Here is a 111,659-nt window from a genome sequence, read left to right on the forward strand (position 1 = left end):
GCAGGATGAGTGAAGGAATCAACAGTGAAACCTTCCCAGAAGAGGGAAGAAAGATTAGCATTCATGGCAGACGGCGGTTGAGTGGCTGGTTAGTGTTTTGGCGAATACAAAACTAACCACTTTTACCGCCGTTTTCTATTGATTCACGCTTAACCGCGATGAACCAAAAAAAAGCGCCACGAGGGCGCTTTTGTGAAAATTAAGTCAAAAGAAAATAATTACAGGACGTGAACGGACGCCGTGTTGGTGGTTCCGCTTGGGACCAGAGCACCAGAAACCATCACGACAACGTCGCCTTTCTGAGCCAGACCACTCTGCAGAGCCACTTCTTTACCCAGACGGTAGAAATCATCAGTAGAAGAGATTTCTTTAACCAGCTGAGCGTTAACGCCTTTAGACAGCACCAGCTGACGCGCGGTCAGTTCGTTGGTGGTCAGCGCCAGGATGGTGGCATCCGGGAAGTATTTACGGATAGCGCGAGCAGATTTACCGCCCTGGGTCGCAACAACGATCAGTGGCGCTTCCAGTTTCTCAGCCGTTTCTACCGCACCGCGACATACCGCTTCAGTGATACGCAGCTTACGGCTGTCGTTGTTGAAGTCCAGGCGGCTGGTCATCACACGGTCAGTACGTTCGCAAATGGTGGCCATGATGGTCACGGCTTCCAGCGGGTATTTACCTTTCGCGGATTCACCAGACAGCATGACTGCATCGGTACCATCGAGGATGGCGTTCGCAACGTCACCAGCTTCAGCGCGGGTTGGACGTGGGTTCTTGATCATAGAATCCAGCATCTGGGTCGCGGTGATAACCACTTTACGTGCGCGTACGCATTTTTCGATGATCATCTTCTGCGCGAAGATAACTTCTTCAACCGGGATTTCAACACCCATATCGCCACGTGCAACCATGATGCCGTCAGACGCTTCGAGGATTTCGTCGAAGTTGTTCAGGCCTTCCTGGTTTTCGATTTTGGAGATGATCTGGATGTTTTCGCCGCCGTGGGCTTTCAGGTGTTCACGGATTTCGAGCACATCTGAACGCTTACGGATGAAGGAAGCGGCAACGAAGTCAACGCCCTGTTCGCAACCGAAGATCAGGTCCTGTTTGTCTTTCTCTGCCAGCGCTGGCAGGGCGATGGACACGCCCGGCAGGTTAACGCCTTTGTTTTCGCCAAGGTCGCCGTTGTTCAGCACTTTACAGATAACCTTGTTGCCTTCGATGGCAGTGACTTCCATGCCGATCAGACCATCGTCAACCAGAATAGTGTTGCCGACGCTCAGGTCAGTGGTGAAGCCTTCGTAGGTGACAGCAACGATTTCGCTGTTACCCACGACGGTTTTGTCAGTGGTGAAAGTGAAGGTCTGGCCTGCTTTCAGGGAGACGTCATTACCGCCTTCCAGTTTGATGGTACGGATTTCCGGACCTTTGGTATCCAGCAGGATAGCGGCTTTCTTACCGGTTTTGCTGACTACGTTGCGCAGGTTCTGAATGCGCTGGCCGTGTTCAGCATAGTCACCGTGAGAGAAGTTAAGACGCATGACGTTCATGCCGGCGTCCAGCATTTTGGTCAGCATCTCTTCGGATTCGGTTTTTGGACCGATGGTGCAAACAATTTTGGTCTTTTTCATGACAGTCTTAGTCTTCAAGTTGAGAGAGAAGGAAATGGGAATCTGGATCCTGGGCGCACGGCCCCGAAATCAAACCTGTATTACGAAAGTTGCGATGCCACGAGATAAGGATAGGTGACATCAAATAAGCGTGCAGAGGAAAGTGAGCCTGGTTGCCAGCTACAGAGGAAGGATGAAGTTTTAAGCTATTTTTTGTGCAGTCCAATGCGCTGAAACCATTCAAGAAAGAATAGATGCGTATTATACGAGGTTACGGGTAAAAAGGAAAATGAAAACGCTGTTTCAGAACAAGACGATAGCGGTTAACAAAATCCCTACTTCTTGATCTTTACGTTGTAACAGAATCAAAAGGCGAAAGTTTCCCTGAAAAACGCTATTATCAGTAATGAATTTAAAATTAATGACTTAGAGGGAAGTGGCATGGGTAGTCAGACCAAAGATGACGCGCTGTATCAGGAGATGTGTCGCGTCGTGGGCAAAGTGGTGCTGGAGATGCGGGACCTCGGTCAGGAGCCGAAACACATTGTGATTGCGGGCGTGGTACGCACCTCGCTGGCGAATCAGAAAATCAAACGCACCGAGCTGACTCGCGAAGCGATGGAGCGGGTCATCACTGCCCTGGCAGGGCAGTAAAGTTGTTGTCAGGCAATGACAAAGCGTAACACGGCTTTCACAGCGATATCGCTGTGATGCGCCACCAGCTGGGGATCGTCGATTTCCGGCAACGGACCTTCCAGGTACAGGCTGTTAAAGGTGTAAAAATTCGACACCTGATAGAAGCTGAAGCTGCTGATCAACCGGTGTACGTCGCGGGCTTCCATGCCTTGCTGGAAAATCCCCTGGTGCTGGCCGCGCTGAAGGATGTTTTCCAGAATCGACAGCGCGCTTTTGTTCAGCGGCTTGAGTAAGCCGGAAGCATTCAGCCACTTTCCGCGCTGCATATTTTCCATGCAGATAACCCGCATATAGTCTGCATGGCTGGCGTGATAGGCCACGCTCCATTTCACCAACTGCACCAGGGCTTCCACCGGCGGCAAATTTTCCAGTCCCAGCTGTTGTTCGTTCTCACGAATACGGGCGTAAACGTGCTCCAGCACCGCCTGATAAAGCTGCTCTTTAGTTTTGAAGTAGTAAACCACCATGCGTTTGGTGGTTTGCGCCTCTCCCGCTATCTGTTCCATTCTCGCCCCAGCCAGTCCATGCTCGGCAAACACCGCGATGGCGGCGGCAAAAATTTTCTCTTTCAGGCTCTGGGCTTCATCGTGAGCAACATCGCTAGCAACAACGGACATGGCAACTCCAGCTTCTTATAAAGAACAAAAAATACACACAATGATCACAAATTAGCAACGAACAATGGCGCGAATGAACCAAATGATTCATATTCAATTTCCCCGTGGATCATGACAGGTGAAACTATGCTGCGCTCCATTGCAACCGTCTCAATATCAGGCACCTTGCCGGAAAAACTCAGCGCTATTGCCGATGCAGGCTATCAGGGCGTTGAAATTTTTGAAAATGATCTGCTCTATTATACCGGTTCGCCGGCGGATATCCGACAGATGGCCGCCGATCTCGGTTTGCAGATCACGCTTTTTCAGCCGTTTCGTGATTTTGAAGGGGCGAATCGTAGCCAGTTTGCCGCCAACCTCGAACGCGCCCGGCGTAAATTTGAGCTGATGCATCAGCTTGGCTGCGACACATTGTTGTTGTGCAGCAGCGTTGCTCCCGATACCAGTCCCGACATCGACCTGCAAATCAGCGACCTGCGTGCGCTTGCCGAACTCGCCGAGCGTGAAAAAATTAAGGTCGGTTACGAAGCGTTGGCTTGGGGCACCCATGTCAACCATTGGCATCAGGCGTGGCAGCGGGTGAAAGCGGTCGATAGCCCGGCGATGGGGATCGTACTCGACAGTTTTCACGTGCTGGCGCTGGGCGACACGCTCGCCCGCCTGGATGAGGTGCCGGTCGAGAAAATCACTTTCCTGCAACTGGCCGATGCGCCGGTAATGAAAATGGACGTGCTGGAGTGGAGCCGTCATTTCCGCTGCTTCCCCGGCCAGGGTGAACTGCCGGTGGTGGAATTTGCCAGGGCATTAACCCAGCGCGGCTATCGCGGACCCTGGTCGCTGGAGGTATTCAACGACGGTTTTCGCGCCTCACCCAATGGAGCCACCGCCAAAGACGGCTACCGTTCACTGCTGTGGCTGGAAGAACAAACCCGTCAGCAGCTGCCGCACACTGACGCCGACTTGGTCTCACTGCCTGAGCTACCGCAGTTTCACGGCCCTGAGTTTATTGAATTTGCCACCAGCCCCGCAGAGGCTAAAAAGCTGGGCGCAAGCCTGAGTCAGATGGGCTTTCAACAACAGGGTACTCACCGCAGTAAGAAAGTGAGCCTGTGGCAAAACGGCGGGGCGCGGGTGGTGGTCAACCATCAACCGCACTCCTGGGCAGACCATTTTTGGCAACGCCACGGCGTTTCCCTGTGTGCCATCGCGCTGCGGGTGAGCGACAGCGCGGCCATCATCGCCAGGGCCAAAGCGTATGGTTATGCCACCTGGCAAGGAGACGTCGGGCCGAATGAAAGTACGATCCCTGCGGTCTGTGCCCCCGACGGTAGCCTGATTTACCTGGTCGAAGAGGGCGACGATATCTATGCCCGTGATTTTGAATTACTGCCAACCGATTCCGCGAATAACCTGCTCGGCATCGATCACCTGGCGCTGGGCATGGAGGCCGACAGTCGCGATAACTGGGTGATGTTCTTCCGCACCGTGTTTGGTTTCACCCTCGAACACGAGCAAACGATGCCGGATCCATACGGGCTGGTGCGCAGCCTGGCGGTACACAGCCCGCAGGGGGAGATCCGTCTGGCGCTGAATATATCCCAAAGCCGTGCCACACAAATAGCCCGCTCGGTAGCCTGTTATCAGGGCGCTGGGCTGCAACATGCGGCATTCGCCTGCGCGGACTTACCCGCCACACTCGATGCGTTACCCTCGGGCAGCGCCTTGGCATTGCCGATCCCGGCTAACTATTATGATGATTTGCGCGCGCGATTTGGCGACAGCGAGCAGGCTGAAACCTTACAACGTCAGCAGATCCTGTATGACCGCGACGGCAGCGGTGGCGAATTTTTACATGTTTATACCCGCCCGTTTAGCGCCGGACGTTTTTTCTTTGAGTTAACCGAACGACGAAACGGCTACGCGCAGTATGGCGCGGTCAATGCGGCCGTGCGTCTGTCGGCGATGCAGTACAGTGAGTAAACCAGACTGAACCAGAAGGTTCAGCTGGCGGAGTGAAAATAACAACATTCATCTGCACCCTACAACGACAGGAAACACTATGAGCACATACAGCCATGACCACGTAGTGGCCGCGGAAGCGGTGACTGCTGTACGCCGTACCCGGCGTCGAATCGGTATTCTGGCCCTGCTGGCAGTGGGCACCATGATCAACTATCTCGACCGTACGGTGCTCGGTATCGCCGCGCCGGAACTGACGCAGGAACTCGGCATCAATGCGGCGATTATGGGGCTCGTTTTTTCCGCCTTCGCCTGGACTTACGCCCTGGCACAAATTCCCGGCGGTCTGTTCCTTGATCGCTTTGGCAATAAAATCACCTATTTTCTTTCGTTGACCCTGTGGTCGCTATTCACCCTGTTTCACGGCATGGCGGTGGGCATTAAATCGTTACTGCTGTGCCGTTTCGGGCTCGGCATCAGCGAAGCGCCGTGTTTCCCCGTCAACAGCCGGGTGGTTAGCGCCTGGTTCCCGCAGCAGGAAAGGGCCAAAGCCACAGCGGTGTACACCGTCGGAGAATATCTTGGGCTGGCCTGCTTCTCGCCGCTGCTGTTCTGGATAATGGGCAGCTTCGGCTGGCGCGCGCTGTTTATCAGCGTCGGCGCGGTCGGCATTTTATTTGCCATCGCCTGGTGGCGGCTGTATCGCGAGCCGCATGAAGACAGCCGCCTGAGCCAGCAGGAGCATGACTACATCGCGGCAGGTGGCGGGATCCACACCGCCACCGCGCAGAAAACCCAGTTCAGCTGGCCGCTGATACGTCAACTGCTCAGCAAACGTCAGATTGTTGGGGCCAGTATTGGCCAGTTTGCGGGCAATACGGTACTGGTATTTTTCCTGACCTGGTTCCCGACCTGGCTTGCGACCGAACGCCACATGCCGTGGTTGAAAGTCGGCTTCTTCGCCATTCTGCCGTTCCTCGCCGCAGCCGGTGGGGTGATGTTTGGCGGCTGGGTGTCGGACAAACTGCTGAAAGCCACCGGTTCGGCTAACCTTGGGCGCAAGCTGCCGATCATCGTCGGCCTGCTGATGGCGAGCTGTATCATCGGTGCGAATTGGCTACACAGCGACACCGCGGTGATTCTGGTGATGTCGTTTGCCTTCTTCGGTCAGGGCATGGTCGGCCTCGGCTGGACGCTGATTTCCGACATGGCCCCACGCGGACTGGGGGGTCTCACCGCCGGGCTATTTAACTTCTGCGCCAATCTGGCGGGGATCCTCACGCCGCTGGTGATTGGCTTCATCGTCGCCGCCTTCGGCAATTTCTTCTACGCCCTGATTTACATCGGCGGTGCCGCGCTGCTCGGCGTCGTGGCGTACGTCTTCATTCTTGGCGATGTAAAACGCATCGAACTCACGGAACCGCAGGATTAAGGAGCAGTTGATGACCATTTCCGGAAACACACGCCTGATAGCGCATCTCGGCTGGCCGACAGAAAACTTTAAGGCACCGATGATTTACAACCCGTGGCTGGCGGCTCAAAACGTCGATGTCAAAGTGGTGCCGATGGGCGTGCGACCGGAGGCGTTTGCCGCCTTCGTGCCGACGCTGTTTACCTTGACTAATCTGGTCGGCGCGCTGGTGACCATGCCACATAAAGTGGTCACCGCCGGGCTGGTGCAGCAGCTTACCCCGACGGCGGCGATCGCTGGAGCCTGTAACGCCATTCGGCGCGAAGAGGATGGGTCGCTGACCGGAGACATGTTTGATGGCGACGGCTTTGTGCAGGGCATCCTGCGCAAAGGATTCATGCCGGATAATGCCCGAGCGCTGGTGGTCGGCTGTGGGGGCGTCGGCTCCGCGATTGCGGCCTCGCTGGCGGCGGCCGGCGTGCCAGCCCTGACGCTGTTTGATACCCAAGAGAGTAGCGCCCAGGCGTTGGCGATGCGGTTGTTACGCCACTATCCGACGCTGGACGTTACGCTGATGAAAAAAGACCCGCAGGGGCACTCGCTGGTGGTCAATGCCACTCCTTTAGGCATGTCGCCGGGCGATCCGCTCCCGCTGAATACCAATCGACTGCTGCCGGGCACCTTTGTCGGGGAAGTGGTTATGAGCCAGACGTGGACACCGTTTTTGCAGGCGGCGATGGAACGAGACTGCCAGGTCCAGCGCGGGACTGACATGCTGTTTGAAATGATCCCCGCCTATCTGCGCTTCTTTGATCTGCCGGTTGCCACGCCGGAACAGCTGCGCCAGCACGCTGAAATCAAGGAATAGGCTGAATGGATATAGCTCAGCGTTATAACGCATTTCATCTGTTGCATATGCCCGATAACTTATGTATTTTTATGCACATTAAATGCATAAAAAGGTGGTTGTATGATTAGCAAATGGATTAAAGCCTGTTGCCTGACGGCGGCTCTGGCAGCAAGCGCACAGGCAGCAGCAGAAACCTACGTCGTCGGCGCCGGTGGCACCTATCGCCCGTTCGAATTTGAAAACAATCAGAAGCAGTTAGAAGGCTTCGATATTGACGTCATCAAGGCTATCGCTAAAGCCGAAAACTTCGACATCAAGCTGGTCAATACCCCGTGGGAAGGCATTTTTGCGACCCTCAATTCTGGCGACCGTGACATCATCATTTCCGGGATAACCATCACCGACAAGCGTAAGCAGATGGTCGATTTCTCAGCGCCATACTTCCCGGCCGAACAGTCGATTGTGGTGCCTAAAGATTCAAAAGTCAGTTCGCTGGCGGCGCTGAAAACCGAGAAGGTTGGGGTGGTGAACTCCAGCACCGGCGATATCGTGGTATCGGACGTGCTGGGCAAAAACAGCACCGCCATTAAGCGCTTCGACAACACGCCGCTGATGTTGCAGGAGCTGTTTGAAGACGGCGTCAGCGCGGCGGTTGGCGACGTGGGTGTGGTCAAGTACTACATCAAACAACATCCGGAAAAGCAGTTCAAACTGGTGCCAGACGCCAAATTTGAACGCCAGTATTTCGGCATCGCCGTAGCCAAAGGCAACAGCGAACTGCTCGGCAAAATTAACGCTGGCCTGAAGAAAATCGTTGCTGACGGTACCTACGCCAAAATTTACCAGACCTGGTTCGACGCAGACGTGCCGACACTGCCTGCGCAGTAATCGTTTTTCGCTTTCACGGCGGTCGCCATTAATGATGTCGATCGCCGTCTTTTTTCAGGGATAAGTTATGACGGGATTCCGTTGGGAAATTATCGAGGAATACGGTCCGCTGTTTATCGACGGCGCGATAATGACCCTCAAATGCACCATTATCTGCGTGATCCTCGGCACCCTTTGGGGCCTGACGCTGGGCCTCGGACGGATGGCGAAGGCCGAACACGGGCCGTGGAAATATATTTTGCGTTATCTGGTGCAATTTCCGGTGCGTTTTTATGTCAGCGCGTTTCGCGGCACGCCGTTGTTTGTGCAAATCATGGTGGTGCACTTTGCGCTGGTGCCGTTGTTCATTAACCCGCGTGATGGACTGCTGGTTACCGGTGGGATAATGAGCAGCGATCTCGCTCGCGAACTGCGTTCCAACTACGGCGCGTTTTTATCCTGCATCGTGGCAATCACGCTCAATGCGGGTGCCTACGTTTCGGAAATTTTCCGCGCAGGTATTCAGTCTATCGATAAAGGACAAATGGAAGCCGCCAGGGCGCTTGGGATGCCGTGGTGGAAGACCATGCGCAAGGTTATCCTGCCACAGGCGTTTCGCCGCATTCTGCCGCCGCTGGGCAATAACGCGATTGCGATTGTCAAAGACTCCTCGCTGGCCTCGGCGATTGGTCTGGCCGATCTGGCCTATGCCGCGCGAACGGTTTCTGGTGCATATGCGACCTACTGGGAACCGTATCTGACCATTTCTGTGGTGTATTGGGTGATTACGTTCGTGCTGGCTCAGCTGGTTAACCGTCTGGAAAAGAGGTTTGGCAAAAGTGATTCACATTAAAAATCTGCATAAACACTTTGGCGACAGCCACGTTCTGCGCGGGATCGACTGCGATATCCAGCCCCAGGAAGTGGTCTGCGTGATAGGGCCGTCGGGCTCGGGGAAAAGCACCTTCCTGCGCTGCATGAACGCGCTGGAGTCGGTCAGCGAAGGCGAAGTGCTGGTCAACGGTTTCCCGGTGCACGACCAGAAGACCGATCTCAATAAGATGCGTGAGAGCGTGGGCATGGTGTTCCAGCGCTTCAATCTGTTCCCGCATATGACGGTGCTCGAGAATCTGCTGATGGCTCCGATGGCGTTGCGGGGGATGTCCCGCGCGCAGGCCACGGTGTTTGCCGAAGGGCTGCTGGCTAAAGTCGGGCTGAGTGATAAGCGCGATGCCTGGCCATCGAGCCTGTCTGGCGGCCAGCAGCAGCGTGTGGCCATTGCCCGGGCGCTGGCGATGCAGCCGTCCATTATGTTGTTCGATGAACCGACTTCAGCGCTGGACCCCGAGCTGGTGGGCGATGTGCTGGAAGTGATGAAGAATTTGGCCAGTGAAGGGATGACGATGGTTATTGTCACCCACGAAATGGGTTTTGCCCGTGAAGTGGCTGACCGGGTGATTTTTATCGATCAGGGTATTATTCAGGAGCAGGGGACGCCGGAACAAATTTTCAGTGCGCCGCAGAACCCGCGTACCGCATCGTTTCTCAGTAAGGTGTTGTAATTAATCGTTGCCAGCGATGCCATCTGACTTGTCGGGACGGCGTCGCTGGATTACGGTTAAGGTCTGTGACATCAGACTGACAGACGACAATGGCCTATTTTTCTCGCTTACTGGCAGACGTTCCCGGCGTTCGCCACGCCTTCCTCGATGTGCATGAATCTACCGCGTTCGACAAATCCCAAATCGTCGATATCAAGCAGGTTCACGGCACGGACATCCTTAACTTCACCAAGACGCCCACTGAGAGACCGCATGTTGACGGGGTGTTTACCGCGATGACGGCACAGCAGATTGGCGTACTCACTGCCGATTGCTTACCGCTGTTGATGGCGTCCCGCGACGGGCAGTTTATTGCCAGCGTACATGCCGGATGGCGCGGGACGGCGCAGGGTATTGTGCAGACAAGTGTGAAACAGTTTGCGGCGGCGGGCGTCAGCGCAGACGACATTATTGTCGCGGTCGGGCCACATATTCGCCCCTGCTGTTATGAGGTGTCTGGCGGCTTTTATCAGGCGTTGCTGGCAACGCCTGCCGCGGAACGCGTGCGGCAGCATCAATCGCGCTTATTCTCCGACACGCCGCACGGGCAAAACGCACACAGCGCGCAGGCCCGGGAGGAGAACAGCCTGTGGTTTGATTTACCGGCATTTTGTCAGTTGGAATTACGGGAGGCAGGCATAAAAGCTGACAATATCGACTGGCTGGAAACCTGCACCTATTGCACGCCGGAGGCGTTAGGTTCTTATCGTCGACGGACGCATGTGCCAGCCACCAAAACACAACAAGTGTCGTGGATAGTGCGGGCGAGGTAATTTAATCATTAACTGTGACAAAGCATCGGGCAGCAGTTTTCTGATCCACTATTGGACACTCTTTCACATTCTCATCATCCGATGATTCGATTATTCTGGCACCGGTAATCAATTTCTTAGTGTGATGTTGTAATCAAGGATGAATAACTGTGCCAGCGCTCTTTCTCTACGAACCCCGAATGTTGTTGCGAACGGTTGTCACACATTTAGTGACAGAGGAAAACGCTACCCTGCAGACGTTTCAATCGTTACCCCATTTAGCTGAATATGTTCGCAGCAGTACCGCCGATAATAAAATCCTGCTCGTTGGTATTGGCGGGGCAGGTGACAGGTTCAGCGACCTGTTACGCTTCATTCGTGAAGTTAAAGCCATGAAAGTTAAAACCCTCGTTTGGATCCCAGCGCAATATCCGTGGGTGCGTAAATTATTAAACACGCTTTACGTCGGAAAGATTATCGATGAGACCTGTCTGGCAATGGCGTTACGGCCTGCGGTGCAGGAACTGCTCGCTGCCAGGGCTGCGTTGAACCGACAACATGCCACGGTGCTGCACCCTAGACGCATTACGCTCACCGAGCTGGATATTTTACTGCAATTTGCTTCAGGATTGTCCTCTCGGGAAATGGCGGAGACGCGTCAATGCAGTTACAAAACCATTTTCTCGTGGAAGCATAATATCTGCGAAGCATTAAATATAAATACGCATGCACAATGGCTTGAAATGCTGACTGAAATAGTCCAGGTAACGTCAATGTATCATCCAGGGAAAAGTTATGGCCCGTTATAATATATGCTCTCTTTCTCGCCCGACAATTTGGCTTGATGCCATTAATCATGGATTCGAACAACTGGCACGAATGAATCCAGGTTGGACATGGTCAATGGAGACGGGCATGGTGGAAAGTGAGCCGGCACCTCATCTCTATATTCTGGATTTAACTGCACAACAATCGGTGTATCTTGAATCTTTTCCGGTTTCGGGGCCGCGAATGCTTATCCTGGTGCATGCGTCGCAGCGTCGGATAATCAAGCAGGTGTATGAACAAACCCGCTGTTCTATTCTGTGCGTCGATGAGCACGTTTTTCATTTCCGCGATATTATCGAGTCGAGTATGCGCCATAAACGATTCCTCAGCCCGTTCATTCGTGAAGTCACAACTGAGGTTGCACCCTCAGAAGAGATAATCCTATTGACCGAGGCGGAAAGTAAGGTGCTGGGCTTCATTCGTGAAGGAAAGAGTGGGGTAGAGATTTCGCAAGCCTTGTTCCGTAGCCAGAAAACGGTCAGCAGTCATAAGCGTAACATTATGCGCAAGTTTGGCGTCCGGGATGATCTGGGGCTGAAGAGAAAGCTGCTCGCAATGTCTGAGAGTGAATAGGGTTAAACGTCCGCTAACAGGCAAGATACGATGGGAAAGGGCAAAACGAAGGAAAAACATGAATGGTGCGTCCGAGTGGACTCGAACCACCGACCCCCACCATGTCAAGGTGGTGCTCTAACCAACTGAGCTACGGACGCACAAAAGGATGGTGCGTTTAATTGGACTCGAACCAACGACCCCCACCATGTCAAGGTGGTGCTCTAACCAACTGAGCTATAAACGCATTGGTGCGTCCGAGTGGACTCGAACCACCGACCCCCACCATGTCAAGGTGGTGCTCTAACCAACTGAGCTACGGACGCACAACGGGGACGAATATTAGCGGCAGGGAGGGGAAGTGGCAAGAGGCAATTGCCACTTTTCTTTCTGATTTCACGCGATTGCGGAAACACTGCACAAACTGATGATAAAGCAGCCGCCGTGAAGCGGCTGTTTGCGGATTAACGTGCCGCGCGAGCGAGAATAATGGCTGACGGCTGACGTTGCAGGAAACGCATCCGCAGCATCATCAGGATCGCGGCGGAGGTCAGACCGATGATAAAGCCCATCCAGAACCCCGCAGGGCCCATCCGCGGCACCACGATGTCGGTTAACGCCAGAATATAACCGCTCGGCAGGCCGAGCACCCAATAGGCGGTGAAGGTGATAAAGAAGATGGAGCGGGTATCTTTATAACCGCGCAGCACCCCGCTGCCGATAACCTGAATCGAGTCGGAGATTTGGTACACCGCCGCCAGCAGCATCAGCTGCGAGGCTAAGGTCACCACTTCAGGATTGTCGTTATACAGCAGGGCGATATGTTCGCGCAGGGTGACGGTGAAAATCGCGGTCATGACCGCCATGCAAACGCCAACCCCCAGCCCGGTACGCGCGGCAGTCTGCGCATCCAGCGTCGAGCCTTGTCCCAGACGGAAGCCGACACGGATAGTCACCGCCGCCGCCAGCGACATCGGCAGCACGAACATCAGTGAACTGAAGTTGAGGGCAATCTGGTGCCCGGCCACGTCAATAATCCCAAGTGGCGAAACCAGCAGCGCCACTACCGCGAACAGCGTGACTTCGAAAAACAGCGCCAGAGCAATTGGCAGACCGAGCTGCACCAGACGTTTCATAATCGCGTAGTCGGGTTTGCCGAAGCCTTCATGGGTGCGAATATCCCGCATCGAACGGGCGCGTTTCACCCAGGAAATCATCGCGAAGAACATCACCCAGTACACCGAGGCCGTTGCCACGCCGCAGCCGACGCCGCCCAGTTCTGGCATCCCAAAATGACCGTAGATGAAGATGTAGTTCACCGGGATATTCACCAGCAGACCAATAAAGCCCATCACCATGCCCGGCTTGGTTTTGGCCAGCCCTTCGCACTGATTACGGCATACCTGGAAGAACAAATAGCCCGGCACGCCCCAGAGCAGCGCGCGCAAATAGCCGACGGCTTTATCCGCCAGTTCAGGATCGATATTATGCATTGCGCGAATGATATAACCGGCATTCCACAGGACAACCATCACCAGCACTGAAACAAATCCGGCCAGCCAGAACCCCTGGCGAACCTGGTGCCCGATACGATCGCGGCGACCTGAACCGTTCAGTTGGGCAATCACCGGCGTCAGGGCCAACAGCAGGCCGTGACCAAATAAAATGGCCGGGAGCCAGATAGAGGTGCCGATGGCAACGGCGGCCATATCGGTGGCGCTGTACCCCCCCGCCATGACCGTATCGACAAAGCCCATTGCGGTCTGCGCCACCTGCGCAATGATGACCGGGATGGCCAGCGCGAGAAGCTGGCGCGCTTCAATAACGTACTTTTGCACGGGTGAATACCTTTTATTGATTGTTATTGTTGAAGAGACTAACAAAGCCGCCAACACGGGCAGCAAGAAGAAAGAGCAGAGGAATTTTCGAATATATTGTAGCGAGTAATGGGTATTAAGCCAGTCAAAAAATGGCAGGGAGCACTACCTGACTGGCAAGGTACAATCGCAACTGTTATTGTTCGGGATATAAAAGACGGTGATGATTTAGAGACAGGAGTTAATGGCATGTTTACTGGAATCGTTCAGGGCACGGCAAAAATTGTGTCCATCGACGAAAAACCGAACTTTCGCACCCATGTGGTTGAAATGCCGGAGCATATGCTCGACGGAATTGAAACCGGGGCGTCCATTGCGCATAACGGGTGCTGTTTGACGGTGACCGAAATTAACGGCAGTCACATCAGTTTTGATCTGATGAAAGAGACGCTGCGCATTACCAACCTGGGCGAGTTAAAAGAAGGTGATGTGGTGAACGTTGAACGCGCGGCGCGATTTAACGATGAGATTGGCGGCCATTTGATGTCCGGCCATATTATGACCACTGCCGACGTTGCGAAAATCCTGACCTCTGAAAATAACCGTCAGATATGGTTTAAGGTTCAGGATCCGACCCTCATGAAATACATCCTGTACAAAGGGTTTATTGGTATTGATGGCATTAGCCTGACGGTAGGGGAAGTCACACCGACCCGTTTCTGCGTGCATCTGATCCCGGAAACATTGCAGCGCACCACGCTTGGCAAGAAGAAGTTAGGCGAGAAGGTGAATATCGAGATTGATCCGCAAACCCAGGCGGTGGTCGATACGGTTGAGCGCGTACTGGCCGCGAAAGAATCGGCGATAAAGCGTCTTAGCGCGGAAGAATAAAAAGAACCCCGGCTTGCCGGGGTTTGTTTTTTTAGCGTGCGACGCGTAAACCGCCCTCGGCACCGCGCGTGAAAACCACCTGCCAAAGCTGAATATCACGGGCGCGAAATGCCCCTGCGCAGGCGTTCAGATAATACGAGAACATCCTTTTGAAACGCTCTGAATAATTGTCAGCAATTTCCGGCCAGCTATTTATAAAACGAGAATGCCAGGCCATCAGCGTGGTGTCGTAATCGGCGCCGAAGTTATGCCAGTCTTCCATCACAAAGTGCGGCTCGCTGGCGATAGCAATCTGGCGAACCGAGGGCAGGCAGCCGTTCGGAAAGATATATTTATTGATCCACGGATCGACATTATTATCCGTTTTTTTCGACCCAATGGTGTGCAGCAGGAACAGGCCGTCTGGTTTCAGATTACGGTCTACCACATTAAAATAGGTGGCGTAATTTTTTGGCCCGACATGTTCAAACATGCCGACAGATACGATGCGGTCGAACTGGTCCTGCAAATCTCGATAGTCCTGCAACAGGATTTGCACGTCCAGCCCTTCACAACGCGCCTGGGCCATTTTTTGCTGTTCGGCAGAAATGGTCACCCCGACCACGCTGACGCCGTAGTTTTTCGCCATGTAATACGCCAGCCCGCCCCAGCCGCAGCCGATATCCAGTACCCGCATTCCAGGCTGCAATTGAAGTTTCTGGCAGATGAGATCCAGCTTGGCCTCTTGCGCCTGTTCGAGGGTTTGCGCCTCTTTCCAGTACGCGCAGGAATATTGCATGAACGGATCAAGCATCCGACTGAACAAATCATTGCCCAAATCATAATGCTCTTTGCCGACTATCCAGGCACGTTTTTTACTTTGTAAATTGAGTAGGCGGGCGCCTGCGACACGTAGCGTATCTTTGAGGTGGCGGGGGAGTTGGCTTTCAAGTCCGGCACGAAGAACGTGCTGAAAAAACAGATCCAGACGTTCGCATTCCCACCAGCCGTCCATATAACTCTCGCCTAATCCCAGTGACCCTTCCTGTAGCACGCGCTTAAAGAAGAGAGGGTTGTTAACCCGGATGTCTGAGGGGGCGGAACCATTAATTCTGATACCGGCCCGACTCAACATTTCGTTGACGATTCGATACCAGTCATCATTGGGCACGCTTACTTCTTCTATACACGATGAACTCATAGCTTCTCCATCACGCGGCTTGTGATCAGAACCTTAAAACAGCGTAGACGCTTTTTTGGTTATGTGAGAACTCTCACGGACGTTGCCGTGAGTCTGCTATCCGACGTAGAACAGAGGAAGGGAGATATCCCTTGCCGAAAGGCCATCCGTGGGGAAACGGGGGAGATCCGTTCCCCCGTTAATTGTTCATATTTATCGTAATTATGTAATGCAGAATCAGTATAGGCCGCAAAAATGAGTGATTCAATAAAAAATTCTTAGCAAACTAATGACTGAGTTGTTACATAGTTGCTACCGACACTATGCGTGTGATTCGCGCGCTGCGCCTTCATTTTCATCACGCTGCGCAACATACTGCATCCGATATCCCCAACCCGCCAGGAGCACGGTGAACAGCATCACGCTGGTGGTGGTCAGCAGCGGGGTGGCAATCAACGTGGAGACTACCAGGCTTGCAAGGAAGCACAGGCCGAGCTGTAAGGTGTTTTGCAGGGCTGCCGCACGTCCGGTCGCCTGTGGGAACGGACGTAACGCCTGAGCCACTACGATAGGGTAAATCGCGCCGTTGGCCATTGCCATCAGGCAGAACGGGATCAGCAGGGCGGTCAGGGAGCTGCCTGCGGTCAGGCCTACCGCAAAGGTCCCCGCCACGCTCACCGCGAAGGCCAGTAACAGCCACGGCAACATCTGCTGGCCGTTCCATTTCTGCAATGCGGCCCGACAGCCGTAACCCCCCACCAGGAAGGCGATGGTTTGTGGCACGTAGCTCAGACCAATCACCGTTGGGCCATAACCCATAGCGTTAAGAATGAACGGTGAACCGGTCAGCCAGGCGAAGAAGCTGGCGGAGCAGGCGGCATAGATAAGCACATTGCCACGATAATCGCGAGAGCGAAGCAGGGTCATAAAGGTCAGGGCTTTCTCGGTTTTATGCGGCACGTTCTGCGTTGGCTTTTTCAGACGCAGGGCCGGGATCATCAGTACCAGGGTAATGGCAAACAGAGTGGCGAAAATCATCTGCCATTCGAAGTGGTGCAGGATCCAACTCCCGAGCAGCGGAGCCAACGCCGGGGAAAGCCCTACCAGCGGCATCACCGTCGCGAAAATGCGGTTAGTGCGCTCCGCCGGATAGTAATCGGTCACCATCGCCTGCCAGGTGACGGCAGCGGCACACACGCCGAAGGCCTGAATAAAGCGCAGCACCAGCAGCGTGGTGGCGTCCCTTACCCACAGCATGCCGATACAGCCGATGGCAAAAATGGCCAGCCCGGTCAGCAGAATGGGTTTCCGACCATATCGGTCGGACAACGGTCCCCACAGCAGCTGGGCAAACGCGAATCCGGCCAGGAACAGGCTCAGGCTGGCGCTAACGGCTGCCGCCGGTGTCTGTAAGTCATTCTGAATTACCGCAAAAGCGGGCAAATACATATCGGTCGCCAGAAAACCGAGCACGCTCAGGCCCGCTAGCCAGCATAAAAATCCTTTACCAGGAAGCTTGTTCATTTTATTTCTCGTCGCAGGTGTACATGGCAGCAGAGTGTAGGGAGTGCAACTTCGCTTGTGAAACGCTAATATTTGGCTGATGGAATCAAATTTTTTGTAGGCAGCCTATGTGGTCAGAATATTCGCTTGAAGTCGTGGACGCCGTGGCGCGTAACGGCAGCTTCACCTCCGCCGCGCAGGAGTTGCACCGTGTGCCTTCTGCGGTCAGTTATACCGTCCGTCAGCTGGAGGAGTGGCTGGCGGTTCCACTGTTTGAACGACGGCATCGCGACGTCGAATTAACGCCCGCGGGGGCGTGGTTTTTGAAGGAGGGGCGATCTGTTATCAAAAAAATGCAGATCACCCGCCAGCAGTGCCAGCAAATTGCCAACGGCTGGCGCGGCAGTCTGGCGATTGCCGTGGATAACATTGTTCGACCGGAGCGCACCCGGCAATTGATTGTCGATTTTTATCGCCACTTTCAGGACGTCGAACTGTGCGTGTTCCAGGAAGTGTTCAACGGCGTGTGGGATGCGTTATCCGACGGGCGTGTCGAACTGGCGATTGGTGCCACACAGGCGATCCCGGTCGGGGGACGTTACGCGTTTCGCGATATGGGAATGCTGAGCTGGAACTGTGTGGTCTCCAGCCGACATCCGCTGGCGCAAATGCGCGGTCCGCTGAGTGATGACGTGTTGCGCACCTGGCCATCATTGGTGCGCGAAGACACCTCACGCTCATTGCCCAAACGCATCACCTGGCTGCTGGATAACCAGAAACGGATTGTCGTGCCGGACTGGGAGTCGTCCGCGACCTGTTTATCTGCCGGTTTATGCGCCGGAATGGTGCCTACGCACTTTGCCCGACCGTACATCGATAGCGGTGAGTGGGTGGCGCTGGAACTGGAAAATCCGTTCCCGGATGCGGCGTGTTGCCTGACCTGGCAACAAAATGATATGTCACCAGCGTTAAGCTGGCTGCTGGACTATCTGGGGGACAGCGAAACGCTGAATAAAGAGTGGTTGCAGGAGCCGGAATAACCGGCCCCTGAGAGGTGATTAGCGGCGATAGTCGCGGAACGGACCGTCGGCCACCGAGCGGCGTTCGATCAGACGCGGATGCACCTCAATCGACTGCGACTCTTCACGTTTGTTGACGATCCTGTCGAGCAGCATGTCGAAAGCGGCTTCGCCCAGCGAATCTTTTGGCTGGTGAATGGTGGTTAACGCTGGGGTAAAGAACCGGGCGTTGCGCACATTGTCGTAACCGATAACGGAGATATCTTGCGGCACGCGTAAACCCATCTCGTCAGCGGCACACAAGGCACCCATCGCCATGATGTCGCCGCCGCAGAAGACGGCGGTAGGGCGCGGCTGTTGCGCAAGGATCTGCTGCATTGCGCGATAACCAGATTCCGGCTCGAAGTCGCCCTGCACGATCCAGTTTTCAGGCACGTTAATCTGCGCTTCTTCCATCGCTTTCATAAAGCCCGCCAGACGACCCGCCCCGGTGTTGCGCTCCATTGGGCCAGGGATCGCCCCAATTTCTCGGTGACCGCGTTCGACCAGATAACGTCCGGCCAGATAGCCGCCCTGGAAAGCGTTATCAATCACGGAGTCGGTAAAATCGGCTTTTGATTCTCCCCAGTCCATTACCACCATCGGAATGTGGCGATACTCTTCCAGCATGTCGAGTACCGACTGCGGGTACTCAGAACACATCACCAGCAGACCATCGACGCGTTTTTGCGCCATCATCGACAGATACGCCTGCTGCTTTTCGAGGTTATTCCAGGCGTTACCCAGAATCAGGGTATAGCCTTTTTCGAAGCAGCTTTTCTCAACGGCTTCAATGATCTCGGCAAAATAAGCGGCTTCGCTGCTGGTCGCCAGCAGGCCAATAGTCTTGGTGTGATTGACCTTCAGGCTGCGCGCCACGGCGCTTGGCGAGTAGTGCAGCTCTTTGATGGCTGCCCATACCGCGTTGCGGGTTTCTTCCGCTACGAAGCGAGTCTTGTTAATTACATGTGATACAGTTGTAGTGGAAACGTTTGCGCGTTTCGCTACATCTTTAATTGTTGCCATTCGTTCTCACTCCAGACCCTTTCCTTACGCCTGATTATCGACACGAAAACGTTTGCCTTTACACACCCTGGATACAATTCATTTGAATTGCGGTACGCCGGGAAACGACACAGAACGACGGGAGGGGGTCAATGGCTGCTACGCTTTTAAATTAGCGTGGAATTTTGTCTGATTCTTACGGAAAGGGAAAGAGAAAAATCGTTATGCGCCGAAAACCTGCGAGATTTTTGCGTATGATTGTGCAAAAATGAGCAGGCTCACTTTTGTTGTGGGGATTAAAAGGAGAAAAATTGATGAGTACCGACCTGAAGCTCTCTTTAATGACGACCGTAATTGCTCTGGCCGTGATCGTGGCCGCCGGGCTGACCGCCGTACTGCACTGATTTACCCGGAGGGAGAGACCTCTTCCTCCTTCACATATCCCTTCTGATTGTTATCAAATTCGCAAAAAACTTTTGCCATTTTGTTTACTTCTGTTTTTTTGTGATTGATGTCATGCTTTTGACTTCTGTTTTTGCACCATCTCCCTTCCTGGAGGATGGCTGACCGGAGTCGTTACATGAAAATCAATTTTCCCCTGCTGGCCTTAGCGATAGGGGCGTTTGCCATAGGCACCACGGAGTTTTCGCCGATGGGCCTGCTGCCGGTGATTGCCAAAGGCGTCGATGTCTCTATTCCCGTGGCGGGAATGCTGATCAGTGCTTATGCCATTGGTGTGATGGTCGGTGCACCGCTGATGACGCTGCTGCTCTCCCATCGCGCACGGCGTAATGCGCTTATTTTCCTGATGGCGATTTTCACTCTCGGTAATGTGCTCTCGGCTATCGCGCCGGATTACACCACGCTGCTGCTGTCGCGCATTATTACCAGCCTGAACCACGGGGCATTCTTTGGACTTGGCTCGGTAGTGGCCGCCAGCGTTGTGCCGAAACACAAACAGGCTAGCGCGGTGGCAACCATGTTTATGGGGTTGACTGTCGCCAACATCGGCGGGGTTCCGGCGGCAACCTGGCTCGGGGAAACCATCGGCTGGCGGATGTCGTTCCTGGCAACGGCTGGTCTGGGCCTGGTGGCGATGCTCAGTCTGTGGTTCTCACTGCCAAAAGGTAGCAGCGGTGAACGCCCGAATGTGAAACAGGAACTGTCGGTGCTGATGCGTCCACAGGTGCTGACGGCCCTGTTGACCACCGTGCTCGGCGCAGGCGCGATGTTCACCCTGTACACCTACATTTCGCCAGTGCTGCATACCCTGACGTCGGCATCTCCGCTGTTTATTACCGCGATGCTGGTATTGATTGGGGTTGGTTTCTCGCTGGGTAACTATCTGGGCGGCAAGTTTGCCGACCGTTCGGTGACCGGCACGCTGAAAGGCTTCTTGTTGCTGCTGATTGTTATCATGGTGTCGATTCCATGGCTGGCGCAGAGCGAAATTGGCGCGGCCGTGAGCATGGTTGTCTGGGGTGCCGCGACCTTCGCGGTGGTGCCTCCGTTGCAAATGCGCGTTATGCGCGTGGCCCATGAAGCGCCTGGCCTGTCGTCATCGGTGAATATCGGGGCGTTCAATCTGGGGAATGCGCTGGGCGCGGCCGCGGGCGGGGCGGTAATTTCCGGCGGTCTCGGCTACAGCTTTGTGCCGGTGATGGGCGCGATTATTGCCGGTATCGCCCTGTTGGTGGTGCTGTTTAGTGGGCGTCGTCAACCGGAAGAAGCGTTTTCAAGCCATTAAGAATATGCCCGGCGGGAGAGGTCTACCCGCCGGGCCAGAAATTATGCGGCCAGATTCTTAGCAACAAATTCCCAGTTTACCAGCGCCCAGAAATGCTCAAGGTAGTTCGGGCGGGCGTTACGGTAGTCGATGTAATACGCATGTTCCCAGACGTCTACGGTCAGCAACGGTTTAGCATCCGTGGTCAGCGGGGTACCCGCGTTAGACGTGGACACGATAGCCAGTTTGCCGTCCGCTTTCTTCACCAGCCATGTCCAGCCAGCGCCGAAGTTTTTAACCGCTGCATCGGTGAACTGCGCTTTGAATTCGGCAAAGCTACCAAAACTTGCGTTAATGGCGGCCGCGACCTCGCCGGTGGGTTCGCCACCGGCGTTAGGTGCCAGGCAGTGCCAGTAGAAGGTGTGGTTCCATACCTGTGCGGCGTTGTTGAACACGCCTGCTTCGGAAGTGCGCACGATCTCTTCTAAGGTTTTGCCTTCAAAAGCGGTGCCTTTGATCAGGTTGTTGAGGTTAGTGACATAGGTCTGGTGATGCTTGCCGTAATGGTATTCCAGTGTTTCAGCGGAAATGTGTGGCGCCAGGGCGTCTTTTGCATACGGTAATGCAGGTAATTCGAATGACATTGCTTATTCTCCCTATTGTTATTAATACCCAATAGCCATGTATTGAGTAGGGATAGGGTAGCAAATTAAAAGATGTGGCTAAAGAGGAACTTACCCCGTCGCTTTCACGACAGGGTAGGGGTTAGCGAATCGTTTTCGGCGTCATCACGCGCCGCGCGCCGACATAATGGTTTGCCCAGTAATCTTCGCTCAGAGAGGTAATCTGGATATCGCGACCGGATCGTGGTGACTGGATGAATTTTCCATTCCCCACATACACCCCAACATGATCGGCAGTGCCGCGGCCACGGGTGCGGAAGAATACCAAATCGCCACTTTGCAGCTCGCCACGGTCAACGGAACGGGCATCGCGCAGATGGTACATTTCATTCGCGGTGCGTGGAATACGGAATTTCACGAGATCTTTATAGGCGTAATAAACCAGACCGCTGCAGTCGAAACCGGTACGTGGCGACGATCCCCCCCACCGATACGGTTTGCCAATCTGGCCCATCAATTTATTCATTGCCGTTTTTTGCGCTTTCTGCACACGGGCTTTGTGCGCATCCGCAATGGTCAGCGGCTTCACTTCTTCATTAACGCATTTCTTTTTATGGCCTTTACGCACAGTGCATTTCTGCACCATTTTTGCCGAGGCGGTTTTTAATGCGGGGCTACGGGTTTTTCGAGAAGAGGCGGTTTTGCTGACGGCGGAAGGGGTTTTATTTTTGGCGGCCGTTTTCTGCTTAACGGTGCTGGTTTTCTTTTTCGCGGTGGTTTTGCTTTTGCTGCTGGTGGTTTTCTTTTTGCGGTCTGATTTAGTCTGGTGCGATTTCTGAGAAGCAGAAGGCCGCGCCTGTTCAGACGCATGAGACAAAGGGGTCATCGACAGCGATGTAAACAGTAAAGCGCAGAGCGTGATCGAGAATTTATTTATTCGCGCCACTGAGCATTCCTCTGTTAGGCAGGCAAACACTCATGCCTGGGTATGATTGACAAAACGAATCGATTCTAATGCATAAAAACACTAATTGTTAATATACTTTTTGTATCTGATGCGCTGTTTCGTTAGCGACTGCAAAAAAATGCGTCAACGTTGGCATAAGGTGCTCGGAAAATGCTCAAGCTACGGGCGGCGCGGCCGATAAAGGCATATTTTTAAGGCAACTTCACAACGCCAGAGGTAAAATGCATTTGCGTGAACAAAATGTTATTTTCTGACAGCAGTCGTTGGCGTTACACTGATTGACTACAGTCATAAAAAGAAGTTTAAGGAAGCAAGACATGAGCACCACTCTTGAGAAAATCCAAAGCCAAATCGCTGAAAACCCAATCCTTCTGTATATGAAAGGTTCCCCGAAGCTGCCAAGCTGTGGTTTTTCCGCTCAGGCGGTTCAGGCGCTGTCTGCCTGTGGCGAGCGCTTTGCCTACGTCGATATCCTGCAGAACCCGGACATCCGTGCCGAGCTGCCGAAATACGCTAACTGGCCAACCTTCCCGCAGCTGTGGGTGGATGGCGAACTGGTTGGCGGCTGTGACATTCTGATTGAGATGTACCAGCGCGGTGAACTGCAGACGCTTATCAAAGAGACGGCGGCTAAGCATAAAGACGACGAGCAGCCTGCTGAGTAAGTCTTTGTCTGGCAATAAAAAAGCGACCAATGGTCGCTTTTTTTTATTCTGCGTTTTCTGGCATCGGCAACGGCCAGCCGCCGAGGCGCTTCCAGCGGTTGACGATTTCGCAGAACAGCTGCGCGGTTTGTTCGGTGTCATACAGGGCAGAGTGCGCGAGGTTACCATCGAATTCCATCCCCGCCGCGAGGCAGGCTTTCGACAGCACGGTTTGGCCTAATGCCAGGCCGCTTAATGCTGCAGTATCGAAGGTGACGAACGGATGGAATGGGTTGCGCTTCAGCCCGGCCCGCTCGGCAGCGGCCATCATAAAGCTGTGATCGAACGTAGCGTTGTGCGCCACCATGATCGCACGGTTACACTCCTGATCCTTCATCCCTTTGCGTACTTCTTTAAAAATGGCATGCAGGGCGTCGTACTCGCTGACGGCACCACGTTCAGGATCGTTGGGGTCGATCCCGTTAAACGCCAGCGCTTCAGGGACCAGATTTGCCCCTTCAAACGGTTCAACGTGAAAATGCAGTGTGCTGTCCGGCATCAGCCAGCCGTCTTCGTCCATCTTCAACGTCACGGCGGCCACTTCAAGCAGCGCATCCGTTTTGGCGTTAAAGCCTGCGGTTTCTACATCAATGACTACAGGATAAAAACCACGGAAGCGGTCGCACAGTGCATTACGTTGAGCGTTGTCGGACATCAGGATCTCTTAGGCTTACAAAAAGTAGCGCGCATTATGGCAAATTTTGCCAGCGGTTGCAGCAGAGGCGGGAGTAAAAAAAGGGTGCCTTAGCACCCATGAACCTTAATGACCCAGACCTTTACCAGCGTCTTTAGCTTCAATCAGTTCGATTTTGTAGCCGTCAGGATCTTCTACGAAGGCGATGACGGTGCTGCCGCCTTTTACCGGACCCGCTTCGCGGGTGACGTTGCCGCCGTTGTTGCGGATGCGCTCGCAGGCTTCTGCTGCATCATCAACGCTCAGTGCAATATGACCATAGGCGGTACCCAGCTCATAGCTGTCGACGCCCCAGTTATAGGTCAGTTCGATAACCGCTTCTTCGCTCTCCGGGCCGTAACCGACGAAAGCCAGAGAGTATTTGTATTCCGGGTTTTCGCTGGTGCGCAGCAGCGACATGCCCAGCACCTTGGTGTAGAAATCAATAGAGCGTTGCAGGTCGCCAACGCGCAGCATGGTGTGAAGTAGGCGCATTCTCTTTCCCTTAAGGTCTTGTTCGTAAAACAGGAATATCAGTATAGCGGCGGATACCCGCCGCTATCAATCAATCAGGGGATTAGAGCGTCGGGTAATCGGTATAGCCTTCCGCGCCACCGCCGTAGAAGCTTTCCGGACGTTGCGGGTTGAGTTCCGCTTTACGCTCCAGACGTGCAACCAGGTCCGGGTTAGCGATGTAGGCACGACCAAACGCCACCGCGTCAATCAGGCCTTTGGCAATCAGGTCTTCCGCTTTTTCAGGGGTGTAGGCACCGGCCCCGATAATCGGGCCGTGGAAGCGTTCACGTACTTTACGACGGAATTCTTCGGTATACGGCTGACCGCCTGCCCAGTCTGGCTCGGACATGTGCAGGTAAGCAATGCCACGTTTGCCCAGTTCTTCAATCAGATACAGCGCATCGGCTTCTTCGTTCGGGCCGTTGTCAGTGTTCTGGAAGGAACCAATTGGCGACACGCGGATACCAATGCGATCGGCACTCCACTCTTTGCTGACGGCATCAACCACTTCCAGTACCAGACGGGCGCGATTTTCGATACTGCCGCCGTACTGGTCGGTACGCTGGTTAGCGGAAGGCGACAGGAACTGGTGCAACAGGTAGCCGTGCGCAGAGTGCAGTTCGACAAGGTCGAAGCCTGCTTCGCGTGCATTAGCGACAGCCTGACGGAAGTCATCCACGATGCCTGGGATCTCACTTAGCTCCAGCGCGCGCGGGACAGAGGTATCTTCACGGGTCGCGTTTCCATTGGCATCACGCAGGGAGGTACGGGTGCCAGCGCTCAGCGCTGAAGGGGCAACCGGTGCCTGGCCGCCAGGCTGGAGGCTGTTGTGCGAAATACGCCCGGTGTGCCACAGCTGAACTGCCATAAGGCCGTTTTCAGCGTGAACGCCAGCGGTGATTTTTTTCCATGCCGCGATTTGTTCCGGGCTGTGCAGGCCGGGTGCGCCAGCGTAGCCTTTCGCCTGGGCAGAAATCTGCGTAGCTTCGGAGATAATCAGACCGGAGCTGGCGCGCTGGCGATAGTATTCACCCATCAGCGGGGTAGGGATGTCACCCGGCTCAATGCTGCGCAGGCGTGTCAGCGGGGCCATCAGTACGCGATTAGGCAGAGTAACGGCGCCGACCTTCAGCGGGGTGAACAGTTTCTGTTGTGACATAAGAACTCCTGAGTAGACCGGTCGTCTAGTGATTCGTGAAATAAAAACGCCTGATTATACGGCAGGCGCGGCAATCATAGTCTTCGCATGTTCGAGCGCGCTTTCCAGCGGCGTCGCACTGCGTGAAATCTTGGCCTGAAGATTCGCCCCCAGCCACAGAGAGTACAGCACCTCGGCTTGGGTATGGGCATCACCATAGAAGGTGAGGCTCTTCTCTTTGCGGCCTTCTTCAAGCGCGTGGCTCAGCAGGATAATAATCTGGCTGGCCCCTTTGTTCATTTCGGTGCGCATCACTTCCGAGAGGTCACACACCTCGGCGGAGAGTTTCACCGTCAGACAACCGCTGATAATGCCCTGTTGGCAAAACTGGGTCAGGGTATGCTGATAGTAAGCCAGCAGGCGGTCACGGTAGTTGCCTTCACCGTGGGCAAAATGCTCAGCCAGACGGCAGTGGTAATCGGCGTAGTGACGCTCAAGCAACGCCACACCAAATGCTTCTTTAGAGCGGAAATAGTGATAAAACGAGCCTTTCGGCACTTCCGCCGTTTTCAGCAGTTCGCTCAATCCCATTCCGGTAAAGCCGCGATGCATACATAACCGTTCGCCGGTGGCGAGGATATGTTCGCGAGTATCATGTTCGGTGTGTTTGTTCATGGGGCTTAATGTAGTAGACCGATTGGTCTAATGCAAGCGAAAAGTGTTTGGCAGTTGCAGGATGAGCGATATCAGGCTTCAATGAGAGTAAGCGAATGACAGGGGGCGGTGTGGCAGAACAACTGGAGTTTTTCCCGGTACAAAGCCCGTGCCGGGGTATTTGTCAGTCTGATGAACGCGGCTATTGTCGGGGCTGTATGCGTAGCCGTGACGAGCGTTTCAACTGGCAACATTTCAACGATGCCCAAAAGCAAGAGGTGCTGCGCCTCTGCCGCCAACGTCTGCTGCGCAAAATCCGCGCAAACAAAACCCTTTCTCCTGAAGAACCTGATCAGCCTTCACTGTTTTGACCCTAAATGTGCGTATACTCGATGAAATTTTTCTGTTGAGGAAGCTTGTATGGTTCAGCGTATTACTCTCGCGCCTAATGGCCCGGAATTCTCCCGCTTTGTGATGGGCTACTGGCGTCTGATGGACTGGAACATGTCCCCGCAGCAGTTGGTTAGCTTTATTGAACAACATCTTGATCTCGGGGTGACGACGGTCGATCACGCCGATATTTATGGCGGCTACCTGTGCGAAGCGGCCTTCGGCGAAGCCATGAAGCTGGCCCCGCACCTGCGTTCACGTATGGAAGTGGTCAGCAAATGCGGGATAGCGACCACCGCGCGGGCGGAAAACGCCATTGGGCATTACATCACCGACAAAGACCATATCGTGCGCAGCGCCGAGCAGTCGTTGACCAATCTGGCCATTGACCAACTGGACCTGCTGCTGATCCACCGCCCGGATCCACTGATGGATGCCGACGAGGTGGCGGAAGCCTTTACCGCGCTGCACCAGAGCGGCAAAGTGCGTCATTTCGGCGTCTCCAACTTCACGCCAGCCCAGTTCTCCCTCCTGCAATCACGGCTGCCGTTTACCCTGGCGACCAACCAGGTTGAACTCTCTCCGGTGCATCAGCCGCTGCTGCTTGACGGCACGCTCGACCAGCTACAACAGCTACGCGTGCGCCCAATGGCGTGGTCTTGTCTGGGCGGTGGGAGCCTGTTCAACGATGAGAAATATCAGCCTCTGCGTGATGAGCTAACGACAGTCGCGACCGAACTCAACGCCGAAAGCATTGAACAGGTGGTTTACGCCTGGGTGATGCGCCTGCCTTCCCAGCCGCTGCCGATCATCGGTTCCGGTAAGATTGAACGCGTACGTTCGGCGATCGCCGCTGAAAACCTTGAAATGACCCGTCAGCAGTGGTTCCGCATTCGCAAGGCCGCACTCGGTTACGACGTGCCGTAATTCTGCTTTGCGCTAACGTTCCGACCAAAAAAGTGTTCCTGGTTTAGACTTATCAGGAACCTTTATTTTGGAGGTACTATGAAGCGCATCACTCTTACCTTACTGACTCTGGCCATTTCAACCGGCGCCTATGCCGCCAGTACCGAAGTGGAGATGAATCTCGTCACCCCGCAAACCGTCGGACAGTCGATCGGCGAAGTGAAAATCACCGAAACTGAGAAAGGCCTCGAATTTACCCCCGATCTCAAAGCCTTACCGCCCGGTGAGCATGGCTTTCATGTTCATGCCAACGGCAGCTGCCAGCCCGCTCTGAAAGAGGGCAAAGCCAGCGCCGCCGAATCAGCAGGTGGTCATCTCGATCCCGATCATTCAGGCAAGCATGAAGGGCCAAACGGCATGGGGCACCTCGGCGATTTGCCGGTGCTGGTGGTGAACAATGACGGAAAAGCCACGCAGCCCGTGCTGGCTCCGCGGCTGAAAAAACTGGATGAGGTGAAAGGCAAAGCCCTGATGGTCCACGTCGGCGGGGATAATATGGCCGATCAGCCAAAACCACTTGGCGGTGGCGGGGCGCGTTTTGCCTGCGGGGTAATTAAGTAGCCCGTTCCTCGATTGTACCCGCAACCGGCGCTTGTTCTAGCTGCAACAGTGAACAGTACAAACGCCAGATAATCGCCGCCAGTTCTCTGGCGGCAGGCTGATGATGGTGGCCCAACGCTTCATAAATTCTTTTTAATTCGCTTAATGCCGAGGCCAGCGGACGCTGCTGGACGCCACGCTCGCTCATCACATCGCGCAGCAGGCTAATACACAGGTCGCGCACTCGCTCCAGCGGGTCAGAACGGGTTTCCCAGTCTCGCAATTGCCAGACCACATGGCTACAGTTGAGTAATACCACCCCCCAGCGCAGAAGCCACCGGCGGGAGAGCGCATCCTGGCTGTTACTCAGCTGGCTGATGTAATGATAAACCAACGATTCAAACTCATGTTCGCTCTGCTGCGGACGACGGCTGAGCTGATCGACAAAGTGACGCCGTAACGAGCGAATATGGCGGCGACTTTTACGTGCATCCGAGCCCGGTTTGAGCACCGCGAAGGCTAGCCAAGCCAACCCCACGCCGATAATTTTGGCCAGGTTATCGTTAAGGAAACCGGCAAAATCATACACCGGCGGGTTAGTCACCGAAATGAACGATCCCATAAACACCACCAGTTGTCCCCACAGCCCGGCGTACTTCGGCATTTGCAGTTTGAACAGCTGCATAGTGACCAGCAGGGGGAACAGAAACAGCAGGAATTGCCAGAGGTCACTGATTTGCACCATCAGGCCAAACTTGACCACGAAGCTGAATAGCGACAGCAGCAGCAGGGTGCGCAGCAGCAAGGTCAGGGAATTGAACGGTGAGGGCGAGATAGAAAAGAGCACGCAGCAAATGGCCGCCAGGGTCAGTGCCGCAGGGCCGGACGTCCACTGGGTATTAATGGTCCAGGCACCAACCATAATCAGGGCGAAGAAGGTGCGCAGCCCATTCCATAACGCCTCGGCATGGTCAGTCCGGCGAGTCAGTGCGGGTGCAGCGGGCACATCAAACTCGGTGATCGCCGAAGCATTTTCCAGCCGTTTCAGCCAGCGGCTGGAGGTCAGATACAGGCGGCAGAAATAACGCAGGCGCTGCCAGAATGCCTGATGCCGGTAATCCATTGGGTCGCGCGGGGCCAGCGGGGCGATTATCCGGGCCACGCTATAGGCGTTTGCGCCAGGCTTCGCCAGCTCGGCGAGTAATTTTTCCAGTACCTCGCGGGTATTGGTGGGGTGTTCTGGCCAGTTAATCAGCATCCGGCGCAGGCTGGAAATCACGCTGGTCATGCGCAACTGCTGGTGCAGCAAATAGTTGAGCAGACTGTTCTGGCGGCGAAAGCGGTAATGGCTCCAGAATGCCTGAATGCGCAGCAGGTTCATGGTCAGGATCTGGCCAATAACGCTCTCATGCGCGGTACGAATCGCATCGGTGGTTTCCGGTTGCCACAGCAGGCTGGCATGTTCCAAAATACGGGCATGCATGTTCTTTAGCGCGGTCAACAGCGTGGTGCCATCAGAGGTGCTCGGCATGATCATCATCATCAGCGCCCCACACACGATACCGAGAATCACTTCACATACGCGAGCCTGGGCGATATCCCACAGATGTGTGGCATCCACCAGATTGACCATCGGGAAGGCAATAATCGCACAGGTATAGCCTGCAAGCTGGAACGCATAGGCGACGTTGTTCAGATACATCGCGCAGACCCAGGTGCATAAGGCAATCCAGGCCGACAGCCCGAACAGAAACAGCCACGGGTCGGTCATGGTGTGCCCGGCAATTAAAATCGCCGCGCAGGCCCCCAACAGACTCCCGGCAATACGCCCCAGGCTTTTACTGATAACCCCGCCAACGGTCGGAAAGCTGACGACTGCCGCAGAGGTCATGGCCCAGTAAGGCTGATCCAGATTGATGTAATAGGCAAAGCTCAGGGCCAGACACATGGCGATGCCATTACGTAAGGCATACCGCCATTGCGGGCGCGTGGCTTTCACCCACGGCAGCGACCGCCAGGTTAGCGCCTGTAAATTCATTACTGGCCGCCGATCGAGACGGTGCAGGTGGTCCCCGCAACCAGAATGATATCTTCTGGCAGCTTATCGAATTCGATGCGAACCGGCACGCGCTGAGCCAGTCGCACCCAAGGAATGGTCGGTTTGACGTCAGCGATCAGGCTGCCTTCCGGGCCGACGCTCTGGTCTGAGATGGCGCGTCCAATGCTGGCGACGTGACCCTGTAACGTTTGTCCGTTACTGTAGAGCACCACGCTGGCCGCGCCGCCAGGACGGATATGACGCAGTTTGGTTTCTTCAAAATAGCCGACGACATAAAACGAATGGCTATCGACCAGCGCAAATACCGGGTGGCCGACGGCGGCGTAATCGCCGGTGCGGGTCGACAGGTTAGTGACCCAGCCATCAACTGGCGCTTTGACGTCGGTTTGCGCCAGCTGCCAGTTGGCGTGTTCCAGAGCCGCGTTAGCCGCATCGGCACTGGCTTTGGCGGCGGCGACGCTGGCTTTCGCGGCTTCGGCGTTAGCGGTCGCCGTTTTCAGGGCGTTATTGACGGTGTCGAGATCTTCGGCAGAAATAAAGTTTTTCGGTAAATTACGGCGACGGTCGGCTTCACGACGGGCCTTGTCCATATCTGACTGGGCTTTATTCCAATCAGATTTCGCTTTCGCCATATCTGACAACGCTTTGGCATGCTGGGCTTGGGCGGTCATCACCGCAATGCGAAATGGCGTGGCATCGAGACGGAACAGTACATCCCCGGCTTTTACCTGCTGGTTATCCCTGACGTTGAGTTCGATGATGCTCCCGGAAACCTGCGGGGTGATGCTGACTTGTTCGGCGCGAATTTTGCCGTCACGCGTCCACGGAGACTGCATGTAGTAATTCCAGACCAGCCAGACGGCAACCAGCGCCAGGGCCGCGACCAGCAGCGTGGAGAAATATTTCAGTTTTTTCATTGAGTGAGTTACCACGCCACAATCAGAACCAGCGCCAGGCAGACCGCCAGCGCGAACAGGGAAAGATCCATTAAGAGAGGGTGCCAGACGTCACCTGCGTACATCCAGTCGCGCAGCTGGCGATGGGCGAGCAGCCAGATAAGAAAGCCCAGAATCACCGCTTTGAACAGTGGGGGAAAATAGATTGAGGCCCCAACAATCAAATCCTGCAGGGGAAGTCCCGGAGTATTAAGCGTCAGCTTCACGAGCAAAAATCCTTTGCAAATCCAATAGTGCGGCAGAGGGCTGCGATGCGCCAGTATAGTCATTAGTGTAAATCATCCCGTCCGTTAGCGGGGATGAGGCAATACATTTGTTTTGGGCATTTAAATGCTGCACACTATTCTAAAATCAGTATAATAACTTAGCAAGCTAATTATAAGGAGATGAAATTGGAATCGCCACTGGGTTCTGATCTGGCACGGCTGGTGCGCATTTGGCGTGCTCTGATTGACCATCGCCTGAAACCTCTGGAATTAACGCAGACTCACTGGGTTACGCTGCATAACATACATCAGCTACCCCCGGAACAGTCGCAAATTCAACTGGCTAAAGCGATTGGTATCGAGCAGCCTTCACTGGTTCGTACCCTGGATCAGCTGGAAGAGAAGGGCCTGATTTCGCGTCAGACCTGTGCTAATGACCGTCGTGCTAAACGTATTAAACTGACTGAGAAAGCCGAGCCACTGATCGAAGATATGGAAACAGTGATTCGTAAAACGCGGGGGGAAATTCTCGCGGGCATCTCGCCTGAGGAACTGGATTTGCTGCTGGGGCTTATTTGTAAGCTGGAGCAGAACATCAACGAACTGCAGGCCAAAGACTAGCGCTCAGACCTGAATAACAAAAAAGGCCCTGAATCAGGGCCTTTTTTTATGGGTGCCCTACGCCGGATAATTAGCGAGGGGAAACGGTCACCTGGCTGCCATTGCTGGCCATCACGACACGTTGCCCGGCAGAGAACTGGGTTGCACCCTGTTTCTGCACCACCATGATGGTATTACCATCGTCTTTACGGATTTCCAGCTCTACGCCCTGGGTTTTGTTAATTGCACCCTGAACGCCCTGGCCCGCTACACCACCTGCGACAGCGCCCGCGGCGGTTGCCAATGAACGACCGGTTCCGCCGCCCACGGTATTCCCGAGGAAGCCACCCAGTACCGCACCACCGATTGCGCCGATGACGTTAGAGTCATCACCGCCCTGAATCTGTACCGGACGAGTATGGACAATCGTCCCGTAGGTCACATTCTGAACCTGTTTGGCTTCGGATGCGGAATAAACGTCTCCGGAAAGGCCGCTGCTGCTGACACAACCGGCAAGCGTGAACCCAATCATTGAAACGGCCAATACACGTAACATCATTTATGAATCTCCTGTTCACAAGTAACGCTCTTGAGAGCATCCGTCACCGCAATTATATGGCATTTATGTACTACAGGTCATATGTTCTGCGAGGATCTACACAAAATTGTAGTCTCTTTGTGCTCAACCTTGTGTAAACAGCCGTTGCGTTAAAGGCTTGCAACCGGGACCGGACACCTATTCAGACCGCGAATTCTTAAATTTCGTCAGCGGATCATGGCATTAAGAACGACTTTATGATTCAGTGTGGCTCTCAGTCACGAACTCAGGAAGGCGTATGAAATCGGGTCGCTATATTGGTGTGATGTCGGGCACCAGCCTTGACGGTGTAGATGTGGTTCTTGCCGCGATGGACGATAACATGGTGGCGCAGCAGGCCAGCCTCTCATACCCCATTCCGATTGTGCTCAAGGAAGCCATCCTCGCTATTTGCCAGGGACAACAGCTGACCCTGTCGCAGTACGGACAGCTCGACACGCGCCTCGGACATTTGTTCGCTGACGCCGTCCAGGCGCTGATGGCGCAGGAAAAGCTGTCGGCCAGCGATATCGTGGCCATTGGCTGTCATGGGCAAACGGTATGGCACGAGCCGGACGGCGATGCCCCGCATACGCTGCAAATCGGTGACAACAATATTATTGCTGCTCGCACTGGCGTCACGGTGGTCGGTGACTTCCGCCGCCGTGATATCGCCCTGGGCGGGCAGGGTGCGCCCCTGGTTCCGGCATTCCATCACGCCCTGCTGGCTGTGCCGCACGAGCGTCGCATTGTGCTCAATATCGGCGGGATCGCCAATCTGTCAATGCTGAGTCCTGGGCTGCCGGTCAAAGGTCATGATACCGGGCCGGGTAACATGTTGATGGACGCGTGGATTTGGCGTCAGTGCGGAAAACCGTATGACAAAGATGCCGAATGGGCGAACACGGGAAAAATCAGTCTGCCGTTGTTACAGGAAATGCTCAGCGACCCGTGGTTTGCATTACCTGCCCCGAAAAGCACCGGGCGCGAATATTTCAACTATGGCTGGCTCGAGCGTCAGTTAGCCAAACACCCGGGGGTGGCGGCGAAAGATGTGATGACCACCCTGACTGAACTGACCGCTGTGACTATCAGCGAGCAGGTGTTGCTGAGCGGTGGCTGTGAACGTCTGCTGGTGTGCGGCGGAGGCAGTCGTAATCCGTTGCTGATGGCGCGTCTGGCCGCGTTGCTGCCGGGTACTGAGGTCTCGACCACCGACGAAGCGGGGGTCAGCGGCGACGATATGGAAGGCCTGGCCTTCGCATGGCTTGCCTGGCGTACGCTGGCCGGGCTGCCGGGTAATTTACCGTCTGTCACCGGGGCTAGCACGCCAACGGTGCTGGGGGCCATTTTCCCTGCGAATCCGTCGCAGAATCAGAGTTAACTGACAGAGTCGTGATGTCAATGCCGATAGAATAGCTACGTTTAGGGAGGGCAACTGCCCTCCGGGACCGGGACAGTCTAATAGGCAAGCCAATGAAAAAAAATCTCCTCGCTGTAGTACCACTGATAGCACCTCTAATGCTCTCTGGATGTAGCTACTACAACCAGTTCGTCGAGCGGATGCACACCGACACCCTTGAATACCAGTGTGATGAAAAACCGCTGACCGTTCACCTGAACAATACTCGTCAGCAGGTCGATTTCATCTACGATAACCAGCAGCAGACGCTGACCCAGGGCATCTCCGCCTCGGGGGCACGCTATACCGACGGCATTTATGTCTTCTGGTCGAAAGGCGACAGCGCAACGGTCTACAAACGTGACCGTATCGTACTGAATAACTGTCAGTTACAAAATCCGAAGCGTTGAGATTTTGCTGACGGCGGCGCACAATAGCGTCACCTGAAGACAACTTCGAAAACGCCATGTCTGACAACGACTCCCTGCAGCAAATCGCGCATCTGCGCCGTGAGTATACCCGTGGCGGCCTGCGCCGCCGCGATCTTCCCGCTGAACCGCTGGCACTTTTTGAACGCTGGCTGGGGCAGGCCTGCGAGGCCAAACTTGCCGACCCGACGGCCATGGTCGTGGCGACCGTGGATGAAAACGGTCAGCCGTATCAGCGTATCGTTTTACTCAAACATTACGACGAAAAAGGGCTGGTGTTCTATACCAACCTCGGCAGTCGTAAGGCGCATCATTTGGAACAAAACCCGCGTATCAGCCTGCTCTTCCCGTGGCACATGCTGGAGCGACAGGTGATGGTCACCGGCAAGGCCGAACGTCTCTCAACGCTTGAAGTGGTGAAGTATTTCCACAGTCGTCCACGTGATAGCCAGATTGGCGCCTGGGTTTCGAAGCAGTCCAGCCGCATTTCGGCCCGTGGGATCCTCGAAAGCAAATTCCTTGAGCTCAAACAAAAGTTCCAACAGGGCGAAGTGCCGCTGCCGAGTTTCTGGGGGGGATACCGTATCAGCATTGAGTCGATGGAGTTCTGGCAGGGGGGTGAACATCGCCTGCACGACAGATTTATGTACCAGCGTGAAAACGACGCCTGGAAAATCGACCGACTCGCGCCATAATCGCGCATTTTGTTGCGTTAAGCGCTGGCACATCACGGGCTGGCGTTTTATTCTATGAGCCTTTCGCATCTTGCGAAACGTCGTGTACCGGCTAAGGTGCAGTCTGTTTTATACATGGAGACTTTGATGGCGAGCAGTAACTTGATTAAACAATTGCAAGAGCGGGGCCTGGTGGCCCAGGTGACGGACGAGGAAGCGTTAGCAGAGCGACTGGCGCAGGGCCCGATCGCGCTCTATTGCGGCTTCGATCCTACCGCTGACAGCTTGCATTTGGGGCATCTCGTTCCCCTGTTATGCCTGAAACGCTTCCAGGAAGCGGGCCATAAGCCTGTGGCTCTGGTGGGCGGCGCAACTGGCCTGATCGGCGATCCGAGTTTCAAAGCGGCCGAGCGTAAGCTGAACACCGAAGATACCGTGCAGGAATGGGTGGATAAAATCCGCAAACAGGTAGCACCGTTCCTCGATTTCGACTGCGGCAGCAATTCTGCCATCGCGGCCAACAACTATGACTGGTTCGGCGGCATGAACGTGCTGACCTTCCTGCGTGATATCGGTAAACACTTCTCTGTTAACCAAATGATCAACAAGGAAGCGGTTAAACAGCGTCTGAACCGTGATGACCAGGGGATCTCCTTTACCGAATTCTCCTACAACCTGTTGCAGGGTTATGACTTCGCGTGCCTGAACAAACTGCACGGCGTGGCGCTGCAAATCGGCGGTTCTGACCAGTGGGGTAATATCACCTCCGGTATCGACCTGACCCGTCGTCTGCACCAGAATCAGGTGTTCGGTCTGACCGTTCCGCTGATCACCAAATCCGACGGCACCAAATTCGGTAAAACCGAAGGCGGCGCGGTATGGCTGGATCCGAAGAAAACCAGTCCGTACAAGTTCTACCAGTTCTGGATCAACACTGCGGATGCGGACGTGTATCGCTTCCTGAAGTTCTTCACTTTCATGGACATTGCTGAAATTAATGCCCTGGAAGAAGAAGACAAGAACAGCGGCAAAGCACCGCGCGCGCAGTACGTGCTGGCCGAACAGGTTACCCGTCTGGTGCATGGCGAAGAAGGCCTGGTGGCGGCAAAACGCATCACTGAAAGCCTGTTTAACGGCAACCTGAGCGGCCTGAGCGAAGCCGATTTCGAGCAGCTGGCGCAGGATGGCGTGCCGATGGTCGAAATGGAGAAGGGCGCTGACCTGATTCAAGCGCTGGTGGATTCTGAGCTGCAGCCGTCCCGCGGTCAGGCGCGCAAAACGATCGCCTCTAACGCGGTCACCATTAACGGTGAGAAGCAGATTGACCCGGAATACACTTTCGCTGAAAGCGATCTGCTGTACGGACGTTACACGCTGCTGCGTCGCGGTAAGAAGAACTACTGCCTGGTGTGCTGGAAGTAATCTTCCCTGACGTGCACATGAAAAAGGCCGCGTATGCGGCCTTTTTTAATGCCCAATGGCGCTCACGCTTATCGGGCCAATGTCTTAATTTAAGCCTTCTGCCGCCAATGCTGCGGTAACCGCTGGACGGGCTGCCACGCGAGCCATGTAATCTTCAATGTTCTTGTAACCGCTGAGATCCAGTTTAACTGCCCGCGCCCAGCGCAGGACGGTAAACAGGTAGGCATCGGCAATGGTGAAGCGTGCCCCGCTGATCCATTCCCCGTCACGCAGGGCGTCATTCACATAGCTGAACTTTTTCTCCAGCAGCGCACGTACGGTCGGTTTGAAATCTTCAGGTGTGTCCGGACGGAACAGCGGCGTGAAGCCCTTATGCAGTTCGGTGGCAATGAAATTGAGCCATTCCAGCGTCTTATATCGAGCGATACTCCCCGCCGGGGCCAGCAGTTGGCGATCAGATTTGGTGTCCGCGATGTACTGCATGATCGCCACGCCTTCGGTCAGCAGGATATTGTCGTCCAGCAGCAGGGCAGGCACCTGGCCTTTTGGGTTGACCTGCCAATAATCTTCCCCATTTTCCAGCTGCTTTTTCGCGAGATCAACGCCAACCAGCGAAAAATCCATGCCGCTCTCACGCAGGGTGATATGAGAAGCAAGGGAACAGGCGCCGGGTTTATAGAACAATTTCATGACGAACTCCTTAAGACACAGATGTGTCACCCATCCTAGTTCGCCCGCAGATAAAAAAAAAGCCGCTGAACGTGTCAGCGGCTTTTTTTATTCGGTTTCCCGATGAATGTTATGCAGTTGCCGTTTCGCGGGCTTTGTCTGCGGCATCATCTTCCTGAGTCATGCGATTCAGTTTCGGTGCAGTCAGCAGCATCAGTACCGCGATAACCGCAGTGGCGATACCAATCTTCATGAACACATCACCGTAGACGTGCAGGGACAGCAGTGGGTCAGTCACATTTTCCGGAACCGCCATCAGGTTAGCCACGTTACCCGCGATGATTGCTGCACCGGCAGTGGTCAGGAACCAGCTACCCATGATGAAGCCCATCAGACGCTGTGGAACCAGCTGTGCAACCATCGCCAGGCCCAGACCGGAGATCATCAGCTCACCGATAGACTGCAGCGCATAGCTCAGAATCAGCCAGTTAACGGACACAATACCCGCGTCGGTTGCGAACTTGGCACCCAGTGGCAGCACCAGGAAGGCCAGAGAACAGAGGATCATACCGAAGGCGAATTTGTGCGGCATCGGCATACGGTCGCCCATCTTGTTATAGATAGCGGCCAGGATTGGACTACCAATCATGATCCAGAACGGGTTCAGGGCCTGATACTGCTCTGGCTCGAACGCGATACCCAGAATGGAGTGCTCAACGTTACGGATAGCGAAGAAGTTCAGAGAGGTTGGCATCTGGCTGTACAGCACGAAGAACACAATCGCTTCAACCATCAGAATGAAAGCCACGATCATTTTACGACGCGCGGCACCTTTCATCGCGAAGGTTTCTTTCGCGAACAGGCAGATGATACCCAGAGCGACCACGGCCAGAACCATACGAGCGATACCCTGGTTGTGCAGCAGCCAGGTTGCAATGGTCACCAGAACCACAACCCCAACGATGGTGGCCAGCAGTTTACCCATGTGAACCGGGGCAAAGTCAGGCTTGGAACCGTAGCTTTTCACCCATTTCTGGCAGAACGCAAAGTTCACCACGGTAATACACATACCCACTACGCTCAGCGCAAACGCCGTGCTCCAGCCGTATTTTGCAGCGAGCCACGGGGTTGCCAGCATAGAGAAGAAAGAACCGATGTTGATGGACATGTAGTACATGGTGAATGCACCGTCCAGACGTGGGTCATCTTTATCATAACAGGTAGAAAGCAGGGCGGATGGGTTGGCTTTAAACAGGCCGTTACCCACAGCGATAGTTGCCATACCCATATACACGACGGCGGCATCGTGACCCGAGAAGGCCACCAGCGCATAACCAATCGCCAGCACAACAGCACCCAGCATAATGACACGCTTGGTACCCAGCACTTTATCACCCAGCCAGCCGCCTACAGCGACCAGACCATACACCAGTGCGCTGAAAGAGGAGAACAGCGTAATAGAATCCGCTTCGGACATACCCAGTTGTTTAACCAGGTAAACGGCCATAATGCCCTGAAGGCCGTAGTAACCAAAGCGTTCCCACAGTTCAATTGAGAAAATGAGATAGAAAGATTTCGGTTGTTTGAAAGCGTTCAGACTCACGCTTTCTGTTGGTTTATTGTTTGCAGTAGACACATATACCTCTTTTTTTACATCCCATATTAACGGGGTTCGTGGGCGTGACGTTCGTTTTGACATCCGCCTTATAGTTATTCTTGGAGGGGAAAACGGCAGGTAATGTTCACTATCCAGGACAATCACACAAGGGGTTTGTAATACTCTGTTACACATAACGAGGGCGTTATAATCGTCCGTTCATCTAAATGTTATTCAGCGTTTAACTTCGCTGTTTCGATTCTTCTGGTTTTTTTCACTAAAAAGGTGCCGATTTTCTGGCCTAATGGCGATATGTTCTGCTGTTTTGATTGATGGGCAGTCATATAGGCCAATAATCCGAAAAATAGTGGTGATATGTCTGGTTAAAAAACAGTTAACCGCTGCATCAGCAAAGGCTTAGCTTCGATTTTGTAACATCGTTTTAACGTGGTGTTATCGAAGTGATCTGTGTCACATTTGTATAGAAATTTCAGTTGGAAAAAAACAATTAACCTGTCTGAACGATAGCTGGCCGGATCATACGTCAGGAGTGAGGGGGTATTATGGACAATAAAACGGGGAGAACGCCGGGCCGCGACACGGCGTTGAAACAGGATTAGATATCGACTTTCTCTTTAAACTCGCAGAGGTCTTCAATCAGGCAGGAGCCGCAGCGCGGTTTGCGAGCGAGGCAGGTATAACGTCCGTGCAGAATGAACCAGTGATGGCAGTCGACTTTAAACTCGGCAGGAACCACTTTCAGCAGCTTCTCTTCTACCTGCTCAACGTTCTTACCCGGTGCGAAATTGGTGCGGTTGCACACGCGGAAGATATGCGTATCCACTGCAATCGTTGGCCAGCCGAAGGCGGTGTTCAGCACCACATTGGCGGTTTTACGCCCGACGCCCGGTAGCGCCTCCAGCGCCGCGCGGTCTTCCGGTACGACGCTGCCATGTTGTTCAATCAGGATCCGACAGGTCTTAATCACGTTTTCGGCCTTGCTGTTAAACAGGCCGATAGTCTTGATGTACTCTTTCACCCCGTCCACGCCGAGTGCCAGTATCGCTTCTGGCGTATTCGCCACCGGATAAAGTTTGGCGGTGGCTTTGTTAACGCTAACGTCGGTCGCCTGCGCTGAGAGTAGAACCGCAATCAGCAGTTCGAACGGGGTGGTAAAGTTCAGTTCCGTGGTCGGGTGCGGATTGTTGTCACGTAATCGGGTGAGGATCTGGTGACGCTTCTCTTTATTCATCAAGCTTTCCCTGGCGTGGTTTTCACATCCGGTGCAACTTCACAATGGTTACGTACGGTGCTGGCTTTCTGCTTCGCGCGCTGATCGATGACGTATTTAATCGCCAGCAGCATTCCCAAACCAATGAACGCCCCCGGAGGCAGCATCGCCAGCAGGAATGGCGTATCGGTATGGAAAACTTCAATGCGCAGGGCTTTGGCCCAACCGCCGAGCAGGCCATCAGCGCCATCAAACAGCGTGCCGTTACCGAGAATTTCACGAATTGAGCCCAGGACAAACATCGCACAGGTGGCACCCATACCAATTGAGAAACCGTCCAGGGCCGACAGCATCGGGCCTTTTTTAGCGGCGAACGCTTCGGCACGACCAACCACGATACAGTTGGTCACGATCAGCGGAATAAAAATACCCAGCGACTGATACAGCCCAAACGCATAGGCGTTGATCAGCATCTGCACCGAGCTCACCACTGAGGCAATAATCATCACGTAAATCGGAATACGGATTTCCGACGGCGTCCAGCGGCGCAGCAGGGAGACAAACAGGTTCGTCAGGGTTAATACCAGCGTGGTGGCCAGTCCCAACCCAAGGGCGTTGGTTGCCGTGGAGGTCACCGCCAGCAGCGGGCACAGGCCCAGCAGTTGCACCAGCGATGAGTTGTTTTTCCATAATCCCTGAACAATAACGTCTTTGATTTCGCTCATGATTTACTCTTCACAGGGGCTAAGTTCGTTAATCTGCTGCGGCAGCGTTTGCGCAAACAGTCCGGCACGCTGGACGGCGTTCACCACGGCCCTCGGGGTGATGGTCGCCCCGGTAAACTGGTCAAATTCACCGCCGTCTTTCTTTACCGCCCATTGGCTGTCAGTTGCTGAGTGGATCACTTTTCCGGCAAAACGGGTTATCCAGTCGGAATGGCGCAGTTCAATCTTATCGCCTAAACCTGGCGTTTCATGATGCTCCGTCACGCGCGAACCCAGCACTGTACCGTTAAAATCGGCTCCGACCAGCAGCTGAATGGCACCGGAATAACCGTCCGGCGCTGTCGCTTCCATCACTACCGCGACCGGGGCGTCGTCTTTACGGGCGATATAAATTTTGTGGCTGCCTTTGCCCAGTTCCGGTGCGTTCAGAACATAACAGCTTTTCAGCAAGTCGTTATTATAGCTATCTTGCGCCACCACCTGATCGAACAGCGCCATCTGCTGTTTGGCGGACTGCGTGTCAATGGTGCTTTTGGTCATCTGGTTAATGATGGCCGTCATCCCGGTGGCACCGGCGGCGAAAAGCGCCAGCGTGATGCCATGTTTGCGAATCGTAGTCAGCATGGTCGGTCTCAGCGGTGTCCGTAAACGCGCGGGCGCGTATAGTAATCAATCAGCGGCACGGTAATGTTGGCCAGCAGGGTGGCAAAGGCCACGCCATCGGGATAGCCGCCAAAGCTGCGAATCAGCCATACCAACACACCCGCCAGCGCGCCGTAGACCAGACGCCCGCGATTGGTGGTCGAGGCGGTTACCGGGTCGGTCAGAATAAAGAATGCGCCGAGCATGGTGGCTCCGGAGAGCATATGCAATTGCGGGGACGCCAGTGTTTCAGGCGAGAAAACCCAGCCGAGCGTAGAGCACACGGCCAACGTCAGCAGGAAGCTCACCGGAATATGCCAGCGAATGGCGCGCTGCCACAGCAGGAACAAACCGCCGGCCAGATAGGCCACGTTCACCCACTGCCAGCCAATACCGGCCAGCGCGCCGCGATAAATCGACGCGTTCATAATGTCGCTCACGCTATGCCCGGCATGCAGTGACGTTTTGAAGGTATCGAGCGGCGTCGCTTGACTGATGCCGTCCACGCCCATTCGCAGGGTGTTGATGTCGGCCCCCGTCGCGGTATGGCCGCTGAAGATTATCTGCAACGTCTCCATCAGGCCTGGGGTGGTGATGGCGATTTCCTGCGGCGGCAGCCAGGACGTCATCTGTACCGGGAAAGAAATCAGCAGCACCACGTAGCCAATCATCGCCGGGTTGAACGGGTTCTGACCCAGACCACCGTACAATTGCTTGGCGATAACGACCGCAAAAGCGGTGCCGAGCACAATCATCCACCATGGCGCCATAGAGGGAATACTGATGGCTAACAGCAGACCGGTCAGCAATGCGGCGTTATCCTGCAGGGTGCGCGCCACATTCTGTTTGCGTAGACGCAGGATAGCGGCCTCGGCACCCCAGGCCGTTAAACTCGCCAGCACTATCTGAACGAGCGTCCCCCAGCCAAAAAACCAGGTCTGAATAGCGATGCCCGGCACGGCCGCCAGCAGCACCAGCAGCATAATGCGCGAGGTCTGGCGATGGTTATGGGTATAAGGAGAGCTTGCGATTTTAAAAACCATTTATTCCTCGTTCACTGCCTGTTTTTCTGCTTTGCGTGCTTTCGCACGGGCGATAGCCGCTTCAACGGCGGCTTTACGCGGATCGATGGTTTCAGCCATCGGTTCATTGGCGGCTTCTTTTTCGGCTTTACGCGCTTTGGCGCGGGCGATAGCGGCTTCCACTGCGGCCTTGCGTGGGTCGATAGTTTCAGCAACCGGTTCGTTAACGGCCTGCTGTTGCTGTTCAGCTTTCCGCGCTTTGGCCCGGGCAATCGCCGCTTCAACGGCAGCTTTACGTGGATCGACGGTTTCAGGCGTCGGTTCCGCAGCGGGCTGCTGCTCGGCTTTTCGTGCTTTAGCCCGGGCAATCGCCGCTTCGACGGCCGCTTTACGCGGATCGACGGCTGCACTCCCCGATTCAGCGGTCGCGTCGTGCTGTTGTTTTTCAGCCTGTGCGGCGCGCGCCTGTGCTTTTCGCGCTTCGCGGGCGGCAATCACTGCGCTGTTATCGGGCTTGGCCCCGGCCTGAACGATAATCGGCTGTGTGGCCTGCTGCTGTTTCTCGCGCACGCGGTTCAGCGCTGCGTTAATGGCATCCTGATCCTGCGCGGCAGGCTGTACGGCGGACTGTTTGTGACGTGCCTGGCGCGCCGCTTTTTCACGTTCGAGACGCTCGGCGCGGGCTTCAAAGCGGGCTTTGGCCTCGGCGGCGCGTTTTTCTTCCATCCGAATGGCGGCGATTTCGGCTTTTTCCTGGCGGAAATACTGCACCAGCGGAATATTGCTTGGACATACCCATGCGCAGGCCCCGCATTCGATACAGTCGGAAAGGTTGTGTGCGGTGGCTTTGTCGTGCTGCTGGCCTTTGCTGAACCAGTACAGCTGCTGTGGGAGCAAATCGGCCGGGCAGGAGTCGGCGCAAGCGCTGCAACGAATACAGCCTTTTTCTTCCGGCTGCTCACCCATCTCACTCGCGGAAGGTGCCAGTAAACAGTTGGTGATTTTTACCACCGGCACATCCAGCCACGGCAGAGTAAAGCCCATCAATGGACCGCCCATGATCACCATCTGTTCAGGGCCAGAACAAAAGCCCGCGTCTTCGAGCAGATGACGCACCGGGGTGCCTAAACGTGCCCAAACGTTGCCCGGACGCGAGACAGCTTCCCCGGTCAGGGTCACGACGCGCTCGGTCAACGGCTCGCCGTCGATAACCGCGCGTTTCACGGCAAATGCCGTGCCGACGTTTTGCATCAGTACGCCGATATCCGACGAACGTCCGCCGTGCGGCACCTGTTTCCCGGTCAGAATTTGCGTCAACTGCTTGGCACCGCCGGATGGGTATTTGGTGGGGATTACCCGCAGGCTAATGCCGTGGGTATCGGCCAGCACCGCACGCATCATCGAAATGGCCTGCGGTTTGTTGTCTTCCACGCCGATCAGCACCTCTTTTGGCTGCAGAATGTGCGCCAAAATACGGATACCCTCGACGATTTGCGCCGCACAGTCCTGCATCAAACGGTCGTCAGCGGTGATATAGGGTTCACATTCCGCCGCGTTGATGATCAGCGTCTCGATTTTATCGCCGCCGCCGTTGAGCTTAACGCCGGTCGGGAAACCCGCGCCGCCGAGACCGGCTACGCCGAAATCATGAATGCGTTCAATCAGTGCTTGGCGGCTCTGCTGCTGCCAGTCGCTCCAGCCGTCGCGATCAATCCAGCGGTCTTCACCGTCGGCCTCAATAATGACGCTCATTTCTGCCAGTGCGGACGGATGGGCGGTGGAGTGGGGCGCAATGGCAATCACGGTACCGGACGTCGGCGCATGTACCGGCAGCATTCTGCCCCAGCCACGCGTCAACGGCTGACCGCGCAGGACGTGGTCGCCTACGCTTACGGTCAGTTCACCTTCGGTGCCAATATGTTGTTTCAGCGGCATCACGTAACGCTGCGCAAGAGGAACCTGGCGCAGCGGCGTGCCATTCGACTGGGTCTTCATTTCGGGAGGATGAATACCCCCTTCGAAATCCCAGATTTTGTCCTTTCTGAACGCGGAGAATAACTTAAGCATGGTGTTCCACTGGAATAATACGTACCGGAATGGTTTGTAGATCCCATTTCCAGCTGTCGGTCGTCTCGGCGACCGGACGTAATTCGATACACTGCGTCGGACACGGCGCGACGCACAGATTGCACCCGGTACAGAGGTCGGTCACCACGGTATGCATGGCGCGCGTGGCACCGACGATGGCATCCACCGGGCAGGCCTGAATACATTTGGTGCAGCCAATACAATTCGGCTCGTCAATAACCGCAATCATGCGAACCGGCTCAGCGGTCTGTTCGTCGCCGTCGATCGGCTGCGGGTCTACGTTTAGCAGGGTGGCGATTTTCAGCATTACCGCTTCGCCCCCGGGGGCGCAACGGTTGATGTTCTCACCCTGACTGCCGACGGCTTCTGCGTAGGGACGGCAGCCGGGATAGCCGCATTGCCCGCACTGGCTCTGCGGCAGGATTTCATCAATTTTTTCCACCACCGGATCGTCCTGCACCGCAAAGCGGCGCGAGGCATATCCGAGAATGCCGCCAAAAATCAGGCCTAACAGGCTGAGGGCAGCGATGGCAATCCACACTAACGTCATTACAACTTCACCAAACCACTAAAGCCCATAAAGGCCAGAGACATCAGCCCGGCGGTAATCAGCGCGATGGCATTCCCGCGGAACGGGGCAGGGACATCGGCCACCACCAGACGCTCACGAATCGCTGCGAACAGCACCATCACCAGCGAGAAACCGACCGCCGCGGAGAAACCGTACAGCGCCGATTGCAGGAAGTTATGCCCGAGGTTGATGTTTAACAGTGCCACGCCGAGCACCGCACAGTTGGTGGTGATCAGCGGCAGGAAAATCCCCAGCAGGCGATACAACGCCGGGCTGGTTTTGCGCACCACCATCTCGGTGAACTGAACCACTACGGCGATGACCAGAATAAAGGCCAACGTACGCAGGTAAATCAGATTGAGCGGAATGAGGATCCAGGTATCTATCAGCCACGCGCAGACCGAAGCCAGCGTCATCACGAAGGTGGTGGCAAGACCCATTCCCATAGCCGTTTCCAGTTTTTTGGAAACGCCCATAAACGGGCACAGTCCAAGGAACTTCACCAGAACGAAGTTATTAACAAGAACAGTGCCGACAAAAAGCAGCAGGTAATCAGTCATAGTGAGCCTGAAACGAAAAAAAAGCCGCCTATTATCGGACAAACCGCAGCAGGCGACAACAGGTTATCTGTAGGGTTATTACGGATTAACGAAGGTCCGCTTTACACGCGTGGAACGCTTAAAGTACGGAACCAGCAACGCGGTGGCCAGCAGCGGGAACAGCAGCTGGCGTAGCGCAAGCGCATCAGAGACCGGCGCGAAGGCGAAGGCTTTCACCGCCAGCAGCACAGAAATCAGCAGCCAGATAATATAGTGCTTCGGCACCAGCTTCCGGCGTTTAAAGAAAGCGGCAGTCAGCCAGAAGGTATAGGCCCACATCGCAACGGCAAACACCATCGACAGCAGCCACAGGCTCAGGTTTGTCGCGCTTAAGGCGCCCAGGTTGCTGCGTGCAGCAGGGGACAGTAACACACCTGCGTATAACAGAATGGCAAGCGATGCGCTGATCAAGGCCACAATCAGCCATGCAAGCGGGGCAAATAGCCAACCACCAATACGTTCTGTGGGTTCAGTGGACATTACGTCTCCGGAATCAGCGTCAGTCAAAAAAGCAGGGCGAGAAGTATAAGCAACTGACGCGTGAGAAAACAGTCTTTATTGCACGTAGCGCCAGACGGTCTTCGGCACTTCACCAACGTTGTATAAACGGCCACCGGAAACCAGTTCGGCACGACGATGATCGGCAGCCCGATACATATTCACAATGTCCTGGGTATCCGTCAGCGAGTAATTCAGATGGTCAAAGAGTTTTTCCAGACTTTCGAGTGAGCTGATCTTTCGGAATTTTAATAAATAATCCTGAACGGTCATTTTAGTGCGTTTCCATTTTATGATGTTGTAATTATGAGGTAAGAACTACCTGCCAACGGCAACCTGGGTTCTAAGTGATGTCAAATCAGACAGCGATAATCGCACGAATTATTTCGGCTATACATCGCAAAAACAAGCACAGAACGTGATTCTGTTGTCGTTAATTTTAATTTAAGATTTTTCTAAAGCTAATATCAGGCGCCGGACGGCGCCTGGAGGGGAAGATTATCGCTGTTGACCGCGAGTGGCAATAACGTTTTGATACCAGAAAAAGCTCTTTTTGCGTTTTCGTGCCAGATTCTGCTGATGATCAACATAGACAAAACCATACTGTTTTTTGTAACCGTTCAACCAGCTCAATAAATCAATAAATGACCACGGATAATAACCCCGGACGTCTGCGCCCTGCGCCATTGCTTTTTCCATGGCATCAATATGCATCTGTAAATAGTCAATGCGCGGCTGATCGACAATTTCACCGTCAATAATAGGGTCTTTCGCCCCCAAACCATTCTCGGTGATGTAGATCGGAATATCGCCATAGCGTTCTTTGATCATCATGATGCCGTCGGTCAAACCCTGAGGCCAGATTTCCCAGTCCCAATCGGTATATACCCCGTCCGGATTACGCACGAATTTGAAAAGATCTTTGAAGCCAAATTCTGTCCCACTGTTGGGTTCGCCGTTATGGTTGCTGGCGGTCTGCGTTTCGCCCGGATTGGCGACCACCGTTTCGCGGCGATAGTAATTGAGGCCGATAAAATCGCAGATATTGTTGCGCAGCAGCTCATCATCGCCCGGTTCAAAGCGTGGCACATCCCATAGGGCCTGCGCTTGAGCAAGCAACGCTTCAGGATAGTGGCCTTTGAGCACAGGATCGTACAGCCAGTGGGTATGGATAGCATCCGCCATCTCAGTGGCGATACGGTCTTCCGGGCTGCTGGTCAGGGCGGTATGCGGTTGCAGGACGTTTACGAAGCCAATGTCGCCCTGAACGTTCATCTCGCGGAAGGCTTTCACCGCCAGGGCATGGGCGATAAATACCTGATGACAGGCCTGAACCGCACGGGCCGGGTCACGAACCGACGGCGGATGGCTGCCGGTGATATAGCCGTGGCCGATAAAGACGATGGTTTCGTTAAAGGTGGCCCACAGTTTAACGCGGTCGCCGTAGCGCGAGTAGCACAGGCGGGCGTATTCCTCGAAGGCAAGCGCGGTGGAGCGCACTTCCCAACCGCCTTGATCCTGCAGCGCCTGCGGCAGGTCCCAGTGATAAAGCGTAATCATGGGCACAATGTTGTGAGCCAGCAGGGTGTCGATTAAATCGCTGTAGAATTTAACGCCGGCTTCGTTTACTTCTCCGCGGCCGTCAGGCAGCAGGCGAGGCCAGGAGATAGAGAAACGGTAGCTTTGCAGGCCCATTTCGGCCATCAGCGCGACGTCTTCCTGCATCCGGTGATAGTGATCGACGGCGACGTCGCCATTGGTGTTTTGATATGTCGTACCAGGAAGATGAGAGAAAACGTCCCAGATGGAAAGCCCTTTGCCATCTTCGTTATGTGCGCCTTCTACCTGATATGCGGCGGTTGCCGCGCCCCACAGAAAATTTTTTGGAAATGCAGCCATTACACGCTCCTTATCGATGAGATAAAAGTAGTGTAAGGAGTCAGACTTAGAGTCTGCAACCGGTTTCAGAAACCGGTTACATAGGTTGCGACCGGAGTCACTTTCTTACCGTTATTTGTGTTGCGCGGTGGCTGGGGGTTCGGGTGCCTGGTAATTATCAATATGATGCGCCGCAATCAGCAGCAAAAAGCACACGCCCAGTACAATCCAGCCCACCAGCTCGACGATACGATTAAATACCATACTCATAACAATCAATGTCCAAAAGAATCCAGGGGCGAAATGTTACCAGGAACATGGCGTTTGCGCCAGTTGAAACGGGGAGTGTTAATAAAGGGTTGTGAGCCTCTTACAGATGTTGTGAAATGGCGGGTAACCACAGATGAGGGCAACAACATGAGTGACACTATCCGCGTCGGATTAATTGGCTATGGCTACGCGAGTAAAACCTTTCACGCACCGCTGATCAGCGGTACGCCGGGGATGGAGTTGGCGGCAGTTTCCAGCAGCGATGAAGCGAAAGTCAAAGTGGACTGGCCGGGTGTTAAGGTCGTTTCTGAGCCGAAGCATTTGTTTAACGATCCCAGCATCGATTTAATTGTTATTCCCACACCTAACGATACCCATTTCCCGCTGGCGAAGGCCGCGCTGGAAGCGGGCAAACATGTGGTGGTAGATAAACCCTTTACCGTGACACTGTCACAGGCCCGTGAACTGGATGCGCTGGCGCGTAGCCTCGGGCGCCTGCTGTCGGTGTTCCATAACCGCCGCTGGGACAGCGATTTCCTGACGGTAAAAGCCCTCATCGCGGAAGGCACGCTGGGCGAAGTCACCTTCTTTGAGTCGCATTTCGACCGCTATCGCCCGGAAGTTCGCAACCGCTGGCGTGAACAGGGCGGTCCGGGGAGTGGCATCTGGTACGATTTAGCCCCGCATCTGCTCGATCAGGCGGTGAACTTATTCGGTCTGCCGGTCAGCCTGACGGTTGATTTGGCGCAGCTGCGTCCGGGCGCGCAGTCGACGGACTACTTCCATGCGGTGCTGAACTATCCACAGCGTCGGGTGATCCTTCACGGCACGCTGCTGGCCGCAGCGGAATCCGCACGTTACATCGTGCATGGCACCCGCGCGAGCTACGTCAAGTACGGACTCGATCCGCAGGAAGAGCGCCTGAAAAACGGGGAGCGTTTGCCACAGGAAGACTGGGGTTACGACATGCGTGATGGGGTGGTGACGCGTGTGGACGGCGATGACCGCACGGAAGAGACCTGGCTGACGGTACCGGGCAACTATCCGGCCTATTACGCCGGTATTCGTGATGCCCTGAACGGCAGCGGAGAAAACCCGGTTCCGGCGAGCCAGGCGATTCAGATTATGGAATTGATTGAGCTGGGGATTGAATCAGCCAAGCATCGCGCGATGTTGAGCCTGACTTGATGAATGGCCCGGTGGCGCTAGCGCTCACCGGGCGTTTCTTTACGCCGCTTTAACCGCGTCAATCAGCGCCTGTTTCTCCTGGGCGGAGAGGAACGCAATCTCCAGACCGTTAATCTGTGCCTGACGGATTTGCGCCGCAGATAGACCGGCCGCCGGGGCCGCGACCTGGTACTCGTGAATAATATCGATGCCCTGAACCGCCGGGTCGTCGGTATTCAGTGACGCCAGTACCCCGTGTTCCAGGAACGTTTTCAGAGGATGGCGCGCCAGGGTTGGCACGGTGCTGGTCTGAATGTTTGAGGTCAGGCAGGATTCAATTCCAATGCGCTGTTCGGCGAGGAAATCCATCAACGCGCGGTCTTCTACCGCTTTCACTCCGTGACCGATACGCTCGGCGCCCAGTTCACGAATCGCCTGCCAGATGCTTTCCGGCCCGGCCGCTTCACCCGCATGAACGGTGATATGCCAGCCCGCATCACGCGCACGGTTGAAATGGTTGAGGAACAGGCTGCCCGGGAAGCCCAGTTCATCACCAGCTAAATCCAGGGCGGTAATGCCGTCGCGATGGGTGAGCAGGGCGTTCAATTCTTGTTCACAGGCGGTTTCGCCGAAGGTGCGGCTCATGATGCCAATCAGTTTGGCCTGCACCGGGAAATCGCGGCAGCCTTGCTGCACCCCGGCGATCACCGCTTCAACCACCCCGGCAACCGGCGGGTTGTGCGTCATTGCCATATAACCCGGCGAGAAGCGCAGTTCAACATAGTGCAAACCGTTACGGGCAGCATCTTCAATGTTTTCATACGCCACGCGGCGGCAGGCGTCGAGGTCGGCCAGGACTTTCACTCCCCAATCGAGTTTACTCAGGAAGCTGACGAGATCCGGTTCATTGCTGGTGACCTGAACGTGCGGGCGCAGGGTGTCCAGAGTGGAGGCTGGAAGCGCAATATTATGCTGGCGACCGAGTTCAAGAATGGTTTGTGCGCGAATGTTGCCATCAAGGTGGCGGTGGATGTCTGTCAGGGGCAGGTCTTTATGAATCATGGTCGCACTCTTTTTTTTAGGTGAAGTTTTTTAGGTAAAGTGCGACACATTATAATGTGGAAACGAGGGAAAAAGCTATTTTGCGCAACGACTATCTCCGTTGCGCAACGGACTTAGCGGACGGCATGGATGGCGTTAATCAGCCCCTGGACACCCCGTTCGAGCTTACTGCGAGGACAGCCCGCATTGAGACGAACAAAACCATTGCCTTCTTCCCCGTAGGTATAACCCGGCATGATGGCGACCTTTTGCTGCTCAATCAGCACTTTTTGCAGCAGTTTGTCGTCAATGTGTAGCGGGCGTAGATCAATCCATGCCAGATACGTTGACTCCGGCGGCTGCCAGTTGAGTTCCGGGAAAGCGGCGTTCAATTCGCTGGCAATAAAACGCATGTTGTCCTGCAAATAATCACGCAGCGCGTCGAGCCAGGCCTCGCCCTGTTCATAGGCGGCAATGTGCGCCACCACGGCAGGAATGGAAGGTGAGGATAGTCCGTCCCGGCCTTTGAGCGCGCTGAGATACCCATTGCGCGAGGTTGCTTCCCCAATCAGACCGTATGCCCCGGTTAATGCCGGAATGTTGAAGCTCTTGGAACCTGATGTGAACAGCGCCCAGTCATTTTGCGCCACTTCACACCACGGAACGTGGCGGTGACCGTGCCAGGTCATATCCATGTGGATTTCATCGCTGATCACCTTCACACCATGCTTATTGCACAGGCTGGCGATAGTGGTCAGCTCTTCGCGAGTCCACACTTTCCCGGTGGGGTTATGCGGGCTGCACAGCAGCAGGATTTTATTGCGCGGTTCGGCGAGCACGCTTTCCAGCAGCGTCATGTCACATTGCCAACCGTCGGCGGTCTGATGCAGCGGCACGGCGGCAATCTGACGATGGTTACCCTCAATCGCTTTGTAGAAAGCATCATAGGCCGGGGTCTGGACCACCACACCGTCGCCCACCTCTGACCATTGGCGGATCATTTCTGAAACCATGTAAATAACTGACGGGCCGTACACCACCTGTTCGGTATCAATCTCGCTGTCAAAACGTTTCTGGAACCAGTGTTGAATCGCGCCCAGGAACTCGTCGTTTTTCCAGCGGCTGTAGCCCAGTACCCCATGGCTCAGACGTTGGCTGACCGCATCCAGGATGCAAGGGGCAGTGGCGAAATCCATATCCGAGATGGTGAAAGGCAGTAAATCCGCTGCGCCGAAGCGGTCAGCAACATAATCCCACTGGGTACACCAGGTGCCGTGGCGGTCTACAACCGTTGAGAAATCAAACATCGGAAACTCCATTTCGGTCAAACGGGGGAGGAAACATTGTCCCCCTTCAGAGCGAAGGGGGAAAGGAGATTTACGCCTCGACGGTATGCATCAGGCTGGCCAGTTCATCTTTGACCGACTGGACCTGCGGGCCAATCACGACCTGCAGACTGTGCTGGTTAAGCTGGACCACACCGATGGCACGGTTGGCTTTCAGCGCTTCAACGTCAACCTTGCTCATGTCATCCACCGACAGACGCAGACGAGTCAGGCAGTTATCGAGGTTGGTGATGTTATCCGCGCCGCCGAGAGCCGCCAGGATCGCGGGGGCGTTGTAGCCGGATTTACCGATCGCGCCCACCATGGCTTTTTCTGCGCTGGAGGCGGATTCAATATCGCGGCCCGGCGTTTTGATGTTAAAGCGAGTGATAGCGAAGCGGAAGATAGCGTAGTACGCCGCAAACCAGATAGCCGCGACAACCGGGACCATATACCACTTAGTGGCCAGTCCGTGCAGAATACCGAACACCACGAAGTCGATGATGTTGCCATCGGTGTTACCGATAGTCACACCCAGCACCGCCATGATGGTGAAGCCAAGGCCCGTCAACAGGGCGTGGATAACGTACAGCACCGGAGCAACGAACAGGAACAGGAACTCGAGGGGTTCGGTAGTCCCGCCCACGACGCAGGCAATCACGCCGGAAATCAGCAGGCCTTTAATTTTGTGACGATTTTCCGGGCGAGCACAGTGGTACATCGCCAGCGCCGCACCCGGCAGGCCGCCGAGGAACGCAGGCATTTTACCCTGGGACAGGAAACGGGTTGCGCTCTCAGCGAAGCCATGTGTCGTCGGGCAGCTCAGCTGCGCCTGGAAGATAGTCAGCGCGCCGCTTACCTGATGCCCACAGACATCCAGGGTGCCGCCCGCTTCGGTAAAGCGAATCAGGGCCACCAGAATGTGGTGCAGGCCGAACGGCAGCAGCAGACGTTCACCGGTACCGAAGATCATCGGACCAAACTCACCCGCACCGTTAATCACGTAGCCCAGGCCATTAATGCCTTTAGCAAAAATTGGCCAAATCAGCGGGATAACCAGACCCACCAGACCGAGCACCACGGTAGTGATGATCGGCACGAAACGGGTGCCGCCGAAGAATGCCAGCGCATCCGGCAGGCGAATGGTGTTGAAACGCTCATGCAGCATCCACACGATGATGCCGCAGATAACCGCCCCGAGGATCCCGGTATCAATTGACTGAATGCCAATCACGTTCTGGATGTTGTTAGCTTTGAGGATAGCCGCATCGGTGGTAGGCAGAATACCTTTCGCAGTCAGCCAGAAGTTGACCGCCAGGTTCATCACCGCAAAGCCGACAAAACCGGCAAATGCCGCTACGCCTTTGTTGTCACGCGCCAGGCCCAGCGGGATAGCGATACAGAACATCACCGGCAGGAAGCTGAAGGCAAACGAGCCGACTTTACCCATCCAGATGAAAACGGCCTGCAGGAACGGGGTGTCCAGCCACGGAAGCAGCGTGGTGACATCGTGGCTGCTCAGCGAGCTGCCGATGCCCATCATGATCCCGCAGAACGAGAGAAGTGCCACTGGCAGCATGAAAGTCTTGCCGAGCTGCTGGAAAAATTCCCATAGGCTAATTTTAGGTGGTGCTTTCGCCGTCATAAAACGACTCCTTGTGCTGTGAATTCTGTTGTAGTTGTTGAATGCAGCGAAAAGATAAAACGTTTTACCTAACTTTAGTGCGAGGTAAATCACATATTGAAACGATGATAAGGTTTATAAATATAACCCATTGATAAAACGTTTTATCGCTACACAGGAGTGGCAAGCGGCGCATGGCCATTGCAAAAAAAGTCACCATTAATGACGTCGCCCATGCGGCAGGGGTCTCCGTCGCCACCGTTTCACTGGTGTTAAGTGGCAAAGGGCGCATCTCCACGGCGACCGGTGAACGCGTCAGTCAGGCCATTGAGCAGCTTGGCTTTGTGCGTAACCGTCAGGCGGCATCATTGCGCGGCGGTGCATCGGGGGTGATTGGGCTGATTGTGGGCGACCTGTGTTCCCCCTTTTACGCCGAACTCGCCGCGGGGATGATTGAAGCCCTCGAATCACAGGGCAAGATGGTGTTTCTCACCCAGGGCGGGCGCAAGGGCGAACACATGGTCGAGCGCTTCGACACCCTGGTGTCACAGGGCGTTGACGGCATTGTGATTGCCGGGGCGGTCGACAGAGGCGCCGAACTGCGCACCAAGGCCGATGAAAACGGGGTGCCGCTGGTTTTCGCTTCCCGAGCCAGCTATCTGGATGATGTCGACCTGATCCGCCCGGATAACATGCAGGCCGCGCAGATGATAACCGAACACTTGATTCGCCGTGGGCACCAGCGCATCGCCTGGCTGGGCGGGCAAAGCGCCTCGCTGACCCGGGCAGAACGCGTCGGCGGATACTGTGCCACCCTGCTAAAGTTTGGTTTGCCGTTTCACAGTGAATGGGTGGTGGAGTGTGAGGCCAGCCAAAAACAGGCTTCTCAGGCCTTAACCCATCTGCTGGGGCAAAACCCGACCATCACCGCCGTGGTCTGTTATAACAGCGTGGTGGCGATGGGGGCCTGGCTGGGGCTGATGCGTTCTGGCTGGAAAAGCAGTGACGAAGGGGTTGATTACTACGATAAACGCGTGGCGCTGGCGGCCTTTGCGGAAGTCCGTGAGAAAGACCTCGACGACGCGCCGATGAGCTGGGTGATAACGCCTGCTCGCGAAATGGGTAAAAGCGTGGCGGAGAGAATGCTCCAGCGAATTGAGGATGGAAAGAGCACGGTGCGCAATCAGATTATGCCCCCGCGCCTGGTCAAACAGCAGTAAAAAAAACCGGCAGCCAGGCTGCCGGTTCTGCGTATTACTGTGCGCCGTTGGCCGATGGAGCAGGCTGCTCGGCGGGTGGCTGCGTTGGCGCCGGAGCCGGTGCGGTTTCACCTTGCGGGGCAGGGATCGCCACATCCGGCACGCCAAACATGCCGACAAAATCAGCCAGCGGCATTTTCTGACCGTTCAGGGTCACCTGACCGTTGGAGTATTGCAGGCTGGTCTGAATGTTGTTGTCCTGCTGGGTGGTGATGCGGAACATCTGACCCATCGCCGCCAGACCTTTCACCTGCTGGCTCGCCAGCTTCTCGGCATCCGCCTGCTGATAACCTTCCAGACGCGCCACCTGAGTCATAAACTCGGTTGCCATGTCCATTGGGATCACCAGTTTGCTGTCGAGTGATTTCACGCTGCGATCCACTTCCTGGGCCAGCGTCTGCGGGGCCACGGTGGCCTGCGACGGATCTTTCAGGAACAGGGACAGGTTAAAGGTGGTTTCACCTTTGCTGTTTTTCCAGCTCAGCGGCGCGACGGTGATAACCGGCTCACCTTTCAGCAGCAGCGGCAGGGCCTTGAAGAACGCCTCGGTCACTTTCTGCTGATAGACCTGCGGATTATCCATCATGCCCGGCTCGGCAAGCAGGGCCTGCACTTCACCGTTATACTGCTGGCTGAACTGGTGCCACGCCTGACCATCAATCTGGCCAATCTTCAGCGCCAGCTTGCTGCTGCCCATGTCCTGACCCTGAAGCTTCAGGCTGTCGAGAGTGTAATCCAGCGAGGTGTCGATGCTTTTACCGTCTTTCGACAGATTGGATTTCCCGTCAAAGGAAACGCCGTCCAGCACCGCCAGCTCTTTGCCTTCCACGGCAATGGCCAGCTTATCGAGCGTCACTTTCTGATTGCCAATGCGTTCCGCAAAGCCGGTCAGCTTGCTGTCGCCTTCGGTTTTCAGGTTGTTAAAGGTGAGCTGGACTTTCTGGTTGTATTCATTAACCGCATTGATAACCGCACTTCCCACGTTACCGTTGAGAGAGAAGACGTTGCCATCTTTATCGGCGTCAAGTTTGAATTCTCCGCCGCTGAACGCGACTTTCTCTTCGCCTTTCTCGTAGTTCAATGGCTTGAGATTGATGTCGGACGCGGTATCGCCGGAGTAGCTGATGCGGGTGCTGATATCAAACGGTGACTGACCTTTGGCCAGTTCAAACAGATTCTTGGTCGCGTCGTTGTTCACCAGCGTCGAGTTCACCGTTGCCATTGCCGGGGCGAGGTTAAACGATTTTAACGAAGCCAGTGGGAAAGGACCGTGGGAGACGTTCTCATCCAGAATGAGGGTCTGTCCAGGCTTCAGCCAGCTGCTTTTCGCGCCGTCCGCCGGTTTCACCACCATCTGTAAATGGCTGCTGAACACGCCGCGCTGATAATTCTGATACGCCAGTTGAATACCGGCTTCTGGCGCGGTACTGGCGAGCTGCGCATTGGCCTGCGCAACCATGTCGGCCAGACGGCCTTCCAGCTGTTTACCGGTGTACCAGGAGCCCCCGGTCCACACCACTCCTAAAGCCACAATAATGCCAACTGCAACCAGCGATTTTTTCATAGCGTTTGTCCATAAAATGAAAACAGGCGGAGTCTTCCGCCTGTGATGTCGTTAGGCTGCCTCAAGCTTAGCAAGAGATGCCTGAATGTTCAGTATTTACTTGAGCTTATTGTAAACGCGAGCTATACGACCCACGCCGCTCAGGCTGACTGGCGACTCATTGGCAGACACAAACGCGGATTCGCCCGGTTTCAGCACCAGCTGCTGCTCGCCTTTTTGCAGGACCGCTTCACCTTCGAGGCAGAACAGGATCGCTGCACTCTGCTGCGCCACGTCGGCACCTTGGGTGCTGAGATCATGCAGAGAGAAGGCAAAATCGTCGACCGGAATAGGGAAGTCGAGCTCGGCACCGTGCTGGCTCGGCTGGGTCAGCAGTTCGGCTGCCGGTTTCGGGGTGAACTTCACGTTCGCCACCAGCTCCGGGATATCAATGTATTTTGGCGTCAGGCCTGCGCGAAGCACGTTATCGGAGTTCGCCATCACTTCCAGCGCGGTGCCCTGTAAATACGCATGTGGGGTTTCAGCAAACAGGAACATCGCTTCGCCAGGGTTAAGCTTCACCACGTTGAGCAGCAGCGGTGAGAACAGGCCGCTGTCGTCCGGGTAGAACTGCGCAATGAAACGAATGGTTTCCCATGGCTCGCCCTGTTGGCTGTTCAGTGCAGCTTTCAGCACGCCCAGCGCACGTGATTTTTCGTCACCCTGCATATTCAGCAGGCTGGCGAACAATTGGCTTAGACGCTCGGCGTTAGGCTCCTGCAGGAAATGGGCAATCGAGGTGTGCGCACCCGATACCGGTTGCAGCAGCGAAACAATGTCAGAGAACTCGCGGAAGGCGTTCATGGCGAGGAACGGAGTGAGGGCGAAAACCAGCTCCGGTTTATGGTTCGGATCTTTGTAGTTACGTTCGGCGGCGTCCAGAGGAATACCGGCGGCGTTTTCTTTCGCGAAACCCTCTTCGGAGGCTTTCTTGTTTGGGTGTACCTGAATCGACAGCGGATTATCGGCGCACAGGACTTTGAACAGGAACGGCAGTTCGCCAAAGCGATCGGCGACCTCACGTCCAAGCAGGGTGGCTTTATCGGCGTCGATCACGTCGCGCAGGCTGCGAACCTGGCCGCTGGCGTCGGTGATTTTTGAGCTGCTCTTCGGATGCGCACCCATCCACAGTTCTGCCATCGGCAGATTGTCCGGGTTGGCGATACCGTAGAGATCCGTTAACGCAGTGTGACTACCCCAGGCATAGTTCTGCACTGAGTTGATGAGTTTTTGCATTATCAAGCCCTGTAAATGTATGGAAATTATCTCCCTGTATTAAACCAATAAACCGCACAGAAGTAACCTTCTCAGGGAAAAAGTCGTACTAGTCTCAGTTTTTGTTAAAAAATTGTGTAGGATAAGCGGACTCGCTGTTCCCAGGGCCTATGGAAGACCGGCCCGAAAATAATTTGCCAATGTCGTAAGTGAGAGAACAATGTCGAACAAACCTTTTATCTATCAGGATCCTTTTCCGCTGAAAAAGGATGACACCGAGTATTATCTTCTCAGTAAAGACCACGTCAACGTCACCGAATTCGAAGGTCAGGAAATCCTTAAAGTTGACCCGCAGGCGCTGACGCTGCTGGCCAAGCACGCGTTCCACGATGCCTCATTCATGCTGCGCCCGGCGCACCAGCAGCAGGTGGCCGATATTCTCAATGACCCGGAAGCCAGCGAAAACGATAAATACGTGGCGCTGCAGTTCCTGCGTAACTCCGACATCGCAGCCAAAGGCATTCTGCCGACCTGTCAGGATACCGGCACGGCGATCATCGTCGGTAAAAAAGGCCAGCGTGTCTGGACCGGTGGCGGCGATGACGCGGCGCTGGCCCGCGGCGTGTACGACACCTACATCGAAGATAACCTGCGCTACTCGCAAAACGCCCCGCTGGACATGTACAAAGAGGTCAACACCGGCACCAACCTGCCCGCACAGATTGACCTCTACAGCGTCGACGGCGACGAATACAAGTTCCTGTGCATCGCCAAAGGCGGCGGCTCGGCGAACAAAACCTATCTGTATCAGGAAACCAAAGCACTCATTACGCCTGCCAAATTGAAAAATTACCTGGTAGAGAAAATGCGCACCCTTGGCACCGCCGCCTGCCCGCCGTACCACATCGCGTTTGTGATTGGCGGTACGTCGGCAGAAGCCACGCTGAAAACGGTCAAACTGGCCTCCACCAAGTATTACGATGGCCTGCCGACCGAAGGCAACGAGCACGGTCAGGCATTCCGCGACATTCAGCTTGAGCAGGAGCTGCTGCTGGAAGCGCAGAACCTCGGGCTCGGCGCACAGTTTGGCGGTAAATACTTCGCCCACGATATTCGCGTGGTGCGCCTGCCGCGTCACGGTGCCTCCTGCCCGGTGGGCATGGGTGTGTCCTGTTCCGCAGACCGCAACATCAAAGCCAAAATCAACCGCGACGGCGTCTGGATTGAGAAGCTGGAGCACAATCCGGGCAAGTATATCCCGGAAGCGTTGCGTAACGCCGGGGAAGGCGAGGCGGTGAAAATCGACCTTAACCGTCCAATGAAAGAGATTCTGGCCCAGCTTTCCGACTATCCGGTGTCAACGCGTTTGTCGCTGAACGGCACGATTATCGTGGCCCGTGACATCGCCCATGCGAAGCTGAAAGAGCGGATGGACAACGGTGAAGGCCTGCCGCAGTACGTGAAAGATCACCCGATTTACTACGCGGGCCCGGCCAAAACACCGGAAGGGTATGCCTCCGGCTCCCTCGGCCCAACCACCGCCGGACGAATGGACTCCTACGTTGATCAGCTGCAGGCGGAAGGCGGGAGCATGATCATGCTGGCGAAAGGTAACCGCAGTCAGCAGGTAACCGATGCCTGCCACAAACACGGCGGCTTCTACCTCGGCAGTATCGGCGGCCCGGCAGCGGTGCTGGCGCAGGGCAGCATTAAGAGCCTGGAATGCGTCGAATACCCGGAACTGGGAATGGAAGCCATCTGGAAAATCGAAGTGGAAGATTTCCCGGCCTTCATTCTGGTCGACGACAAAGGCAACGATTTCTTCCAACAAATTCAGTCGTCACAATGTGACCGCTGCGTGAAGTAGTTGTTGTTTTGCCCGAGGGCGCTACGCTTATCGGGCAGTTTCAATACTTAACGTTCTGAATGGCATGTGAGCTTCGTCAAACCCCTTCACTTTGATTTCAAGGAGAAAGACATGACAACGTTACGCCGCGAGAACGATTCTATGGGCGCGATAGACGTCCCGGCAGATAAGCTTTGGGGCGCGCAAACCCAGCGCTCCCTGGAGCATTTCCGCATTTCCACTGAAAAAATGCCGGTGTCGCTGATAGCGGCCCTGGCGCTCACCAAACGTGCTGCGGCCAAAGTTAATCAGGATTTACAGCTGCTTTCCCCAGAGAAAGCCCACGCGATTGTCTCTGCCGCCGATGAAGTGCTGGCGGGTAAACATGCGGATGAGTTTCCGCTCGCTATCTGGCAAACCGGCTCCGGTACCCAGAGCAACATGAACATGAATGAAGTGCTGGCTAACCGCGCCAGCGAGCTGCTCGGCGGCGTCCGGGGCATGGAGCGAAAGGTCCATCCGAACGATGACGTAAATAAGAGCCAGAGCTCGAACGATGTCTTCCCGACTGCAATGCACGTTGCGGCAGTGATTGCGGTCCGTGAACACCTTCTCCCGCAATTACAGGTGCTGAAAAAAACGCTGAGCGATAAATCTCACGCCTTCGCCGATATCGTCAAGATTGGCCGTACCCATTTACAGGATGCCACGCCGCTGACCCTGGGGCAGGAAATTTCCGGCTGGGTGGCCATGCTTGAGCATAATCTAAAGCATATTGAGCTCACCCTGCCGCATCTGAGTGAACTGGCGCTGGGCGGCACGGCGGTGGGCACCGGGCTGAATACCCATCCGGAATATGCTACTCGCGTGGCGGACGAACTGGCGGCGATGACTGGCCAGCCGTTCATCACTGCGCCGAATAAATTCGAAGCACTGGCCACCTGTGATGCGCTGGTTCACGCTCACGGGGCCCTGAAAGGGCTGGCGGCCTCAATGATGAAAATCGCCAACGACGTACGCTGGCTGGCATCCGGCCCGCGATGTGGCATTGGCGAGCTGTCGATCCCTGAGAATGAACCGGGTAGTTCTATTATGCCGGGCAAAGTGAACCCCACCCAGTGCGAAGCGATGACTATGCTGTGTTGTCAGGTGATGGGTAATGATGTGGCGGTGAATATGGGCGGGGCATCGGGCAATTTCGAGCTTAACGTGTATCGCCCGATGGTTATCCACAATTTCCTGCAATCGGTACGCCTGCTGGCGGATGGCATGGAAAGTTTTAACGCGCACTGCGCGGTGGGGATCGAACCGAATCGGCCGCGTATCGATCAGTTGCTGAATGAATCGCTGATGCTGGTCACCGCGCTAAACACCCACATTGGTTACGATAAAGCGGCTGAAATTGCCAAAAAGGCCCATAAAGAAGGGCTGACCCTGAAAGCGTCGGCCCTGAAACTGGGGTATCTGACCGACGCTGAATTTGACGAATGGGTCCGACCGGAAGCCATGGTCGGCAGCATGAAAATCAATCGTTAGCCACATAGAGGTGCAGTCGCGGGATGATCAACTCCAGCGACTGTGCCTCGGGTTTATAACGATACTGCACGTTATCTGCATCGTAGTTCAGCAGCTCACCTATCTCCGGCACGCTCACGCCCTGAGTGCCGGAGATCAAGGCAATCATCGGCCCCGGACAGGCGTACTGCACCTGTTTTTGTTGTCCCGCGTACCACACCCGTGCAATCGGCTGTACCTTCACCGGACGTTTAATCTTCAGTTTGGCTTTTTGCGGCAGGGCGGCGATGTCCTGATATTCCCGCTCCAGCCTGGCCTGCCACTGTTCGCGGGTAAAAGGGGGAACCGAGCGGGGCGAACGCAGGCTGTTTTCCAGCTGTTTCAGCACTTCATCGCGGGTCAAATTCTTAATGATATGTTTATTCGCCCAGCCGAAACGGATGCTGGCGGGATCGCGCAGCAGGGTCAACGAGCGGTAGGCTTTGAGGGTGATTAACCCCGGTAAATGATGATGCACCCACTCAAAACGGGCCGCAGAGGGCAGACCAGACTCGACGGTCACCATGTTCTCGAACGCCGCTTTCAGCGCATTTATAGCGCCGATTTTGTCTTGCAGGGAAGAAAGCCGGGCAGGCTCCGGCTGTAAACAAATGACCCCCGGCAAGCGGACGGCGGCTTTGCTGCTGCGATTCTCCGACTGTTGCTGGATAAACAGATGGCTAAAGTGATTCAGCGCCATCAGCCGCGCCTTTTCGCCCAGATGCTGAACCACGGCGATAGATGAGAGTGGGTCGTGCTCATGTTCTTTACTGACTTCCGGCAACTCGAACACCCGCGCGGCGAGCAGGCGGAAATCGACCAGCATCTGCTGCAGTTCCAGCAGCTCATGTTCCATCTGACGGAAGGTCGAGGTTAAGCGCTCAATCAAATCGTAATCGGCCATGGTTCCCACTTTAGTTACAACATACTCATTAATTATTCACTATAAGCAGGCCGGCGACTTTGTGCAACGTTCGGTCAGGCAGGGGCGGTAAAGTTCAGTTGATGATCAACCGGCCAGCTAAAGCAGAAGCGTGCCCCGCCCAGCGGGCTGGCGTCGCAGGTCACTTCCCCGGACATCGCCAGGCCAATGGAATGCACAATCGCTAAACCCAAACCGCAGCCACCGGTGGCGCGGTCGCGGCTGGGATCGAGACGCACAAACGGCTCGAACACACGCTGGCGTTCATCGGGCGAAATCCCCGGGCCGTCGTCGTCCACCACCAGGCTGGCACGTCCGGCATGCAGCGTGAGGCTGACCTGGATCTGCTGGCGGCTGTAACGCATGGCGTTGTTCACCAGGTTATCCAGCACCCGTTCCATCAGGCGCATATCCAGCGCGCCATAATTACCCGGCGTGAGCTGCACCAGGGTCACGTCGCGCTGCGGATTGACGGTCTGAATATCTTCAATGTGGGCGGTGATCCACCCCGGCAGGTCAGGGGTGGTCAGAATCAGTTCGTTCTGCGGCCGGTCGAGGCGGGCGTAGGTCAGCAGTTCTTCGATAAGGGCTTCGAGCTGGCCGATATCTCGATTCAGCGCCTGAGATTCGGCTTCGGTCAGATTCTCGCTCATTTCCAGTCGATAGCGCAGGCGCACCAGTGGGGTACGCAGTTCATGCGCGATGCCGTCGGTGAGCTGCTTTTTACTGGCGATCAGCGCGTTAATGTTATCCGCCATCTGGTTGAACACCACCCCGAGCCGTTCGAAGCTCGACATGCTGTCAAAGTGAATACGTTCGGCAAGATGCCCTTCACCAAAGCGTTGGGCCGCGGTCTCAAGGCGCAGCATGTCCTGCCAGTGCGGTCGCATCCAGATAAACACCGGAAAGGCCAGCGACACGGCGATCAGCGCCAGCAGGGCGATATCCAGCAGCCGCATTTCGTGCAGGTAATAGAGATATGGCACCGGGCCAACGGCTAATACGTAATGACTGCGCGGAATGCGCTGGATAAAGGTGTACTGATCGTCGAGGGCGACGATATCCCCCCGGCGTAAATGCTCCATTGAGCTTTCGGCCAACTGGAATTTATTCAGTGGCTCAATGCGTAAATCGAAAGAGAGATTGAGGTCGAGCTCTTTAAGGGTTTTGCTCCAGTCCCGGGGCGGGATTTCGCGCAGTTCGCTGCGCATCAGGTACAGCGAACTTTTCATCAGGTCGTCGAGGGATTGTCGGCCCGCGCGTTCGGCGGTGAATTTGTACACCAGCCCGACCAGCATGGTCATCACCAGAAAGCAGACAAACAGCAGCAGATAAAACTGCACGAATAACTTTTTCATTTCTGGCCCCGGAAGTGCGGAAAATTAGTTATCCCAGGCGTGGGGCGCGAACAGATAGCCCTTATTACGCACGGTCTTAATTCGGTACGGCTCGGTTGCGCTGTCGAGCAACTTTTTGCGCAGCCGCGAAATGGCAACGTCGACGCTGCGGTCCATGCCGTCATAGCTCACGCCGCGCAGGTTTTTCAGCAGCGCGTCGCGGTCCATTATCTGTCCGGCGTGGGTGGCTAATTCCCAAAGCAGGTCGAAATCGGCTGTCGACAGGGTGACGTTCTCGCCGCTGAGTTGCACCTGACGGTTAACCGGATCGATAGCCAGGGTGCCAAAGCGAATCACTTTATGCGGAGTCAGACCGGAAGACGATTTCTCGCCCGCAGGCGCTGCGACGTGCTGGCGCAGATGCAGACGCAAACGTGCGAGCAGCACCGCAGGAGGCGTGGTTTTAAGAATATAATCACTGGCACCCATTTCCAGAGACAGAATATGGTTCATGTCACTGTCGAGCGAGGTGAGGAGCACGATAGGGCCTTGCCACTGGGGGCGTAAATCACGGCAGATGGTCATCCCGTCTTTGCCAGGTAGCATAATGTCCAGCAGAACCAGATCCGGTTTTTCGCGAAGAACCACTTCTTCGGCGCGGTCGCCGCGCGGTTCGACGATAACGTCTATATCATGTTTGCCGAGATAGGCGGCAATAAGGGACCCGACTTCCGGATCATCTTCCACAAAAACGATCTTATTCATAACCATCATGCATTGCGAAAAAAGCTAAAATACACCGCCACTCTGTAGGGGGCTATCAATCTTTCGTAAACACATCCGAAATACTCAGCGCAGCGGACGACCGCCGTCGACGCCAAACGAACGCCCGGTGACATAACAGCTGGTCAACAGGTAATCGACCAGATCGATAATCTCTTTCTCGCCAGGCGCGACTTTCATCAGCGACTTATTCAGCGCTTCCTGACGGTATTGGGCATCATCACTCTCATTAAACAGAATCAGCGCCGGGGCGATGGCGTTGACTTTCACTTCTGGCGCCAGTTTGCGGGCGAACGAGCGGGTCATATTGTCGAGTGCGGCTTTACTGGCGGCATAGGCGATGTGCTTGTCGCTACCTTTTTCGACCACGTAATCGGTAAAATGAATAATATCCCCGCCAGCATGGCCGTGGCCGCGCAATAACGGTTCGAGCGCATGGTTGAGCAGATAGGGGGCATTGACGTGGATTTGCATCATTTGCTGCATCACCTCGCTCAGCGAGGCCGTAGATTTTTCAGGCACCCAGGCGCTGGCATTGTGGAGAACCGCCCGCAGGCCATCGGTGTTTGCCTTCACGGTGTCAGCGAAAGCGAGGATCCCGTCATCAGTAGAGAAATCGGCGGCAATGCAGCGCGCCCCGGCACGCTCCAGCCCGTCGATGGCAGCATAGCGCGTGCGGTAGCTGACGATAACCGGCTGCTGTAGGTTCAGGAAATGGTGGGCAAGGGCGAGGCCGATCCGACGGCCTCCACCGGTAATCAGGACGGGGCGGGTCTGGCGTACTCCCATCGTTCTCTCCTTAGCGTCGCGATGGGGTAAGCGCGTTACCCCACTAATATCCACGTTGCCGGCACTGCGGCAACCAGTAATAAACCAATCAGCGCCATCTCACGGCGTTTCAGCACCTGATCCAGCTGATGGGTACGGCGGGCGTAAATAAACACCAGCAGACCCGGCGCATACAGCACGACTGACAGCAGCAGATGCATCGGGCCGGAAGCATACAATAACCATAAGCCATAAATGCAGGCGCCGATACCCACTGCTTTGTGCAGTGGCCGGGTCGCCATTTTCAGCAGGAAAGCGCCGACCAAGAAATACGGCACAAGGATCATTTCTGAGGCAATGGTCAGCAGGGTATTATAATCGGAACCGGTGAGCCAAATCAGGATCAGACACACCTGCACGCTGATGTTGGTCAGCCACAGGGAAGACGACGGCGCGTTGTTGTTATTCTGACGGGCAAAAATGCGTGGGAAGGCTTTATGCGTTGCCGCCAGATACGGGACTTCAGCCGCCATAATGGTCCAGCTCAGGTACGCCCCGCACACCGAAACAATCAGTCCCGCAGCAATCACCACTTCACCCCAGGAGCCCATCATGCGGACCATCAGGCCCGCCATCGACGGGTTGCGCATTTCGGCCAATTCCGGGCGTGGCACAACACCCAATGACAGCAGGGTAACCAGCAGATAAACGCTTAATGCGGAGAGAACCGCCAGCAGCGTTGCGCGGCCCACGTCTTTCTTATCGCGTGCCCGGGCGGAAACCACCACCGCGCCTTCAACGCCGATAAACACCCACAGCGTTATCAGCATCGTGCCTTTAACCTGCTCCCACACCGGTACGCCCAGCGCCACGCCGCTAAAATCGAGGGTAAAGGTATCGCTGCTGAACGCCATCGCGGCCAGAACGATAAACAGGCCGAGCGGAACCAGTTTTGCCAGCGTCGCCACCAGATTAATGCTCGCCGCGGTCTGCATCCCGCGCAGCACCAGACAATGCACCACCCACAAAAGCACCGAGGCACCGAGCATCGCTTGCCAGGTATTCCCGTCGCCAAACAGGCGCAGTTCAGGCGTATCAGTAAAGAAGCTCAGGGCTGAAAAGACGATAACCAGGTAGGACACGTTGGCAATCACCGCGCACAGCCAGTAACCCCAGGCCGAGCAAAAGCCAATCAGCTCGCCAAAACCTTCCCGGGCATAGGTGAAAATCCCGCCGTCGAGATCGGGACGAATACGGGTCAGCAGTAACATCGCGAACGCGAGGAACAAAATGCCCACGCCGGTAATCGCCCAGCCGATAAGCAATGCGGAAGGGCTGGCCACTTCGGCCATATTTTGCGGCAGGCTGAAAACACCTGCGCCGAGCATTGAGCTGAGTACCAACGCCGTCAGGGCGCTAAGACCGAGTTTCTTTTCCATGAGCATCCTGTCGAAGGAACAATAACAGCCAGAATATTTATTTGGCTAAAACGCATAAAAATGGAGGATTACGCTACGGCGCGCGATTTTACGGAGAGAGTCGTTGGCTTGCAATGACAAGGGCCAGAAAAAATAAAAAAAGGCAGCCGGGGCTGCCTGATTGCAGAGATAAAGCGATTACTTATACAGGTCGGCGCTGATGGTCATGTTGCCACCACGTTCCTGCCACTGGCGGGTAATGTGGTAGTACTTAGCCCCTTTCTTCGCGGCACGTTTAGCAACCTGATAAGAAATCTCGGTCATGTTGCCGTAGTTGCCGGTGAACTTAACGCTGTCGAACGGCACCATCTGCGCGGCGGTGACTTTGTTCAGCTCTTCGATTTTAGTGCCGTCTGGAAGCGTTACACTGTAACGTCCGCCTTGGGTTGACTGAGTTTCGAAGAATCGTCCTACGCCTGCGCCACCCGCAGCGACACCCACGGTGGATGAGGTTGCCACGCCTGGGATTTCAACTTTCTTGGCTGCTTCACCGCCTTGAGCCAGTGCCGCACGGCCTGCCTGCGAATCGGCCGGGATAGCGTCCGGGCTCTGAACAACGCGTTTCTTCGCATCGGCTTTATAGATGTAGGCCGTAACACGCTGGTTACCGCCGTCGTTAGCATCTATCTGACGTACGATGAAGAACGAGTCGGCACCTTTGGCTTTCGCCGCTTTCGCGATGGCGGAGTTCACGTCAGGCTGGCTGCGATAGAAACCCTGCACGGTTACGGTGTCGAAAGGCTCAATCAGGGCAGCCTGATCTTTCGGCAGTTCCGTCACGCCGCCGATCACGCGGTTTTGAACCACGTCAGCTTTCGGGGCATCTTGCTTATAAAAGTCGGCGGTTACGCGCCAGTTGCCGCTGCCGGAGAAATCGGAAGTATCGACAACATAGAAGGATGCAGCACCCTCTTTGTCAGCTTTACGGGAAACAGCATCCACAGCGTCACCAATGGCATTAAAACGACCGGTGATAACGATACGATCGTACGGCTTGAGGGCTGCCGCTTGCTCCGGCGTTAACTCGGTCGCTGCACTGGCAGAAAAGGCCGTTGCAGACAGAAGAGCGGTTGCCAGGAGGGTGTACTTAAGCTTCATAAAAATAATCCTTCGCCTTTCGCAAACCAGGTACTGGTAGTTGTTAGTGACTAAAACGTCGATGATTATTGCATTTAATTTGCGTCACTGTCTGCGTGATTTTGCTCATCTTGTGCGACCTCGATAACGGCGCAAGATAACTTTTCACGATATGTTGTAGAAACGGGCAGTTGACCAGCAAAAGCGATAATCGATATGACTTTTATAAGTTAATGTAATGTTAATACGAGGTAACACTGCCGCGAATAATCATGTTTTACCGCTTCGCTTAAGCGAATTATCAGGCTCCTCCGGCAAAATCAGGTAAATATTACTGCCTGACACCTGCATAAGTGACTTTTCCCTAATAAAATCACAATTACTGTTTTCTAACGCTAGATCACAACCGCTATTTTCAGTAGGTTATAGAAAGTTTGTTACTGTTTTATTTTCCGGGTGCTCGCCTCTTCGCCAGTCCATACTGCCAGGGACGGAACCCAACAAAACAACAAACCATCATTTATCATCGATGGAAGGGAAAACTATGCGTATTGCGGTACCAAAAGAGACGCTGGCCCTGGAAACCCGAGTTGCAGCCACGCCGAAAACGGTGGAACAGCTGCTTAAACTCGGTTTTACAGTGGCTGTGGAAAGCGGGGCCGGTAAACTGGCGAGCTTTGACGATCGTGCCTTTACCGAGGCGGGCGCTGAAGTCGTCAGCACCGAGGCCGTCTGGCAGTCTGACATTATTCTTAAGGTGAATGCCCCAACGGATGCAGAAATTGCGCTGCTCAATCCCGGCACCACGCTGATTAGCTTTATCTGGCCGGCACAAAATCCGGAACTGATGGCGAAACTGGCCGAACGTAATATCAACGTTATGGCGATGGATTCCGTGCCACGTATTTCGCGCGCACAGTCTCTTGATGCCCTGAGTTCAATGGCCAACATCGCCGGGTATCGTGCGATTGTTGAAGCCGCCCATGAATTTGGTCGTTTCTTTACCGGGCAAATTACCGCTGCCGGGAAAGTGCCCCCGGCTAAAGTGATGGTGATTGGCGCCGGTGTTGCCGGTCTTGCCGCCATTGGGGCGGCCAACAGCCTCGGGGCCATCGTTCGAGCCTTCGACACCCGCCCTGAAGTAAAAGAGCAAGTGCAGAGTATGGGCGCCGAGTTCCTCGAACTGGATTTCGAAGAGGAAGCCGGGAGTGGCGACGGCTACGCCAAAGTGATGTCCGAAGCCTTTATTAAGGCAGAAATGGAACTCTTCGCCGCCCAGGCAAAAGAGGTCGACATCATCGTCACCACCGCGCTGATACCGGGCAAACCTGCGCCGAAACTGATCACCCGCGAAATGGTTGACTCCATGACCCCGGGCAGCGTGGTCGTTGACCTCGCGGCCCAGAACGGCGGTAACTGTGAATACACCGTGCCGGGTGAGGTGTTCACCACCGCCAACGGGGTGAAGGTGATTGGCTATACCGATCTCGCCGGTCGCCTGCCAACGCAGTCTTCTCAGCTGTATGGCACCAACCTGGTGAACCTGCTTAAACTGCTGTGCAAAGAAAAAGACGGCAACATCACCATCGATTTTGACGATGTCGTGATTCGCGGTGTGACCGTGGTGCGCGAAGGTGAAGTCACCTGGCCTGCACCGCCGATTCAGGTCTCCGCTCAGCCGAAAGCGACGGCGAAAATCGACACCACGCCGATTGAGCCTGAAGCCCCGAAATCCCCATGGCGTAAATATGCGCTGATGGCGCTGGCCATTATCCTGTTTGGCTGGCTGGCAGACGTTGCGCCGAAAGAGTTCCTTGGTCACTTCACCGTGTTCGCGCTCTCCTGCGTGGTCGGTTATTACGTGGTGTGGAACGTTTCTCATGCGCTGCATACCCCGCTGATGTCGGTCACCAACGCCATTTCAGGGATTATCGTGGTGGGTGCGCTGTTGCAAATCGGTCATGGCGGCTGGGTAAGCTTCCTTAGCTTCATCGCCGTGCTGATTGCCAGCATCAATATTTTCGGTGGCTTCACCGTGACTCAGCGCATGCTGAAAATGTTCCGCAAAGGGTAAGGGGTAACACATGTCTGGAGGATTAGTTACAGCTGCATACATTGTTGCCGCGATCCTGTTTATTTTCAGTCTGGCAGGGCTTTCTAAACACGAAACGTCACAGCAGGGCAACTATTTCGGTATCGCCGGGATGGCCATCGCGCTGATTGCCACTATCTTTGGGCCTGAAACCGGCAACGTCGCCTGGATCCTGGTGGCGATGATCATCGGTGGAGCCATCGGTATTCGTCTGGCGAAGCGCGTAGAAATGACCGAAATGCCAGAGCTGGTGGCGGTGCTGCACAGCTTCGTGGGTCTGGCGGCGGTGCTGGTGGGCTTCAACAGCTACCTGTATCACGAACCGGGCCTGGAACCGATTCTGGTGAATATTCACCTGACTGAAGTGTTCCTCGGCATCTTCATCGGGGCGGTGACCTTCACCGGTTCCATCGTGGCGTTTGGTAAACTGCGCGGCAAGATTTCGTCCAAACCGCTGATGCTGCCGAACCGTCATAAAATGAACCTCGCCGCGCTGGTGGTTTCCTTCCTGCTGATGGTGATGTTCGTTCGCACCGAAAGCGTGGGCCTGCAGGCGCTGGCGCTGCTGATTATGACCGTTATCGCGCTGGCTTTTGGCTGGCATCTGGTGGCGTCTATTGGCGGGGCAGACATGCCGGTTGTGGTGTCGATGCTGAACTCCTACTCCGGTTGGGCGGCAGCGGCGGCGGGCTTTATGCTCAGCAACGACCTGCTGATCGTGACCGGTGCGCTGGTCGGTTCGTCCGGTGCTATCCTGTCGTACATCATGTGTAAGGCGATGAACCGGTCGTTCTTCAGCGTCATCGCGGGCGGTTTCGGTACCGACGGCTCCTCGACCGGTGCGGATGAAGAAGTGGGTGAACACCGCGAAATCAGCGCGGAAGACACCGCTGAAATGCTGAAAGGCTCGCAAACGGTGATCATCACCCCAGGCTACGGCATGGCGGTGGCACAGGCGCAGTATCCGGTGGCGGAAATTACTGAGAAGCTGCGCGCGCGCGGCATTAAAGTACGCTTCGGTATTCACCCAGTGGCAGGTCGTCTGCCGGGTCACATGAACGTGCTGTTGGCGGAAGCTAAAGTCCCGTATGACATCGTGCTGGAAATGGACGAAATCAACGACGATTTCCGTGACACCGACACCGTACTGGTGATCGGCGCTAACGACACCGTTAACCCGGCAGCGTTGGACGATCCGAAGAGCCCAATCGCCGGAATGCCGGTGCTGGAAGTGTGGAAAGCGCAGAACGTTATCGTCTTCAAACGTTCGATGAACACCGGTTATGCTGGCGTGCAGAACCCGCTGTTCTTCAAAGAGAACACCCACATGCTGTTCGGCGATGCGAAAGCCAGCGTGGATGCTATCCTGAAAGCGCTGTAATCCCGTCAGAAAATAGGTAAATAAAGCCGTCTTCCGTTAAAAGGAAGGCGGCTTTTTTGTTATGATGGCCGTCACATTTTGAAATAGCAGCAGTGAAGGGAGAACAGCGTGTTTGCGGATTTCGGCGTACTGAATTACTGGACCTACGTGGTGGGGGCGATATTTATCATTCTGGTTCCGGGGCCCAATACCTTATTTGTGCTCAAGACTGGGGCCGCCTACGGGATTCGCACCGGCTATATGGCCGCGCTGGCGGTGTTTATCGGTGATGCAGTGCTGATGTTCCTCTCCTACGCAGGCGTCGCGACGCTGATTAAAACCACGCCACTGCTGTTTAATATCGTGCGTTACCTTGGGGCGATGTACCTGCTGTACCTCGGCATTAAAATGCTGTGGGCAGTCATCAAACAGAAGGGCAGCGAGCATACTCACACCGCCGATCAGCGCAGCACCATCTTTAAACGCGCGCTGACGCTGAGCCTGACCAACCCGAAGGCTATCCTGTTCTACGTCTCATTCTTCGTGCAGTTTATTGACGTCCAGTCCAGCACGCCGGGTCTGGCATTTCTGATCCTCGGCGTCACCCTGGAAATGGTCAGCTTCGTTTATCTGAGTTTCCTGATTGTCTCCGGTTCGGTCGTCAGCCGTTTTGTCGGTAGCCGTAAGAAATTGGTGAAGCTCGGCAACAGCCTGATTGGCCTGGTGTTCGTCGGGTTTGCTGCACGACTGGCGTCGTTACAGTCGTAATATTTCTGTCAATATGACCAGCATTCAAACCACGTCCTTGGGCGTGGTTTTTGCTTTTAAGGGGGGGCTGGAGGCTGTCTAGCCACTGACGAGAACAGAATAGAGCTGCATATGTGCAGACGGTACGACATAAACCTTGTTCACTATTTATCAGGCGAACGGCGTTAATTTATAAATAAACATAATACTGGCTGGCTTCTTCGATAATGGCACAGAGGGCTTAATGCTTTCTTAAGGTTTACCTCATACTCGTTAAATAGTTTTTAACAGGCTACCCGCATGATGAATTTTAATACCACACTTACCCCTGCTACGGCCCTGCTGGCTATTATTAGTTGCTTGATTCCCTTTGCTTCAGATATACATCTGCCTTTATTGCATGGGCATACTGTTGCCATGATCGAGAACTCACAAGCCATTTTACTCTTACTGGGTGTCGTGCTCACCCTCGGTTATATGAAACCTTTTCAACTCACTGAGGGATCCCGGCAATTCTGGCTATGGTCTGTTTTGTGGTGGGTTGTGCTATTGGGCCGGAGTACCAGTTGGGGGCGAGATTATTTCCCCGAATTACCCAAAGTCGTGTTTCGAAGCATTTCTGTAATTCTCATTTCCAGCCTTGTTCTTTCATTCCTGCTTTCATCGACGTTACGTAAAGCGATAGCCGTTCGGATTACCCTTTGGAGCATCCCATTGTGGACCTGCTCGCTGGTTATCGTTACGTTTTTACTGGCAGATACAGTTGAACATCATCTTTTGTTATCCCCGATTTTCCTGCATAACGGACACTACCAAGACCTCATTGAAGAGTTGTTTGAAACACCCTTCATCCTTGGTTTGCTGCTGATTTCATTCGATCTCATGAAGAGGGAAGTGAAATACAAACAGCGAAGAATGACCTTCACCTTGAATTAAATACAACAACCAGCTAGTTATATTGATTTATGTTCCTTCAAATTTTCTGTTTCGCAGCCTGCTGTTTATTTAGCTGGTGTCAGGCAATTAAGTACTAAATGCGACCGCCCTGCGTTTAATTGTTGAACATTCTCATTGTAGCCACACCCGCTTCGGCGGGTTTTTGCTTTATTTGCCGTCAATTAATTCTGACCCGCTAATTTTGTTATGTAAGCCGCGGCGCTGATTTCATCCTTCACATCGTCATTCTTCAGCCTTTTTTAGCATAGCGTGCTGCAACGCAGCATCTGATTTTTACATTATTGGCAACCTGCTGATAAAAATGAAAAAGTGAATGTATACAGGCAGATGTTAAAAAGTTACTATACCCCCCTACAGTATATGGGAGGGCTTATGCCGCACTCACCTGAAGATAAAAAGCGCGCTCTGACGCGCGTGCGTCGTATCCGCGGGCAGGTCGATGCGCTTGAACGAGCGCTGGAATCCGGCGAGCCGTGCCTGAATATCCTGCAACAGATTGCTGCCGTGCGCGGGGCCGCCAACGGCCTGATGGGCGAAATGATTGAAATGCATCTTAAAGACGAGCTGGTGACGGGCGAAACGACTGCCGACCAGCGTGCCGCGCGTATGGCGGAAGTCGGTCATCTGCTACGATCGTATTTAAAATAACTGACAACAAGGGAAGAGACGGAAATGAAATCACGTGCTGCAGTTGCGTTTGGCCCGGGCCAGCCGCTGAAAATTGTTGAAATCGACGTTGCGCCGCCGAAGAAAGGCGAAGTGCTGGTCAAAATCACCCATACCGGCGTGTGTCATACCGATGCTTTCACCCTGTCCGGTGACGATCCGGAAGGCGTCTTCCCGGCGGTGCTGGGCCATGAAGGCGGCGGTATTGTGGTCGAAGTCGGTGAGGGCGTGACCAGCCTGCAACCGGGCGATCACGTTATTCCGCTGTACACTGCCGAATGTCGCGAGTGTAAGTTCTGTAAATCCGGCAAAACCAACCTCTGTCAGGCGGTGCGAGCCACTCAGGGCAAAGGGCTGATGCCGGACGGCACCACCCGTTTCTCTTACAACGGCGAGCCGATTTATCACTACATGGGCACCAGCACCTTCAGCGAATACACGGTAGTGGCTGAGATTTCCCTCGCGAAAGTGAACCCACAGGCACCGCTGGATAAAGTGTGCCTGTTGGGCTGCGGCGTCACCACCGGGATCGGCGCGGTGCACAACACCGCGAAAGTGAAAGAAGGCGATAGCGTGGCGGTCTTTGGGCTGGGCGGCATCGGCCTGGCGGTTATTCAGGGCGCGGTACAGGCCAAAGCCGGGCGGATTATTGCCGTTGACACCAACCCTGAGAAATTCAAGCTGGCGGGTGAGATGGGGGCGACGGATTTCGTCAACCCGAAGGACTCCGACAAGCCGGTACAGGACGTGATCGTCGAATTGACCGACGGCGGCGTGGACTTCAGCTTCGAGTGCATCGGCAACGTCAACGTCATGCGTGCCGCGCTGGAATGCTGCCACAAAGGCTGGGGCGAAAGCGTGATCATCGGCGTTGCGGGTGCGGGCCAGGAAATCAAAACCCGTCCGTTCCAGCTGGTGACCGGGCGCGTGTGGCGCGGTTCGGCGTTTGGCGGCGTGAAGGGGCGTACCCAACTGCCGGGCATGGTCGAAGATGCGATGGTCGGCAAAATTAATCTCGATCCGTTCATCACCCACCGTCTGCCGTTAGACAAGATCAACGAAGCCTTTGATCTGATGCACGAAGGTAAATCTATCCGCACCGTTATCCATTTCGGCGATAACTGATGCTCAGGCCAGCGGGGTTCCTCCGCTGGCTTTTTCCCGCTTTATGTTCAAAGTGTGACCGGTGTAGCGCTTTTACCGGTAAGCAATCTCGCTGCCAGGCCGATGACAATCTTACGGGCGTTTTGATACGCCTCTACAATAAGAGAGTCGATAAGCCATGGACAAATCAGCCGTAGGGCAAAAGTCGCAAACCGTTAGTTTTTTACATCACATCCGTCTCGTGCCGCTGTTCTCCTCGATTCTGGGCGGGATCATGCTGCTGTTCGCATTGAGTTCGGGCCTGGCGGGCTATTTCCTGCTGCAGGCCGATCGCGACCAGAGCGACGTCACGCAAGAATTAGAAGTGCGGATGGGGCTGTCGAACAGTTCAAACCATCTGCGCACCGCGCGAATTAACCTGATCCACGCCGGGGCCGCCAGCCGTATTGCTGAAATGGACGACATGAAGCGCAATATTGCCGAAGCGGAGCTGCGGATCAAACAGTCGCAGGACGGGTTTAAACAGTATGTGAATCGCGAAGTGAAAACCCCGGCCGACGAAGCGCTGGATGGTGAAATCAACGCGCGCTATAACGCCTACATCGACGGGATGAAACCGATGCTGAAATATGCCAAAAACGGCATGTTTGAGGCAATCATCAACCACGAAAACGAACATGCCCGCCTGCTGGATGCTGCCTATAACGACGTATTGCTGAAAGCAATTAAGATCCGCAGCGACCGCGCGCAGCATCTGTCTGAAACCGCGCATCAACGTACCCAGTTGGGCCTGGCCTTTATGGTCGGGGCGTTTGCACTGGCGCTGGTTCTGACTCTGTTGACCTTCGTATCGCTGCGCCGCACGGTGATTAACCCGCTGCGCCGGGCGTTGCATCGCATTGAACAGATTGCCGACGGCAATTTGACCCTTCCAGAGGAAGCCTCCGGACGCAGTGAAATTGGCAAATTGAGCCATGACCTGCAAAAAATGCAGAGCGCGCTGGCCCAAACGGTCGGAACGGTACGTCAGGGCGTGGAAGAGATCTACCGTGGTACCAGTGAGATCTCCGCCGGTAACACCGATCTTTCTTCCCGCACCGAACAGCAGGCCGCGGCGATTGAACAGACTGCCGCCAGCATGGAGCAACTCACGGCGACGGTAAAACAAAACGCCGACAACGCCCATCACGCCACCAAACTGGCGGAAGATGCTTCCGGCAAAGCCACCCGCGGGGGACACATTGTCTCTGGGGTGGTGGCTACCATGGGCAATATCTCTACCAGTTCGAAGAAGATTTCCGAAATCACCGCCGTCATCAACAGCATTGCTTTCCAGACCAATATTCTGGCATTGAACGCGGCGGTAGAAGCTGCCCGCGCGGGCGAACAGGGCCGTGGATTTGCGGTGGTGGCGAGCGAAGTCCGCACCCTGGCCAGCCGCAGCGCCCAGGCGGCGAAAGAGATTGAGGGGCTGATCAGTGAATCCGTCACCCTGATTGAGCGGGGATCTGGCGAAGTGGTTGCGGCGGGCAGCACCATGAGTGAAATCGTGGCCGCGGTGAAGCGCGTGACCGATATCATGCTGGAAATCGCTGCGGCGTCTGATGAGCAGAGCCGGGGCATTTTGCAGGTCAGCCAGGCGATTACTGAAATGGATAGCGTCACCCAGCAGAACGCCTCGCTGGTGGAAGAAGCCTCTGCCGCTGCCGGTTCGCTGGAGGAGCAGGCCGCACGTCTGACCGAAGCCGTCGGCGCATTCCGTTTGCAGCGGGGCGGGACGGGGCATCAACCCAAACCCTCAGCCGGAACAACCTATGTACCGCAGCGCCCGGCGCTGGCCGAGGGCGATAACTGGGAAACGTTCTGATTGTTTAGGGAATAATGCCCGGCGGCGTAAACTTGCCGGGCCTAGGGTAGGCCTGGCGAGCATAGCGCCGCCAGGCATTACTTCAGGGAGGGTTACTGCTTGTCTGGCAACGCGTAGGCGATGATGTAATCGCCGCGATCCGGAGACTGACGGGCACCGCCTGCATTAATGATGATGTACTGCTTCCCGGTTTTCGGTGACACGTAAGTCATCGGGCCGGACTGACTGCCCACCGGCAGACGGGATTTCCAGATTTCCTTCCCGTTGGCGGTATCAAACGCGCGCAGGTAGAAATCCTGAGTGCCCGCGAAGAACAGCAGACCAGACTGGGTAGACAGCGATGCCCCGAGGGTCGGCATCCCAATCGGGATGGGCAGATGCATACGAATGCCCAACGGACCGGTATCTTGTACCGTACCCACCGGAACCTGCCACACCACTTTCCCGCTTTTCAGATCCACCGCAGACATGGTGCCGAACGGCGGTTTCTGGCACGGAATACCCAGCGGAGACAGGAAGCGCTCACGCATCGCACCAAACGGCGTACCGTCCATCGGGACGATACCCATCTCGATACCGCTCGCATTTTTCGCTACGTTGGCACGCGGCACCATGTAGTTCGCGAGGCCCAGACGCATATCGTTCACAAACATCAGGCTGTTGTTCGGGTCAACCGACACGCTGCCCCAGTTCATGCCGCCGAGTGAGCCCGGGAACTGCAGAGAGCGATCGAGGCCCGGCGGGGTGAAGACGCCCTGATGGCGCATCTCTTTAAACTGGATGCGACACAGCAGCAGATCAATTGGCGTTGCGCCCCACATATCGGACTCTGTCAGGGTCTGGTTACCGATCATCGGCATTCCCACAGAGTACGGCTGCGTTGGAGAATAACGTTCGCCTTCAATGTTGCCCGCCGGTACCGGACGCTCTTCCACTTTCGCCACCGGCTCGCCGGTTTGACGATTGAGCATAAAGATCATGCCCTGTTTAGAGGTCTGTACCAGCACTGGCGTCGTGCCGCCTTTCCCGTCCGGCAAATCGTACAGCAGCGGCTGAGAGGGCAGGTCGAAATCCCACAGATCGTGATGGGTAGTTTGATAATGCCAGCGCACCTGGCCGGTTGTCGCGTCTACCGCGACGATAGACGAACTGTATTTATCGTCCAGGGCGGTACGTTCCCCGGCAAAGAAATCAGGGGTGGCGTTACCGGTTGGCAGATAAATCAGGTTCAGCTTCGCGTCATAGGACATCGCAGACCAGACGTTCGGCGTACCGCGCGTATAGGTCGAGCCTGCAGGTGGCTCACCGGTCAGATTCGGGTTGCCCGGATCCCACGCCCAAGCCAGTTTTCCACTGTGAACATCAAACGCACGGACCACGCCCGGCGGTTCACCCGTCGAGAAGTTATCCGCCACGCGACCACCGACGACGACCACGTTTCCGGCCACCAGCGGGGTAGAGGTTTGCTGATAATAACCCGGTTTGATTTCGCCCATGCCGACGCTTAAATCGACCACGCCGTGGTTGCCAAAGTCTTCACAGGCTTTACCGGTATCGGCGTTAATGGCAATCAGACGCGCGTCGGTGGTCGGCAGGAACAGACGGCGAGGGCAGGCGGCAGGCTGGGTTTCTGCTGCCGGAGCCGCAGCGGCCTGGGTCTCCTCGTAATAGCCGAGCCCACGGCAACGCTGCCAGTTTGGTGCTGTGGCTTTCGAATCATAACGCCATTTTTCTTTCCCGCTGTCGACGTCAAGCGCCAGCACTTTACTGTATGGCGTACACACGAACAGCGTATCGCCTACCTGCAACGGCGTGTTCTGATCTTCTGCACCGGAACCATTACTCTGAGGAATGTCTCCGGTGTGCGCGGTCCATGCCACCTGCAGCTGGTTAACGTTTTGCTTATTGATTTGATCCAGCGCGGCAAAACGATCGCCGTGGGTGGTATTCCCCCAATGCTCCCAGTTTTTCTGCGCTTCGCCAGGCGCGACCGGTTTGACCGGCACTGGCTCGCTGGCGGTGACCAGCGTTTGTGGGCGGAACATCCCCCCGGCGCTGGCTAGCAGGATAATGGCCAGCACCGCCGCCACGCCAAACGCGGGCGCTTTGCGCACCGTTGCGGGTTGACCGAGGAATGGCCAGACCAGCGCGGCCAGCAGCGCCAGTACGCCAAAGGTGAACAGGCGTGAAAACAGCGGCCAGAACTCCCAGCCCGCATCGCTAACGGCCCAGACAATCGAGGCCATAAACGCCACCGCGTACAGCACAATCCCGCCGCGACGATTTTTGGCGATAAGCCAGGCTGCTATCAGCATCACCACACCGATGATGACGAAGTACCAACTCCCGCCCACGCTGGCGAGCTTGGCGCCCAGACCACCGACGGCGAGGCCGATTACGGCCATCAATACCACTAAAAGCCACTGCAGGATCCGGGGTAATCCGCGTGACGAACGGCCAGTTGCCATTTCTGTCTCCTTAACGACACCCATTCGCAAAGCTTATGAACCAAACGAATCATAAAAAACGTAATGGGTTTTTGAATGAAGCAAAAAATGCCTTCAGAGAGGCGTTGATATCACGTGCATGAATTTCATATGAACCATTTGGTGAATGCGAGCATGATAGATCTGTTAAATTGCATTGCGCAATTGTTAATAAATGATTTCGCATTATTTGATTAGGGACGGATTGACGTTGTGTTGTTTTTGGTCAAAAAACAAACAGACAGGGCTGCTATACTTAATATGTTATCAACAAAAAAGAGGATGCTATGGATACCGAATTAACCCCCACGCAGTTGGCCGTCGAATTTCTCCGTCGCGATACTAGCCCAATTACCCCTGCACAGTACCTGAAACGCGTAAAACAGCTGGAACTGGAATTTGCCGACCTGATGGCGCTTTCCGCAATCGAGCTTAAAGAAGAGATCGACTACGCCTGGCACATGGGTATCCATTGATCCTGATGTCAGACACAAAAAAAACGGTGAGTTTCCTCACCGTTTTTTTATATCGCGTTAACGCTTAATCGTCGTCTTCATCGTCGAGTTCAACCGGGGTCTGATACTGATCGGGTTTCAACGCCAGCAGGTCACAGCGTAGGTGATCGATAACCTGTTCCGCGGTATTGCCGAGGAACGCCGCCGACAGCCCGGTACGTCCGACCGTGCCCAACACCACAATCCCCGCCTGTAAATGCTCGGCCAGGTCCGGGATCACTTCTTCCGGTAGCCCTTTTTCGACGTGGGTCATCTCCTCGGAAATACTGTATTTCTGACGCAGCGATTTCATCGCCAGCAGATGCTGGCCGCGAATGGCGTCGTTGTACACGCTCGGATCGAAATCCGGCAGTTCGATAGCGATATTAATGGGCGTGACCGGATACGCGCCGACCAGATGTACTTCGGTATGGTTAATCTCTTCGGCGAGTTGCAGCGTCTCACGCACCAGCTTGTCATTAAGCGCGTTGTGATACTCCTCCTCGCTGGCCAAATTCACTGCCACAATCGCTTTACCGCCTTCCGGCCACGGCTGGTCTTTCACCATCCACACCGGGCAAGGGCATTTTCTGAGCAAGTGCCAGTCGGTCGGGGTGAAAATCACGGATTCCAGCTTGTCGTGCTGATGGGCCATTTTCAGCAGCAGATCGTGTCCGCCGCTCAGGATTTCCTGAATGATGGCCTCGAACGGACGGTTGTGCCAGACCACTTTGATTTCAATCGGCACCCCGGCATCGAGATAGAATTTTGCCTGTTCGCGGATCCATGCGGTCCGTTGGCTGATGACGCCCTGACGCATAGCGGTGCGCTCGTCAGGCGACAGAAGGGTGGTCATCTCGTAGGAAAAATCATAGATCGGCAAAAAGGCTTTAATCGATCCACCAATCCGTTGATGAAGGTAAACAGCGCGCCGTAATGCGGGTTGATCGTCCTGGTTAGGATCGATGGCTACCAGCATGTTTTGATACTTTGCCATACAGGGTCTCCTTACAACTGTCACCACAGTCTGTAAATAAAAGATAACCCATCCGGCGTGATTGAAACAGGGGATATCCTTCGCCAGATCAATAAATCAGGAAAATTCATCGATGAGTGTCAGGGGAAGTCTGCTTGTTGCACAATTGATAACAAAAAGTTGAATTTTTTTCCCAGCCTGGATGGATTAGCGTTATCTGCAATTTCAACCACAGGAAGAAAACAATGAACAAACTTTTTGGGCTGGCCCTGTTATCCACCTCGCTTCTCGCACCTGTCGTCTATAGTGCGCCGATGGGCACGCTCAGCGTCCACATCCTGAACCAGCAAACGGGCATTCCGTCGAAGGACGTGGATGTCACTCTGGAAAAGCAGCAGCCATCAGGTTGGGACAAACTTGCTCAGGGGAAAACGGATAATGATGGACGTATAAAGTCCCTTTATCCTCAGGACCAGGACATGCAGCCCGGAGTTTATCGGGTGACGTTCAAAACGGGGGAGTATTTTAAGCGTGAGAACTTATCGTCGTTCTTCCCGGAAGTCCCGGTGCTGTTCACCGTGACCAAAACCAACGAAAAACTGCATATCCCTCTGTTGCTGAGCCAGTACGGCTACTCGACGTATAAGGGCAGTTGATACACGTAGGTCAGGTAAAGCTGGGAATTACCTTCGCCAGATCGCGTACTTACGATCTGGCGAGAGGAAAAGGAAAGGGCGTTATCAGGCGACGTTGCGGGCGTGGCCAGCGAGAATTGCCAGCGCATCGCTATTTTCGATGGTGATGTATTTCCCTTTCACCGCCAGCATTCCGCTTTTCTGGAAACGACCCAGCAGACGGCTGATGGTTTCTACCGTCAGACCGAGGTAGTTACCGATGTCGCCCCGGGTCATGGTCAGACGGAATTCACGCGGAGAGAAACCCCGTTCGGCGAAACGACGCGAGAGGTTGTAGATAAACGCCGCCAGACGCTCTTCCGCGTTTTTCTTCGACAGCAGCAGGATCATATCCTGGTCGCCTTTGATTTCGCCGCTCATCAGACGCATCATCTGCTGACGCAGGTTTGGCATCTTACCGGACAGATCATCCAGCGTTTCAAACGGGATTTCACAGACCATCGCCGTTTCCAGCGCCTGCGCAAAGCTCGGGTGATGGGCGGTGCCGATGGCGTCAAAGCCGACTAAATCGCCCGCCAGATGGAAGCCGGTGATTTGCTCATCGCCTTGTTCGGTGATGGTGTAGCTTTTAATCGTCCCGGAACGAATGGCATACAGGGATTTCAGCTCATCGCCTGCTTTGAACAGGGTTTGACCCTTCTGAATCGGCTTTTTACGCTCGATGATATTATCAAGCTGATCGAGCTCATGTTCATTGAGGGTGAACGGGATGCAGAGCTGGCTGATGCTGCAATCCTGGCAGTGGATAGCACAACCGCCAGACTGGATGCGTCGAATAATTCGCTTTTCCGGGATCATAGATTTGCTCAGGCTTTAATTGATATTGGTCAATTTTAACATCTTTTTGTGGAGCACGTAAGCCTCGGCACCCCGATTCACGCAATATATGCATGGGAAATGATAATGTGCGCATATCCCTATGAAATCTATGAATTTAAACTGGAATGAATTACTTATAAACTCCCTAAAAATTCCAGAAAGGCACGAAAAATCAAAGTAACAGGTAGCCTTCATGGCGCAACAACCACTCTTTACGCTCAACGCCACCGGCATAACCGGTCAGGGTGCCGTTGCGCCCGATGACCCGGTGGCAGGGAACCACCACACTCACAGGATTTGAGCCGTTGGCGGCACCCACCGCGCGGGCCGCACCCGGTCGGCCTAACTGCGCGGCAAGCTCACCGTAATGCATCACCTGACCGCAGGGAATGGCGCGCAGCGCCTGCCAGACGTCGCGCTGAAACGGCGTGCCTGCCGTGGCACTGGGCAGGGTATCAATGACGCTCAGATCGCCGTCGAAGTAATCTTTCATCTTACGGCTTAAGCCATTGGGATTGCTGGCCGCGACGCGCTCATAACCTTCGGTTCGATAATGCAGCGCCAACAGTTGCTCCATCCGGTCACTATGTTCTTCCCACTCGACGGCGCGCAGATTGAACGCTTCATCGCACAGGATCCACAGCGACCCGAGCGGGGTCGCAATTTTATCTTCCAGCAGTGTCAGCATCACGATTCCTTGGTTAAGGGGGTTATCCCCGGCCCAATGGGCGGCTGACAAGATAGCATGCCACCTATCGCAGCAACCATAGAATCACCCCAGAGGGTGAGCTGGATTTACTATTAATAGTTATTATCAGGGGCGTTACAATCGCGGGTTTGCGGTTGAAAAATCATTTGAATAAAAGGTGACGATATTGACCAGAACAGATCCGTTAGGCAGGTGGGATTATTATTACCAGCGCAACGAATAATTCAGTCATCGTGCGAAAATAGCGAAAGTGTTAACCGGGGATGGGTTATTTCAGGCGGGATTATATTCAACTCATAAAAAAACAGGATCTGTCGACATCCGCCAGACCCCGCAGTATACACAGCAATATTTCCATAACGTGACCCTGCAATTGACTCCCCGTGCAGGTATTACAGTTATAGCGAATCTGGACGGAAACACCAGTACTTTTAGGTGATAGATTTCACGCTTTCTTAACATTATTTTTGCATGTTACCTCGTATTAATTTTAGTTTAGTGCAGGTTAACTATCGATATTCCCCATTTGGTTAAAATTCATCCCAGAATATATTCTTTCAGCAATCAGTTTCCAGAAATCCAAAACGCGTTGAGCGTGAGGCAGGGCGCGGCTATAGTAGCTTTTCAGCAGTCGCCGTAGCAGCAGGAGGAGGTGAAGATGAACCCTGACGACAAATTTCTGTTTCTTGACGCCATGGAGGATGTCCAGCCCCTGAAGCGCGGTCATGATGTGCACTGGCAGCCCAGCCGCAACAGCCGGTCGCCACAGCGGATCGACACGCTTCAGCTGGATAACTTCCTCACCACCGGTTTTCTCGATATCGTGCCGCTTGGTACGCCGCTGGAGTTCAAGCGCGAAGGACTGCAAAACGGCGTGCTGGATAAGCTGCGTCTGGGAAAATACAGCCAACAGGCCAGTTTGACCCTGCTGCGACAGTCGGTAGAGCAAAGCCGACAGCTGCTGTTTGCGTTTATCCATCAGGCGCGGCAGGACGGTTTGCGCAACGTGCTGGTGGTTCACGGCAAAGGCAAGGCTGATAACTCGCACGCCAACATCATTCGCAGTTATCTGGCGCGCTGGCTGACCGAGTTTGACGATGTGCAGGCGTTTTGTAGCGCACTGCCGCATCACGGCGGCAGCGGGGCGTGTTATGTGGCGCTGAAAAAATCAGAGCAGGCAAAGCAGGATAACTGGGAGCGTCACGCCAAACGCAGCCGCTAGCGCAGCAGCAGGGTCAGCTCTTTCGCCGCTTTCTCCAATTCCGGCAGCACGCGCTCGACCATCTCGCTGGCGGAGACCTGACCTGCATGCACCCCGACGTTAAGCGCCGCCACACAATGCCCTTGCGGATTAAACAGCGGCACCGCCAGCGAACGTAACCCCATTTCCAATTCCTGATCGTTGAGCGCGTAGCCCTGCTGACGCACGCGCTTCAGCTCCGTGCGCAGTTTACTCACTGAATCTACCGTCTGCGGGGTGTAACGAATCATCGTCACCCGTGCCAGCATATCGTTCAGCTTCTCTTCCGGCTGGTGGCTCAATAACACCCGCCCCATCGACGTGGCCCAGGCGGGCAGACGGCTGCCGATATCCAGGTCGATGGTCATGATTCGGGAACTCGATGCCCGCGCGATGTACAAAATATCGTCCCCGTCCAGGGTGGCGATAGAACAGGATTCGTTCAGCATTTCACTCAGGTGTTTGAGTACCGGCTGCGCCGAACGAGCCAGCGGCGTGGAGGCCAGCCAGGCATGGCCCAGGGACAAAATGCGTGGGCGTAACTGGAAGTTTTTGCCGTCTTCTGCATACACAAATCCCAGCTTGCCGAGGGTATACAGGCAGCGCCGCACCGCCGCGCGGGGAATGCCGGTTTTCTGACTGATTTGAGAAATCGACAGCACCGGGCGCTGCGGGGTAAAGGCCTGGATAACCTCCAGCCCACGCGCCAGTGAGGCCATGTAATTCGGGTCACCTTTGAACGGGTCGCTCTCGCCGTTCAGCACATCATCAGGATGTTTGGTCATATTTTTTGTCTCCGCGTTTGCCTGCGATCACATTCTGAAGACAAAGATACAGGATGTTCGATAATCGCACCATATTTCGATTATCGCCCTTGACCCACATCGTTAAGCGGGTCACATTTTGTGCGAAAAACGCATAAAAGTGCGATAACCGCACAACAAGGAGCGACCTGATGATCGACAAAAGCGTCCCGACGCCGGAACAGGCCATCGCCGGGATCCCCGACGGTGTCACCATCATGATTGGCGGTTTTGGCCCCGCCGGACAGCCTACCTTCCTGATTGATGCCCTGATTGAACAGGGTGCCCGCGACCTCACCATCATCAATAACAATGCCGGCAACGGTGAAGTGGGCCTGGCAGCGCTGCTGAAAGCCGGGCGGGTGCGCAAAATGATCTGCTCGTTCCCGCGTCAGGTCGATTCGCAGATTTTCGACGACCTCTATCGTCGCGGCAAAGTGGAGCTGGAACTGGTCCCGCAGGGTAATCTGGCGGCGCGTATTCAGGCGGCCGGTGCCGGGCTGGGCGCGGTGTTTACGCCCACCGGCTATGGCACCCCGCTGGCGGAAGGAAAAGAAACCCGCGAAATCGACGGTCGTCATTACGTGCTTGAATACCCGATCCGGGCGGATTTCGCGTTGATCAAAGCCCATCAGGCGGATCGTTGGGGCAACCTGGTTTATCGCAAAGCGGCGCGCAATTTCGGGCCGATTATGGCTACCGCGGCAAAAATCACCGTGGCGGAAGTGTCCGACATTGTGCCGTTGGGGGAGCTCGATCCGGAACACGTCGTCACGCCGGGGATCTTCGTTCAGCGCGTGTACTCGCTGGCTAACCTGACTGCGGCCAAAAGCGCCTGAGGAACACACGATGCAAAAACTGACCCGAGACGAGATGGCAAAACGCGTGGCGCAGGACATTCCTGAAGGCGCTTACGTCAATCTGGGTATCGGCCTGCCGACCCGAATCGCCAACTATCTTCCGGCGGATAAAGAAATCTTCCTCCACAGCGAAAACGGCCTGCTGGGCATGGGGCCAAAACCGCAGCCGGGTGAAGAAGATCCAGAGTTGATCAACGCCGGGAAAGAGTACGTCACTCTGTTGCCCGGCGGCTGTTTTTTCCATCACGGCGACTCGTTTGCCATGATGCGCGGTGGCCATCTTGATATCTGCGTCCTTGGCGCATACCAGGTCTCCGCCAGCGGTGATTTAGCCAACTGGAGCACCGGCGCGCCCGACGCCATTCCGGCGGTCGGCGGGGCGATGGATCTGGCGATTGGTGCCCGACAGGTGTTCGTGATGATGGATCACCTGACCCGCGACGGTGAATGTAAGCTGGTGGAACACTGTAGCTATCCGCTGACCGGCGTGGCGTGCGTCAGCCGCATTTATACCGACCTCGCCGTTATCGATATCACCCCTGAAGGCCCGACGGTACGGGAAATTTTCAACGGTCTCTCTTTTGAAGAGTTACAGCGGCTCACGCCGGTAAAACTGATCTTCAGCCAGCTGGCGCACAGCGCATAAGGAATTATCATGACTCAGGCTTATATCTGCGATGCGGTGCGCACCCCGTTCGGGCGTTTTGGTGGTACGTTGGCCAGCGTGCGGGCTGATGACCTGGCTGCGCTGCCGTTGAAGGCGTTGCTGGCGCGAAATCCGGGGCTGGATCCGGCGTACATTGACGATGTGATTTACGGCTGTGCCAATCAGGCCGGGGAAGATAACCGCAACGTGGCGCGGATGGCGCTGCTGCTGGCCGGGCTGCCTGAAAGCGTGCCGGGCAGCACCATCAACCGCCTGTGCGGCTCCAGCCTTGATGCCATCGGCATTGCGGCCAGGGCGATTAAAAGCGGTGAAACGCAACTGATGATCGCCGGGGGTGTGGAAAGCATGTCCCGCGCGCCGTTCGTGATGGGCAAGGCCGACAGCGCCTACAGCCGCAGCATGAAAATGGAAGACACCACCATCGGCTGGCGGTTTATCAACCCGCTGATGAAAGCGCGCTATGGCGTCGATTCGATGCCCGAAACGGCGGAAAACGTGGCGCAAGAGTTTGGCGTTTCCCGTGCCGATCAAGATGCTTTCGCTTTACGCAGCCAGCAGCGTACCGCCCAGGCGCAGGAGAAAGGGTTGTTTGCCGACGAACTGATTGTGGTGTCGGTGCCACAACGCAAAGGCGATGCCCTGAATTTTGAGCGCGATGAGCACCCGCGCGCGACCTCCCTGGAATCACTGGCTAAACTGAAAGGGGTGGTGCGTGCCGACGGAAGCGTCACGGCGGGCAACGCCTCCGGCGTGAATGACGGAGCGTGCGCGCTGCTGCTGGCGAGCGAACAGGCGTTAACCCGTCATGATTTACAACCGCTGGCGCGGATAGTGGGCATTGCGGCGGCAGGCGTTGCGCCGCGCATTATGGGCTATGGTCCGTCGCCTGCGGTACGCAAAGTGCTGGCACAAACCGGCTTGACGCTGGCGCAGATGGATGTGATAGAACTGAACGAAGCCTTTGCTGCCCAGGCGCTGGCGGTAACTCGCTCCCTGGGGTTGGCGGACGACGCGGCCCACGTCAATCCGAACGGCGGGGCGATTGCGCTGGGGCATCCGCTGGGGGCTTCCGGTGGACGGCTGGCGATGACCGCTGCGTATCAGCTGAAACGTACCGGCGGGCGTTATGCGTTATGCACCATGTGTATCGGCGTAGGTCAGGGGATCGCGCTGATTATTGAACGGGTTTAAGGAGCAGGAATGGATGTGTTGACCCCGTTGTTGCGCGGCAGTGCGCTGACAGCAATATTCAGCGATGCGCAAACCGTGCAGGGGATGCTCGATTTTGAAGCCGCACTGGCGCGAGCCGAAGCACAGTGTAACGTGATCCCGGTTTCTGCCGTGGCGGCGATTGAACGCGCCTGTGATGTACAGAACATCGATTTACCCGCGCTGGCTGACGCCGCCGCCAGCGCAGGCAACCTGGCGATCCCGCTGATTAAGCAGCTGACCGCGCAGGTGAAACAGCATGATGCCGAGGCCGCCCGGTATGTCCATTGGGGGGCGACCAGCCAGGACGCGATCGATACCGGGTTCGTGCTGCAACTGCGTCAGGCGTTGCTCAAAACCGACGCCATGCTGAGTTCGCTGTTAGCCGCGTTCGCCGAACAAACTGAAGCTCATCGCGACACGGTGATGCCCGGCCGCACCTGGATGCAACACGCGCTGCCGGTCACCTTTGGGCTCAAACTGGCGGGTACGCTGGATGCCTTGCTGCGCTGGCAGCGACGCTTGCGCGAACTGCAAGATAATGTCCTGACCTTACAGTTTGGCGGCGCGGCGGGCACCCTGGCGTCGCTCAATGAAAACGGCCCGACGGTGGCGCAGGCGCTGGCGAAAGAGCTGAGTCTGACGCTGCCGGATACGCCCTGGCACAGCCAGCGCGATCGTCTGCTCGAGGTCGGCCACTGGTACGCGGGCGTGTGCGGCACGCTCGGTAAATTCGCCAACGATTTTGCGCTGCTGATGCAAACCGAAGTGGCCGAGGTTAGCGAACCCACGGCCCCTGGACGGGGCGGCTCTTCCACCATGCCACATAAACGCAACCCGGTCGGCTGCGCGGCAATTCTCACCGCCGCGCAGCGCACACCGGGACTGATGGCCACGCTGTACGCCAGCCAAATTCAGCAGCATGAAAGGGCGCTCGGCGGCTGGCAGGCGGAGTGGGAAGTGTTGCCCGAACTGCTGACGTTGAGCGGGGCGGTAATGGCCCAGAGCGAACAGCTGGTGCGCGGGATGCAGGTCGATACGGCCAAAATGCGTGCCGACCTGGATATTACCCATGGCCTGATCATGGCGGAAGCTGTCACCCTGGCGCTGGCGAAACACATCGGCAAGCAGGATGCGCATCATCTGGTGGAGACGTTGTGCCATCAGGCGCTGGAGCAGAAGCGTCCGCTGCTGCATCTCCTGGAGCACAACGCACACATCACCACGCATTTTTCTTCGGCTGAACTTACTGCGCTGCTGGATTCGTCAACGGCCACCGGCAGCGCCCGGCATTTTGTGCGTCAGGTTCTGACGCGATATCAGGAGCAACGCCATGACGATTCATTATCAGATTGATGGCCCGGAAAACGCGCCGGTGCTGGTGCTGTCCAACTCGATGGGCACCACGCTGTCGCTGTGGGAACCGCAGCTGGCGGCGCTCAGCGCCCATTTTCGCGTGCTGCGCTACGATACTCACGGTCACGGACAAACCACCAAGCGCGGCAAAGTGAGCCTTGCGCAGTTGGGTGAGGACGTGATTGCCCTGCTCGATCACCTGCATATCGACAAGGCCTGTTTCTGCGGGATTTCCGTCGGCGGCCTGACCGGTCTGTGGCTGGCGCGTTTTGCCCCTGAGCGTTTTTACGGTTTTGCGCTCGCCAACACCGCGGCCAAAATTGGCGATCAGGCCAGTTGGCTATCGCGGGCCCGGGCGGTGCGTCAGGAGGGTATGGAAGTGGTAGCGGCCGGAACGGCTGACCGCTGGTTTACCCCGGCTTTTCGCCAGCACGCGCCGGAAGTGGTGGAGCAGTTGGTCCATCAACTGACGCATATGGATCCGGAAGGATACGCCGAAGGCTGTGAAGCGTTGGCCGCCGCCGATTTACGCGCTGAAGTGAGCGCCATAACTGCGCCAGTGCTGATCATTGCCGGACAAAACGATCCGGTAACCACCGTCGCCGACGCCGACTATCTCTACAAAAGTATTGCGGGCAGCCAGCGCGTGACGTTGCCTGCGTCGCATCTTTCTAACGTGGAAGCCGCCGACGAGTTTACCGCCGCGCTGCTGACCTATTTCCGGGGGCAATAAATGGACGATGAAGCGCGTTATCAGCAGGGGATGGAGGTGCGCCGCAAGGTCCTTGGCGATGCACACGTGGACCGCACCCTCGACAACCTGTCGCCGCTCAATGAGGAGTTTCAGAACTTCATCACCCGCTATGCATGGGGAGAAACCTGGACGCGTCCGGGGCTTAGCCACCACACCCGCAGCCTGATAACCATTGCGATGCTGATTGCGCTCAACCGGGAAGCGGAGCTGAAAATGCACCTGCGTGCGGCGTTTAATAACGGCGTCACTCGCGATGAGCTCAAAGAGCTGATCATGCACTCGGCGCTGTACTGCGGCCTTCCGGCCGCTAACGCCACGCTGCATCTGGCGCAGCAGGTGTTTGATGAGTTAGATGCGTGACAATGCCCGGCGGCGCTGCGCTTGCTCGCGCCTACGGGATCGTTTCACCTTTGCGCAACGTTAACACTTCGAAGCCGTCGGCGGTGACGGCGATGGTGTGTTCCCACTGGGCCGACAGCTTTTTGTCGCGGGTGACTACCGTCCAGCCGTCTTTTTTGGTTTTGATTTTACTGTCGCCCTGATTAACCATCGGTTCGATCGTAAACACCATCCCTTCGCGCAGCACCTCTCCGTTGCCGGGTTTGCCGTAGTGCAGCACCTGCGGCTCTTCATGCATCTCTCGACCGATGCCGTGCCCGCAATATTCCCTCACCACGCTATAGCCGTTGCTTTCAACATACGACTGAATGGCATGCCCGATATCGCCCAGCGTCGCGCCCGGCTTCACGGCTTTAATGCCTTTCCACATCGCTTCATAGGTCTTGTTCACCAGCCGACGGGCCAGCGGGGAGACGTCGCCTACCAGGTACATTTTGCTGGAATCGGCAATCAGCCCGTCTTTTTCCAGGGTGATATCGACGTTCACAATCGCCCCGGATTTCAGGTGCTCGGTGGTCTTCGGAATACCGTGGCACACCACGTCGTTGACCGAGGTATTCAGCACATATGGAAAATCGTACTGCCCCTTGCTGGCGGGACGCGACTGCAGATCGTTGACGATAAACGCTTCGACCCAATCGTTGATTTGCATGGTGGACACACCCGGCACGATTCGCGCGTCGAGCATCTCAAACACCGAGGCCAGCAGTTCACCGGCGCGGCGTTGGATCGCGAGTTCTTCAGCCGTTTTAATGAGAATTGATGGCATTGATGACCTCCAGCAAACGGTCTGAGCCTGATTTCAGCATCATCATTTTGATTTGCTGATAGTTAAGTTCCGGATACAGCTCGCTCATCATGCCGAGGCGGATCCAGTATTCAGCCTGCGCATTGACTGAACGCGACATCGCTTTGCTGGCGTCACGAATGTCTTCGTGCAGCAGATCGGAGATTTTGACGATACCCATAGATATACACACCATAATGAAATATATATAAAGCGTATATCTTTCGTTACTTAATGTCACGCCGAGTGTATGACTATGAAAACGCAACATCCCGTTCCCGCTGAAAGTGAGTCGATGATCTATGTCTTTGGTCATCGTAACCCTGACAGCGACAGTATTTGCAGCGCGCGGGTGGTGGCCGACTGGCTGACGTATACCGCCCGCCCGGCTACCCCTTTTCGATTGGGGGAACTCACCCCGGAAACCCGTTATATCCTCGATGCGGCGGGCGTTTCGCCGCCTGCGTTATTGACTGAAAATCTCACCGATAAAAAGGTCTGGCTGGTCGATTTCTCCGATGCGGAGCAGGGGCCACCCACGCTACTGGATAGCGATATCATCGGCATCATTGACCACCATCGCATCGGGACGGTAGTGACCCGTAATCCGCCGGATGTCTGGGTTCGTGCCGTCGGGTGCAGTGCCACGGTTATCCTCGCTATTCTGACCCGCGAAAGCCCGATGCCGCTTTCCGCCTCGCAGGCCACCTTGCTGCTGGGGGCTATTCTCAGCGACACGGTGGCGCTCACCGGCCCGACGACGACCGCGCAGGACCGGCAGGCGGTGGCATTTCTGCGGGATATCGTCGAGGTGGATTATCAGTCGTTCGTTGACGGTCTCCTGGCCGCGAAAACGGATCTCAGCGGTCAATCCGCCTCCCAGCTTCTTCATCGTGACGCTAAAAATTATCAGCTTCACGGTCTGTCGATTTTACTGTCACAGATTGAAGTCGCCGCGCTGTCAGATATCGACCCTCACTTACCGGGGCTGCTACAGGAAATCGACCACGCCAGGCAGCAGTCGTCGCTGGATATCGTGGTGCTTATCCTGACGGACATCACACAGCACAACTCAGTTTTGTATTTCTCAGACAACAAGGTCATAGGGTCATGCCAGGTGCCGCTTCCTGGTATGACCAGCCGCAAAAAGGAGATCCTGCCCTGGCTGACCGAGCGTCTGGCGTTGACAAAAGACTGATGGATGCCCGGACAGGCGCGTTGGGACTCAGTCAATGGTGCGGGGAATGTCGCTCAGTTTGGTGGTCCAGGCGGGGGAAAGCATCTCGCGCTTCATGGTCCACGCCGGGGAAATCCCCTGGCCGGCGAACCACAGCTTGTTGCCTTTTTTGTTCTGCGTATCGATAAGCGACATCAATTGTTCGCCGTTGGGACGCGGGGAAAACTCGTCAAACAGGTTGAGCTGCGCCACTCCCTGACTGAAAAAATCCCCCAGCATCACGCCCGCTTTCTGATAACGCGGCCCCTGTTTCCAGATGACGTCGAGGCAGCGGGTGGCAGCGGCGAGGATATCGCGGGTGTCCTGGGTCGGGGTTAACAGGCGAATACCGTGGCTGTTGCTGTAATAGGGTTCGTGTTCATCGTGCGGGCTGCTTTTAATGAACGCCGCGACGTAGCGACAAAACTGGTGCTCATGGCGCATTTTCTCCGCCGCCCGTGCCGCCCAGGTGCAGATGCCTTCCCGGACTTCGTAATAGTCGCTGGTGCGTTTGCCGAATGAGCGCGAGCTGATAATTTCCTGTTTCGCCGGGGGATACTCTTCAAACGCCACGCAGGGCTCACCGCGCAGCTCGCGCACGGTACGCTCCAGCACCACGCTGAAATTTTTGCGGATAAACCACAGGTCGCAGTCGGCCAGTTTCAGGGTGTTATCGATGCCCATTGCATTCAGTTTTTTGCTTAGCCTGCGGCCCACGCCCCAGACTTCTTCCACCGGCGTGATCGCCATCAGCTTGCGCTGGCGCGCCGGGGAGGAGAGGTCGACCACGCCTTTGGTCTGCGGATAGATTTTTGCCGCATGATTGGCCAGTTTAGCGAGCGTTTTGGTCGGCGCAATGCCGACCCCGACCGTCAGCAGCGTGCGCTGGAAGATCTGCTCGCGGATTTCGCGCCCCACTTTTTCCAGCTCTTGGATCCCGGTCAGATCGGCAAACGCCTCATCAATGCTGTAAACGTCGACTCTCGGGCAGATTTCTTCCAGGGTGCTCATCACCCGATGGCTCATATCGCCGTACAGCGCATAGTTGCTGCTGAAGGTGACTACGCCCTGATGCGCCAGCGCCGATTTCAGCTTAAACCACGGCTCGCCCATTTTGATGCCGAGCTTTTTGGCCTCGGCTGAGCGCGAAATAATGCAGCCGTCGTTATTGGACAGCACCACCACCGGCGTGCCGATAAGCTCTGGCCGCCACGCGGTTTCGCAGGAGGTGTAGAAGTTGTTGACGTCAACGAGTGCGAGCATGGTGAATAATTTTCGGTGTACTGTATATACATACAGTATCGCGTGCGGGCAGAGTAAAGCAAGGGGTTCAGAAGGCCGTCTCCTGATCTTGTTGATGTTTGAGAAAATTTAGTGTTGCCAAACAGAAAAACTTCACCAGCAATTTTCTCCTTCATTCAGCTTTATATATCAGGCCGCCTTTATTCATTATCTTTTCGGGTTTAATCGCAATGGCCTGTTTATCTGTGGTCATGTCTGCTGTCTGCTCAATGTATTCTTTAAAATGGGGTGTCAAACGATGGGCCTGATAAGCATCTTCGCTGGCGTATATTTCATAAAAATACCAACGGGTAGGGTGGGCCTTATCAATAGCGGCATACATGGCCAGAACGTCTTCTTCTCGCTGAATTGACTGCGCCATTTCAGGGAGAACAATGTGACGAAAAGCGCGTTCACATTCTGGTTTCACATCCACGATGACAAAGTTATTGATCATGTCATCGTTTTGCGTGATCTTTTTATCCGCTAAGAACTGCGGTATTACATCGATTCTGCGCTTTTGGCTCAGGTCCAGAACATCAGAAGCATTGCGAAGGAAATCTTTGTAAGGGCTTGACGCTATGTGCTTTTGATAGGCGTCGCTATCAGCGTAGATTTCAAAAAGATAGACGGTCGACGGGGCCGCTTTCTTGCTGGTTGAGTACATCGCCAGGGTTCCAGGCTCCTCCCTTACCGAGGCGGTCATATTCTTGTCAGCCAGACGCTCGAAGGCAATATTTTTATCTTGCTTAATGACAAGCTCAAAAAGAGTAAACACGGGCGGAAGAGATAGGTTCTTATCCTGGGCAACAGCAGAACAACTGAGCGCTAACGATAATGACAATGATATTCCGGCTTTCATAAGCGACCTCATATTTCCGATGGGATTTAACGTTGTGCGCATGACGTCCCTATTTAATTCGCGGAGATAACAGCTGGGGCGGGTTTTCCGACAGCGGCGGTACAATGCCATCCACAGCGTGTGGCGTGTAGGGGGCTTCAAGCGCTGCGATTTCTTCGACCGATAATGTCAGCGTCAGCGCATCCACTGCGGTGGCAAGATGTTCTGCTTTGGTAGCGCCAATAATGGGGGCCGTAACCACCGATTTAGACAGTAACCATCCAAGTGCGATAGCTGCCCGTGGGACGCTGCGCATGGTCGCGATGCTCGTCACAACATCAACCACATTACGGTCCTGATCTGCCGCATTCTCATACATTTTCAGCGCAAAAGCATCGTTCTGCGTTCGGGGAGTGGTTTCACTCCAGTCACGGGTTAGTCTACCCCGTGCCATTGGACTCCAGGGAATAACCCCCACGCCCTGGTCTTCACATAAGGGCAGCATTTCACGCTCTTCTTCCCGATACAGAAGATTGTATTGCGGTTGCATAGAAACAAAACGCGTCCAGCCATTACGTTCTGCTACATGTTGCATCTTCGCAAAGCGCCAGGCCTCCATTGAGGATGCCCCGATGTAGCGAATTTTCCCGGCTTTCACGAGATCGTGAAGCGCTTCCATGGTCTCCTCAACGGGAGTGCTGTGATCAAAACGGTGGATCTGATACAGATCGACATAATCCATACCCAGACGGGTCAGGCTGTCATCGATGGCCTGAAATAGCGATTTTCGCGACAGAAAACCGGTGTTTGGTGAGTTGCGCCAGGGGAAAAAGGCCTTGGTGGCGACGACGATTTCATCCCGATAGGCCATATCGCGTAACGCACGACCGACAATCTCTTCGGAGCTTCCTCCGGAGTAAATATTCGCCGTATCAAAAAAATTAATACCGGCCTCAAGCGCCTGGCGGATTAAGGGCCGCGAAGTCTTTTCATCCAGTGACCAGGGCTGCGGAAGACGTCCTGGTTCGCCATAACTCATGCATCCCAGACACAGTCGAGAGACTTTCAGACCGCTTCGCCCGAGGTTTACATACTGCATACTTATCTCCTTATCCTGTCTGTTTAATGAACGTGACGGCGTCATTTATGGCCAGTTTCCCACCGTGTTCCGGATAAATTTCGTGAGCCAATGTTAACGAAAAGGCAGTATAAACAACCCTGATTCTGTTGTTTAGGGCAGCAATGGCTTATACACTTTTAGCCAATAGCTAATAATCTATGCTGTATCTTCATTCGGATATCGCCATGAACAATGTCATTTACAACCAAATTCGTATTTTCCAGAGCATTGCGCGTGAGGGCAGCATTACTGCTGCGGCGAGAAAACTTGAGATAACGCCGCCTTCCGTGAGCAAAGCGCTAAAACTGCTTGAGCAGCATATCGGCCACCCGCTTTTTGTCCGCACTACGCGGCGTATTGAGTTAACCGATGCCGGGGAACAACTGTTGCAACAGACATTGCGGGCGGTGGCGTCGCTAGAAGGGGCGGTGGAAAACATCAAAGACCTGAATCAGGAGCCGTCAGGGCTGGTCAGAATTACGCTGTCTCGCTTTGCCTACCTGCTAATTCTGAAACCCTGTATGGTGGAGTTTTGCCAAACTTATCCGGGGATCCAGCTTGAGGTCTCCGTTTATGACGGAACCGTGAATTTGATTGATGAACGCTTTGATATGGGCATTCGCTTTGGCGATATTCTGGAAGAGGGCGTGGTGGCTCGCCAGTTAATGAAGCCCTTTCATGAAGGCTTGTATGCCTCTGCCGCCTATCTTGAACAATATGGCACACCGGAATATCCGGCAGATTTACATCAGCATCAACTAATCGGCTATCGCTTTATCACCAATAACCGCATCCTCCCGTTAATGCTGGAAGATAAAGGCGACCCGCTAACGGTTGAAATGCCGGGGCAGCTCATCAGTAATGATATTGATGTGATGGCTGACGGAATACGCAGTGGGCTTGGGATCGGCAGAATGTTTGAGCCGGTATATGAATTGCAGCCTGACAAAGAAAATTTTATCCCGGTCATGAGACCTTACTGGAAAACCTATCCCCCGGTTTATCTCTACTATTTAAAAAGTACCGGCAAGGCAAAAAGGGTCCAGGCGCTGATTGATTTTTTAATCATGAAAACAAAAACATAACCCTCATTTCGCTTTGTATGGGGCAGACCGCTGCGGCAGGGTGATCACCGTGGTAACAACCCCGAGGATCTGCACGTCGTCGCTTTCGTGAAGGGGGATCGGCGAATAGGCCGGGTTCTCAGGCATCAGATGCGGGGCAGGGTGCAGCCGCAGACGCTTGACGGTAAATCCGCTGCTCAGACGGGCCACCACGATATCACCATCGCCCGCCCGCAGGCTGGAATCCACCAGCAACATTGACTCCGGCACGATCGCCGCATCCCGCATTGAATCGCCCGATACGCGCAAAACGTAGGTGGCAGAGGGATGCGGGATCAGGCTTTTCACCAGATCGATGGCTTCATCAATATAGTCCGCCGCCGGGCTCGGAAAGCCGCAGGAGACGCGCTCGGTAAAGAGCGGCAGGGCGATGGCACTCTCTGTGTTAGTGGAAGGAATGGGCTTCATCAGTAAACAACCTCGGCAATACTGTTTATATATACAGTATTGCCGAGGTTGATGGGAATGATCAAGTGCCCTGGCGGCGGATCCCGGAAAGCCGTTGAAGGGGCAGGGAATTTAAAGTGTGCGGACGATTCGCCCGACGCTGAGTAAAATGACCGCTTTGTGCGGTAGGTTCAACAAGAAGTCGCCTCATCAGGATGCTTTTTCGTTAACGGTCATAATGAAATTCAGGGGGGATTCTTCCTGGTTTTCATAGAAGTGAGGCACATCCGTTTTGGCTGTCGCCGAGCAACCGCTATTCACCTTATACACCGTCTCTTTCACACCAAGCGTAAGCGTTCCAGACTGCACATACAGCAGCTCCAGCGTTCCAGAGGGGTGTCCTGTAGAATGAAATTTCTCGCCGGGCAGCATTTCCCATAACCAGAGTTCGGTCATGTCCGGCCCATCCGAACCAGCAAGGAGTCGGGCACTTCCCCCCTTGTCTCCTCTCCACAGTTCTGGGATCTCCGCTTCAGTAATAATGTGAACATCAGGCTTAATGCTCACATCCACAAAATCCGCGACAGATACCCCCATCGCTGCGGCAAGACGACACAACAGCGCAATACTCGGGTTGGCCTTACATCCTTCAATTTCGACCAGCATGCCTTTACTGATATTGGCTCGCCGGGATAACTCATCAAGCGATAATTTTTTTTGCTTACGATATAGCTTAATCCGCTGAGATACGGCTTCGTTCACGGTGCTGACATCCGCACCTGCGCTGGTCACTAAATTGACTTTTTTGGTCATTGGTCGATATCATGGAATAAATTAGTCATTAAAGGATTATCCCGTGTTTACAGTCACTCCGTCAATTGCCCCTGAGGTCTATGGTATCGCCCCCGGTTTTCGGGCTCTCAGTATCTATGTACAGGGCGCGCCTGTAGTGAACCCTGATGTCGGGGAATCGGCGCTGAAAGACGCCTGTGAAGCCGTTCAGATGGGAGTACCTGAGTGGGCTGAAGCTCATATGGCTGCCTGGGCAGCGGTGTTTCAGGGCTTCGGTGCCAAGCCGAAACGTACTCCCTGTTCGGCTGATGCATTGCGTAAGCGTGTGCTTCGTGATGGCACGATGCCAGCCCTCGATCCGGTGGTGGATCTCTATAATGCCGTCAGCCTGCGATATGCCATTCCTGTTGGAGGCGAAAATAGGGCTGCATACCAGGGCTCGCCGCGCCTGAAAATGGCAGAAGGCAACGAGCCTTTTGATACCTTTAAAGAAGGTGAACCTGCGGTGGAATATCCCGCGCGTGGGGAAGTTATCTGGTGTGATGATATCGGCGTGACCTGTCGTCGCTGGAACTGGCGACAGGGGATCAGAACCCGTTTAGATGTGGAGGCTCAGCAAATGTGGTTCATTCTGGAGAGTCTCCCGCAGATGCCGCTGGAGAAACTTCATGAAGCTGGAAAGATGCTGACCGACGGTCTTGAAAAAATGATGCCGGGTGTGCGGTTTGAGGTTGCTCTCATCAGCGAGTAGTCCCGGTTATGTCATTCAGAAGAAACGGTATTCCGAATAGGGTGCTGGTGTGACAACCGCGCTTTGCAATAACTTTCCCACTGGACCGGTAATCTGCCGGTCCTTGTGAAAAGGGCTATACGCGACGATTTGTTTTCTCTAATCGGATATCCGTTTCGTTGATATCCGTTTGATTCCCCCAGCCGAGATGCAGGTAAAATTTCGCTGCGCGACTGTGCTTATCGGTTTCCAGCCAGGCAATATCATGCTGTTTGAACAACTGCTGCTCAGCGGCCATAACAAGCCTACGCCCGGCACCTTTACCTTCATACTCCGGGCGAACAAAGGCTGCAAAGAGACAACCTTCATCCGGCAAAATCATTGAGAACCCGATGATTTTTTCATTTTCTGTCGCAACCCACGCGCAGGCGCTACTCTGAATCATATCGGCCACTACGCTTTCAGTAATTCCCATCTGCCGCATTTCTTCGCGACTAAGATGATTTTCGATAACTGACGTTCTGACATCGAAAATACTATCGACATCAGAAATAAGTGCAGGTCGTATATTAATATTCATCAGGTCTGCCCAGGCATGAGTAAAAAGGAAACTATATAACAATGTTAAATATATCATGCAGATAAAATTGAGTACATGCGCAGGCAGTTGACTGACCAGACCTACACGGGGCGGGAAACTTTCACACCGCTAATTCATTAACCACTTTAGCGACAGTTTTAATCTCCCGAATACTGCCGATGCCGGTGCCCAGTGAGATATAACCTTCATCAGTATTTCCTTCGAGCATCCCAATACGCAGACCACGTAAACCTCCCATGGTTTTGCCAAGCTCTTCGTTACTGGCTCCAGCTTTATCCATTTGCACCAGTTTTTCTGCCAGCTTGCCAGGTAATGAACGATAATAATCGGGCAAAGTACGGAACAGCAGCATGTCGAGCCCGTCAGCGTGAATGATTTTGTCTTTCACTGACTGCGGTACACGGCTTTCTTCGGTACTGATAAAAACGGAACCCGCAAAAACGCCACTTGCCCCAAGGGCGTGGGCTGCTCTGGCGGTGCGGCTGTCGGTGATACCTCCGGCGGCCAGTACCGGGACATGCTGAACGGCATCGGCAATCAGCGGTACGATTGAAAATGTTCCCAGCGCCTTACCTGGTAAAGTTCCGCCTTCGTCAAAACCGGTGGCGACAATAATATCTGCCCCGGCTGCTTCAGCGAGGCGGGTGTTTTCTGGGGTGGGATTAATATCACGGTAGATAATCTTAATGCCCGCGTCTTTCAGGTCGTCAAATAATGCGGGGATCACCGCGCCTTCGCCATAGCCGGTATAAACCACCACTTTCACCGCTTCTTCTTTTATTACCTGCAAGATAGGTGGCGTCCAGATGTCATTTTCAGGCGTCGGGATCAGATTAACGCCAAACGGTTTTTCCGTGAGCGCTTTGGTTTTACGAATTTCTTCACGCATTTTCTCGGCAGTTTCAAGTGGCGTAGAAACGGCGGTTTCTGCCGTTAAACCTGCGTTTGGCCCCAGCACGCCAAGCCCTCCGGCGTTGCTGACAGCGGCAACTAAACGGGCATCGGTCAGCCAGGATAAGGGGCCCTGAATGACAGCTTTTTCTATGCCTAAAATTTGGCAGATAGGGTTATTTTGCATGGTGTAATGTCCTTAATTAAGAGGTCAGACAGCCTGATGCGTCGGCCTTAACGCGTTTTCATGTTTCGCGATGGAGAGAGTGTAGAGCCAGTAATTGTTTTGAAAAATAGCCAAAATGATTCATCACTGTTATAAAATAAGTAACAATGTGACTATCGCGGTTGCGAATGAACAACCTCTACATCTCTTGCAAAAGAAGTACACAATGCAAATTAATCTCTTTGAATTTATTAAGATTTTTATCGAAATTGTCGAGTCAGGTAGCCTGACGCAGGCGGCGGAAAATCTGCAAATCCATCGTCCTGCTGTCACTAAAGCCCTGCAACAACTGGAGCAACACAGCGGCATTAGATTAATGCAGCGAACGACACGGCGGATTAACCTGACGCCAGAGGGGGAAGAATTTTATCGCCGCAGTAAACCCCTGTTGGCCCAGGCCGATGAGTTACTGGAATCGTTTGGCGACGACCGGGTTTTACACGGGCAGTTGCGGGTGGATATGCCAATTGCAATTGCGGCGTTGCTCGTCGTGCCAAATTTGCCTGATTTTTACCGTGAGCATCCTGCTATCGACATCATTCTGAGCAGCTCAGATCGCCGCCGGGATATGCTACGCGATGGCCTGGACTGTGTGCTGCGGGTAGGGGAACTGGACGACGGCGACTATATCGCCCGCAAGATTGGCACCATCAAAATGATAACCTGCGCCAGCCCGACTTATCTTGCACGGTATGGCATACCAAAAACACTGGAGGCGTTGCGTAAGCATCAGGCCGTCAACTGGATTAACAGCAGTAGCAGGCAAATTATGCCGTGGAAGTTTGAAACCCCATCGGGTACAGCCGAACTTACACTTTCAGGCAAACTGGTCCTCGATAACTCCGAAGCCTATGTTGCGGCGGGCCTGGCTGGGCTGGGAGTGCTACAAGGGATGAATGTTTTTTTGCAGCCTTATCTCGAAAGCGGTCAGCTGATAGAAGTGCTACCAGACTTTCCCGTCCCGCCGCGTCAGTTATCACTGCTTTATCCGCATCGGCATCTTTCCCGTAAAGTACGGGTATTTGCCGAGTGGGTGGAGAGGTTATTGTAATTTTTTTGGCGAAGGATGAGGCCGTTTAGGAGCGGAATCATTTCCGCCCCTTGCTGGGCGTTATTAAAAATCTTGCATAAGGTCGGCAACAATTTGTGCGGCCGGTCGAACTGATTTGATCACTGAAATCCCGGTGCCGGTGGACACTACCCCTTGATCAAAATTGCCGAGTCTCATCGCCTGCCATAAAGAGTGGTAGCCGTTCATTGCCTTAAACATGGTTTCGCGGTCGGTGTCCTGGGCTTCTAATTCTGCCAGTTTCGGGCTCAGATCGGTGGGTAATGTGCGGTAATATGCAGGCAGCGTGCGGAAAAGCAGCAGATCTTCAGCGCTCGAGTTGACTATCAGTTGTTTAACTTTTTCATCGGCGGGATTTTCAAGCGCCGTTAAAAAGAGGCTGCCAGCAAATACACCTTCCGCCCCCAATGCCATTGCGGCACGCACACCACGGACATCACCTATACCACCTGCGGCGATTACCGGGATTTTTACACTATCCGCAATCATGGGCACAATACTGAACGTACCAATCACGCGGGACGGCACAGTGCCGCCTTCGTCAAAACCTGTGGCAATGATGATGTCGGCGCCTAATTTCTCCGCTTCTTTCGAGTTAGCGATAGTGGGGGTCAGGGCACGGTAGAGCGTTTTAATGCGGTTGCGTTTAAAGAAATCATAGATTTCAGCATCCAGCACTTCATTGATAAGCACCACTTCCACACCTTCTTCAACCAGCATTTCTGCGGTTGGTCGCCAGAAACTCATATCAGGCCCGTTAATTAACGTTGCGGCGAAAGGGTTATCCGTAAGTGTTTTTACTTTTCTGATCTCCTGGCGCATCCGCTCCAGCGCTATATAACGTGAACCCGGCAGGCTGTCTTGCCCGGCGTGTGGTCCCAACGTACCCAGGCCTCCGGCATTCGAAACGGCAGCGACGAGTTCCGCACTGGTAAGAAAATATAAGGGAGCCTGTATGAGTGGATAACGGATATGTAAGAGTTCAGTGACGCGATTATGCATTGTTCAGTCCTGGTGAAAATCAGAAAGGTGAAACTTTACTCTTTGCAAAATGGAATGGAATCACCAAAAATAAACAGATGATGCCCAAATATGGAAAGTACAGTGGACTTCAACGCAACCAAATTGTTCATCGCGGTGGTGAATGCCGGCAGTTTTTCTGCGGCCAGTGAAAAAATGGGCATGCCAATTTCAACGCTGAGTCGAAAAATTAACGAGCTTGAGCAGGCGTTAAACGTACAGCTCCTGAATCGCTCAAAACAAGGGGTTAAGCCAACCTATCAGGGACAACAGTTTTTTGAACAGGCTCGCCTGGGGGTTGAACTGCTGGAGGATGCACAAAAATCGGTAACCTCAGCCCACAAGTTACAGGGCAAATTACGTCTTTCTGTGCCACCCAATTTCTCACTCTGGTGGGATTTACTGCTCGAGTTTCAGCAGCGTTATCCTGATATCAAAGTATTTTGTCATTCAAGCGAAAGAGTCGTTGATTTGTTTGACGATGGGGTTGATGTTGCGCTCAGAATGGGCAATTTAAATATTGATGATGTGATTGCGAAACCACTGATGACAGTGGAAGCCTTGTTTGTGGCAAGTCCCGCATTATTAGCACGTTACGGCACTCCAACAACGCTAACTGAAATGGCCCAGCTTCCGATTGCTGCCTGGGAAAGCCTGAATCATGGTTCGTTTGAATGGGGCTCTGGCGTTGAGAAAGTGAAATACGAGCCTGTCTTTTCCACCAATAATACACAGGCATTAATTCATTATGCTCTGAGCGGTATGAGCGTCTCACAGGTAATGGATTTTTCAGTCAGACCCTGGCTGGAAAGCGGTGAGCTTATCCAGCTTTTGCCCGGGATAGCCAAACAATCCCTCCCGTTACTGCTTGTCTATGCTGGCCATAAACGACCTTCCACACTGGTGCGGGCTTATCTGGATTTTTGCTCAGAATGGGTAGGAAAGTTGAAGTAGCATCAGAATGAGAAGGACGGCCCGACGAAGACCGCCGCACGGATCACGGCACAGGATGATGAAAATGCACGGTATAGCCTTGTTCCTGCCAGTGCTGCAACAGCTCCTGTTGACGTCTGGTCGGGGCCAGGCCTGTCCAGACAAAAAGAGTCTGGCCGGGGAAAAATTCGGGGCGAGGGGACTCCAGCGGTTCAGCCAGCACGGCAATATGCCAGCCAGACTGGGAAAGACGCCAGGCTTCCAGCCATAAACGAAGGCGGTCTTCCACATCCCAGGCGACGAGCAACGCTTCTTTACCTGATTTACGGCGGGTTTCGACCAGATTCGCGGCCACGTATTCAATCAGAATGCCATCGAGCAGGCTGCACATGGTGCGGGCGGTGTTGTGATCCAGACTCAGGCGTTGGCGAACGGGGATGTACACATTGTCGATAAGTGCGGCGACCGGATGTTCACGGCCAGCGGCAAGAATTTTGGCGCGCAGTTTAGGGGCCTGGGCCTGGCGAAGGACGGACATCATCTCTTCTTGCAACGCTGCCCAGTCATCGTTGAGCGGCGTGCGGTTAACATCCAGCAGCTCTTTAACGCGACTGACAGGCGTTCCGGATTTTATCCAGCGTTTAATCTCTTCAATGCGCTGGATATCTTCTTCGTCGAACTGTCGATGGCCGCCCTCACTGCGCTGCGGTTTGAGCAGACCATAACGTCGCTGCCATGCACGCAGCGTGACGGGGTTAATCCCGCAACGTTCCGCTACGTCACCAATGCTGTAAAAAGCCATAGCTTCCCTCATACCTGAATCAATGCCCCCTGAATCATCCTTGTACAGGAAGGTCATCGGCTGTACAAATTATAATTACTTGTACAGCCTCCAGCTAAGAGTTTAGCAAAATTAATCTAAAGGCTACAGTGGCGTTTTTTTCTCGGGCCAGGCAACGGCAGGGATCCCGTTCAGACAAGGGCGGGCGAAGAGATTGCCCTGGAACAGCGCAATGCCTGCGGATTCCAGCCACATCCACTCCTCCGCTTTCTCCACTCCGACGGCGGAAATCTGGATTTCCAGAGAGGCGCAGCACTGAATAATGGCATGAACAATGGCCTGTCGGGGCCCGCTTTTGTGTACATCTTTAATCAATTCGCGATTAATCTTAATTCTGTCTGGCTGGAACTGAGTGAGCAAAAATAAACCGGCAAAACCAGCACCAAAGTGATCGATGGTGACGCTGATACCTGCGGCTTTCAGCTCTTTGACCGCCCCCTTAAATTCATCAACGCGCGAAATAACCTCGTTTTCGGTGAATTCGACCACGATTTGTTCCGGCACCAGCCCGTTAGCTTCAATTTCATCCAGTAAATAACGTACCGCGCCGGGAATTTGCACCAGCGTCATCGGCAGCAGATTGATGGAGAGCACGTTGTCCTGCAGACCGAGCGCGTGCGCCATTGCAAAAGCCACTTTCTTGCTGCGAAGGTCGGCCGCATACAGTTCGCCATCAGGAAGGTGGGCGAAGTATTGCCCGGGCAAATCGCCGGTGGGCGTGCGGATCAGCGCTTCCAGCGACGTTATCTCCTGCGCCAGCGGGTCGATAATCGGCTGGAACGCAAAGGTGCAGTCAGAGGCTATCGGCGTGTAGTCCGCTGGCAGGTTTACGGCCTGGCCGTCGGCAATAAACTCCCACGAATCCGCGGGCGGGATCTCGTAGTAATTCTGTTTTTCCTTGGCCTCAACGAAGGTGCGGAAGAACTGCAGGGCACGGTCGTTGTAGGTCAACTGATAGCGGGTGGTGCCTTTGTCCAGCACGGTTTGCAGCACGGCTTCCCGTTCGTGTTCACGCAGGTCAATCAACTCCATACCGGCCTTGCCAAACCGGCGCGCCGGGGCGTAGTCATACAAAATTTCAACCACGTTGTAGTGACGGCGATCCTGGCAAATACGCGCATAAATGGCGTTCACGTTCTCTTCCGGGCCTTCGAGCAGCTGGAAGAAATGGGTGCCGTTAAACAGCAAGATACCCGTGACGCTGGCCCGTTGGTTGGTGAGATTAGCGGCGGCTACCATCCCCTCCAGCGCTTTGAACGGCACGTTGTCGCACAAGTGGCTGCGATAAATGATGGTGGTGAGCATGGTCATTCCGGAAATGAGCGAGTGTGGGTCAACAGTAGCAGATAATGGCGCTAACGTCGTTCAAATCAACACGTTGTCTTAACATCGATTTCACATGAAAGGGCGGGGGGCGCGATACGCGTACCATTTTCATCAGGCTGGATCTTTCATTGTGTACAGTAAATTGCAGGTAAATTTCATCTGGATAAATCCTATATCATTGAAAAAACGTAAATAGCACTTTTCGCCAATTAGCAAGCTAATCTTTTGTACACATTTCCTGTACAAGTTTTCAAAATTAACCTAACTTGATAATCAATTGTAACATTCAAACATTCAAACATTCGAACAGGAGCGACACATGCAGCAGCATAAGGGGTTAGCCGTCGATTCAGCCGGGGCGATTTCCCGCTACTTCGCAAAAGCCAACCTGCCGACTCAGCAGGAAACCTTAGGCGAGATTGTGACTGAAATTCTTAGCGATGGCCGAAATCTGAATCGAAAGTCACTGTGCACCAAGCTTCTTAAGCGTCTGGAAAAGGCGTCTGGCCCTGAAGAAGAGAAACACTATAACGCCCTGATCGGTCTGCTGTTTGAGAGCCGTGAGAGCACAGCGTCCGCAGAGCGCTGATAATCACAAAGCACGTAGAAGTGAGGTTTACCGATGAAGCGTTGATGTACTCCATCACATGATCTTCTTCACTAGATAGTGCTTAATGTTGCATTCTGTTTACGAGGAAATGCAGCAATAAGAGACAGTCGTTATGAAGAGAAGTCACCCTGAACAACTGAAAGATGAATTGATTGGCGAGGCAGTACTGGATCTTCTCAGGAATAAAAGACCGGTAAATGCGAAATCGCTAATACATCAGCTGCGAGTTATGCAGGCGTCCGAAAAGGACAGCGAGCGTCTGGGACTTATCAGCAAAATACTCGCAGACATGAATACAGTTCAGTCACCTCGCCATCAGGATGAAGGCGAAATCAGACTCAGGGACCGAGTCGATGGGGGGATGAATGGCCGCGAACCGAGTAACAGCGGCAAGCTCCATTGATCTCAAAAAAGTTACTGAAATATGAACGAGAAAATGAGAATGGCGATGCTACATGAACCTGATATTTACACAGCCCTGAATGACAAAGCACTCTCAAATTACTTCCGTCACGCGGGCGATATGCTGGCAGAAGAGTCTGCAGTATTGGGAGTGGCAGTGCGTGGGATCATATCTTCAGGCAATCATCTGACCAACAAAAGCATCATTTTAAGCTTAATCCATATGCTGGAATGTACTGATGACGTGGTGAAGTCAGACGTCATCCGTAAGACGCTGGAAATCGTAGTGGGTTACACCTCTGACGACATGTGATATTGCTTAAAACGGCCCGCTTCGGCGGGCTTAGCTAATACTTCGCAGGCAAATGGCGGATTTCAATCAGAATGCCGTCTTCAATGACGATATATCCCCCCGTTTTTAAATCCGACAGAATTCGCATCGTGCCGCTGCGTGAAAGCGGAACTTTGCTGCGAATGTATTTTTCGGCGGTAATCTCTTTGCGGAGTGAGGGCGGTTCGTTAATCAGCAAGCGCAGCTGATGACAGATAGCCTCATAGGCAGTCGGCGCGGCAAACTGAGCAGAATATTTAAGCAGCTGCCCGGACACATGCTGCATCTGCTGTGCAACCAGCTTCCATAAATCCTTTTGCTCGATAATTTCAAACGTCTTTTCGCGCGTCAGGACGGCTATCTCGCAGGGCTGGGCGGTAATCAGCGTCAAGCTGCTAACGTCCTCATTAAAATCACCCAAGCCGCTAATAAACGGTGGTCCCAGCGTACCCATCAATAGCTGTTCGTCATCGCCTCGATACAGCATCAATATGCCGTCCCGCATGAAATGACACATTCTGACCCCATTCTCAACGAGTTTAAATTTCGCACCGGCTGGGTGAGTGTCAAACGTGAGATAAGGGGAGAGGTTGTCGATCAGCGCCTGAGCAAAGGGAGAGGTTTTTTTAATCTGATCCATGCTATTACCTCAACTTTACCGCAACATCGCTGGCACTCTTGCCGTAACGAAGGGGCTATCTCAAAAAATATAGCATACGCCCGCGCGTAACGCGGTGAGGCACAAAAACCGGGTATAATCATTCATCTGAAAAATATCAAACCGGCTGCCATGAAAGACGACATTAATCAGGACATTACCTTCCGCAAACTCACCGTTTTTGTGATGTTTATGAACAAAGGCAACATCGCCCGTACCGCAGAGGCCCTGGAGCTGAGCAGCGTCAGCGTCCATCGGGCGCTGCATACGCTGGAAGAGGGCGTCGGCTGTCCGCTGTTTGTTCATAAAGGACGCAATCTGGTGCCTCTGCCTGCCGCCTGGACGCTGCTGGAATATTGTCAGGACGTGATAGGCCTGATGAGTAAAGGCCTGGAGCAGACGCGCAAAGTGGCGGGCGTTGGGCGCGGGCGGCTGCGGATCGGCACGCTGTACTCGCTGACCCTGGAAACGGTGCCGAAAATTATCATGGGCATGAAGCTGCGTCGTCCATCGCTGGAGCTGGATTTGACCATGGGCTCTAACCAGATGCTGCTGGATATGCTGGAAGATGATGCCCTGGATGCGATTTTGATCTCCACCAACGAAGGTGAGTTTGACGGGTCAGCCTTCGACGTTATTCCGCTGTTCCATGACGATATTTTTCTCGCCGCCCCGGCCAGTGTGCCGCTCAATACCGCGCAGGATGCCGATCTGCGAGATTACGCCGACCGCAAATTCGTGTCGCTGGCGGAAGGTTTTGCCACCTACGCCGGGTTCCAGGAAGCGTTCAGTATTGCCGGATTTGAGCCGGAAATCGTGACCCGCGTAAATGACATTTTCTCGATGATAAGCCTGGTACAGGCGGGCGTGGGGTTTGCCCTGATCCCAGGGCGCATGAAGAAGGTGTATGAGAATGATGTGCAGTTGTTAAAGCTGGCGGAACCGTACCAGATGCGCCAGCTGATTTCGATTGTCTACTCACACCACCGGGAACGCGATCAGGACCTGCTGGCGCTGGCGGCAGAAGGGCGCATGTACGCCCGGAGTATTAACGGCTAAGCCGTTTAACCAGATGCTGCGCCACCTCGACGCTGTTACGCTCCAGACAAATCGCGTCGCCTTGCCAGCCCGCCAGATGCGTTAATCCAGTCAGCACGCTGCCCGGTGGCATTTCGATGGCGAGGCGGGCATCACGCTGATTAGCGGAGACCATCGCATCCTGCCACTGCACGGTGCGCGCCATGTTATACGCCAGATCGTCGGCGATTTTCTGCGGTTCCCACAGCACCCGGCCCGTCGATCCGCTGAGGTAGGTGCGCTGAGGACGTGACAACGTCACTGATTGAAAGGCGGCGGCCAGTTCTGCTGCCGGTTTGTCCAACAGCGCACAGTGCGACGGCACGCTGACGGCAAGCCGGGTCGCTTTGCTGGCTCCGGCGTCGAGCGCCTTTTGCGCCACGCGCGCCATCTCTTCATCGCGCCCAGCAATGACAATCTGCGTGTCTGCATTGAGGTTGGCGATATACGTCTCGCTGCCTGCCATCAATTTTTCAACCTGATTAAGCGGGAGACCGACGATCGCCGTCAGGCCGTAACCGTGAGGATACGCCTGCTCCATTAAATCGCCGCGCAGCGCCACCAGACGCAGCGCATCGGCAAAATCCAGCGCGCCGGAAATCACCGCCGCAGGATAGGCGCCAATCGACAGGCCGCTGACGATATCCGGTGCGACGTCGTGACGGATAAGCTCTCGCGCCCAGGCCACACCCGCAATCAGCAGGCACAGCTGCACCGCACGGGTGTGCTGTAACGCATCGGCGGTATCAAGGATGTCGGTTTCAGCCCCGAGCACGGGGCGGACTTCGGCGAGCAGTGCGTCGCCGTCGGGCAAATTTTGCAGCATCCCGGCGCGTTGGGTGCCCTGGCCGGGGAAGGTAAAGAGGATTTTCATCATGGCTCCCTGTGCCACGGCGTCGCGGTCAGCTGCGGGCCGTGGGCGGTTTTTAGCAGGACGCGGCCTTCGCGCAGCCATTCGTTCAACGCGAAAGCGCCAAAGGGGGTTTCAATCTGGGTATCCGCCCGGCACGGCAGTTTTTCGACCTGCGTCTGCCACTGGCGTAATTCATCCGGCGTCAGCGGCTGTGGGGCACGGATGATCAAATCGAGGTCGCTGTCGGCGTGCAGAACCGGAATTTCGGTGGCGAGTGCATATCCGGTGCTGCCGGTTATGCCCCAATGCCACGGCCACACAAAGGTGGTGAGTAAAATAGCCGCCTGAACCGGCGGCTGGGAGACAAACGGGGAATGCAGCAGGCGTTCGCGTTCCGCGAGCATTTCGGGCGTCACCGTGCGGATGACGGCTTCTGCATTAACCCATCCGGCGGCACGCTGTTCGCGCTTCATGCCGCGGACGCCCACCGGAATATCAGCCTTGTCATTCACATCGCGCCGCACCACGACCGGCAGACCGGGGTGCCATTGGCTTGCGACCCATGCCTCCTGAATATTCAGCAAAGCGTCAGCGTTATTTAGCCACAGCAAATCGTGGGGGCGCGGTGTGAAAGTCATATTACATGCCTGAAGTTAAGGTAATGAACAGCGGTAACGACAGGATACACAGAACCGAGCTCAACAGCAGCACCGCTTCTGCGTCCGGGGACTGCACGCCAAAGCGGTTGCCGAACACCACGCCGAAGAAGCCAGCAGACAGCGCAATCATCAGGATAGCGGTGATTGCCACAGAACCGTGCAGACCGAAGGCCAGAACGATACCCCAGGCGATGAATGGCTGGATAAGCAGTTTGGTAATGGTGGCAATCCCGACCATTGCGTTCAGCTTCAGCTTACGGGCAGAGAGGATAACCCCGGTCAGGAACAGGGCGGCCGCGGTGGCAGACAGGCCCAGTGGTTTAATCGCCGACAGCAGCAGGTCCGGCATTTTGATGCCAATCGCAGAGAGGATAACACCCAGCAGTGGGCCCATCACGATAGGTTTTTTCAGCGAGCGCCACATCAGCACCGGCAGCATCGCCAGGGTAGAACCGCTGTTTTCACCGGCCGCGCGCGCTTTTTCACGCTCAAGGATAAGCAGGCAGAACGGGGTCATCAGCACGGAACCACAGGCGATAGATACCGCCACGGACAGAGAGGTCGCAGAACCTTCACCCAGCACGCTGCCGAGGATCGGCAGGCCCAGCGCCGCATAGTTCGGCAGGGCGACGGTCAGGGTCAGAACGGCGGCATCCTGCGGTGATTTTTTGAATACGCTGGTGGCAAGGAAATAGATAGCCGCGTAGGTTACCCACATTGCGCCAGTCAGGACCACAATCAGCGGAGACTGGGCGGCAATTCCGGACCACGGGGTCTGCACGGTTGCGCTAAACAGCGCCGCAGGCAGGGCGAAGTCCATCACGAAGATATTCAGCAGCGACACATTTTTGTTGTCGACCATTTTGGCTTTGCCGGCCCAGAAGCCCAGCAGCATGATAAGGAAAATCGGAGCAAGGGCATGAACAATTACATAAGTCATAGAATTAACCACCTGTAGATAAAAAAAGATTTGGCACTGACACGATGTTTATATTTTTCTAAAAGCGGCTATACCGTGGGCGCTATGCTGCGCCCGACGGCGACCGCTTTCGGCAGGTCTTTTTTTACGTACTTCTTACTGCTGCGCTTTACCAGCTGGCGCGCATCCGTTCGCGGACCAGGGCTGAGCTCCGGCGGTTATCCGCGCCGAGACGGTTTTTCAGGCTCGGATCCTGACGTGCTTCGCGCACCGACTGCTGCAGGATGATTAACACCTGCGCCAGATCGGCATCGGTTGGCGCATCCGGATTGCTGATATTCAGCAGGTCGGAGAGCAGGCCGAGCGTTGCATAGTTGCTGACGTCGTAAGCCATTGGCGGAATAGTTGCCGCCAGTTTCTCCAGCGCATCCACGGAACGCAGGGTGATACGCGCCGCAGACTCTTTACCCATGGCGTGGACCAGCACCCCCTGATCGTTGAAGGCAATCAGGCGGTTGGCCTGATACCCGTGCGCCAGAAACGCCCCGGACATCGCTTTCCCGACGATAAGACCAATCACCGGATGGCCCGCCAGACGGGCTTTGGCGTAAGCGCCCGCGGCCCCGGCCAGCGCCTGGTGGATCCCGAAGGCTTCTTCGCGACGGCCATAGGCCTGGCTCGGCACGTCGATCACCGCCACGATAGGGCGCTTCACGTCGCGGCTGGCGTCGGCGTCGATGGTTTCATTCACCACTTTCGCCAGCGTCCAGCCTTCCAGCAGACCGACTTCGCCTTTGGCGGCGCGTGGATAGTGGTTGTTGGCATCCGGCACCACGGCGATGAAACGCACGCTTTCGCCATTCAGCTCACCGTCGGCGACCTGCACCGATGGGCACAGACCGCTCATGCGTGGCGCGTTCGGCGCCAGTTTTTCCAGCCATACGGCCCCACGGCTATTGGACTGAGTCATCATTTCACCTCCTGGGCAAAAAGCTGTTTGATCTGCGCCGTATCGGCCTGCTGACGGGTATCAAAGTTCGTCAGACGGGCGAGGAATTCGGCATACTTGTCGCTGCGGTTCTGCGCCGGAACGCCTTTGGCAATGGCATCATTCATCGCGCCTTTCACCGCGTTGATACCGTCGCCAACCAGGGCATCCACGAGGCCGCTTTCATAGCGAATCTCGCCCCCGGTCATGCTCCAGATAAACGGACGGTCGCGGGAGTCATACTCTTCGATACCGGCTTCCTGTTCGATAACCTGCGGTCCGTTCAGGCCCAGACGGGCTTCGCGGGTGACAATCAGGTAGCTGCACAGCGCGGCAGCGATCGACATCCCGCCGAAGCAGCCGACGGTGCCCGCGATAATGCCGACCACCGGGGTGTAGCGACGCAGGTCCACGATCGCCGCGTGGATATCGGCGATGGCGGCCAGGCCGAGGTTGGCTTCCTGCAAACGCACGCCGCCGGTTTCAAGGCACAGCACGGCCTGCGTCGGGATACCGTTGCGGTTATCTTCT

At 54.9% G+C, this 111,659-nt stretch carries 115 protein-coding genes and 3 tRNA genes (1 of these 118 running past the window's edge); 52 read left to right on the forward strand and 66 right to left on the reverse strand.

Features of this window, described 5'->3' with window-relative positions; genetic code table 11:
• Window positions 1-218: 218 nt before the first annotated feature.
• The gene (pykF, locus tag ACG0Z5_RS00005; protein WP_394444716.1) at window positions 219-1,631 is read right to left on the reverse strand and encodes a pyruvate kinase PykF; all 1,413 of its coding nucleotides are present in this window, start codon (window positions 1,629-1,631) and stop codon (window positions 219-221) included.
• A gap of 420 nt (window positions 1,632-2,051) precedes the next feature.
• Here pykF and fumD point away from each other — a divergent pair, with 420 nt between their 5' ends.
• Window positions 2,052-2,264 carry a fumarate hydratase FumD gene (fumD, locus tag ACG0Z5_RS00010; RefSeq protein WP_394444717.1) on the forward strand — a complete coding sequence of 71 codons (213 nt, stop codon included), beginning with the start codon at window positions 2,052-2,054 and terminating at the stop codon, window positions 2,262-2,264.
• Between the two features lie 8 nt (window positions 2,265-2,272).
• On the opposite strand, the gene ACG0Z5_RS00015 is transcribed toward fumD, so the two are convergent.
• Entirely contained in the window at window positions 2,273-2,923 is a 651-nt protein-coding gene (locus ACG0Z5_RS00015; RefSeq protein ID WP_394444718.1) for a TetR family transcriptional regulator, read from the reverse strand.
• A 126-nt stretch (window positions 2,924-3,049) separates the two neighbouring features.
• On the opposite strand from ACG0Z5_RS00015, the gene ACG0Z5_RS00020 reads away from it, so the two are divergent.
• From ACG0Z5_RS00020 to ACG0Z5_RS00060, 9 genes are all read left to right on the forward strand, one after another.
• A complete protein-coding gene (locus ACG0Z5_RS00020; protein ID WP_394444719.1) occupies window positions 3,050-4,903 on the forward strand; it encodes a bifunctional sugar phosphate isomerase/epimerase/4-hydroxyphenylpyruvate dioxygenase family protein in 1,854 nt (617 codons plus the stop codon).
• A gap of 79 nt (window positions 4,904-4,982) precedes the next feature.
• The gene (locus tag ACG0Z5_RS00025; RefSeq protein WP_394444720.1) at window positions 4,983-6,314 is read left to right on the forward strand and encodes an MFS transporter; all 1,332 of its coding nucleotides are present in this window, start codon (window positions 4,983-4,985) and stop codon (window positions 6,312-6,314) included.
• A gap of 10 nt (window positions 6,315-6,324) precedes the next feature.
• Window positions 6,325-7,161: a shikimate dehydrogenase family protein gene (locus ACG0Z5_RS00030; RefSeq protein ID WP_394444721.1), complete on the forward strand. Its 837-nt coding sequence runs from the start codon at window positions 6,325-6,327 to the stop codon at window positions 7,159-7,161.
• Between the two features lie 102 nt (window positions 7,162-7,263).
• The gene (locus ACG0Z5_RS00035) at window positions 7,264-8,031 is read left to right on the forward strand and encodes a basic amino acid ABC transporter substrate-binding protein (protein WP_319627477.1); all 768 of its coding nucleotides are present in this window, start codon (window positions 7,264-7,266) and stop codon (window positions 8,029-8,031) included.
• A gap of 67 nt (window positions 8,032-8,098) precedes the next feature.
• Complete coding sequence (locus tag ACG0Z5_RS00040; protein WP_394444722.1) at window positions 8,099-8,863, forward strand: amino acid ABC transporter permease; 765 nt, start codon at window positions 8,099-8,101, stop codon at window positions 8,861-8,863.
• A complete protein-coding gene (locus ACG0Z5_RS00045; protein WP_394444723.1) occupies window positions 8,850-9,572 on the forward strand; it encodes an amino acid ABC transporter ATP-binding protein in 723 nt (240 codons plus the stop codon). The genes ACG0Z5_RS00040 and ACG0Z5_RS00045 overlap by 14 nt, the downstream gene beginning before the upstream one ends.
• 89 nt (window positions 9,573-9,661) lie before the next feature.
• The gene (pgeF, locus tag ACG0Z5_RS00050) at window positions 9,662-10,384 is read left to right on the forward strand and encodes a peptidoglycan editing factor PgeF (RefSeq protein ID WP_394444724.1); all 723 of its coding nucleotides are present in this window, start codon (window positions 9,662-9,664) and stop codon (window positions 10,382-10,384) included.
• A 149-nt stretch (window positions 10,385-10,533) separates the two neighbouring features.
• Window positions 10,534-11,172 carry a helix-turn-helix transcriptional regulator gene (locus ACG0Z5_RS00055; RefSeq protein WP_394444725.1) on the forward strand — a complete coding sequence of 213 codons (639 nt, stop codon included), beginning with the start codon at window positions 10,534-10,536 and terminating at the stop codon, window positions 11,170-11,172.
• On the forward strand, window positions 11,159-11,764 hold the full coding sequence (locus tag ACG0Z5_RS00060) for a helix-turn-helix transcriptional regulator (protein ID WP_394444726.1): 606 nt from the start codon (window positions 11,159-11,161) through the stop codon (window positions 11,762-11,764). Before ACG0Z5_RS00055 ends, ACG0Z5_RS00060 begins: the two co-directional genes overlap by 14 nt.
• 63 nt (window positions 11,765-11,827) lie before the next feature.
• On the opposite strand, the gene ACG0Z5_RS00065 is transcribed toward ACG0Z5_RS00060, so the two are convergent.
• The 4 genes from ACG0Z5_RS00065 to mdtK form a co-directional block, all read right to left on the reverse strand.
• Window positions 11,828-11,904 (reverse strand) — tRNA-Val (locus ACG0Z5_RS00065).
• 9 nt (window positions 11,905-11,913) lie between these two features.
• Window positions 11,914-11,990: transfer RNA gene (locus tag ACG0Z5_RS00070), tRNA-Val, on the reverse strand.
• Window positions 11,991-11,992: 2 nt separating this feature from the next.
• Window positions 11,993-12,069: transfer RNA gene (locus ACG0Z5_RS00075), tRNA-Val, on the reverse strand.
• Between the two features lie 138 nt (window positions 12,070-12,207).
• The gene (mdtK, locus tag ACG0Z5_RS00080) at window positions 12,208-13,581 is read right to left on the reverse strand and encodes an MdtK family multidrug efflux MATE transporter (protein ID WP_394444727.1); all 1,374 of its coding nucleotides are present in this window, start codon (window positions 13,579-13,581) and stop codon (window positions 12,208-12,210) included.
• Between the two features lie 228 nt (window positions 13,582-13,809).
• On the opposite strand from mdtK, the gene ACG0Z5_RS00085 reads away from it, so the two are divergent.
• Window positions 13,810-14,451 (forward strand): riboflavin synthase subunit alpha, encoded by a 642-nt coding sequence (locus ACG0Z5_RS00085; protein ID WP_394444728.1) that lies wholly within the window; start codon window positions 13,810-13,812, stop codon window positions 14,449-14,451.
• A 31-nt stretch (window positions 14,452-14,482) separates the two neighbouring features.
• Here the strand turns inward: ACG0Z5_RS00085 and cfa are convergent, their stop codons facing one another.
• Both cfa and punC read right to left on the reverse strand, forming a co-directional pair.
• Entirely contained in the window at window positions 14,483-15,631 is a 1,149-nt protein-coding gene (gene cfa / locus ACG0Z5_RS00090) for a cyclopropane fatty acyl phospholipid synthase (RefSeq protein ID WP_319630560.1), read from the reverse strand.
• A gap of 300 nt (window positions 15,632-15,931) precedes the next feature.
• The gene (gene punC, locus ACG0Z5_RS00095) at window positions 15,932-17,134 is read right to left on the reverse strand and encodes a purine nucleoside transporter PunC (RefSeq protein ID WP_394444729.1); all 1,203 of its coding nucleotides are present in this window, start codon (window positions 17,132-17,134) and stop codon (window positions 15,932-15,934) included.
• A 107-nt stretch (window positions 17,135-17,241) separates the two neighbouring features.
• Here punC and punR point away from each other — a divergent pair, with 107 nt between their 5' ends.
• Window positions 17,242-18,153 carry a DNA-binding transcriptional activator PunR gene (gene punR / locus ACG0Z5_RS00100; RefSeq protein ID WP_394444730.1) on the forward strand — a complete coding sequence of 304 codons (912 nt, stop codon included), beginning with the start codon at window positions 17,242-17,244 and terminating at the stop codon, window positions 18,151-18,153.
• An 18-nt stretch (window positions 18,154-18,171) separates the two neighbouring features.
• Here punR and purR read toward each other — a convergent pair whose 3' ends face one another.
• Window positions 18,172-19,197, reverse strand: a complete 1,026-nt coding sequence (gene purR, locus ACG0Z5_RS00105) for an HTH-type transcriptional repressor PurR (protein ID WP_394444731.1) — start codon at window positions 19,195-19,197, stop codon at window positions 18,172-18,174.
• A 293-nt stretch (window positions 19,198-19,490) separates the two neighbouring features.
• Here purR and ACG0Z5_RS00110 point away from each other — a divergent pair, with 293 nt between their 5' ends.
• Together ACG0Z5_RS00110 and ACG0Z5_RS00115 are read left to right on the forward strand one after the other, a co-directional pair.
• Window positions 19,491-19,580 carry a YnhF family membrane protein gene (locus ACG0Z5_RS00110; RefSeq protein WP_159767815.1) on the forward strand — a complete coding sequence of 30 codons (90 nt, stop codon included), beginning with the start codon at window positions 19,491-19,493 and terminating at the stop codon, window positions 19,578-19,580.
• A gap of 176 nt (window positions 19,581-19,756) precedes the next feature.
• Complete coding sequence (locus ACG0Z5_RS00115) at window positions 19,757-20,923, forward strand: MFS transporter (protein ID WP_394444732.1); 1,167 nt, start codon at window positions 19,757-19,759, stop codon at window positions 20,921-20,923.
• Between the two features lie 41 nt (window positions 20,924-20,964).
• On the opposite strand, the gene sodB is transcribed toward ACG0Z5_RS00115, so the two are convergent.
• Both sodB and ACG0Z5_RS00125 read right to left on the reverse strand, forming a co-directional pair.
• Complete coding sequence (gene sodB / locus ACG0Z5_RS00120) at window positions 20,965-21,546, reverse strand: superoxide dismutase [Fe] (protein WP_319630554.1); 582 nt, start codon at window positions 21,544-21,546, stop codon at window positions 20,965-20,967.
• A 121-nt stretch (window positions 21,547-21,667) separates the two neighbouring features.
• Window positions 21,668-22,471 carry a C40 family peptidase gene (locus ACG0Z5_RS00125; RefSeq protein ID WP_394444733.1) on the reverse strand — a complete coding sequence of 268 codons (804 nt, stop codon included), beginning with the start codon at window positions 22,469-22,471 and terminating at the stop codon, window positions 21,668-21,670.
• Window positions 22,472-22,809: 338 nt separating this feature from the next.
• Between ACG0Z5_RS00125 and ACG0Z5_RS00130 the strand changes: the two genes are divergently transcribed.
• A complete protein-coding gene (locus tag ACG0Z5_RS00130) occupies window positions 22,810-23,157 on the forward strand; it encodes a Grx4 family monothiol glutaredoxin (RefSeq protein WP_319630552.1) in 348 nt (115 codons plus the stop codon).
• A 43-nt stretch (window positions 23,158-23,200) separates the two neighbouring features.
• Here the strand turns inward: ACG0Z5_RS00130 and rnt are convergent, their stop codons facing one another.
• From rnt to ACG0Z5_RS00150, 4 genes are all read right to left on the reverse strand, one after another.
• Window positions 23,201-23,851, reverse strand: coding sequence for a ribonuclease T (gene rnt, locus ACG0Z5_RS00135; RefSeq protein WP_319630551.1), 651 nt, complete (start codon window positions 23,849-23,851; stop codon window positions 23,201-23,203).
• Window positions 23,852-23,956: 105 nt separating this feature from the next.
• Window positions 23,957-24,364 carry a lactoylglutathione lyase gene (gloA, locus tag ACG0Z5_RS00140; protein ID WP_394444734.1) on the reverse strand — a complete coding sequence of 136 codons (408 nt, stop codon included), beginning with the start codon at window positions 24,362-24,364 and terminating at the stop codon, window positions 23,957-23,959.
• Between the two features lie 82 nt (window positions 24,365-24,446).
• Window positions 24,447-25,544, reverse strand: coding sequence for an alkene reductase (locus ACG0Z5_RS00145; protein ID WP_394444735.1), 1,098 nt, complete (start codon window positions 25,542-25,544; stop codon window positions 24,447-24,449).
• Window positions 25,545-25,598: 54 nt separating this feature from the next.
• Window positions 25,599-26,198 (reverse strand): TetR/AcrR family transcriptional regulator, encoded by a 600-nt coding sequence (locus ACG0Z5_RS00150; RefSeq protein ID WP_394444736.1) that lies wholly within the window; start codon window positions 26,196-26,198, stop codon window positions 25,599-25,601.
• 110 nt (window positions 26,199-26,308) lie between these two features.
• Between ACG0Z5_RS00150 and ACG0Z5_RS00155 the strand changes: the two genes are divergently transcribed.
• The 3 genes from ACG0Z5_RS00155 (at window position 26,309) to sodC (ending at window position 28,094) form a co-directional block, all read left to right on the forward strand.
• Window positions 26,309-26,548, forward strand: coding sequence for a DUF1289 domain-containing protein (locus ACG0Z5_RS00155; protein WP_394444737.1), 240 nt, complete (start codon window positions 26,309-26,311; stop codon window positions 26,546-26,548).
• Window positions 26,549-26,597: 49 nt separating this feature from the next.
• Window positions 26,598-27,494 (forward strand): aldo/keto reductase family oxidoreductase, encoded by an 897-nt coding sequence (locus ACG0Z5_RS00160; RefSeq protein ID WP_394444738.1) that lies wholly within the window; start codon window positions 26,598-26,600, stop codon window positions 27,492-27,494.
• 78 nt (window positions 27,495-27,572) lie between these two features.
• Window positions 27,573-28,094 (forward strand): superoxide dismutase [Cu-Zn] SodC, encoded by a 522-nt coding sequence (sodC, locus tag ACG0Z5_RS00165; RefSeq protein ID WP_394444739.1) that lies wholly within the window; start codon window positions 27,573-27,575, stop codon window positions 28,092-28,094.
• Here sodC and ACG0Z5_RS00170 read toward each other — a convergent pair.
• Genes ACG0Z5_RS00170 through ACG0Z5_RS00180 form a run of 3 tightly spaced genes read right to left on the reverse strand, consistent with a single transcriptional unit; the run spans window position 28,087 to window position 31,294 of the window.
• Complete coding sequence (locus ACG0Z5_RS00170; RefSeq protein ID WP_394444740.1) at window positions 28,087-30,111, reverse strand: FUSC family protein; 2,025 nt, start codon at window positions 30,109-30,111, stop codon at window positions 28,087-28,089. The genes sodC and ACG0Z5_RS00170 overlap by 8 nt on opposite strands.
• Window positions 30,111-31,049, reverse strand: a complete 939-nt coding sequence (locus ACG0Z5_RS00175) for a biotin/lipoyl-binding protein (RefSeq protein ID WP_394444741.1) — start codon at window positions 31,047-31,049, stop codon at window positions 30,111-30,113. The genes ACG0Z5_RS00170 and ACG0Z5_RS00175 overlap by 1 nt, the downstream gene beginning before the upstream one ends.
• Before the next feature lie 8 nt (window positions 31,050-31,057).
• Entirely contained in the window at window positions 31,058-31,294 is a 237-nt protein-coding gene (locus ACG0Z5_RS00180; RefSeq protein WP_319630590.1) for a DUF1656 domain-containing protein, read from the reverse strand.
• A 180-nt stretch (window positions 31,295-31,474) separates the two neighbouring features.
• Here ACG0Z5_RS00180 and slyA point away from each other — a divergent pair, with 180 nt between their 5' ends.
• The gene (slyA, locus tag ACG0Z5_RS00185) at window positions 31,475-31,915 is read left to right on the forward strand and encodes a transcriptional regulator SlyA (protein WP_394444742.1); all 441 of its coding nucleotides are present in this window, start codon (window positions 31,475-31,477) and stop codon (window positions 31,913-31,915) included.
• Between the two features lie 70 nt (window positions 31,916-31,985).
• Here slyA and slyB read toward each other — a convergent pair whose 3' ends face one another.
• On the reverse strand, window positions 31,986-32,453 hold the full coding sequence (slyB, locus tag ACG0Z5_RS00190; protein WP_394444743.1) for an outer membrane lipoprotein SlyB: 468 nt from the start codon (window positions 32,451-32,453) through the stop codon (window positions 31,986-31,988).
• Window positions 32,454-32,730: 277 nt separating this feature from the next.
• On the opposite strand from slyB, the gene anmK reads away from it, so the two are divergent.
• The 4 genes from anmK (at window position 32,731) to tyrS (ending at window position 36,397) form a co-directional block, all read left to right on the forward strand.
• Window positions 32,731-33,855: an anhydro-N-acetylmuramic acid kinase gene (anmK, locus tag ACG0Z5_RS00195; protein ID WP_394444744.1), complete on the forward strand. Its 1,125-nt coding sequence runs from the start codon at window positions 32,731-32,733 to the stop codon at window positions 33,853-33,855.
• Window positions 33,856-33,947: 92 nt separating this feature from the next.
• On the forward strand, window positions 33,948-34,283 hold the full coding sequence (mliC, locus tag ACG0Z5_RS00200; protein WP_394444745.1) for a C-type lysozyme inhibitor: 336 nt from the start codon (window positions 33,948-33,950) through the stop codon (window positions 34,281-34,283).
• A gap of 56 nt (window positions 34,284-34,339) precedes the next feature.
• Entirely contained in the window at window positions 34,340-34,996 is a 657-nt protein-coding gene (gene pdxH / locus ACG0Z5_RS00205; protein WP_319630538.1) for a pyridoxamine 5'-phosphate oxidase, read from the forward strand.
• A gap of 126 nt (window positions 34,997-35,122) precedes the next feature.
• On the forward strand, window positions 35,123-36,397 hold the full coding sequence (tyrS, locus tag ACG0Z5_RS00210; RefSeq protein ID WP_394444746.1) for a tyrosine--tRNA ligase: 1,275 nt from the start codon (window positions 35,123-35,125) through the stop codon (window positions 36,395-36,397).
• 84 nt (window positions 36,398-36,481) lie between these two features.
• On the opposite strand, the gene gstA is transcribed toward tyrS, so the two are convergent.
• The 13 genes from gstA to blr form a co-directional block, all read right to left on the reverse strand.
• Entirely contained in the window at window positions 36,482-37,087 is a 606-nt protein-coding gene (gene gstA / locus ACG0Z5_RS00215) for a glutathione transferase GstA (protein WP_394444747.1), read from the reverse strand.
• 109 nt (window positions 37,088-37,196) lie between these two features.
• Window positions 37,197-38,702: a dipeptide/tripeptide permease DtpA gene (gene dtpA / locus ACG0Z5_RS00220; protein ID WP_394444748.1), complete on the reverse strand. Its 1,506-nt coding sequence runs from the start codon at window positions 38,700-38,702 to the stop codon at window positions 37,197-37,199.
• A gap of 577 nt (window positions 38,703-39,279) precedes the next feature.
• The gene (nth, locus tag ACG0Z5_RS00225) at window positions 39,280-39,915 is read right to left on the reverse strand and encodes an endonuclease III (protein ID WP_394444749.1); all 636 of its coding nucleotides are present in this window, start codon (window positions 39,913-39,915) and stop codon (window positions 39,280-39,282) included.
• The gene (locus ACG0Z5_RS00230) at window positions 39,915-40,619 is read right to left on the reverse strand and encodes an electron transport complex subunit E (RefSeq protein ID WP_394444750.1); all 705 of its coding nucleotides are present in this window, start codon (window positions 40,617-40,619) and stop codon (window positions 39,915-39,917) included. The genes nth and ACG0Z5_RS00230 overlap by 1 nt, the downstream gene beginning before the upstream one ends.
• Window positions 40,620-40,622: 3 nt before the next feature.
• The gene (rsxG, locus tag ACG0Z5_RS00235; RefSeq protein WP_394444751.1) at window positions 40,623-41,243 is read right to left on the reverse strand and encodes an electron transport complex subunit RsxG; all 621 of its coding nucleotides are present in this window, start codon (window positions 41,241-41,243) and stop codon (window positions 40,623-40,625) included.
• An 8-nt stretch (window positions 41,244-41,251) separates the two neighbouring features.
• A complete protein-coding gene (gene rsxD, locus ACG0Z5_RS00240; protein WP_394444752.1) occupies window positions 41,252-42,304 on the reverse strand; it encodes an electron transport complex subunit RsxD in 1,053 nt (350 codons plus the stop codon).
• Complete coding sequence (gene rsxC, locus ACG0Z5_RS00245) at window positions 42,305-44,350, reverse strand: electron transport complex subunit RsxC (RefSeq protein WP_394444753.1); 2,046 nt, start codon at window positions 44,348-44,350, stop codon at window positions 42,305-42,307.
• The gene (rsxB, locus tag ACG0Z5_RS00250) at window positions 44,343-44,921 is read right to left on the reverse strand and encodes an electron transport complex subunit RsxB (RefSeq protein ID WP_394444754.1); all 579 of its coding nucleotides are present in this window, start codon (window positions 44,919-44,921) and stop codon (window positions 44,343-44,345) included. Before rsxB ends, rsxC begins: the two co-directional genes overlap by 8 nt.
• A complete protein-coding gene (rsxA, locus tag ACG0Z5_RS00255; protein WP_319630528.1) occupies window positions 44,921-45,502 on the reverse strand; it encodes an electron transport complex subunit RsxA in 582 nt (193 codons plus the stop codon). Before rsxA ends, rsxB begins: the two co-directional genes overlap by 1 nt.
• A 78-nt stretch (window positions 45,503-45,580) precedes the next feature.
• Window positions 45,581-46,021 carry a DUF2569 domain-containing protein gene (locus ACG0Z5_RS00260; protein ID WP_319786683.1) on the reverse strand — a complete coding sequence of 147 codons (441 nt, stop codon included), beginning with the start codon at window positions 46,019-46,021 and terminating at the stop codon, window positions 45,581-45,583.
• Window positions 46,022-46,096: 75 nt separating this feature from the next.
• Window positions 46,097-46,312 (reverse strand): transcription modulator YdgT, encoded by a 216-nt coding sequence (ydgT, locus tag ACG0Z5_RS00265; RefSeq protein ID WP_394444755.1) that lies wholly within the window; start codon window positions 46,310-46,312, stop codon window positions 46,097-46,099.
• Between the two features lie 225 nt (window positions 46,313-46,537).
• The gene (locus ACG0Z5_RS00270; RefSeq protein WP_394444756.1) at window positions 46,538-47,938 is read right to left on the reverse strand and encodes a GH1 family beta-glucosidase; all 1,401 of its coding nucleotides are present in this window, start codon (window positions 47,936-47,938) and stop codon (window positions 46,538-46,540) included.
• A 111-nt stretch (window positions 47,939-48,049) separates the two neighbouring features.
• A complete protein-coding gene (blr, locus tag ACG0Z5_RS00275) occupies window positions 48,050-48,187 on the reverse strand; it encodes a division septum protein Blr (protein WP_394444757.1) in 138 nt (45 codons plus the stop codon).
• A gap of 147 nt (window positions 48,188-48,334) precedes the next feature.
• Here blr and ACG0Z5_RS00280 point away from each other — a divergent pair, with 147 nt between their 5' ends.
• Window positions 48,335-49,375, forward strand: coding sequence for an oxidoreductase (locus ACG0Z5_RS00280; protein WP_394444758.1), 1,041 nt, complete (start codon window positions 48,335-48,337; stop codon window positions 49,373-49,375).
• 39 nt (window positions 49,376-49,414) lie between these two features.
• Here the strand turns inward: ACG0Z5_RS00280 and add are convergent, their stop codons facing one another.
• The 3 genes from add to malX form a co-directional block, all read right to left on the reverse strand.
• Window positions 49,415-50,416 (reverse strand): adenosine deaminase, encoded by a 1,002-nt coding sequence (gene add / locus ACG0Z5_RS00285; RefSeq protein ID WP_394444759.1) that lies wholly within the window; start codon window positions 50,414-50,416, stop codon window positions 49,415-49,417.
• Between the two features lie 113 nt (window positions 50,417-50,529).
• Window positions 50,530-51,702, reverse strand: a complete 1,173-nt coding sequence (locus ACG0Z5_RS00290) for a MalY/PatB family protein (RefSeq protein WP_394444760.1) — start codon at window positions 51,700-51,702, stop codon at window positions 50,530-50,532.
• Between the two features lie 70 nt (window positions 51,703-51,772).
• Window positions 51,773-53,365 (reverse strand): maltose/glucose-specific PTS transporter subunit IIBC, encoded by a 1,593-nt coding sequence (gene malX / locus ACG0Z5_RS00295; protein ID WP_394444761.1) that lies wholly within the window; start codon window positions 53,363-53,365, stop codon window positions 51,773-51,775.
• A 173-nt stretch (window positions 53,366-53,538) separates the two neighbouring features.
• Between malX and ACG0Z5_RS00300 the strand changes: the two genes are divergently transcribed.
• Window positions 53,539-54,564 carry a Mal regulon transcriptional regulator MalI gene (locus tag ACG0Z5_RS00300; protein WP_394444762.1) on the forward strand — a complete coding sequence of 342 codons (1,026 nt, stop codon included), beginning with the start codon at window positions 53,539-53,541 and terminating at the stop codon, window positions 54,562-54,564.
• Window positions 54,565-54,598: 34 nt separating this feature from the next.
• Here the strand turns inward: ACG0Z5_RS00300 and ACG0Z5_RS00305 are convergent, their stop codons facing one another.
• Both ACG0Z5_RS00305 and manA read right to left on the reverse strand, forming a co-directional pair.
• A complete protein-coding gene (locus tag ACG0Z5_RS00305; RefSeq protein ID WP_394444763.1) occupies window positions 54,599-56,167 on the reverse strand; it encodes a YdgA family protein in 1,569 nt (522 codons plus the stop codon).
• A 96-nt stretch (window positions 56,168-56,263) separates the two neighbouring features.
• A complete protein-coding gene (manA, locus tag ACG0Z5_RS00310; RefSeq protein WP_394444764.1) occupies window positions 56,264-57,442 on the reverse strand; it encodes a mannose-6-phosphate isomerase in 1,179 nt (392 codons plus the stop codon).
• 199 nt (window positions 57,443-57,641) lie between these two features.
• Between manA and fumA the strand changes: the two genes are divergently transcribed.
• Together fumA and fumC are read left to right on the forward strand one after the other, a co-directional pair.
• Window positions 57,642-59,288: a class I fumarate hydratase FumA gene (fumA, locus tag ACG0Z5_RS00315; RefSeq protein WP_394444765.1), complete on the forward strand. Its 1,647-nt coding sequence runs from the start codon at window positions 57,642-57,644 to the stop codon at window positions 59,286-59,288.
• Window positions 59,289-59,399: 111 nt separating this feature from the next.
• Entirely contained in the window at window positions 59,400-60,803 is a 1,404-nt protein-coding gene (gene fumC, locus ACG0Z5_RS00320) for a class II fumarate hydratase (protein ID WP_394444766.1), read from the forward strand.
• On the opposite strand, the gene tus is transcribed toward fumC, so the two are convergent.
• The 6 genes from tus to ydgH all read right to left on the reverse strand — a co-directional run bounded on the left by tus (window position 60,793) and on the right by ydgH (window position 67,207).
• Window positions 60,793-61,725: a DNA replication terminus site-binding protein gene (tus, locus tag ACG0Z5_RS00325; protein ID WP_394444767.1), complete on the reverse strand. Its 933-nt coding sequence runs from the start codon at window positions 61,723-61,725 to the stop codon at window positions 60,793-60,795. The two genes, fumC and tus, sit on opposite strands and share 11 nt — an antisense overlap.
• Before the next feature lie 74 nt (window positions 61,726-61,799).
• Entirely contained in the window at window positions 61,800-63,101 is a 1,302-nt protein-coding gene (gene rstB / locus ACG0Z5_RS00330; RefSeq protein WP_394444768.1) for a two-component system sensor histidine kinase RstB, read from the reverse strand.
• A 24-nt stretch (window positions 63,102-63,125) separates the two neighbouring features.
• The gene (rstA, locus tag ACG0Z5_RS00335) at window positions 63,126-63,845 is read right to left on the reverse strand and encodes a two-component system response regulator RstA (protein WP_394444769.1); all 720 of its coding nucleotides are present in this window, start codon (window positions 63,843-63,845) and stop codon (window positions 63,126-63,128) included.
• 84 nt (window positions 63,846-63,929) lie between these two features.
• Window positions 63,930-64,652 carry a dihydromonapterin reductase gene (gene folM, locus ACG0Z5_RS00340; RefSeq protein ID WP_394444770.1) on the reverse strand — a complete coding sequence of 241 codons (723 nt, stop codon included), beginning with the start codon at window positions 64,650-64,652 and terminating at the stop codon, window positions 63,930-63,932.
• A gap of 35 nt (window positions 64,653-64,687) precedes the next feature.
• Window positions 64,688-66,070, reverse strand: coding sequence for an amino acid permease (locus ACG0Z5_RS00345; RefSeq protein WP_394444771.1), 1,383 nt, complete (start codon window positions 66,068-66,070; stop codon window positions 64,688-64,690).
• A 177-nt stretch (window positions 66,071-66,247) separates the two neighbouring features.
• Window positions 66,248-67,207 carry a DUF1471 family protein YdgH gene (ydgH, locus tag ACG0Z5_RS00350; RefSeq protein WP_394444772.1) on the reverse strand — a complete coding sequence of 320 codons (960 nt, stop codon included), beginning with the start codon at window positions 67,205-67,207 and terminating at the stop codon, window positions 66,248-66,250.
• Between the two features lie 523 nt (window positions 67,208-67,730).
• On the opposite strand from ydgH, the gene pntA reads away from it, so the two are divergent.
• The 7 genes from pntA (at window position 67,731) to ACG0Z5_RS00385 (ending at window position 75,979) form a co-directional block, all read left to right on the forward strand.
• Complete coding sequence (pntA, locus tag ACG0Z5_RS00355; protein ID WP_394444773.1) at window positions 67,731-69,260, forward strand: Re/Si-specific NAD(P)(+) transhydrogenase subunit alpha; 1,530 nt, start codon at window positions 67,731-67,733, stop codon at window positions 69,258-69,260.
• Window positions 69,261-69,270: 10 nt separating this feature from the next.
• Window positions 69,271-70,659 (forward strand): Re/Si-specific NAD(P)(+) transhydrogenase subunit beta, encoded by a 1,389-nt coding sequence (gene pntB / locus ACG0Z5_RS00360; protein WP_319630507.1) that lies wholly within the window; start codon window positions 69,271-69,273, stop codon window positions 70,657-70,659.
• A 108-nt stretch (window positions 70,660-70,767) separates the two neighbouring features.
• Window positions 70,768-71,406 carry a leucine efflux protein LeuE gene (gene leuE / locus ACG0Z5_RS00365; RefSeq protein ID WP_394444774.1) on the forward strand — a complete coding sequence of 213 codons (639 nt, stop codon included), beginning with the start codon at window positions 70,768-70,770 and terminating at the stop codon, window positions 71,404-71,406.
• Window positions 71,407-71,688: 282 nt separating this feature from the next.
• The gene (locus ACG0Z5_RS00370) at window positions 71,689-72,321 is read left to right on the forward strand and encodes a hypothetical protein (protein WP_394445057.1); all 633 of its coding nucleotides are present in this window, start codon (window positions 71,689-71,691) and stop codon (window positions 72,319-72,321) included.
• A 393-nt stretch (window positions 72,322-72,714) separates the two neighbouring features.
• Window positions 72,715-72,990 carry a metal/formaldehyde-sensitive transcriptional repressor gene (locus tag ACG0Z5_RS00375; protein WP_110508354.1) on the forward strand — a complete coding sequence of 92 codons (276 nt, stop codon included), beginning with the start codon at window positions 72,715-72,717 and terminating at the stop codon, window positions 72,988-72,990.
• A 24-nt stretch (window positions 72,991-73,014) separates the two neighbouring features.
• Window positions 73,015-74,133 carry an S-(hydroxymethyl)glutathione dehydrogenase/class III alcohol dehydrogenase gene (locus ACG0Z5_RS00380; protein WP_394444775.1) on the forward strand — a complete coding sequence of 373 codons (1,119 nt, stop codon included), beginning with the start codon at window positions 73,015-73,017 and terminating at the stop codon, window positions 74,131-74,133.
• A 157-nt stretch (window positions 74,134-74,290) separates the two neighbouring features.
• Entirely contained in the window at window positions 74,291-75,979 is a 1,689-nt protein-coding gene (locus ACG0Z5_RS00385) for a methyl-accepting chemotaxis protein (RefSeq protein ID WP_394444776.1), read from the forward strand.
• Between the two features lie 92 nt (window positions 75,980-76,071).
• Here the strand turns inward: ACG0Z5_RS00385 and ACG0Z5_RS00390 are convergent, their stop codons facing one another.
• Complete coding sequence (locus ACG0Z5_RS00390) at window positions 76,072-78,447, reverse strand: glucose/quinate/shikimate family membrane-bound PQQ-dependent dehydrogenase (RefSeq protein ID WP_394444777.1); 2,376 nt, start codon at window positions 78,445-78,447, stop codon at window positions 76,072-76,074.
• A 305-nt stretch (window positions 78,448-78,752) separates the two neighbouring features.
• Here ACG0Z5_RS00390 and ACG0Z5_RS00395 point away from each other — a divergent pair, with 305 nt between their 5' ends.
• Window positions 78,753-78,941: a YdiH family protein gene (locus ACG0Z5_RS00395; protein ID WP_394444778.1), complete on the forward strand. Its 189-nt coding sequence runs from the start codon at window positions 78,753-78,755 to the stop codon at window positions 78,939-78,941.
• 64 nt (window positions 78,942-79,005) lie between these two features.
• Here the strand turns inward: ACG0Z5_RS00395 and uspE are convergent, their stop codons facing one another.
• Window positions 79,006-79,956, reverse strand: a complete 951-nt coding sequence (uspE, locus tag ACG0Z5_RS00400) for a universal stress protein UspE (protein WP_394444779.1) — start codon at window positions 79,954-79,956, stop codon at window positions 79,006-79,008.
• A gap of 224 nt (window positions 79,957-80,180) precedes the next feature.
• Here uspE and uraH point away from each other — a divergent pair, with 224 nt between their 5' ends.
• On the forward strand, window positions 80,181-80,591 hold the full coding sequence (gene uraH, locus ACG0Z5_RS00405; protein WP_394444780.1) for a hydroxyisourate hydrolase: 411 nt from the start codon (window positions 80,181-80,183) through the stop codon (window positions 80,589-80,591).
• Window positions 80,592-80,675: 84 nt separating this feature from the next.
• Here uraH and fnr read toward each other — a convergent pair whose 3' ends face one another.
• On the reverse strand, window positions 80,676-81,428 hold the full coding sequence (gene fnr / locus ACG0Z5_RS00410) for a fumarate/nitrate reduction transcriptional regulator Fnr (RefSeq protein WP_394444781.1): 753 nt from the start codon (window positions 81,426-81,428) through the stop codon (window positions 80,676-80,678).
• Between the two features lie 193 nt (window positions 81,429-81,621).
• Window positions 81,622-82,137, reverse strand: a complete 516-nt coding sequence (gene ogt / locus ACG0Z5_RS00415; RefSeq protein ID WP_394444782.1) for a methylated-DNA--[protein]-cysteine S-methyltransferase — start codon at window positions 82,135-82,137, stop codon at window positions 81,622-81,624.
• A 679-nt stretch (window positions 82,138-82,816) separates the two neighbouring features.
• Between ogt and smrA the strand changes: the two genes are divergently transcribed.
• Window positions 82,817-83,380, forward strand: coding sequence for a DNA endonuclease SmrA (gene smrA / locus ACG0Z5_RS00420; RefSeq protein ID WP_394444783.1), 564 nt, complete (start codon window positions 82,817-82,819; stop codon window positions 83,378-83,380).
• On the opposite strand, the gene ACG0Z5_RS00425 is transcribed toward smrA, so the two are convergent.
• Window positions 83,377-84,183 (reverse strand): IclR family transcriptional regulator C-terminal domain-containing protein, encoded by an 807-nt coding sequence (locus tag ACG0Z5_RS00425; protein ID WP_394444784.1) that lies wholly within the window; start codon window positions 84,181-84,183, stop codon window positions 83,377-83,379. The two genes, smrA and ACG0Z5_RS00425, sit on opposite strands and share 4 nt — an antisense overlap.
• A 170-nt stretch (window positions 84,184-84,353) precedes the next feature.
• Here ACG0Z5_RS00425 and ACG0Z5_RS00430 point away from each other — a divergent pair, with 170 nt between their 5' ends.
• The 6 genes from ACG0Z5_RS00430 to pcaC are packed head-to-tail and all read left to right on the forward strand — an operon-like array spanning window position 84,354 to window position 89,407.
• Window positions 84,354-85,040 carry a 3-oxoacid CoA-transferase subunit A gene (locus ACG0Z5_RS00430; RefSeq protein ID WP_394444785.1) on the forward strand — a complete coding sequence of 229 codons (687 nt, stop codon included), beginning with the start codon at window positions 84,354-84,356 and terminating at the stop codon, window positions 85,038-85,040.
• A 10-nt stretch (window positions 85,041-85,050) separates the two neighbouring features.
• The gene (locus ACG0Z5_RS00435; protein ID WP_319630494.1) at window positions 85,051-85,707 is read left to right on the forward strand and encodes a 3-oxoacid CoA-transferase subunit B; all 657 of its coding nucleotides are present in this window, start codon (window positions 85,051-85,053) and stop codon (window positions 85,705-85,707) included.
• A gap of 9 nt (window positions 85,708-85,716) precedes the next feature.
• Entirely contained in the window at window positions 85,717-86,919 is a 1,203-nt protein-coding gene (gene pcaF, locus ACG0Z5_RS00440; RefSeq protein WP_394444786.1) for a 3-oxoadipyl-CoA thiolase, read from the forward strand.
• 9 nt (window positions 86,920-86,928) lie between these two features.
• Complete coding sequence (locus ACG0Z5_RS00445; protein ID WP_394444787.1) at window positions 86,929-88,293, forward strand: 3-carboxy-cis,cis-muconate cycloisomerase; 1,365 nt, start codon at window positions 86,929-86,931, stop codon at window positions 88,291-88,293.
• Window positions 88,271-89,026, forward strand: a complete 756-nt coding sequence (gene pcaD, locus ACG0Z5_RS00450; protein ID WP_394444788.1) for a 3-oxoadipate enol-lactonase — start codon at window positions 88,271-88,273, stop codon at window positions 89,024-89,026. The genes ACG0Z5_RS00445 and pcaD overlap by 23 nt, the downstream gene beginning before the upstream one ends.
• On the forward strand, window positions 89,027-89,407 hold the full coding sequence (gene pcaC / locus ACG0Z5_RS00455; RefSeq protein ID WP_319630490.1) for a 4-carboxymuconolactone decarboxylase: 381 nt from the start codon (window positions 89,027-89,029) through the stop codon (window positions 89,405-89,407).
• 31 nt (window positions 89,408-89,438) lie between these two features.
• Here pcaC and map read toward each other — a convergent pair whose 3' ends face one another.
• Window positions 89,439-90,215 (reverse strand): type I methionyl aminopeptidase, encoded by a 777-nt coding sequence (gene map / locus ACG0Z5_RS00460; RefSeq protein WP_394444789.1) that lies wholly within the window; start codon window positions 90,213-90,215, stop codon window positions 89,439-89,441.
• Window positions 90,196-90,414 carry a ParD-like family protein gene (locus ACG0Z5_RS00465; protein WP_097163124.1) on the reverse strand — a complete coding sequence of 73 codons (219 nt, stop codon included), beginning with the start codon at window positions 90,412-90,414 and terminating at the stop codon, window positions 90,196-90,198. The genes map and ACG0Z5_RS00465 overlap by 20 nt, the downstream gene beginning before the upstream one ends.
• A 75-nt stretch (window positions 90,415-90,489) precedes the next feature.
• On the opposite strand from ACG0Z5_RS00465, the gene ACG0Z5_RS00470 reads away from it, so the two are divergent.
• On the forward strand, window positions 90,490-91,431 hold the full coding sequence (locus ACG0Z5_RS00470; protein WP_394444790.1) for a DHHA2 domain-containing protein: 942 nt from the start codon (window positions 90,490-90,492) through the stop codon (window positions 91,429-91,431).
• Between the two features lie 27 nt (window positions 91,432-91,458).
• Here ACG0Z5_RS00470 and umuC read toward each other — a convergent pair whose 3' ends face one another.
• The 3 genes from umuC to ACG0Z5_RS00485 all read right to left on the reverse strand — a co-directional run bounded on the left by umuC (window position 91,459) and on the right by ACG0Z5_RS00485 (window position 94,670).
• Entirely contained in the window at window positions 91,459-92,712 is a 1,254-nt protein-coding gene (umuC, locus tag ACG0Z5_RS00475) for a translesion error-prone DNA polymerase V subunit UmuC (protein ID WP_394444791.1), read from the reverse strand.
• A gap of 151 nt (window positions 92,713-92,863) precedes the next feature.
• Window positions 92,864-93,592, reverse strand: coding sequence for a putative quinol monooxygenase (locus ACG0Z5_RS00480; RefSeq protein WP_394444792.1), 729 nt, complete (start codon window positions 93,590-93,592; stop codon window positions 92,864-92,866).
• A gap of 49 nt (window positions 93,593-93,641) precedes the next feature.
• On the reverse strand, window positions 93,642-94,670 hold the full coding sequence (locus tag ACG0Z5_RS00485; RefSeq protein ID WP_394444793.1) for an aldo/keto reductase: 1,029 nt from the start codon (window positions 94,668-94,670) through the stop codon (window positions 93,642-93,644).
• Window positions 94,671-94,876: 206 nt separating this feature from the next.
• On the opposite strand from ACG0Z5_RS00485, the gene ACG0Z5_RS00490 reads away from it, so the two are divergent.
• Window positions 94,877-95,776, forward strand: a complete 900-nt coding sequence (locus ACG0Z5_RS00490; protein ID WP_394444794.1) for a LysR family transcriptional regulator — start codon at window positions 94,877-94,879, stop codon at window positions 95,774-95,776.
• A gap of 3 nt (window positions 95,777-95,779) precedes the next feature.
• Here ACG0Z5_RS00490 and umuD read toward each other — a convergent pair whose 3' ends face one another.
• Window positions 95,780-96,223 carry a translesion error-prone DNA polymerase V autoproteolytic subunit gene (umuD, locus tag ACG0Z5_RS00495; RefSeq protein WP_394444795.1) on the reverse strand — a complete coding sequence of 148 codons (444 nt, stop codon included), beginning with the start codon at window positions 96,221-96,223 and terminating at the stop codon, window positions 95,780-95,782.
• Window positions 96,224-96,412: 189 nt separating this feature from the next.
• Window positions 96,413-97,015, reverse strand: a complete 603-nt coding sequence (locus ACG0Z5_RS00500; RefSeq protein ID WP_394444796.1) for a helix-turn-helix domain-containing protein — start codon at window positions 97,013-97,015, stop codon at window positions 96,413-96,415.
• A 43-nt stretch (window positions 97,016-97,058) separates the two neighbouring features.
• Between ACG0Z5_RS00500 and ACG0Z5_RS00505 the strand changes: the two genes are divergently transcribed.
• Window positions 97,059-97,745, forward strand: coding sequence for a B3/4 domain-containing protein (locus ACG0Z5_RS00505; protein WP_394444797.1), 687 nt, complete (start codon window positions 97,059-97,061; stop codon window positions 97,743-97,745).
• Between the two features lie 115 nt (window positions 97,746-97,860).
• Here the strand turns inward: ACG0Z5_RS00505 and ACG0Z5_RS00510 are convergent, their stop codons facing one another.
• A complete protein-coding gene (locus ACG0Z5_RS00510) occupies window positions 97,861-98,304 on the reverse strand; it encodes a GNAT family N-acetyltransferase (RefSeq protein ID WP_394444798.1) in 444 nt (147 codons plus the stop codon).
• Window positions 98,305-98,425: 121 nt separating this feature from the next.
• Window positions 98,426-99,403, reverse strand: a complete 978-nt coding sequence (locus ACG0Z5_RS00515; protein WP_394444799.1) for an NAD(P)H-dependent flavin oxidoreductase — start codon at window positions 99,401-99,403, stop codon at window positions 98,426-98,428.
• Between the two features lie 205 nt (window positions 99,404-99,608).
• On the opposite strand from ACG0Z5_RS00515, the gene ACG0Z5_RS00520 reads away from it, so the two are divergent.
• Complete coding sequence (locus ACG0Z5_RS00520) at window positions 99,609-100,493, forward strand: LysR family transcriptional regulator (RefSeq protein WP_394444800.1); 885 nt, start codon at window positions 99,609-99,611, stop codon at window positions 100,491-100,493.
• Between the two features lie 63 nt (window positions 100,494-100,556).
• Here the strand turns inward: ACG0Z5_RS00520 and ACG0Z5_RS00525 are convergent, their stop codons facing one another.
• Window positions 100,557-101,513: an NAD(P)H-dependent flavin oxidoreductase gene (locus ACG0Z5_RS00525; protein ID WP_394444801.1), complete on the reverse strand. Its 957-nt coding sequence runs from the start codon at window positions 101,511-101,513 to the stop codon at window positions 100,557-100,559.
• A gap of 90 nt (window positions 101,514-101,603) precedes the next feature.
• Between ACG0Z5_RS00525 and ACG0Z5_RS00530 the strand changes: the two genes are divergently transcribed.
• On the forward strand, window positions 101,604-102,485 hold the full coding sequence (locus tag ACG0Z5_RS00530; RefSeq protein WP_394444803.1) for a LysR family transcriptional regulator: 882 nt from the start codon (window positions 101,604-101,606) through the stop codon (window positions 102,483-102,485).
• 43 nt (window positions 102,486-102,528) lie between these two features.
• On the opposite strand, the gene ACG0Z5_RS00535 is transcribed toward ACG0Z5_RS00530, so the two are convergent.
• A complete protein-coding gene (locus ACG0Z5_RS00535; RefSeq protein ID WP_394444804.1) occupies window positions 102,529-103,266 on the reverse strand; it encodes a MerR family transcriptional regulator in 738 nt (245 codons plus the stop codon).
• Between the two features lie 123 nt (window positions 103,267-103,389).
• Complete coding sequence (locus tag ACG0Z5_RS00540; protein ID WP_394444806.1) at window positions 103,390-104,610, reverse strand: diguanylate phosphodiesterase; 1,221 nt, start codon at window positions 104,608-104,610, stop codon at window positions 103,390-103,392.
• A gap of 340 nt (window positions 104,611-104,950) precedes the next feature.
• On the opposite strand from ACG0Z5_RS00540, the gene ycgZ reads away from it, so the two are divergent.
• The 3 genes from ycgZ (at window position 104,951) to ACG0Z5_RS00555 (ending at window position 105,956) form a co-directional block, all read left to right on the forward strand.
• Entirely contained in the window at window positions 104,951-105,220 is a 270-nt protein-coding gene (gene ycgZ, locus ACG0Z5_RS00545; protein ID WP_394444807.1) for a regulatory protein YcgZ, read from the forward strand.
• A 133-nt stretch (window positions 105,221-105,353) separates the two neighbouring features.
• Entirely contained in the window at window positions 105,354-105,644 is a 291-nt protein-coding gene (locus tag ACG0Z5_RS00550; RefSeq protein ID WP_394444809.1) for a hypothetical protein, read from the forward strand.
• 45 nt (window positions 105,645-105,689) lie between these two features.
• A complete protein-coding gene (locus tag ACG0Z5_RS00555; RefSeq protein ID WP_319630463.1) occupies window positions 105,690-105,956 on the forward strand; it encodes a biofilm/acid-resistance regulator YmgB/AriR in 267 nt (88 codons plus the stop codon).
• A 34-nt stretch (window positions 105,957-105,990) separates the two neighbouring features.
• Here the strand turns inward: ACG0Z5_RS00555 and ACG0Z5_RS00560 are convergent, their stop codons facing one another.
• On the reverse strand, window positions 105,991-106,614 hold the full coding sequence (locus ACG0Z5_RS00560) for a helix-turn-helix domain-containing protein (RefSeq protein WP_394444810.1): 624 nt from the start codon (window positions 106,612-106,614) through the stop codon (window positions 105,991-105,993).
• A gap of 150 nt (window positions 106,615-106,764) precedes the next feature.
• Here ACG0Z5_RS00560 and ACG0Z5_RS00565 point away from each other — a divergent pair, with 150 nt between their 5' ends.
• The gene (locus ACG0Z5_RS00565; RefSeq protein WP_394444811.1) at window positions 106,765-107,691 is read left to right on the forward strand and encodes a LysR family transcriptional regulator; all 927 of its coding nucleotides are present in this window, start codon (window positions 106,765-106,767) and stop codon (window positions 107,689-107,691) included.
• On the opposite strand, the gene mdcH is transcribed toward ACG0Z5_RS00565, so the two are convergent.
• From mdcH to ACG0Z5_RS00590, 5 genes are all read right to left on the reverse strand, one after another.
• Complete coding sequence (gene mdcH, locus ACG0Z5_RS00570; RefSeq protein ID WP_394445058.1) at window positions 107,681-108,583, reverse strand: malonate decarboxylase subunit epsilon; 903 nt, start codon at window positions 108,581-108,583, stop codon at window positions 107,681-107,683. The genes ACG0Z5_RS00565 and mdcH overlap by 11 nt on opposite strands.
• On the reverse strand, window positions 108,583-109,200 hold the full coding sequence (locus ACG0Z5_RS00575) for a malonate decarboxylase holo-ACP synthase (RefSeq protein WP_394444812.1): 618 nt from the start codon (window positions 109,198-109,200) through the stop codon (window positions 108,583-108,585). The genes mdcH and ACG0Z5_RS00575 overlap by 1 nt, the downstream gene beginning before the upstream one ends.
• 1 nt (window position 109,201) lies before the next feature.
• On the reverse strand, window positions 109,202-110,161 hold the full coding sequence (locus ACG0Z5_RS00580) for an AEC family transporter (protein ID WP_394444813.1): 960 nt from the start codon (window positions 110,159-110,161) through the stop codon (window positions 109,202-109,204).
• Between the two features lie 148 nt (window positions 110,162-110,309).
• On the reverse strand, window positions 110,310-111,110 hold the full coding sequence (gene mdcE / locus ACG0Z5_RS00585) for a biotin-independent malonate decarboxylase subunit gamma (protein WP_394445059.1): 801 nt from the start codon (window positions 111,108-111,110) through the stop codon (window positions 110,310-110,312).
• Window positions 111,110-111,659, reverse strand: partial view of a biotin-independent malonate decarboxylase subunit beta gene (locus ACG0Z5_RS00590; protein ID WP_394444814.1) — the 3' portion only. It continues 284 nt past the right edge of the window; 550 of the gene's 834 nt are visible here — the last part of the coding sequence; its start codon lies beyond the right edge, outside the window; the stop codon is at window positions 111,110-111,112. Before ACG0Z5_RS00590 ends, mdcE begins: the two co-directional genes overlap by 1 nt.

The sequence above is a fragment of the Scandinavium sp. M-37 genome (genome assembly GCF_043558715.1).
Lineage (GTDB): Bacteria > Pseudomonadota > Gammaproteobacteria > Enterobacterales > Enterobacteriaceae > Scandinavium > Scandinavium vulneris_A.

Bases quoted from the DNA above. Each gene is read 5' to 3' on its own strand.
- pykF (WP_394444716.1), bottom strand. From the start codon at position 1,631: ATGAAAAAGACCAAAATTGTTTGCACCATCGGTCCAAAAACCGAATCC.
- fumD (WP_394444717.1), top strand. From the start codon at position 2,052: ATGGGTAGTCAGACCAAAGATGACGCGCTGTATCAGGAGATGTGTCGC.
- ACG0Z5_RS00015 (WP_394444718.1), bottom strand. From the start codon at position 2,923: ATGTCCGTTGTTGCTAGCGATGTTGCTCACGATGAAGCCCAGAGCCTG.
- ACG0Z5_RS00020 (WP_394444719.1), top strand. From the start codon at position 3,050: ATGCTGCGCTCCATTGCAACCGTCTCAATATCAGGCACCTTGCCGGAA.
- ACG0Z5_RS00025 (WP_394444720.1), top strand. From the start codon at position 4,983: ATGAGCACATACAGCCATGACCACGTAGTGGCCGCGGAAGCGGTGACT.
- ACG0Z5_RS00030 (WP_394444721.1), top strand. From the start codon at position 6,325: ATGACCATTTCCGGAAACACACGCCTGATAGCGCATCTCGGCTGGCCG.
- ACG0Z5_RS00035 (WP_319627477.1), top strand. From the start codon at position 7,264: ATGATTAGCAAATGGATTAAAGCCTGTTGCCTGACGGCGGCTCTGGCA.
- ACG0Z5_RS00040 (WP_394444722.1), top strand. From the start codon at position 8,099: ATGACGGGATTCCGTTGGGAAATTATCGAGGAATACGGTCCGCTGTTT.
- pgeF (WP_394444724.1), top strand. From the start codon at position 9,662: ATGGCCTATTTTTCTCGCTTACTGGCAGACGTTCCCGGCGTTCGCCAC.
- ACG0Z5_RS00060 (WP_394444726.1), top strand. From the start codon at position 11,159: ATGGCCCGTTATAATATATGCTCTCTTTCTCGCCCGACAATTTGGCTT.
- ACG0Z5_RS00085 (WP_394444728.1), top strand. From the start codon at position 13,810: ATGTTTACTGGAATCGTTCAGGGCACGGCAAAAATTGTGTCCATCGAC.
- cfa (WP_319630560.1), bottom strand. From the start codon at position 15,631: ATGAGTTCATCGTGTATAGAAGAAGTAAGCGTGCCCAATGATGACTGG.
- punC (WP_394444729.1), bottom strand. From the start codon at position 17,134: ATGAACAAGCTTCCTGGTAAAGGATTTTTATGCTGGCTAGCGGGCCTG.
- punR (WP_394444730.1), top strand. From the start codon at position 17,242: ATGTGGTCAGAATATTCGCTTGAAGTCGTGGACGCCGTGGCGCGTAAC.
- purR (WP_394444731.1), bottom strand. From the start codon at position 19,197: ATGGCAACAATTAAAGATGTAGCGAAACGCGCAAACGTTTCCACTACA.
- ACG0Z5_RS00110 (WP_159767815.1), top strand. From the start codon at position 19,491: ATGAGTACCGACCTGAAGCTCTCTTTAATGACGACCGTAATTGCTCTG.
- ACG0Z5_RS00115 (WP_394444732.1), top strand. From the start codon at position 19,757: ATGAAAATCAATTTTCCCCTGCTGGCCTTAGCGATAGGGGCGTTTGCC.
- sodB (WP_319630554.1), bottom strand. From the start codon at position 21,546: ATGTCATTCGAATTACCTGCATTACCGTATGCAAAAGACGCCCTGGCG.
- ACG0Z5_RS00130 (WP_319630552.1), top strand. From the start codon at position 22,810: ATGAGCACCACTCTTGAGAAAATCCAAAGCCAAATCGCTGAAAACCCA.
- rnt (WP_319630551.1), bottom strand. From the start codon at position 23,851: ATGTCCGACAACGCTCAACGTAATGCACTGTGCGACCGCTTCCGTGGT.
- gloA (WP_394444734.1), bottom strand. From the start codon at position 24,364: ATGCGCCTACTTCACACCATGCTGCGCGTTGGCGACCTGCAACGCTCT.
- ACG0Z5_RS00145 (WP_394444735.1), bottom strand. From the start codon at position 25,544: ATGTCACAACAGAAACTGTTCACCCCGCTGAAGGTCGGCGCCGTTACT.
- ACG0Z5_RS00150 (WP_394444736.1), bottom strand. From the start codon at position 26,198: ATGAACAAACACACCGAACATGATACTCGCGAACATATCCTCGCCACC.
- ACG0Z5_RS00160 (WP_394444738.1), top strand. From the start codon at position 26,598: ATGGTTCAGCGTATTACTCTCGCGCCTAATGGCCCGGAATTCTCCCGC.
- sodC (WP_394444739.1), top strand. From the start codon at position 27,573: ATGAAGCGCATCACTCTTACCTTACTGACTCTGGCCATTTCAACCGGC.
- ACG0Z5_RS00170 (WP_394444740.1), bottom strand. From the start codon at position 30,111: ATGAATTTACAGGCGCTAACCTGGCGGTCGCTGCCGTGGGTGAAAGCC.
- ACG0Z5_RS00175 (WP_394444741.1), bottom strand. From the start codon at position 31,049: ATGAAAAAACTGAAATATTTCTCCACGCTGCTGGTCGCGGCCCTGGCG.
- slyA (WP_394444742.1), top strand. From the start codon at position 31,475: ATGAAATTGGAATCGCCACTGGGTTCTGATCTGGCACGGCTGGTGCGC.
- slyB (WP_394444743.1), bottom strand. From the start codon at position 32,453: ATGATGTTACGTGTATTGGCCGTTTCAATGATTGGGTTCACGCTTGCC.
- anmK (WP_394444744.1), top strand. From the start codon at position 32,731: ATGAAATCGGGTCGCTATATTGGTGTGATGTCGGGCACCAGCCTTGAC.
- mliC (WP_394444745.1), top strand. From the start codon at position 33,948: ATGAAAAAAAATCTCCTCGCTGTAGTACCACTGATAGCACCTCTAATG.
- pdxH (WP_319630538.1), top strand. From the start codon at position 34,340: ATGTCTGACAACGACTCCCTGCAGCAAATCGCGCATCTGCGCCGTGAG.
- tyrS (WP_394444746.1), top strand. From the start codon at position 35,123: ATGGCGAGCAGTAACTTGATTAAACAATTGCAAGAGCGGGGCCTGGTG.
- gstA (WP_394444747.1), bottom strand. From the start codon at position 37,087: ATGAAATTGTTCTATAAACCCGGCGCCTGTTCCCTTGCTTCTCATATC.
- nth (WP_394444749.1), bottom strand. From the start codon at position 39,915: ATGAATAAAGAGAAGCGTCACCAGATCCTCACCCGATTACGTGACAAC.
- ACG0Z5_RS00230 (WP_394444750.1), bottom strand. From the start codon at position 40,619: ATGAGCGAAATCAAAGACGTTATTGTTCAGGGATTATGGAAAAACAAC.
- rsxG (WP_394444751.1), bottom strand. From the start codon at position 41,243: ATGCTGACTACGATTCGCAAACATGGCATCACGCTGGCGCTTTTCGCC.
- rsxD (WP_394444752.1), bottom strand. From the start codon at position 42,304: ATGGTTTTTAAAATCGCAAGCTCTCCTTATACCCATAACCATCGCCAG.
- rsxC (WP_394444753.1), bottom strand. From the start codon at position 44,350: ATGCTTAAGTTATTCTCCGCGTTCAGAAAGGACAAAATCTGGGATTTC.
- rsxB (WP_394444754.1), bottom strand. From the start codon at position 44,921: ATGACGTTAGTGTGGATTGCCATCGCTGCCCTCAGCCTGTTAGGCCTG.
- rsxA (WP_319630528.1), bottom strand. From the start codon at position 45,502: ATGACTGATTACCTGCTGCTTTTTGTCGGCACTGTTCTTGTTAATAAC.
- ACG0Z5_RS00260 (WP_319786683.1), bottom strand. From the start codon at position 46,021: ATGTCCACTGAACCCACAGAACGTATTGGTGGTTGGCTATTTGCCCCG.
- ydgT (WP_394444755.1), bottom strand. From the start codon at position 46,312: ATGACCGTTCAGGATTATTTATTAAAATTCCGAAAGATCAGCTCACTC.
- ACG0Z5_RS00270 (WP_394444756.1), bottom strand. From the start codon at position 47,938: ATGGCTGCATTTCCAAAAAATTTTCTGTGGGGCGCGGCAACCGCCGCA.
- blr (WP_394444757.1), bottom strand. From the start codon at position 48,187: ATGAGTATGGTATTTAATCGTATCGTCGAGCTGGTGGGCTGGATTGTA.
- ACG0Z5_RS00280 (WP_394444758.1), top strand. From the start codon at position 48,335: ATGAGTGACACTATCCGCGTCGGATTAATTGGCTATGGCTACGCGAGT.
- add (WP_394444759.1), bottom strand. From the start codon at position 50,416: ATGATTCATAAAGACCTGCCCCTGACAGACATCCACCGCCACCTTGAT.
- ACG0Z5_RS00290 (WP_394444760.1), bottom strand. From the start codon at position 51,702: ATGTTTGATTTCTCAACGGTTGTAGACCGCCACGGCACCTGGTGTACC.
- malX (WP_394444761.1), bottom strand. From the start codon at position 53,365: ATGACGGCGAAAGCACCACCTAAAATTAGCCTATGGGAATTTTTCCAG.
- ACG0Z5_RS00300 (WP_394444762.1), top strand. From the start codon at position 53,539: ATGGCCATTGCAAAAAAAGTCACCATTAATGACGTCGCCCATGCGGCA.
- ACG0Z5_RS00305 (WP_394444763.1), bottom strand. From the start codon at position 56,167: ATGAAAAAATCGCTGGTTGCAGTTGGCATTATTGTGGCTTTAGGAGTG.
- manA (WP_394444764.1), bottom strand. From the start codon at position 57,442: ATGCAAAAACTCATCAACTCAGTGCAGAACTATGCCTGGGGTAGTCAC.
- fumA (WP_394444765.1), top strand. From the start codon at position 57,642: ATGTCGAACAAACCTTTTATCTATCAGGATCCTTTTCCGCTGAAAAAG.
- fumC (WP_394444766.1), top strand. From the start codon at position 59,400: ATGACAACGTTACGCCGCGAGAACGATTCTATGGGCGCGATAGACGTC.
- tus (WP_394444767.1), bottom strand. From the start codon at position 61,725: ATGGCCGATTACGATTTGATTGAGCGCTTAACCTCGACCTTCCGTCAG.
- rstB (WP_394444768.1), bottom strand. From the start codon at position 63,101: ATGAAAAAGTTATTCGTGCAGTTTTATCTGCTGCTGTTTGTCTGCTTT.
- rstA (WP_394444769.1), bottom strand. From the start codon at position 63,845: ATGAATAAGATCGTTTTTGTGGAAGATGATCCGGAAGTCGGGTCCCTT.
- folM (WP_394444770.1), bottom strand. From the start codon at position 64,652: ATGGGAGTACGCCAGACCCGCCCCGTCCTGATTACCGGTGGAGGCCGT.
- ACG0Z5_RS00345 (WP_394444771.1), bottom strand. From the start codon at position 66,070: ATGGAAAAGAAACTCGGTCTTAGCGCCCTGACGGCGTTGGTACTCAGC.
- ydgH (WP_394444772.1), bottom strand. From the start codon at position 67,207: ATGAAGCTTAAGTACACCCTCCTGGCAACCGCTCTTCTGTCTGCAACG.
- pntA (WP_394444773.1), top strand. From the start codon at position 67,731: ATGCGTATTGCGGTACCAAAAGAGACGCTGGCCCTGGAAACCCGAGTT.
- pntB (WP_319630507.1), top strand. From the start codon at position 69,271: ATGTCTGGAGGATTAGTTACAGCTGCATACATTGTTGCCGCGATCCTG.
- ACG0Z5_RS00370 (WP_394445057.1), top strand. From the start codon at position 71,689: ATGAATTTTAATACCACACTTACCCCTGCTACGGCCCTGCTGGCTATT.
- ACG0Z5_RS00375 (WP_110508354.1), top strand. From the start codon at position 72,715: ATGCCGCACTCACCTGAAGATAAAAAGCGCGCTCTGACGCGCGTGCGT.
- ACG0Z5_RS00380 (WP_394444775.1), top strand. From the start codon at position 73,015: ATGAAATCACGTGCTGCAGTTGCGTTTGGCCCGGGCCAGCCGCTGAAA.
- ACG0Z5_RS00385 (WP_394444776.1), top strand. From the start codon at position 74,291: ATGGACAAATCAGCCGTAGGGCAAAAGTCGCAAACCGTTAGTTTTTTA.
- ACG0Z5_RS00390 (WP_394444777.1), bottom strand. From the start codon at position 78,447: ATGGCAACTGGCCGTTCGTCACGCGGATTACCCCGGATCCTGCAGTGG.
- ACG0Z5_RS00395 (WP_394444778.1), top strand. From the start codon at position 78,753: ATGGATACCGAATTAACCCCCACGCAGTTGGCCGTCGAATTTCTCCGT.
- uspE (WP_394444779.1), bottom strand. From the start codon at position 79,956: ATGGCAAAGTATCAAAACATGCTGGTAGCCATCGATCCTAACCAGGAC.
- uraH (WP_394444780.1), top strand. From the start codon at position 80,181: ATGAACAAACTTTTTGGGCTGGCCCTGTTATCCACCTCGCTTCTCGCA.
- fnr (WP_394444781.1), bottom strand. From the start codon at position 81,428: ATGATCCCGGAAAAGCGAATTATTCGACGCATCCAGTCTGGCGGTTGT.
- ogt (WP_394444782.1), bottom strand. From the start codon at position 82,137: ATGCTGACACTGCTGGAAGATAAAATTGCGACCCCGCTCGGGTCGCTG.
- smrA (WP_394444783.1), top strand. From the start codon at position 82,817: ATGAACCCTGACGACAAATTTCTGTTTCTTGACGCCATGGAGGATGTC.
- ACG0Z5_RS00425 (WP_394444784.1), bottom strand. From the start codon at position 84,183: ATGACCAAACATCCTGATGATGTGCTGAACGGCGAGAGCGACCCGTTC.
- ACG0Z5_RS00430 (WP_394444785.1), top strand. From the start codon at position 84,354: ATGATCGACAAAAGCGTCCCGACGCCGGAACAGGCCATCGCCGGGATC.
- ACG0Z5_RS00435 (WP_319630494.1), top strand. From the start codon at position 85,051: ATGCAAAAACTGACCCGAGACGAGATGGCAAAACGCGTGGCGCAGGAC.
- pcaF (WP_394444786.1), top strand. From the start codon at position 85,717: ATGACTCAGGCTTATATCTGCGATGCGGTGCGCACCCCGTTCGGGCGT.
- ACG0Z5_RS00445 (WP_394444787.1), top strand. From the start codon at position 86,929: ATGGATGTGTTGACCCCGTTGTTGCGCGGCAGTGCGCTGACAGCAATA.
- pcaD (WP_394444788.1), top strand. From the start codon at position 88,271: ATGACGATTCATTATCAGATTGATGGCCCGGAAAACGCGCCGGTGCTG.
- pcaC (WP_319630490.1), top strand. From the start codon at position 89,027: ATGGACGATGAAGCGCGTTATCAGCAGGGGATGGAGGTGCGCCGCAAG.
- map (WP_394444789.1), bottom strand. From the start codon at position 90,215: ATGCCATCAATTCTCATTAAAACGGCTGAAGAACTCGCGATCCAACGC.
- ACG0Z5_RS00465 (WP_097163124.1), bottom strand. From the start codon at position 90,414: ATGGGTATCGTCAAAATCTCCGATCTGCTGCACGAAGACATTCGTGAC.
- ACG0Z5_RS00470 (WP_394444790.1), top strand. From the start codon at position 90,490: ATGAAAACGCAACATCCCGTTCCCGCTGAAAGTGAGTCGATGATCTAT.
- umuC (WP_394444791.1), bottom strand. From the start codon at position 92,712: ATGCTCGCACTCGTTGACGTCAACAACTTCTACACCTCCTGCGAAACC.
- ACG0Z5_RS00480 (WP_394444792.1), bottom strand. From the start codon at position 93,592: ATGAAAGCCGGAATATCATTGTCATTATCGTTAGCGCTCAGTTGTTCT.
- ACG0Z5_RS00485 (WP_394444793.1), bottom strand. From the start codon at position 94,670: ATGCAGTATGTAAACCTCGGGCGAAGCGGTCTGAAAGTCTCTCGACTG.
- ACG0Z5_RS00490 (WP_394444794.1), top strand. From the start codon at position 94,877: ATGAACAATGTCATTTACAACCAAATTCGTATTTTCCAGAGCATTGCG.
- umuD (WP_394444795.1), bottom strand. From the start codon at position 96,223: ATGAAGCCCATTCCTTCCACTAACACAGAGAGTGCCATCGCCCTGCCG.
- ACG0Z5_RS00500 (WP_394444796.1), bottom strand. From the start codon at position 97,015: ATGACCAAAAAAGTCAATTTAGTGACCAGCGCAGGTGCGGATGTCAGC.
- ACG0Z5_RS00510 (WP_394444798.1), bottom strand. From the start codon at position 98,304: ATGAATATTAATATACGACCTGCACTTATTTCTGATGTCGATAGTATT.
- ACG0Z5_RS00515 (WP_394444799.1), bottom strand. From the start codon at position 99,403: ATGCAAAATAACCCTATCTGCCAAATTTTAGGCATAGAAAAAGCTGTC.
- ACG0Z5_RS00520 (WP_394444800.1), top strand. From the start codon at position 99,609: ATGCAAATTAATCTCTTTGAATTTATTAAGATTTTTATCGAAATTGTC.
- ACG0Z5_RS00525 (WP_394444801.1), bottom strand. From the start codon at position 101,513: ATGCATAATCGCGTCACTGAACTCTTACATATCCGTTATCCACTCATA.
- ACG0Z5_RS00530 (WP_394444803.1), top strand. From the start codon at position 101,604: ATGGAAAGTACAGTGGACTTCAACGCAACCAAATTGTTCATCGCGGTG.
- ACG0Z5_RS00535 (WP_394444804.1), bottom strand. From the start codon at position 103,266: ATGGCTTTTTACAGCATTGGTGACGTAGCGGAACGTTGCGGGATTAAC.
- ACG0Z5_RS00540 (WP_394444806.1), bottom strand. From the start codon at position 104,610: ATGCTCACCACCATCATTTATCGCAGCCACTTGTGCGACAACGTGCCG.
- ycgZ (WP_394444807.1), top strand. From the start codon at position 104,951: ATGCAGCAGCATAAGGGGTTAGCCGTCGATTCAGCCGGGGCGATTTCC.
- ACG0Z5_RS00550 (WP_394444809.1), top strand. From the start codon at position 105,354: ATGAAGAGAAGTCACCCTGAACAACTGAAAGATGAATTGATTGGCGAG.
- ACG0Z5_RS00555 (WP_319630463.1), top strand. From the start codon at position 105,690: ATGCTACATGAACCTGATATTTACACAGCCCTGAATGACAAAGCACTC.
- ACG0Z5_RS00560 (WP_394444810.1), bottom strand. From the start codon at position 106,614: ATGGATCAGATTAAAAAAACCTCTCCCTTTGCTCAGGCGCTGATCGAC.
- ACG0Z5_RS00565 (WP_394444811.1), top strand. From the start codon at position 106,765: ATGAAAGACGACATTAATCAGGACATTACCTTCCGCAAACTCACCGTT.
- mdcH (WP_394445058.1), bottom strand. From the start codon at position 108,583: ATGAAAATCCTCTTTACCTTCCCCGGCCAGGGCACCCAACGCGCCGGG.
- ACG0Z5_RS00575 (WP_394444812.1), bottom strand. From the start codon at position 109,200: ATGACTTTCACACCGCGCCCCCACGATTTGCTGTGGCTAAATAACGCT.
- ACG0Z5_RS00580 (WP_394444813.1), bottom strand. From the start codon at position 110,161: ATGACTTATGTAATTGTTCATGCCCTTGCTCCGATTTTCCTTATCATG.
- mdcE (WP_394445059.1), bottom strand. From the start codon at position 111,110: ATGACTCAGTCCAATAGCCGTGGGGCCGTATGGCTGGAAAAACTGGCG.